This window comes from Luteimicrobium album (assembly GCF_030161555.1).
Lineage (GTDB): Bacteria > Actinomycetota > Actinomycetes > Actinomycetales > Cellulomonadaceae > Luteimicrobium > Luteimicrobium album.
This window is the reverse complement of the sequence record NZ_BSUK01000001.1, coordinates 3,239,548-3,352,166: the sequence shown is the minus strand read 5'-3', so window position 1 is coordinate 3,352,166 and position 112,619 is coordinate 3,239,548. Positions and strand designations below refer to the sequence as shown.

At 72.8% G+C, this 112,619-nt stretch carries 102 protein-coding genes and 23 pseudogenes (2 of these 125 only partly in view); 61 read left to right on the top strand and 64 right to left on the bottom strand.

The features are described 5' to 3' along the window. From pflA to dxs, 5 genes and pseudogenes are all read right to left on the bottom strand, one after another. Positions 1-311, bottom strand: a pseudogene (gene pflA, locus QQK45_RS17105) (pyruvate formate-lyase-activating protein) (it extends 504 nt beyond the left edge of the window). Beyond that, the gene (gene pflB / locus QQK45_RS17100) at positions 311-2,602 is read right to left on the bottom strand and encodes a formate C-acetyltransferase (protein ID WP_284294283.1); all 2,292 of its coding nucleotides are present in this window, start codon (positions 2,600-2,602) and stop codon (positions 311-313) included. The pseudogene pflA and the gene pflB overlap by 1 nt, the downstream one beginning before the upstream one ends. Before the next feature lie 72 nt (positions 2,603-2,674). Beyond that, entirely contained in the window at positions 2,675-3,373 is a 699-nt protein-coding gene (locus tag QQK45_RS17095) for a DUF1697 domain-containing protein (RefSeq protein WP_284294282.1), read from the bottom strand. A gap of 20 nt (positions 3,374-3,393) precedes the next feature. Next, on the bottom strand, positions 3,394-3,987 hold the full coding sequence (locus tag QQK45_RS17090) for an HAD family hydrolase (RefSeq protein WP_284294281.1): 594 nt from the start codon (positions 3,985-3,987) through the stop codon (positions 3,394-3,396). A gap of 120 nt (positions 3,988-4,107) precedes the next feature. Next, positions 4,108-6,003 carry a 1-deoxy-D-xylulose-5-phosphate synthase gene (gene dxs, locus QQK45_RS17085; protein WP_284294280.1) on the bottom strand — a complete coding sequence of 632 codons (1,896 nt, stop codon included), beginning with the start codon at positions 6,001-6,003 and terminating at the stop codon, positions 4,108-4,110. A gap of 194 nt (positions 6,004-6,197) precedes the next feature. On the opposite strand from dxs, the gene QQK45_RS17080 reads away from it, so the two are divergent. Further along, positions 6,198-7,670 carry a GuaB1 family IMP dehydrogenase-related protein gene (locus QQK45_RS17080; RefSeq protein ID WP_284294279.1) on the top strand — a complete coding sequence of 491 codons (1,473 nt, stop codon included), beginning with the start codon at positions 6,198-6,200 and terminating at the stop codon, positions 7,668-7,670. Next, complete coding sequence (locus QQK45_RS17075) at positions 7,667-8,362, top strand: NUDIX hydrolase (protein ID WP_431310295.1); 696 nt, start codon at positions 7,667-7,669, stop codon at positions 8,360-8,362. The genes QQK45_RS17080 and QQK45_RS17075 overlap by 4 nt, the downstream gene beginning before the upstream one ends. Before the next feature lies 1 nt (position 8,363). On the opposite strand, the gene QQK45_RS17070 is transcribed toward QQK45_RS17075, so the two are convergent. After that, the gene (locus tag QQK45_RS17070) at positions 8,364-8,615 is read right to left on the bottom strand and encodes a hypothetical protein (RefSeq protein ID WP_284294278.1); all 252 of its coding nucleotides are present in this window, start codon (positions 8,613-8,615) and stop codon (positions 8,364-8,366) included. Between the two features lie 184 nt (positions 8,616-8,799). On the opposite strand from QQK45_RS17070, the pseudogene QQK45_RS22510 reads away from it, so the two are divergent. Further along, positions 8,800-9,237, top strand: a pseudogene (locus tag QQK45_RS22510) (phosphotransferase); the annotation flags it as partial. Continuing rightward, the gene (locus tag QQK45_RS22505) at positions 9,201-9,590 is read left to right on the top strand and encodes a phosphotransferase (protein WP_348525371.1); all 390 of its coding nucleotides are present in this window, start codon (positions 9,201-9,203) and stop codon (positions 9,588-9,590) included. The pseudogene QQK45_RS22510 and the gene QQK45_RS22505, both read left to right, overlap by 37 nt. Before the next feature lie 159 nt (positions 9,591-9,749). Here the strand turns inward: QQK45_RS22505 and acnA are convergent. The 3 genes and pseudogenes from acnA to QQK45_RS17050 form a co-directional block, all read right to left on the bottom strand. After that, positions 9,750-12,489, bottom strand: a pseudogene (gene acnA / locus QQK45_RS17060) (aconitate hydratase AcnA). A gap of 134 nt (positions 12,490-12,623) precedes the next feature. Next, entirely contained in the window at positions 12,624-13,658 is a 1,035-nt protein-coding gene (locus tag QQK45_RS17055; protein WP_284294277.1) for an HAD-IC family P-type ATPase, read from the bottom strand. Continuing rightward, the gene (locus tag QQK45_RS17050) at positions 13,643-14,746 is read right to left on the bottom strand and encodes an HAD-IC family P-type ATPase (protein WP_284294276.1); all 1,104 of its coding nucleotides are present in this window, start codon (positions 14,744-14,746) and stop codon (positions 13,643-13,645) included. Before QQK45_RS17050 ends, QQK45_RS17055 begins: the two co-directional genes overlap by 16 nt. A 68-nt stretch (positions 14,747-14,814) precedes the next feature. Here QQK45_RS17050 and QQK45_RS17045 point away from each other — a divergent pair, with 68 nt between their 5' ends. The 4 genes and pseudogenes from QQK45_RS17045 to QQK45_RS23390 all read left to right on the top strand — a co-directional run. Then, the gene (locus QQK45_RS17045) at positions 14,815-15,255 is read left to right on the top strand and encodes a hypothetical protein (protein ID WP_284294275.1); all 441 of its coding nucleotides are present in this window, start codon (positions 14,815-14,817) and stop codon (positions 15,253-15,255) included. Next, positions 15,252-15,485, top strand: a complete 234-nt coding sequence (locus QQK45_RS17040; protein ID WP_284294274.1) for a helix-turn-helix domain-containing protein — start codon at positions 15,252-15,254, stop codon at positions 15,483-15,485. The genes QQK45_RS17045 and QQK45_RS17040 overlap by 4 nt, the downstream gene beginning before the upstream one ends. Next, positions 15,482-16,342 (top strand): annotated as a pseudogene (locus tag QQK45_RS23395) (HipA domain-containing protein); the annotation flags it as partial. The gene QQK45_RS17040 and the pseudogene QQK45_RS23395, both read left to right, overlap by 4 nt. A gap of 26 nt (positions 16,343-16,368) precedes the next feature. Further along, positions 16,369-16,782, top strand: a pseudogene (locus tag QQK45_RS23390) (HipA domain-containing protein); the annotation flags it as partial. Here the strand turns inward: QQK45_RS23390 and QQK45_RS23385 are convergent. The 3 genes and pseudogenes from QQK45_RS23385 to QQK45_RS17025 all read right to left on the bottom strand — a co-directional run bounded on the left by QQK45_RS23385 (position 16,766) and on the right by QQK45_RS17025 (position 20,135). Next, complete coding sequence (locus tag QQK45_RS23385; protein WP_431310294.1) at positions 16,766-17,371, bottom strand: class I SAM-dependent RNA methyltransferase; 606 nt, start codon at positions 17,369-17,371, stop codon at positions 16,766-16,768. The pseudogene QQK45_RS23390 and the gene QQK45_RS23385 overlap by 17 nt on opposite strands. Next, positions 17,292-18,122 carry a TRAM domain-containing protein gene (locus tag QQK45_RS23380; protein WP_431310293.1) on the bottom strand — a complete coding sequence of 277 codons (831 nt, stop codon included), beginning with the start codon at positions 18,120-18,122 and terminating at the stop codon, positions 17,292-17,294. The genes QQK45_RS23385 and QQK45_RS23380 overlap by 80 nt, the downstream gene beginning before the upstream one ends. Positions 18,123-18,133: 11 nt before the next feature. Further along, a pseudogene (locus QQK45_RS17025) lies at positions 18,134-20,135 on the bottom strand (APC family permease). Between the two features lie 150 nt (positions 20,136-20,285). Here QQK45_RS17025 and QQK45_RS17020 point away from each other — a divergent pair. Continuing rightward, positions 20,286-20,945: a potassium channel family protein gene (locus QQK45_RS17020; protein WP_284295089.1), complete on the top strand. Its 660-nt coding sequence runs from the start codon at positions 20,286-20,288 to the stop codon at positions 20,943-20,945. Beyond that, entirely contained in the window at positions 20,945-21,694 is a 750-nt protein-coding gene (locus QQK45_RS17015; protein ID WP_284294272.1) for a potassium channel family protein, read from the top strand. Before QQK45_RS17020 ends, QQK45_RS17015 begins: the two co-directional genes overlap by 1 nt. On the opposite strand, the gene QQK45_RS17010 is transcribed toward QQK45_RS17015, so the two are convergent. From QQK45_RS17010 to dut, 4 genes and pseudogenes are all read right to left on the bottom strand, one after another. Then, complete coding sequence (locus QQK45_RS17010) at positions 21,630-22,424, bottom strand: DUF3159 domain-containing protein (protein WP_284294271.1); 795 nt, start codon at positions 22,422-22,424, stop codon at positions 21,630-21,632. The two genes, QQK45_RS17015 and QQK45_RS17010, sit on opposite strands and share 65 nt — an antisense overlap. After that, positions 22,414-22,782 carry an OB-fold nucleic acid binding domain-containing protein gene (locus QQK45_RS17005; protein ID WP_284294270.1) on the bottom strand — a complete coding sequence of 123 codons (369 nt, stop codon included), beginning with the start codon at positions 22,780-22,782 and terminating at the stop codon, positions 22,414-22,416. The genes QQK45_RS17010 and QQK45_RS17005 overlap by 11 nt, the downstream gene beginning before the upstream one ends. Next, entirely contained in the window at positions 22,782-23,543 is a 762-nt protein-coding gene (locus tag QQK45_RS17000; RefSeq protein WP_284294269.1) for a DUF3710 domain-containing protein, read from the bottom strand. Before QQK45_RS17000 ends, QQK45_RS17005 begins: the two co-directional genes overlap by 1 nt. A gap of 92 nt (positions 23,544-23,635) precedes the next feature. Further along, a pseudogene (gene dut / locus QQK45_RS16995) lies at positions 23,636-24,110 on the bottom strand (dUTP diphosphatase). 99 nt (positions 24,111-24,209) lie between these two features. Here dut and QQK45_RS16990 point away from each other — a divergent pair. Beyond that, positions 24,210-24,758 carry a DUF3093 family protein gene (locus tag QQK45_RS16990; RefSeq protein WP_284294268.1) on the top strand — a complete coding sequence of 183 codons (549 nt, stop codon included), beginning with the start codon at positions 24,210-24,212 and terminating at the stop codon, positions 24,756-24,758. A 46-nt stretch (positions 24,759-24,804) separates the two neighbouring features. Here the strand turns inward: QQK45_RS16990 and QQK45_RS16985 are convergent, their stop codons facing one another. Together QQK45_RS16985 and QQK45_RS16980 are read right to left on the bottom strand one after the other, a co-directional pair. Beyond that, positions 24,805-25,107 (bottom strand): DUF4193 domain-containing protein, encoded by a 303-nt coding sequence (locus tag QQK45_RS16985; RefSeq protein WP_284294267.1) that lies wholly within the window; start codon positions 25,105-25,107, stop codon positions 24,805-24,807. A 238-nt stretch (positions 25,108-25,345) separates the two neighbouring features. Continuing rightward, positions 25,346-26,008, bottom strand: coding sequence for a trimeric intracellular cation channel family protein (locus QQK45_RS16980; protein WP_284294266.1), 663 nt, complete (start codon positions 26,006-26,008; stop codon positions 25,346-25,348). Between the two features lie 181 nt (positions 26,009-26,189). On the opposite strand from QQK45_RS16980, the gene sepH reads away from it, so the two are divergent. Both sepH and QQK45_RS16970 read left to right on the top strand, forming a co-directional pair. Next, entirely contained in the window at positions 26,190-27,161 is a 972-nt protein-coding gene (gene sepH, locus QQK45_RS16975; RefSeq protein ID WP_284294265.1) for a septation protein SepH, read from the top strand. Further along, entirely contained in the window at positions 27,158-27,469 is a 312-nt protein-coding gene (locus tag QQK45_RS16970) for a hypothetical protein (RefSeq protein ID WP_284294264.1), read from the top strand. The genes sepH and QQK45_RS16970 overlap by 4 nt, the downstream gene beginning before the upstream one ends. A gap of 33 nt (positions 27,470-27,502) precedes the next feature. On the opposite strand, the gene QQK45_RS16965 is transcribed toward QQK45_RS16970, so the two are convergent. The 9 genes and pseudogenes from QQK45_RS16965 to QQK45_RS16945 form a co-directional block, all read right to left on the bottom strand. Beyond that, positions 27,503-28,147 (bottom strand): thymidine kinase, encoded by a 645-nt coding sequence (locus tag QQK45_RS16965; protein WP_284294263.1) that lies wholly within the window; start codon positions 28,145-28,147, stop codon positions 27,503-27,505. A gap of 14 nt (positions 28,148-28,161) precedes the next feature. Beyond that, positions 28,162-29,289, bottom strand: a complete 1,128-nt coding sequence (locus tag QQK45_RS16960) for an alkaline phosphatase family protein (protein WP_284294262.1) — start codon at positions 29,287-29,289, stop codon at positions 28,162-28,164. Positions 29,290-29,388: 99 nt separating this feature from the next. Continuing rightward, positions 29,389-30,029: pseudogene (locus QQK45_RS16955) on the bottom strand (DUF5998 family protein). Positions 30,030-30,083: 54 nt separating this feature from the next. Next, complete coding sequence (locus tag QQK45_RS22500; RefSeq protein ID WP_348525267.1) at positions 30,084-30,479, bottom strand: acetate--CoA ligase family protein; 396 nt, start codon at positions 30,477-30,479, stop codon at positions 30,084-30,086. A gap of 139 nt (positions 30,480-30,618) precedes the next feature. Further along, positions 30,619-30,753: pseudogene (locus QQK45_RS22495) on the bottom strand (acetate--CoA ligase family protein); the annotation flags it as partial. Beyond that, positions 30,750-31,715, bottom strand: coding sequence for a hypothetical protein (locus QQK45_RS22490; protein WP_431310346.1), 966 nt, complete (start codon positions 31,713-31,715; stop codon positions 30,750-30,752). The pseudogene QQK45_RS22495 and the gene QQK45_RS22490, both read right to left, overlap by 4 nt. 94 nt (positions 31,716-31,809) lie before the next feature. Continuing rightward, complete coding sequence (locus QQK45_RS22485; protein WP_348525389.1) at positions 31,810-32,349, bottom strand: Rossmann-fold NAD(P)-binding domain-containing protein; 540 nt, start codon at positions 32,347-32,349, stop codon at positions 31,810-31,812. 30 nt (positions 32,350-32,379) lie between these two features. Next, positions 32,380-32,832, bottom strand: a pseudogene (locus QQK45_RS22480) (GNAT family N-acetyltransferase); the annotation flags it as partial. Between the two features lie 101 nt (positions 32,833-32,933). After that, positions 32,934-33,212, bottom strand: a complete 279-nt coding sequence (locus tag QQK45_RS16945) for a helix-turn-helix domain-containing protein (protein WP_284294261.1) — start codon at positions 33,210-33,212, stop codon at positions 32,934-32,936. Positions 33,213-33,308: 96 nt separating this feature from the next. Here QQK45_RS16945 and map point away from each other — a divergent pair, with 96 nt between their 5' ends. Then, positions 33,309-34,079, top strand: coding sequence for a type I methionyl aminopeptidase (map, locus tag QQK45_RS16940; protein ID WP_284294260.1), 771 nt, complete (start codon positions 33,309-33,311; stop codon positions 34,077-34,079). Positions 34,080-34,156: 77 nt separating this feature from the next. Next, positions 34,157-36,689: pseudogene (locus QQK45_RS16935) on the top strand (DNA gyrase/topoisomerase IV subunit A). Positions 36,690-36,829: 140 nt separating this feature from the next. Here QQK45_RS16935 and QQK45_RS16930 read toward each other — a convergent pair. The 3 genes and pseudogenes from QQK45_RS16930 to QQK45_RS16920 all read right to left on the bottom strand — a co-directional run bounded on the left by QQK45_RS16930 (position 36,830) and on the right by QQK45_RS16920 (position 38,348). After that, positions 36,830-37,276 (bottom strand): toprim domain-containing protein, encoded by a 447-nt coding sequence (locus QQK45_RS16930; protein WP_284294259.1) that lies wholly within the window; start codon positions 37,274-37,276, stop codon positions 36,830-36,832. Positions 37,277-37,280: 4 nt separating this feature from the next. Continuing rightward, entirely contained in the window at positions 37,281-37,709 is a 429-nt protein-coding gene (locus tag QQK45_RS16925; RefSeq protein ID WP_284294258.1) for a PPOX class F420-dependent oxidoreductase, read from the bottom strand. A 43-nt stretch (positions 37,710-37,752) separates the two neighbouring features. Next, a pseudogene (locus QQK45_RS16920) lies at positions 37,753-38,348 on the bottom strand (lysoplasmalogenase family protein). Between the two features lie 314 nt (positions 38,349-38,662). Between QQK45_RS16920 and QQK45_RS16915 the strand changes: the two are divergent. Beyond that, positions 38,663-39,103: a VOC family protein gene (locus QQK45_RS16915; protein WP_284294257.1), complete on the top strand. Its 441-nt coding sequence runs from the start codon at positions 38,663-38,665 to the stop codon at positions 39,101-39,103. 7 nt (positions 39,104-39,110) lie between these two features. Here the strand turns inward: QQK45_RS16915 and QQK45_RS16910 are convergent, their stop codons facing one another. The 3 genes and pseudogenes from QQK45_RS16910 to QQK45_RS16900 form a co-directional block, all read right to left on the bottom strand. Next, positions 39,111-40,184, bottom strand: a complete 1,074-nt coding sequence (locus QQK45_RS16910) for a GNAT family N-acetyltransferase (RefSeq protein ID WP_284294256.1) — start codon at positions 40,182-40,184, stop codon at positions 39,111-39,113. 67 nt (positions 40,185-40,251) lie between these two features. Further along, on the bottom strand, positions 40,252-41,355 hold the full coding sequence (locus QQK45_RS16905; protein WP_284295088.1) for a sensor histidine kinase: 1,104 nt from the start codon (positions 41,353-41,355) through the stop codon (positions 40,252-40,254). A gap of 25 nt (positions 41,356-41,380) precedes the next feature. Then, positions 41,381-42,055, bottom strand: a pseudogene (locus QQK45_RS16900) (response regulator transcription factor); the annotation flags it as partial. Positions 42,056-42,142: 87 nt separating this feature from the next. Here QQK45_RS16900 and QQK45_RS16895 point away from each other — a divergent pair. From QQK45_RS16895 to QQK45_RS16885, 3 genes are read left to right on the top strand one after another with little or no spacing between them, the layout of a single operon-like run. Next, entirely contained in the window at positions 42,143-42,436 is a 294-nt protein-coding gene (locus tag QQK45_RS16895; protein WP_284294255.1) for a hypothetical protein, read from the top strand. Beyond that, positions 42,433-42,855 (top strand): M15 family metallopeptidase, encoded by a 423-nt coding sequence (locus tag QQK45_RS16890; protein ID WP_284294254.1) that lies wholly within the window; start codon positions 42,433-42,435, stop codon positions 42,853-42,855. The genes QQK45_RS16895 and QQK45_RS16890 overlap by 4 nt, the downstream gene beginning before the upstream one ends. Beyond that, positions 42,852-43,469, top strand: a complete 618-nt coding sequence (locus tag QQK45_RS16885) for a VanZ family protein (protein WP_284294253.1) — start codon at positions 42,852-42,854, stop codon at positions 43,467-43,469. Before QQK45_RS16890 ends, QQK45_RS16885 begins: the two co-directional genes overlap by 4 nt. Before the next feature lie 225 nt (positions 43,470-43,694). On the opposite strand, the gene QQK45_RS16880 is transcribed toward QQK45_RS16885, so the two are convergent. Both QQK45_RS16880 and QQK45_RS16875 read right to left on the bottom strand, forming a co-directional pair. After that, positions 43,695-44,432 (bottom strand): hypothetical protein, encoded by a 738-nt coding sequence (locus QQK45_RS16880; RefSeq protein WP_284294252.1) that lies wholly within the window; start codon positions 44,430-44,432, stop codon positions 43,695-43,697. Positions 44,433-44,599: 167 nt separating this feature from the next. Continuing rightward, positions 44,600-45,283: a DUF6318 family protein gene (locus QQK45_RS16875; RefSeq protein ID WP_284294251.1), complete on the bottom strand. Its 684-nt coding sequence runs from the start codon at positions 45,281-45,283 to the stop codon at positions 44,600-44,602. A 266-nt stretch (positions 45,284-45,549) separates the two neighbouring features. Here QQK45_RS16875 and QQK45_RS16870 point away from each other — a divergent pair, with 266 nt between their 5' ends. From QQK45_RS16870 to QQK45_RS16835, 8 genes and pseudogenes are all read left to right on the top strand, one after another. Beyond that, positions 45,550-47,367 (top strand): polymorphic toxin-type HINT domain-containing protein, encoded by a 1,818-nt coding sequence (locus QQK45_RS16870; RefSeq protein WP_284294250.1) that lies wholly within the window; start codon positions 45,550-45,552, stop codon positions 47,365-47,367. Beyond that, positions 47,354-47,635, top strand: coding sequence for a contact-dependent growth inhibition system immunity protein (locus QQK45_RS16865; RefSeq protein WP_284294249.1), 282 nt, complete (start codon positions 47,354-47,356; stop codon positions 47,633-47,635). Before QQK45_RS16870 ends, QQK45_RS16865 begins: the two co-directional genes overlap by 14 nt. A gap of 84 nt (positions 47,636-47,719) precedes the next feature. Further along, positions 47,720-48,004, top strand: a complete 285-nt coding sequence (locus tag QQK45_RS16860) for a contact-dependent growth inhibition system immunity protein (RefSeq protein ID WP_284294248.1) — start codon at positions 47,720-47,722, stop codon at positions 48,002-48,004. 155 nt (positions 48,005-48,159) lie between these two features. Further along, positions 48,160-51,655 (top strand): annotated as a pseudogene (gene metH, locus QQK45_RS16855) (methionine synthase). A 130-nt stretch (positions 51,656-51,785) separates the two neighbouring features. Beyond that, positions 51,786-52,697 carry an IS5 family transposase gene (locus tag QQK45_RS16850; protein ID WP_284291714.1) on the top strand — a complete coding sequence of 304 codons (912 nt, stop codon included), beginning with the start codon at positions 51,786-51,788 and terminating at the stop codon, positions 52,695-52,697. A 20-nt stretch (positions 52,698-52,717) separates the two neighbouring features. Further along, positions 52,718-53,005 carry a hypothetical protein gene (locus tag QQK45_RS16845; RefSeq protein WP_284291717.1) on the top strand — a complete coding sequence of 96 codons (288 nt, stop codon included), beginning with the start codon at positions 52,718-52,720 and terminating at the stop codon, positions 53,003-53,005. A 463-nt stretch (positions 53,006-53,468) separates the two neighbouring features. Continuing rightward, positions 53,469-54,353 carry an HNH endonuclease gene (locus tag QQK45_RS16840; RefSeq protein WP_284295087.1) on the top strand — a complete coding sequence of 295 codons (885 nt, stop codon included), beginning with the start codon at positions 53,469-53,471 and terminating at the stop codon, positions 54,351-54,353. 115 nt (positions 54,354-54,468) lie between these two features. Beyond that, positions 54,469-55,677, top strand: coding sequence for a Fic family protein (locus QQK45_RS16835; RefSeq protein WP_284294247.1), 1,209 nt, complete (start codon positions 54,469-54,471; stop codon positions 55,675-55,677). Positions 55,678-55,693: 16 nt separating this feature from the next. Here the strand turns inward: QQK45_RS16835 and QQK45_RS16830 are convergent, their stop codons facing one another. Next, positions 55,694-57,985 (bottom strand): DEAD/DEAH box helicase, encoded by a 2,292-nt coding sequence (locus QQK45_RS16830; protein ID WP_284294246.1) that lies wholly within the window; start codon positions 57,983-57,985, stop codon positions 55,694-55,696. A gap of 193 nt (positions 57,986-58,178) precedes the next feature. Continuing rightward, on the bottom strand, positions 58,179-58,352 hold the full coding sequence (locus QQK45_RS16825) for a hypothetical protein (protein ID WP_284294245.1): 174 nt from the start codon (positions 58,350-58,352) through the stop codon (positions 58,179-58,181). A gap of 304 nt (positions 58,353-58,656) precedes the next feature. Between QQK45_RS16825 and QQK45_RS16820 the strand changes: the two genes are divergently transcribed. Further along, positions 58,657-59,136, top strand: a complete 480-nt coding sequence (locus tag QQK45_RS16820; RefSeq protein WP_284294244.1) for a ribosomal L7/L12 family protein — start codon at positions 58,657-58,659, stop codon at positions 59,134-59,136. Positions 59,137-59,157: 21 nt separating this feature from the next. On the opposite strand, the gene QQK45_RS16815 is transcribed toward QQK45_RS16820, so the two are convergent. Further along, complete coding sequence (locus QQK45_RS16815; RefSeq protein ID WP_348525265.1) at positions 59,158-59,862, bottom strand: MmyB family transcriptional regulator; 705 nt, start codon at positions 59,860-59,862, stop codon at positions 59,158-59,160. 167 nt (positions 59,863-60,029) lie between these two features. Here QQK45_RS16815 and QQK45_RS16810 point away from each other — a divergent pair, with 167 nt between their 5' ends. The 3 genes from QQK45_RS16810 to QQK45_RS16800 all read left to right on the top strand — a co-directional run bounded on the left by QQK45_RS16810 (position 60,030) and on the right by QQK45_RS16800 (position 61,566). Further along, the gene (locus tag QQK45_RS16810; RefSeq protein ID WP_284294243.1) at positions 60,030-60,323 is read left to right on the top strand and encodes an SDR family NAD(P)-dependent oxidoreductase; all 294 of its coding nucleotides are present in this window, start codon (positions 60,030-60,032) and stop codon (positions 60,321-60,323) included. A gap of 142 nt (positions 60,324-60,465) precedes the next feature. Next, positions 60,466-60,915, top strand: a complete 450-nt coding sequence (locus tag QQK45_RS16805; RefSeq protein ID WP_284294242.1) for a DUF4854 domain-containing protein — start codon at positions 60,466-60,468, stop codon at positions 60,913-60,915. A 63-nt stretch (positions 60,916-60,978) separates the two neighbouring features. Further along, positions 60,979-61,566 carry a hypothetical protein gene (locus QQK45_RS16800; RefSeq protein WP_284294241.1) on the top strand — a complete coding sequence of 196 codons (588 nt, stop codon included), beginning with the start codon at positions 60,979-60,981 and terminating at the stop codon, positions 61,564-61,566. Here QQK45_RS16800 and QQK45_RS16795 read toward each other — a convergent pair. Beyond that, entirely contained in the window at positions 61,530-61,889 is a 360-nt protein-coding gene (locus QQK45_RS16795) for a hypothetical protein (RefSeq protein WP_284294240.1), read from the bottom strand. The genes QQK45_RS16800 and QQK45_RS16795 overlap by 37 nt on opposite strands. Positions 61,890-62,027: 138 nt before the next feature. On the opposite strand from QQK45_RS16795, the gene QQK45_RS16790 reads away from it, so the two are divergent. Further along, a complete protein-coding gene (locus QQK45_RS16790) occupies positions 62,028-63,050 on the top strand; it encodes an LLM class flavin-dependent oxidoreductase (protein ID WP_284294239.1) in 1,023 nt (340 codons plus the stop codon). A 28-nt stretch (positions 63,051-63,078) separates the two neighbouring features. Here QQK45_RS16790 and QQK45_RS16785 read toward each other — a convergent pair whose 3' ends face one another. Beyond that, positions 63,079-63,741 (bottom strand): class I SAM-dependent methyltransferase, encoded by a 663-nt coding sequence (locus tag QQK45_RS16785; RefSeq protein ID WP_284294238.1) that lies wholly within the window; start codon positions 63,739-63,741, stop codon positions 63,079-63,081. 60 nt (positions 63,742-63,801) lie between these two features. Between QQK45_RS16785 and QQK45_RS16780 the strand changes: the two genes are divergently transcribed. Further along, the gene (locus tag QQK45_RS16780) at positions 63,802-64,578 is read left to right on the top strand and encodes a DUF3626 domain-containing protein (protein WP_284294237.1); all 777 of its coding nucleotides are present in this window, start codon (positions 63,802-63,804) and stop codon (positions 64,576-64,578) included. Between the two features lie 83 nt (positions 64,579-64,661). Here QQK45_RS16780 and QQK45_RS16775 read toward each other — a convergent pair whose 3' ends face one another. Beyond that, on the bottom strand, positions 64,662-65,639 hold the full coding sequence (locus tag QQK45_RS16775) for a helix-turn-helix transcriptional regulator (RefSeq protein ID WP_284294236.1): 978 nt from the start codon (positions 65,637-65,639) through the stop codon (positions 64,662-64,664). A 137-nt stretch (positions 65,640-65,776) separates the two neighbouring features. Here QQK45_RS16775 and QQK45_RS16770 point away from each other — a divergent pair, with 137 nt between their 5' ends. Continuing rightward, the gene (locus QQK45_RS16770) at positions 65,777-66,652 is read left to right on the top strand and encodes an alpha/beta hydrolase (protein WP_284294235.1); all 876 of its coding nucleotides are present in this window, start codon (positions 65,777-65,779) and stop codon (positions 66,650-66,652) included. A 57-nt stretch (positions 66,653-66,709) separates the two neighbouring features. After that, the gene (locus QQK45_RS16765) at positions 66,710-67,531 is read left to right on the top strand and encodes an alpha/beta fold hydrolase (protein WP_284294234.1); all 822 of its coding nucleotides are present in this window, start codon (positions 66,710-66,712) and stop codon (positions 67,529-67,531) included. 31 nt (positions 67,532-67,562) lie between these two features. Here the strand turns inward: QQK45_RS16765 and QQK45_RS16760 are convergent, their stop codons facing one another. After that, positions 67,563-68,465: an NADP-dependent oxidoreductase gene (locus QQK45_RS16760; RefSeq protein WP_284294233.1), complete on the bottom strand. Its 903-nt coding sequence runs from the start codon at positions 68,463-68,465 to the stop codon at positions 67,563-67,565. Positions 68,466-68,740: 275 nt separating this feature from the next. On the opposite strand from QQK45_RS16760, the gene QQK45_RS16755 reads away from it, so the two are divergent. Next, positions 68,741-69,814 (top strand): IS110 family RNA-guided transposase, encoded by a 1,074-nt coding sequence (locus QQK45_RS16755; RefSeq protein WP_284294232.1) that lies wholly within the window; start codon positions 68,741-68,743, stop codon positions 69,812-69,814. Between the two features lie 14 nt (positions 69,815-69,828). Continuing rightward, positions 69,829-70,341: a GNAT family N-acetyltransferase gene (locus QQK45_RS16750; RefSeq protein WP_284294230.1), complete on the top strand. Its 513-nt coding sequence runs from the start codon at positions 69,829-69,831 to the stop codon at positions 70,339-70,341. Positions 70,342-70,484: 143 nt separating this feature from the next. Here the strand turns inward: QQK45_RS16750 and QQK45_RS23375 are convergent. Beyond that, positions 70,485-70,853 (bottom strand): annotated as a pseudogene (locus tag QQK45_RS23375) (MmyB family transcriptional regulator); the annotation flags it as partial. 165 nt (positions 70,854-71,018) lie between these two features. On the opposite strand from QQK45_RS23375, the gene QQK45_RS16740 reads away from it, so the two are divergent. Next, positions 71,019-71,936 (top strand): NADP-dependent oxidoreductase, encoded by a 918-nt coding sequence (locus QQK45_RS16740; protein ID WP_284294228.1) that lies wholly within the window; start codon positions 71,019-71,021, stop codon positions 71,934-71,936. A 3-nt stretch (positions 71,937-71,939) separates the two neighbouring features. On the opposite strand, the gene QQK45_RS16735 is transcribed toward QQK45_RS16740, so the two are convergent. Beyond that, complete coding sequence (locus QQK45_RS16735) at positions 71,940-72,983, bottom strand: YihY/virulence factor BrkB family protein (RefSeq protein WP_284294227.1); 1,044 nt, start codon at positions 72,981-72,983, stop codon at positions 71,940-71,942. Between the two features lie 152 nt (positions 72,984-73,135). Here QQK45_RS16735 and QQK45_RS16730 point away from each other — a divergent pair. Continuing rightward, positions 73,136-73,297, top strand: a pseudogene (locus QQK45_RS16730) (DUF2200 family protein); the annotation flags it as partial. A gap of 54 nt (positions 73,298-73,351) precedes the next feature. Here QQK45_RS16730 and QQK45_RS16725 read toward each other — a convergent pair. The 3 genes from QQK45_RS16725 to QQK45_RS16715 are packed head-to-tail and all read right to left on the bottom strand — an operon-like array spanning position 73,352 to position 75,048. Then, positions 73,352-73,960 carry a hypothetical protein gene (locus tag QQK45_RS16725; RefSeq protein WP_284294226.1) on the bottom strand — a complete coding sequence of 203 codons (609 nt, stop codon included), beginning with the start codon at positions 73,958-73,960 and terminating at the stop codon, positions 73,352-73,354. A gap of 10 nt (positions 73,961-73,970) precedes the next feature. After that, positions 73,971-74,516: a DUF6580 family putative transport protein gene (locus QQK45_RS16720; RefSeq protein WP_284294225.1), complete on the bottom strand. Its 546-nt coding sequence runs from the start codon at positions 74,514-74,516 to the stop codon at positions 73,971-73,973. 46 nt (positions 74,517-74,562) lie between these two features. After that, on the bottom strand, positions 74,563-75,048 hold the full coding sequence (locus tag QQK45_RS16715; RefSeq protein ID WP_284294224.1) for a DUF4430 domain-containing protein: 486 nt from the start codon (positions 75,046-75,048) through the stop codon (positions 74,563-74,565). A gap of 100 nt (positions 75,049-75,148) precedes the next feature. Here QQK45_RS16715 and QQK45_RS16710 point away from each other — a divergent pair, with 100 nt between their 5' ends. Continuing rightward, positions 75,149-75,382: a hypothetical protein gene (locus QQK45_RS16710; protein ID WP_284294223.1), complete on the top strand. Its 234-nt coding sequence runs from the start codon at positions 75,149-75,151 to the stop codon at positions 75,380-75,382. A 34-nt stretch (positions 75,383-75,416) separates the two neighbouring features. Here the strand turns inward: QQK45_RS16710 and QQK45_RS16705 are convergent, their stop codons facing one another. After that, positions 75,417-75,842, bottom strand: coding sequence for a TIGR03667 family PPOX class F420-dependent oxidoreductase (locus tag QQK45_RS16705; RefSeq protein WP_284294222.1), 426 nt, complete (start codon positions 75,840-75,842; stop codon positions 75,417-75,419). Positions 75,843-75,910: 68 nt separating this feature from the next. Next, a pseudogene (locus QQK45_RS16700) lies at positions 75,911-78,039 on the bottom strand (DNA gyrase/topoisomerase IV subunit B). A 170-nt stretch (positions 78,040-78,209) separates the two neighbouring features. On the opposite strand from QQK45_RS16700, the gene QQK45_RS16695 reads away from it, so the two are divergent. The 3 genes from QQK45_RS16695 (at position 78,210) to QQK45_RS22475 (ending at position 79,694) form a co-directional block, all read left to right on the top strand. Then, on the top strand, positions 78,210-78,404 hold the full coding sequence (locus QQK45_RS16695; RefSeq protein ID WP_284295086.1) for a DUF7455 domain-containing protein: 195 nt from the start codon (positions 78,210-78,212) through the stop codon (positions 78,402-78,404). 223 nt (positions 78,405-78,627) lie between these two features. After that, positions 78,628-79,596, top strand: a complete 969-nt coding sequence (locus QQK45_RS16690) for a fatty acid desaturase family protein (protein ID WP_348525264.1) — start codon at positions 78,628-78,630, stop codon at positions 79,594-79,596. Further along, a complete protein-coding gene (locus QQK45_RS22475; protein ID WP_348525263.1) occupies positions 79,509-79,694 on the top strand; it encodes a hypothetical protein in 186 nt (61 codons plus the stop codon). Before QQK45_RS16690 ends, QQK45_RS22475 begins: the two co-directional genes overlap by 88 nt. Positions 79,695-79,792: 98 nt before the next feature. Here QQK45_RS22475 and QQK45_RS16685 read toward each other — a convergent pair whose 3' ends face one another. The 3 genes from QQK45_RS16685 to QQK45_RS16675 form a co-directional block, all read right to left on the bottom strand. After that, positions 79,793-81,397: an RNA polymerase sigma factor gene (locus tag QQK45_RS16685; protein ID WP_284294221.1), complete on the bottom strand. Its 1,605-nt coding sequence runs from the start codon at positions 81,395-81,397 to the stop codon at positions 79,793-79,795. Between the two features lie 229 nt (positions 81,398-81,626). Further along, the gene (locus tag QQK45_RS16680; protein WP_284294220.1) at positions 81,627-81,989 is read right to left on the bottom strand and encodes a universal stress protein; all 363 of its coding nucleotides are present in this window, start codon (positions 81,987-81,989) and stop codon (positions 81,627-81,629) included. A 33-nt stretch (positions 81,990-82,022) separates the two neighbouring features. Beyond that, positions 82,023-83,180, bottom strand: coding sequence for a DUF4192 domain-containing protein (locus QQK45_RS16675; RefSeq protein WP_284294219.1), 1,158 nt, complete (start codon positions 83,178-83,180; stop codon positions 82,023-82,025). A gap of 128 nt (positions 83,181-83,308) precedes the next feature. On the opposite strand from QQK45_RS16675, the gene QQK45_RS16670 reads away from it, so the two are divergent. After that, on the top strand, positions 83,309-83,863 hold the full coding sequence (locus QQK45_RS16670; RefSeq protein WP_284294218.1) for a hypothetical protein: 555 nt from the start codon (positions 83,309-83,311) through the stop codon (positions 83,861-83,863). A 163-nt stretch (positions 83,864-84,026) separates the two neighbouring features. After that, the gene (locus tag QQK45_RS16665; RefSeq protein ID WP_284294217.1) at positions 84,027-85,094 is read left to right on the top strand and encodes a polyprenyl synthetase family protein; all 1,068 of its coding nucleotides are present in this window, start codon (positions 84,027-84,029) and stop codon (positions 85,092-85,094) included. A 15-nt stretch (positions 85,095-85,109) separates the two neighbouring features. Here QQK45_RS16665 and QQK45_RS16660 read toward each other — a convergent pair whose 3' ends face one another. Continuing rightward, positions 85,110-85,505: an Rv2175c family DNA-binding protein gene (locus tag QQK45_RS16660; protein ID WP_284294216.1), complete on the bottom strand. Its 396-nt coding sequence runs from the start codon at positions 85,503-85,505 to the stop codon at positions 85,110-85,112. Between the two features lie 87 nt (positions 85,506-85,592). Here QQK45_RS16660 and QQK45_RS16655 point away from each other — a divergent pair, with 87 nt between their 5' ends. Together QQK45_RS16655 and QQK45_RS16650 are read left to right on the top strand one after the other, a co-directional pair. Continuing rightward, positions 85,593-86,894 carry a protein kinase domain-containing protein gene (locus QQK45_RS16655; RefSeq protein WP_284294215.1) on the top strand — a complete coding sequence of 434 codons (1,302 nt, stop codon included), beginning with the start codon at positions 85,593-85,595 and terminating at the stop codon, positions 86,892-86,894. Continuing rightward, positions 86,831-87,712, top strand: a complete 882-nt coding sequence (locus tag QQK45_RS16650) for a PASTA domain-containing protein (protein WP_284294214.1) — start codon at positions 86,831-86,833, stop codon at positions 87,710-87,712. Before QQK45_RS16655 ends, QQK45_RS16650 begins: the two co-directional genes overlap by 64 nt. 190 nt (positions 87,713-87,902) lie before the next feature. On the opposite strand, the pseudogene QQK45_RS16645 reads toward QQK45_RS16650, so the two are convergent. The 3 genes and pseudogenes from QQK45_RS16645 to QQK45_RS16635 all read right to left on the bottom strand — a co-directional run bounded on the left by QQK45_RS16645 (position 87,903) and on the right by QQK45_RS16635 (position 91,527). Then, positions 87,903-89,254, bottom strand: a pseudogene (locus tag QQK45_RS16645) (class II 3-deoxy-7-phosphoheptulonate synthase). Beyond that, positions 89,251-90,467: pseudogene (locus QQK45_RS16640) on the bottom strand (pyrophosphate--fructose-6-phosphate 1-phosphotransferase). The pseudogenes QQK45_RS16645 and QQK45_RS16640 overlap by 4 nt, the downstream one beginning before the upstream one ends. A 184-nt stretch (positions 90,468-90,651) precedes the next feature. Then, the gene (locus QQK45_RS16635; protein ID WP_284294213.1) at positions 90,652-91,527 is read right to left on the bottom strand and encodes a lysophospholipid acyltransferase family protein; all 876 of its coding nucleotides are present in this window, start codon (positions 91,525-91,527) and stop codon (positions 90,652-90,654) included. 433 nt (positions 91,528-91,960) lie between these two features. Here QQK45_RS16635 and QQK45_RS16630 point away from each other — a divergent pair, with 433 nt between their 5' ends. Next, complete coding sequence (locus QQK45_RS16630) at positions 91,961-92,173, top strand: hypothetical protein (protein ID WP_284294212.1); 213 nt, start codon at positions 91,961-91,963, stop codon at positions 92,171-92,173. Between the two features lie 30 nt (positions 92,174-92,203). Here the strand turns inward: QQK45_RS16630 and QQK45_RS16625 are convergent, their stop codons facing one another. Continuing rightward, positions 92,204-93,151 (bottom strand): ROK family glucokinase, encoded by a 948-nt coding sequence (locus tag QQK45_RS16625; RefSeq protein WP_284294211.1) that lies wholly within the window; start codon positions 93,149-93,151, stop codon positions 92,204-92,206. A 327-nt stretch (positions 93,152-93,478) separates the two neighbouring features. Between QQK45_RS16625 and QQK45_RS16620 the strand changes: the two genes are divergently transcribed. From QQK45_RS16620 to QQK45_RS16610, 3 genes are read left to right on the top strand one after another with little or no spacing between them, the layout of a single operon-like run. Continuing rightward, on the top strand, positions 93,479-95,215 hold the full coding sequence (locus QQK45_RS16620; RefSeq protein ID WP_284294210.1) for an AMP-dependent synthetase/ligase: 1,737 nt from the start codon (positions 93,479-93,481) through the stop codon (positions 95,213-95,215). A gap of 57 nt (positions 95,216-95,272) precedes the next feature. Then, entirely contained in the window at positions 95,273-97,144 is a 1,872-nt protein-coding gene (locus QQK45_RS16615; protein ID WP_284294209.1) for a DEDD exonuclease domain-containing protein, read from the top strand. Further along, positions 97,138-97,419: an Lrp/AsnC family transcriptional regulator gene (locus QQK45_RS16610; protein ID WP_284294208.1), complete on the top strand. Its 282-nt coding sequence runs from the start codon at positions 97,138-97,140 to the stop codon at positions 97,417-97,419. The genes QQK45_RS16615 and QQK45_RS16610 overlap by 7 nt, the downstream gene beginning before the upstream one ends. Positions 97,420-97,423: 4 nt before the next feature. Here the strand turns inward: QQK45_RS16610 and trpD are convergent. After that, a pseudogene (gene trpD / locus QQK45_RS16605) lies at positions 97,424-98,498 on the bottom strand (anthranilate phosphoribosyltransferase). A gap of 316 nt (positions 98,499-98,814) precedes the next feature. Here trpD and ctaE point away from each other — a divergent pair. The 5 genes and pseudogenes from ctaE to QQK45_RS16580 all read left to right on the top strand — a co-directional run bounded on the left by ctaE (position 98,815) and on the right by QQK45_RS16580 (position 103,704). After that, positions 98,815-99,417 carry an aa3-type cytochrome oxidase subunit III gene (ctaE, locus tag QQK45_RS16600; RefSeq protein ID WP_348525262.1) on the top strand — a complete coding sequence of 201 codons (603 nt, stop codon included), beginning with the start codon at positions 98,815-98,817 and terminating at the stop codon, positions 99,415-99,417. A gap of 51 nt (positions 99,418-99,468) precedes the next feature. Beyond that, positions 99,469-100,248 (top strand): cytochrome bc1 complex diheme cytochrome c subunit, encoded by a 780-nt coding sequence (gene qcrC, locus QQK45_RS16595; RefSeq protein WP_284294207.1) that lies wholly within the window; start codon positions 99,469-99,471, stop codon positions 100,246-100,248. Next, positions 100,245-101,273, top strand: coding sequence for a cytochrome bc1 complex Rieske iron-sulfur subunit (gene qcrA, locus QQK45_RS16590; RefSeq protein ID WP_284294206.1), 1,029 nt, complete (start codon positions 100,245-100,247; stop codon positions 101,271-101,273). The genes qcrC and qcrA overlap by 4 nt, the downstream gene beginning before the upstream one ends. Further along, positions 101,270-102,976: a cytochrome bc1 complex cytochrome b subunit gene (qcrB, locus tag QQK45_RS16585; RefSeq protein ID WP_284294205.1), complete on the top strand. Its 1,707-nt coding sequence runs from the start codon at positions 101,270-101,272 to the stop codon at positions 102,974-102,976. The genes qcrA and qcrB overlap by 4 nt, the downstream gene beginning before the upstream one ends. A 102-nt stretch (positions 102,977-103,078) precedes the next feature. Then, positions 103,079-103,704, top strand: a pseudogene (locus QQK45_RS16580) (superoxide dismutase). Positions 103,705-103,820: 116 nt separating this feature from the next. Here the strand turns inward: QQK45_RS16580 and QQK45_RS16575 are convergent. Continuing rightward, positions 103,821-104,180 (bottom strand): ArsR/SmtB family transcription factor, encoded by a 360-nt coding sequence (locus tag QQK45_RS16575; protein ID WP_284294204.1) that lies wholly within the window; start codon positions 104,178-104,180, stop codon positions 103,821-103,823. Positions 104,181-104,189: 9 nt separating this feature from the next. Between QQK45_RS16575 and QQK45_RS16570 the strand changes: the two genes are divergently transcribed. Beyond that, positions 104,190-104,612 (top strand): Gfo/Idh/MocA family protein, encoded by a 423-nt coding sequence (locus QQK45_RS16570; RefSeq protein WP_284295085.1) that lies wholly within the window; start codon positions 104,190-104,192, stop codon positions 104,610-104,612. Between the two features lie 152 nt (positions 104,613-104,764). On the opposite strand, the gene QQK45_RS16565 is transcribed toward QQK45_RS16570, so the two are convergent. From QQK45_RS16565 to ctaC, 4 genes are all read right to left on the bottom strand, one after another. Further along, entirely contained in the window at positions 104,765-105,019 is a 255-nt protein-coding gene (locus tag QQK45_RS16565; RefSeq protein ID WP_284294203.1) for a hypothetical protein, read from the bottom strand. A 349-nt stretch (positions 105,020-105,368) separates the two neighbouring features. Then, positions 105,369-105,767, bottom strand: a complete 399-nt coding sequence (locus QQK45_RS16560; protein ID WP_284294202.1) for a cytochrome c oxidase subunit 4 — start codon at positions 105,765-105,767, stop codon at positions 105,369-105,371. Further along, entirely contained in the window at positions 105,764-107,545 is a 1,782-nt protein-coding gene (gene ctaD, locus QQK45_RS16555; RefSeq protein WP_284295084.1) for an aa3-type cytochrome oxidase subunit I, read from the bottom strand. Before ctaD ends, QQK45_RS16560 begins: the two co-directional genes overlap by 4 nt. Continuing rightward, a complete protein-coding gene (gene ctaC / locus QQK45_RS16550) occupies positions 107,545-108,483 on the bottom strand; it encodes an aa3-type cytochrome oxidase subunit II (RefSeq protein ID WP_284294201.1) in 939 nt (312 codons plus the stop codon). Before ctaC ends, ctaD begins: the two co-directional genes overlap by 1 nt. 312 nt (positions 108,484-108,795) lie before the next feature. Between ctaC and QQK45_RS16545 the strand changes: the two are divergent. Both QQK45_RS16545 and QQK45_RS16540 read left to right on the top strand, forming a co-directional pair. Further along, positions 108,796-109,902 (top strand): annotated as a pseudogene (locus QQK45_RS16545) (cysteine desulfurase family protein); the annotation flags it as partial. Next, positions 109,899-110,111: pseudogene (locus tag QQK45_RS16540) on the top strand (sulfurtransferase TusA family protein); the annotation flags it as partial. The pseudogenes QQK45_RS16545 and QQK45_RS16540, both read left to right, overlap by 4 nt. A 96-nt stretch (positions 110,112-110,207) precedes the next feature. Here the strand turns inward: QQK45_RS16540 and erpA are convergent. Continuing rightward, positions 110,208-110,558 (bottom strand): iron-sulfur cluster insertion protein ErpA, encoded by a 351-nt coding sequence (erpA, locus tag QQK45_RS16535; RefSeq protein WP_036949817.1) that lies wholly within the window; start codon positions 110,556-110,558, stop codon positions 110,208-110,210. A gap of 259 nt (positions 110,559-110,817) precedes the next feature. Here erpA and nadA point away from each other — a divergent pair, with 259 nt between their 5' ends. Next, positions 110,818-112,062, top strand: coding sequence for a quinolinate synthase NadA (gene nadA / locus QQK45_RS16530; protein ID WP_284295083.1), 1,245 nt, complete (start codon positions 110,818-110,820; stop codon positions 112,060-112,062). 49 nt (positions 112,063-112,111) lie between these two features. After that, positions 112,112-112,619 carry the 5' portion of an acyl-CoA thioesterase gene (locus QQK45_RS16525; RefSeq protein ID WP_284294200.1) on the top strand. Its footprint extends 29 nt past the window's final position, so 508 of the gene's 537 nt are visible here — the first part of the coding sequence; the start codon lies at positions 112,112-112,114; its stop codon lies beyond the right edge, outside the window.

Here is a 112,619-nt window from a genome sequence, read left to right as displayed (position 1 = left end):
CACCTCGCCGCCCGACAGGGTCAGCCCTCCCCGGTAGCGCGGAACACCGGCAGGTACCGCGCGACCCGGCCGAGCAGCTCGTCCGCCGTCACCGGACGCCCGTCCTTCATCGCGAGCGTGTCGGGGTTGTGGCAGTACAGGCAGCGCAGCGGGCAACCGCTGAGGAAGACCGTGAGCCGAGTCCCCGGTCCGTCGACGGCCGTGACGAGCTCCCACGAGTGGACCGAGCCGAGCGCGCCCGACCGCATCGCCGCGAGCCGCTCGGAGCGGTCGAGGTCGTCCGCGACCGCGACGCCGGCCAGGGTGCTCATCAGACCGCGCCGTGGAACGTGCGCGACAGGACGTCGAGCTGCTGCTCGCGCGTGAGCCGCACGAAGTTCACCGCGTAGCCCGAGACCCGGATCGTGAGCTGCGGGTAGCTCTCGGGGTGGTCCATCGCGTCGAGCAGCGTCTCGCGGTTCAGCACGTTGATGTTCATGTGATACCCCTCGGACCCGAAGTAGGCGTCGAGAAGACCCGCGAGGTTCGTGACCTGCTCGTCCTTCTCCCGGCCCAGCCCTGCGGGCACCACCGTGTTCGTCAGCGAGATGCCGTCCTGGGCGTCGTCGTACGGGAGCTTCGCGACCGACAGCGCCGACGCGAGCATGCCGTGCGTGTCGCGGCCGTTCATCGGGTTCGCGCCCGGGGCGAACGGCTCGCCGGCCCGGCGCCCGTCGGGCGTGTTGCCCGTCGCCTTGCCGTAGACGACGTTCGACGTGATCGTCAGGACCGACTGCGTGGGCACCGCGTCGCGGTACGTCGGGTGCTGCCGGACCTTCGCCATGAACGTCTCGACCAGCCAGGTGGCGATCGAGTCCGCGCGGTCGTCGTCGTTGCCGTACGTCGGGAAGTCGCCCTCGATCTCGTAGTCGACGACGATGCCGCGCTCGTCCCGCACGGGCGTGACCCGCGCGCACCGGATCGCGGAGAGCGAGTCCGCCGCGACCGACAGACCCGCGATGCCGCACGCCATCGTCCGCAGCACGTCCTTGTCGTGCAGCGCCATCTCGAGCCGCTCGTACGCGTACCGGTCGTGCGACCAGTGGATGCAGTTGAGCGCCTCCACGTACGTCGCGGCAAGCCAGTCGAGCGTGGCGTCGAAGCGGGCCAGGACGTCGTCGTAGTCGAGGACGCCGTCGCCCACCGGCGGGGTCGCGGGCGAGACCTGCTTGCCCGTGACCTCGTCCTTGCCGCCGTTGATCGCGTACAGGAGCGCCTTCGCGACGTTGACGCGGGCGCCGAAGAACTGCATCTGCTTGCCGATCCGCATCGGCGACACGCAGCACGCGATGCCGGCGTCGTCGCCCCAGTGGGCGCGGATCGTGTCGTCCGACTCGTACTGGACTGCCGAGGTGTCGATCGAGACCTGCGCGCAGAAGTCCTTGAAGCCCTGTGGGAGGCTCGGTGTCCAGAACACCGTCATGTTCGGCTCCGGGGCCGGGCCCAGGTTGTAGAGGGTCTGCAGGAACCGGAACGAGCTCCTCGTGACGAGCGGGCGCCCGTCCTCCCCCATGCCGCCGATCGTCTCGGTGACCCAGGTCGGGTCGCCCGAGAAGAGCTCGTCGTACTCGGGGGTGCGCAGGAAGCGCACGATGCGCAGCTTGATGACGAAGTCGTCGACGAGCTCCTGTGCCTGCTCCTCCGTGAGGAGCCCTGCGTCGAGGTCGCGCTGCAGGTAGACGTCGAGGAACGTCGACGTCCGCCCGAGCGACATCGCGGCGCCGTTCTGCTCCTTCACCGCGGCCAAGTACGCGAGGTAGAGCCACTGGACGGCCTCGTGCGCGTTCGCGGCGGGACGGCGCACGTCGCACCCGTACGACGCCGCCATCTCGACGAGCTCGCCGAGTGCCCGGACCTGCTCGGCGTTCTCCTCGCGGTCGCGCAGCACGGCCTCGGTCGCGGGCTGCATGTCCATCGTGACGCGGTCGACCTTCTTCGCGGCGACCAGCGCGTCGACGCCGTACAGCGCGACGCGGCGGTAGTCGCCGATGATGCGCCCGCGGCCGTAGGCGTCGGGCAGGCCGGTGACGATGTGCGACGACCGCGCCGCACGGACCGACGGCGGGTAGACGTCGAACACGCCCTGGTTGTGGGTCTTGCGGTACTCCGTGAAGACCTTCCGCAGCACCGGGTCCACCGGGTAGCCGTACGTCTCGAGCGCACCCTCGACCATGCGCCAGCCGCCGTTCGGCATGATCGCGCGCTTGAGGGGCGCGTCCGTCTGGAGCCCGACGACGAGCTCGTGCTCGCGGTCGATGTAGCCGGGCGCGTGCGCGGTGATGGTCGAGGGCGTCGTCGCGTCGACGTCGTACACGCCCTTCTCCCGCTCCTCGGGGAACATCGCGGTGAGCCTGCCCCAGAGCGCGGTGGTGCGCTCCGTCGGGCCGGAGAGGAACGCGGCGTCGCCCTCGTACGGGGTGTAGTTGCGCTGGATGAAGTCGCGGACGTCCACGCCGTCCCGCCACGGCCCGCCGACGAAGCCCTCCCACGCCGGCTCGTGCGCTATGTCCGCGCTCCCCTGCTGCGACTGGTGCTGAGGGATCGGGCTGGCGTGCAGGGTCATGGTGTCCGTCGATTCCGTAGACCGGAGCGGTACCGGGTCGCCCGCTCGCTGAATCCAGCGTAGGAGCCGGGATCAGGCAAAGCCAAGGTCAAGTCGAGTCTGATCGATCACGCCGTCGGGGCGGGCAATGGTGTGGTGCAGGCCATCGTCCGACCGGTGGTGGGCACTGCTTGGCACACTATTTCTACGAGACGAAGTCAGCGGGGGCGCGTGATGGAGATCCTCAGCCCAGCAGCCGGCTGAGCGTGCGCGCGTTGCGCGTCGTGGTCGTCGCCTTGTACCGGGCCTTCGACGACAGCCTCGAGAACGGGGCGTCCAGGGTGCCACCCTGCGGCACCTGCCAGTAGACGACCCCTCCCCTCCCCCGACCGGGTCGGTCGCCGGGTCGAGCCGCAGCGCGTCGGCGGCGGCCAGCAGCTCATCGAGGGCTTCCGGCTCCGAGACGAAGGTCACGTAGTCGTGCCAGCCCTCGCGGGACGGCCAGGGGAACGCGTCGACGACCGCCGCCAGCTCGGGCTGCGGCACCAGGACGACCCACGCGTCGTAGCCGAACCGCTCCCCCAGCCCGGCCTCGATCCGTCGCTTGGCGTCCGCGACGGCCTCGCCCGTGGCGTCGACGACGACGTTCCCGCTCGCGAGCACCGTCCGGACGCCCGTGAAGCCGAGCCCCTCGACGCAGGCCCGCAGGTCGGCGGACCGGATCGTCACCCCGCCCACGTTGACGCCTCGAAGGAGCACCACCCAGCGGCCGTCGGCCTCGCTCGTCGCCATGTCGGCCATCCTGCCCGACGTCATCGGCCCAGGGCAGCGGCGACCTCGATCGCCTCGCGTGTCGTCGCCGCGACGACGTCCGGGCGGTCCGCGCCCGCCCACGGCCGGCCGTGAGAGACCCACGCGGTCCGGACACCGGCCGCACGCCCGGCCGCGACGTCGGCGTGCGCGGTGTCGCCCACCATCCACACCTGGTCGCGATCGATCCCCGTGGCACCGAGCCGATCGAGAGCGATCTCGAGCAGGCCCGGGTCGGGTTTGGCGACGCCCTCCTCCTCGGAGACGACGACGGCGTCCACGCACGCCTCGAGCCCGCACCGCGCGATCTTGGCGCGCTGCTGCGCGGACGTCCCGTTGGTCACGACGGCCACCCGGTGGCCCGCGTCGCGCAGCTCGTCGAGCAGCCCCGGAACCCCGTCGTAGAGCCGCAGGCCGTCGACGATGCCCGCCCGGAAGCGGGCGATCACCGCGGGCACGTCGTCGTCCCAGCCCAGCCGGTCGACGAGCACGCGTGCCAGCGCCTCCTTGGAGCCGTGCCCGTCCTGGTCGGCCTCGAGGATGTCCGCGAGGGCGTCGGGGAAGCCCCGGCCTCGGCGATCGCGGCGGCGGCCCACGACGCGAACGCGTCGGTGCGGCCCACCAGGGTGTTGTCGAGGTCGAGGAGCCAGATCATGGGCGCAGGCTACCGACCCGCGGCGCCGGGGCGCAGGGGATTCCGTGCCGGTGCGGCCGGCTCAGCTCTCGCTGCCGCGCGTCGCCAGCGCCGCGAGGGCGTCCGCGGCGACGTCGGCGGGGCCGAGCCGGTACGCGGCGACGATCTCCTCGCGGCTCGCGTGGTCGACGAACGTCGTGGGCAGGCCGAGCGTGAGCATGCGCGCCGGGTGACCCTCGGCCGTGAGCCGCTCGCCGAGGAGCGCACCGACGCCGCCCTCCGCGAGCCCGTCCTCGACGGTCACCACGAGGTCCGCCTCGCCCGCGAGCTTCACGAGCGCCGACGGCATCGGGAGGACCCACGTCGGGGCCACGACCGTCGCCCGGACGCCGTGCTCGCCCAGGACGCGCGCGGCCTCGAGGGCCGTTCCGACCATGGCGCCCACGCCGACGAGGAGGACGCGCGGCGCGTCTCCCGTCTCGGGCCCGGTCCGCGCGACGACGTCCACGTCGTCGAGCCGGTCGACCGCCGGCAGGTCGGGGCCGAGGGAGCCCTTGGGGTACCGGACGACCGTGGGTGCGTCGTCGACGTCGACGGCGGTGCGCAGCGCCTCGCGCAGCGTGGCCTCGTCGCGCGGCGCGGCGAGCCGCAGGCCGGGCACGAGCCGCAGCATCGCGAGGTCCCACATGCCGTGGTGGCTGGGGCCGTCGGGACCGGTGATCCCGGCCCGGTCGAGCACGAACGTCACGCCCGCACGGTGCAGCGCGACGTCCATGAGGACCTGGTCGAACGCCCGGTTGAGGAACGTGGCGTACAGCGCGACGACGGGGTGCAGGCCGGCGAAGGCCATGCCGGCCGCGGACGTGACCGCGTGCTGCTCGGCGATGCCCACGTCGATCGTGCGCTCGGGGAACTCGCGCGAGAACGGCAGCAGGCCGACGGGCTCGAGCATCGCGCCCGTGATCGCGACGACGTCGGGGCGGCGCCGGCCGATCTGCACCAGCTCGTCCGCGAAGACCTTGGTCCAGCCGAACCGCGACGGCGCGATGGGCAGACCCGTCTCCGGGTGGATCACGCCGATCGTGTGGAAGCGGTCGGCGACGTCCTGCTCGGCGGGCGTGTACCCGCGGCCCTTCTCGGTGATGACGTGGACGATCACGGGCCCGCCGAACGCCTTCGCCTGGCGCAGCGCCCGCTCGACCGCCTGCTCGTCGTGCCCGTCGACCGGGCCGATGTACTTGAGCCCGAGGTCCTCGAACATGCCCTGCGGCGCGACGACGTCCTTGATGCCCTTCTTCAGGCCGTGCAGCCACTCGTACGCGAAGCGCCCGGGCGGGCCGGACCGGCGCAGCGTCCGCTTGCCCCAGTCGAGGAACTGCTCGTAGCCGTCGGTCGTCCGGAGGGTGTCGAGGTGGTGCGCCATGCCGCCGATGGTCGGCGAGTACGACCGGCCGTTGTCGTTCACGACGACGACGAGGCGCCGGTCCTCGGCCGCCGAGATGTTGTTGATGGCCTCCCACGCCATGCCACCGGTGAGCGCTCCGTCGCCGATCACCGCGACCACGTGGCGATCCTTCAGGCCGCGCACCGCGTTCGCCCGCGCGATGCCGTCGGCCCAGCTCAGCGACGTCGACGCGTGCGAGTTCTCGACGACGTCGTGCTCGGACTCGGCGCGGCTCGGGTACCCGGCGAGGCCGCCCTTCTGCCGCAGCGTCGAGAAGTCCTGGCGCCCGGTCAGGAGCTTGTGCACGTACGACTGGTGGCCCGTGTCGAACACGAAGGTGTCGCGCGGGGACTCGAACACGCGGTGCATCGCGAGGGTCAGCTCGACGACGCCCAGGTTCGGGCCGAGGTGCCCGCCGGTGCGTGAGACCGCCTGGACCAGGAACTCCCGGATCTCGGCGGCGAGCTGCCGCAGCTGCGCGGAGGTCAGCGCATCCAGGTCCCGTGGTCCCGAGATCTGCTCCAGCAGCCCCATCGGCGCTCTTCCTCTCGTCGTGCGGTGCCCCGGGGGCGTCGTGCGGTCGGCGCACCACCGGTGCCCGACCATCGGACGAGTCTACGCGGCGACCTGCGTCGTCCACGTGGCCGGGGTGTGCGCGTCGTGGGTGCGCCCGGTGGACCGTGACGCACGCCACGAGCCGGGCCACCGGGTCGCCCTAGACTCGAACCATGCGCTTCCTGCCCGGGCAGACCCCGACGACCGACCTCACCTACGGCGACGTCTTCCTCGTCCCCTCGCGCTCGGACGTCGCGTCGCGCTTCGACGTCAACCTGTCCAGCAGCGACGGCACGGGCACGACGATCCCGATCGTCGTCGCGAACATGACGGCCGTCGCGGGGCGCCGGATGGCCGAGACCGTGGCCCGGCGCGGCGGGCTCGTCGTGATCCCCCAGGACATCCCGGTCGACGTCGTCGCGGACGTCGTGGCCGACGTGAAGTCGAAGGACCCGGTCGTCGAGTCGGCCGTCGTGGTGGCGCCGGGCGACACCGTCCAGACCGCGCTGTCGCTGCTGGGCAAGCGCAGCCACGGCGCTGCGGTCGTGGTCGACCAGGGTCGGCCGGTCGGCGTGATCGCGACCGCGGACTGCCAGGGCGTCGACCTGTTCACCCAGGTGCACGAGGTCATGACGCCCGACCCCACCACGCTCGACGTGAGCGAGCTCGGCGCGCTCGGTCCGGACGGCCGCGCGGACGCCGGCGCGCTCGAGAAGGCCTTCACGCTCCTGCACGAGCGTCGCCACCACCTGGCACCGGTCGTCCGCGACGGCCGGCTCGTCGGCGTCCTGACCGAGAAGGGCGCGCTCCGCTCGTCCGTCTACGCCCCCGCCGTCGACGCGGCCGGGCGCCTGCGGATCGCGGCCGCCGTCGGGATCAACGGCGACGTCGCCGGGAAGACGCGCGCGCTCCTCGACGCGGGCATCGACACGCTCGTCGTCGACACCGCGCACGGGCACCAGGTCAAGATGCTCCAGGCGCTCGACGCCGTCCGCAGCGTCTCCCCGGACGTGCCCGTGGTCGCGGGGAACGTCGTCACGGCCGACGGCGTGCGCGACCTCGTCGCGGCGGGCGCCGACATCCTCAAGGTGGGCGTCGGCCCGGGCGCGATGTGCACGACGCGCATGATGACCGGCGTCGGGCGCCCCCAGTTCTCGGCGGTCCTCGAGTGCGCCGCGGCCGCGCGCGAGCTCGGCAAGCACGTGTGGGCCGACGGCGGCGTCCGCCACCCGCGCGACGTCGCGCTCGCGCTCGCCGCGGGCGCGTCGCAGGTCATGATCGGCTCCTGGTTCGCGGGCACGCACGAGTCGCCGGGCGACCTGCACGACGACGGCACGGGCCGCCTCTACAAGGACTCGTTCGGCATGGCGTCGGCGCGCGCGGTCGCCGCCCGCACCGTCGGCGGCTCGCCGTTCGACCGGGCCCGCAAGGGCCTCTACGAGGAGGGCATCTCGACGGGCCGCATGTACCTCGAGCCGCGCCGCCCCGGCGTCGAGGACCTCCTCGACTCGATCACGTCGGGCGTGCGGAGCTCGTTCACGTACGCGGGCGCGTCGTCGATCGAGGAGTACTTCGAGCGCGCCGTGGTGGGCGTGCAGTCCGCCGCCGGGTACGCGGAGGGCGCCCCGGTCCCGGAGAGCTGGTGACCGCGCCGGCGACGGCGCGCGACCAGCTCGTCGCCCTCGCGGCCGGCGACCACGCGTGGGCCTCCTCCTGGCGGTACGCCATCGGGACGCTGGACCCCGCGCGGACCCGCGACGCCGCGGTGCTCGTCCTGTTCGGCGTCCTCGACGCGGTGCCGTCCGACCACCGGGCGGCCGCGGTCGCCCGTGACCTCGACGTCCTACTTCTCGCCCGGGCCGCGTCGCTCGGCTCGCACGCCGGTCAGGTCGCGTTCCCGGGAGGGCGCGTCGACCCCGGCGATGGCGGGCCCGTCGACGCGGCGCTCCGTGAGGCCGTCGAGGAGACCGGGCTCGACGCCGCGGGCGTCGAGGTGATCGGCACGTTCCCGCCGCTCCCCCTGCCCGTGAGCCACCACCTGGTCACGCCCGTGCTCGGTTGGTGGGCGAGGCCCACGCCCGTGCACGTGGTCGACGTCGGCGAGTCCGCGCACGTGTTCCGGGTCCCGGTCGCGGACCTCGTCGACCCGGAGAACCGCCGCACCGTCGTCGCGCGCCGGGGCCCCCGCGCCTACCGCAGCCCCGGCTTCGTCGTGACCGCCGACGGGCGCGACCACCTCGTGTGGGGGTTCACCGCGGGCATCCTCGACGCGGTGCTCGACCGGCTCGGCTGGGCCGAGCCCTGGGACCGCGACCGTACGGTCGACGCGCCGCTCTGAGTCACGGCACGGTTCCGCCCGGTGGGCCGGCGCCCGGGCCGGAGAGCCTCCGGCCGAACGTCGGGCCGGCCGTGAGGGTCGCGTACGACCGCCGGACGATCTCGGCGAGCACGTCGAGGTCGACGTCGTCGAGATCCTTGAGGTAGACGCAGCCGGTCCCGAGCCGGTGCGGCCCGCGGAGCGGGGCGACCGTGTCGAGGAACGCCGCGACGACTGCTTCCGTGGGGCGCGTGCTGCTCGGGTCGCCGGCCATCGCCCCAGTGTCGCCCTCGCCGTCGTCCGGCGCGCGCGCCACGCCGTAGGGTCGGGCGGTGGACGCCGACCTCGCCGTGACGACCGACCTCGCCCGCGCGCTCCTGCGCGCCCAGCACCCGGACCTGCTCCCGAGCGCCGACGAGCGCCTCGAGGTCGCCGCGAACGGCTGGGACAACGTCGTGATGCGGCTCGGGGACGATCTCGCGCTCCGGCTCCCCAGCCGCGAGGCGGCGGCCCACCTCGTCGAGCACGAGCAGGCGGTGCTGCCCGTGCTCGCGCCACGGCTGCCCGTCGCCGTCCCCACGCCTTTCCGGGTCGGCCGGCGTGCGCCCGAGCTCGGCTACCCGTACCCCTGGAGCGTCGTGCCGTGGTTCGACGGCGAGACCGCGGACCGGACCCCGGTCGCCCGCCGCGCGGCGTGGGCGGGGGCCCTCGGCCGCACCCTCGCCGCGCTGCACGCGCCGGCGCCGTCGGACGTGCCCGCCAACCCGTTCCGGGGCGTCCAGCTCGCTGACCGCGACGCGGCGTTCGCCGACCGGCTCGCCCGTGCCGGCGCGGGCGTCCGCCCCGTGCTCGAGGCCGCGTGGGCCGCAGGGCTCGCCGCCCCCGTGCACGACGGCGCCCCTGTCTGGCTGCACGGCGACCCGCACCCGGGCAACGTCGTCGTGCGGGTCGGTACCGACGGCCCCCGGACGAGCTGGCCGCGGTCGTCGACTTCGGCGACGTCACGGGCGGCGACCCGGCGTCGGACCTCGCGACGGCCTGGCTGTCCTTCGACGCCGCGGGCCACACCGCGTTCCGGGCTGCGTACGCGCAGACGGGCGGCGCCGACGACGCCACCTGGGTCCGCGCCCGCGCGTGGGCGGCGAGCCTCGCGCTGGCCCTGCTCGCCTATCCCGACGCGCACCCGCTCATGGCCGAGGTCGGCCGGCACGCGGTGGCCCGCCTCTCAGCCGACGACGACCCCACCTGAGGGCGACACTTCGCCGACCAGGGGTGAGCCCCTCGTCAGAGCCCAGAACGGTGCACAACCCCCTGGTCGGCACGACGGCGGGGCGCCGTCGAGAACCCGTAGGACGACGGACGGCCGGGCCGACCCGAAGGTCGACCCGGCCGTCGCGGGGCGTCAGGCTCAGTGCACGAGCGAACGCAGCACGTACTGCAGGATGCCGCCGTTGCGGTAGTAGTCCGCCTCCCCGGGCGTGTCGATGCGCACGACGGCGTCGAACTCGACCGTGGTGCCGTCACCCTTGGTGGCCGTCACGTGGACGGTCCGCGGGGTCGAGCCCTCGTTGAGCGCCGTGATGCCGGCGATGTCGAAGGTCTCGGTGCCGTCGAGGCCGAGCGACCCGGCGTCCTCGCCTTCGGGGAACTGCAGCGGCAGGACGCCCATGCCGATGAGGTTCGAGCGGTGGATGCGCTCGAAGCTCTCGGTGATGACGGCGCGGATGCCCAGCAGCGCGGTGCCCTTGGCGGCCCAGTCACGGCTCGAGCCCGAGCCGTACTCCTTGCCGCCCAGGACGACGAGGGGGTGCCCTGCGCCGCGTAGTCCTGCGCCGCGTCGTAGATGGTGTCCTGGGCGTCCTTCACGAAGTTGTACGTGAAGCCGCCCTCGACGCCGTCGAGGAGCTGGTTCTTGAGGCGGATGTTCGCGAACGTGCCGCGGATCATGACCTCGTGGTTCCCGCGGCGCGAGCCGTAGGAGTTGAAGTCCTTGCGCTCGATGCCGTGCTCCGTGAGGTAGCGGCCCGCCGGGCTGTCCGGCTTGATCGCACCCGCGGGGCTGATGTGGTCGGTCGTGACCGAGTCGCCGAGCTTCGCCAGCACGCGGGCACCCGTGATGTCCGTGACCGGCTCCGGCTCGAGGCCCATGCCCTCGAAGTACGGGGGCTTGCGCACGTAGGTCGAGGCGTCCTCCCACTCGAAGACCGAGCCCTCGGGCGTGGGCAGACCCTGCCAGCGCTCGTCGCCGGCGAACACGTTCGCGTAGTCCTCGGTGAACATGTCGCGGTCGATCGACGAGTCGATCGCGGCCTGGACCTCGTCCGGCGTCGGCCAGATGTCCCGCAGGAAGATCGGCTTGCCGTCGGCGTCGCGGCCCAGCGGGTCGGACTCGAAGTCGAAGTCCATGGTCCCGGCCAGCGCGTACGCGATGACGAGGGGCGGCGACGCGAGGTAGTTCATCTTCACGTCGGGGTTGATGCGGCCCTCGAAGTTGCGGTTGCCCGAGAGCACCGAGACGACGGCGAGGTCGTGCTCGTTGACCGCAGCCGACACGTTCTCGTCGAGAGGGCCGGAGTTTCCGATGCACGTGGTGCAGCCGTAGCCGACCAGGTTGAAGCCCAGCTTGTCGAGGTACGGCCACAGGCCGGCCTTCTCGTAGTAGCCGGTGACGACCTGCGAGCCGGGGGCGGTCGACGTCTTGACCCACGGCTTGGACGTGAGGCCCTTCTCGACGGCGTTCTTGGCGAGCAGGCCGGCGGCCATCATGACCGACGGGTTGGACGTGTTGGTGCACGACGTGATGGACGCGATCGCGACGGCGCCGTGGAACAGCTCGAAGCTGTTGCCGCGCGTGTCGGTCACGGGCACGAGGCGCGTGGCCCTCGACGTGACGGCGGGCGAGTCGGACGCGGGGAACGACTCCTCCTCGGCCTCGTCGACGCCGTTGCCGGTCTCGGACGCGTAGACCGGGAGGTCACGGGCGAACTGCTCCTTGGCACGCGACAGCTCGATACGGTCCTGCGGGCGCTTCGGGCCGGCGATCGACGGGACGACCGTCGCGAGGTCGAGCTCGAGGTACTCCGAGAAGACGGGCTCGCTCGACGGGTCGTGCCACAGCCCCTGCTCCTTGGTGTACGCCTCGACGAGCGCGACCTGCTCGTCGGAGCGGCCCGTGAGGCGCAGGTAGTCGAGCGTGATGTCGTCGATCGGGAAGATCGCCGCGGTCGAGCCGAACTCGGGGCTCATGTTGCCGATCGTGGCGCGGTTCGCGAGCGGGACCTGGGCGACGCCGTCGCCATAGAACTCCACGAACTTGCCGACCACGCCGTGGGCGCGCAGCTGCTGCGTGATGGTAAGCACGACGTCGGTGGCGGTCACGCCCGCGGGGATCGACCCCGTGAGCTTGAAGCCGACGACGCGCGGGATGAGCATCGAGACGGGCTGGCCGAGCATCGCCGCCTCGGCCTCGATACCGCCGACGCCCCAGCCCAGCACGCCGAGGCCGTTGACCATCGTGGTGTGCGAGTCGGTGCCGACGCAGGTGTCGGGGTAGGCGCGCAGGACACCGCCGACCTCGCGCGTCATGACCGTGCGGGCCAGGTACTCGATGTTGACCTGGTGCACGATGCCGGTGCCCGGGGGACGACCTTGAAGTCGTCGAACGCCGTCTGGCCCCAGCGCAGGAACTGGTAGCGCTCGCGGTTGCGGTCGTACTCGATGTCGACGTTGCGCTCGAACGCGCCGGCCGTGCCGAAGACGTCGATCTGGACCGAGTGGTCGATGACGAGCTCGGCCGGGGCGAGCGGGTTGATGCGCTGCGCGTCACCGCCGAGCTCGGCGACGGCCTCGCGCATGGTGGCCAGGTCGACGACGCAGGGCACGCCGGTGAAGTCCTGCATGATCACGCGGGCCGGCGTGAACTGGATCTCCGTGTCGGGCTGCGCGTCCGGGTCCCACCCGGCGAGCGCGCGCACGTGGTCGGCGGTGATGTTCGCACCGTCCTCGGTGCGCAGGAGGTTCTCGGCGAGGACCTTCAGGCTGTACGGCAGGCGCTCGAGACCCTCGACGGCGGAAAGCCGGAAGATCTCGTAGTCCTGGTCACCGACGGTGAGGGTTCCCTTCGACCCGAACGTGTCGACGCTGCTCACGGTGCAACTCCTGTCTGCTGGCGAGGGGTGACGGGGCGTACGCCGGCGTCGGCACGCGGGCCCGTCGGGGCTTTTCAGGGGCTTCTTGGGGGCTTTCGTTCAGCCTACGCCAGCATACCGTAGATATCTTGACGTCAAGATATCGCGGGGTGGCGCGCCCTCGACCCGATCAGGCGGAACGCGATCTCGATGAGCACCCAGCCCACCACGACGACGACCGCGGCGAGCGCGAGCTGGCCGCCGTTCAGGAGCTCGAGCGCGAAGAAGTCCCGCGCGAACGGGATGGCCCACGCTCCCCCGCCGCAGGCCGCCATCGCGATCACGAGCCAGAACCGCCAGCTCCGGCCGTGGTTCCACGGGCGCGCAGCGAGCCCCAGGACCCACAGCGCGAGCGCGAGCAGCACGAGCGTGGCCACCGTCCGCGCCTCGACCGTCGGGTCCCCCTGGCCCCGCGAGACGAGGTAGGCGGTCAGGACGCCGGCACCGATCACGACGCCCGACGGGATGGCGTACGTCAGCACGCGCCGCAGGAAGCCCGGCACGTACCGCGTGTCGTTCGGCGGGAGCGCGAGGAAGAACGCCGGGATCCCGATGGTGAGCGAGCTGACGAGGGTGAGGTGCCGCGGGAGGAACGGGTACGGGACCGCGAGCAGCACGACGGCGACCGCGAGCAGCGCCGCGTACGTCGTCTTGGTGAGGAACAGGCCCGCGACGCGCTCCATGTTCGCCATGACGCGGCGCCCCTGCCCGACGACGCCCGGGAGGGTCGAGAACCGGCCGTCGACCAGGACGAGACGCGCGACGGCCTTGGTGGCCGGCGCCCCGTTGCCCATCGCGATGCCCAGGTCGGCGTCCTTGAGGGCGAGCGCGTCGTTGACGCCGTCGCCGGTCATCCCGACGACGTGGCCCCGCGACTGCAGGGCGTGCACGATCGCGCGCTTCTGCTCGGGCCGCACGCGCCCGTAGACGCCGTGCTCGTCGAGGATCTGCGCGAGGGCCTCCAGGGACTCGGCGTCGGGCTTGCCGTCGATGTCCGCGACCGCGGGGAGCTGCCGCGCGTCGTACCCGACGAGCGGGGAGTCGCCCTGCTCGGGCCCTCCCGAGCGCACGCCGGTCGCGATCGCGCCGACGGTCTCGGGGTCGTCGCCCGAGATCACGATGGTCCGCACCCCTGGGCGTGGAAGTACGCGAGCGTCTGCTCGGCGTCGGGGCGCACGTGCTCGCCGAGCACGCACACGACGGCGGGCACGAGGTCGTGCGGCAGCGGGTGGTCGGGGTCCGGCAGACCGGCCGGCGCCTCGGCGAGCAGCACGACGCGCGACCCCGTGCCCGCCGCCTCGCGCACGAGCGCGAGCGTGTCGCGCGCGGCGTCGTCGCCGCGGCCGGCGAGGAGGATGTCGGGGCCGCCGAGGACGTACGCGTGCTCCGCGGCGGCGACAGCCGACCACTTGCGCGCGGACGAGAAGGGCACGGCGTCCGTCACGGTCGCGGGCGACTCCTCGATGCCCTCCCCCGCGGCGAGGGCCGTCGCGTTCGCGCCCGGGTCGGCGGCGAGGGCCGCGAGGACGCCGAGGGCAGCGGCCGCCCGACCGTCCCGGGCGTCGCCGCCCGGCAGGACCACGTGGCGGTCGCGCAGGCCGATGGTGCCGTCGGTGATGGTGCCCGTCTTGTCGAGGCACAGGACGTCGACGCGCGCGAGCACCTCGACCGCGGGCAGTTCCTGGACGAGGACACCCTGGCGGGCGAGCAGGATGGCGGCGAGGGCGAAGTTGAGGGACGTGAGCAGGACGAGGCCCTCGGGGATCATGCCCACGACGCCCGCGACGGCCGCGACGACGGCGTCGCGCCACGCGCCCGAGCTGATGGACTCGCTGAGCCCGCCCGTGGCACGGAGCTGGGACCAAGCGAGCAGCAGCGCGATGGGGACGATCGCGACCGAGACGACCGCCAGGACCTTGTTGATGCCGTCGCGGAGCTCCGACCGGGCGACCGAGAACCGCCTCGCCTCGGTGGCGATGCGCTGGGCGTAGGAGTCGGCGCCGACCGCGGTGACGTGGACCGTCGCGCTGCCGGCGACGACGACCGACCCGGAGAGCACGTCGTCGCCGGACTGCTTGCGCACCGAGCGGGACTCGCCCGTGAGCATCGACTCGTCGATCTCGAGGCCGGCGACCTCGAGCACCGTCCCGTCGGCGGGGACCTGGTCGCCCGTCGCGAGGAGCAGCACGTCGTCGAGCACGATGTCCGCGAGCGCCACCTCGTCGTCGTGGGTGCCGTCGTCGTGGGTGCGTCGGACGCGGGCGGGTGACTCGGTGAGGAGGAGAGGTGGTCGAGGGTGCGCTTGGCACGGTATTCGGTGGCGATGCCGATGCCGGCGTTGACGACCATGACGAACGCGAAGACGGCGTCGGGCCAGCTGCCGGTGGCCAGGACGAGGACGGCGGCGATCGCGAGGATGAGGTTGAAGAGGGTGAGGACGTTGGCGCGGAGGATGGCGCCGAGGCTGCGGGAGCTGGCTCGTCTGACGTGGTTGACGTGGCCGGCGGCGACGCGTTCGGCGACCTGGGCGTCGGTGAGGGGGTCGGCGGTTGCGTGGGGGTGGTGGTGAAGGTGCCGGCGGGGCCGTCGTCGGCGGGGGCGTCATGGTCCGAGCCTAACGGAGCCGCGCCGATGTTGTGCGGTTATCGTGACATCGTGAGCGTGTGCCGATATCCTCACTTCAGGCCGCTGTCACGATATCCGCACACCCCCGAGGAGTCGTCATGACCGACCGTCCCGCCGAGTGGGCCTACGTCACGCGGCCCGCCGACCTCGGCGACTTCCTGCGCCGCCGGCGCACCCAGCGCGGGCTCACCCAGGCCGAGCTCGCCGGCGATCTCGGCATCACCCGCCGCTACCTCGTGGAGATCGAGCAGGGCAAGCCGAGCCTGTACACCGACCGGCTCTTCGCGCTGCTGCGGGAGCTCGACGTCGTGCTCAAGGTCGAGGCGCCGTGAGCCCCGCCGGCCCCGGCACGGAGCTCGACGTCTGGCTGTACGGCACACGCGCGGCCGCGGTGCGCCCCGCCTCCCGCGGCTCGGGCATCGACGTGACGTGGACCGACGAGGCGCTCGACCGGTGGGGCGTCGGTTCGCGCGTCCTGTCACAGCTCCTTCCTCTCGGCACCCCGGCGGGCTCGCACCCCGCGCGCGTGCGGGTCTGGCTCGAGGGCCTGCTGCCCGAGGGGCGCGCCCGGGACTCCATGGCGCGCGAGCACCGCATCGACCCCGACGACACGCTCGCGTTCCTGTCCGTGTACGGGCGCGACACGGCGGGCGCCGTCGTGCTGGTGCCCGCCGGGGAGCCGGACCCCGCGACGACGGCCCGCACCGAGCCCCTCGACGACGCGGGAATCGCGGCGATGCTGCGCCAGGCCGCGACGCACGGCCGCGCGGGGGACCGCCTCGACTCCCTGACCTCCCTGGCCGGCATGGAGCCGAAGATCGCTCTCGCGCGCGACGGCGAGGGGTGGGTTCGCGTGCGCGACGGCGCGGCGTCCACGCACATCCTCAAGCTCTCGCGCCCGCCCGGGACGGCGCCGTCGGACCTCGTGGACACCGAGGCGGCCGCGCTCGACCTGGCGCGGCGCGTCGGGCTCACGACCGTGGAGGCGCACGTGGCCTCGTTCGAGGACCAGCGCGCGCTCGTCGTCTCGCGGTTCGACCGGGTGCTCCCGCCCGACGGCGGTCGGGCCGCCCCGGTGGGCCGCGTCCACCAGGAGGACCTCGCGCAGGCCCTCGGGATCGCGACGACCGACCCCGAGCGCAAGTTCCAGCACGGCCGCGCCACCCCGTCCTACGCCGACGCCGCGCGCGTCCTGACCGACGGCGGCGCCACCCCGACGCCCTGCTGCGGCTCGTGGCGTTCACGGTCGTCGTCGGGAACACGGACGCGCACGCCAAGAACCACGCGTTCGTGCGCGCGCCCGACGGCGCCCGCGCGATCCTCGCGCCCGCCTACGACGTCTCGATGCACCTGCACTCCCCCGCGTCGTCGGGCCGGCTCGCGCTCGACGTCGACGGGCGCGACGACGTCCGCGCGATCGGTGCGGCGCAGCTCGTGGCCGAGGGCCGGGCCTGGGGCCTCGCTCCGCGACGGGCGACGCGCGTCGTCGCGGACGCGCTCGAGCGGACCGTCGCCGCCCTCGAGGCCGTCGACCGCGCGCGCCACCCCGGGGTGTCGGAGGCGGCGTGGGCGGTCGTGGACGACCGGGCGCGGGCCCTCGCCGCGGAGGCGGTCAGCCTCGCCGGGTGAGGGTCGCGACGGCCTCGAGGTGGTGCGTCATGGGGAACAGGTCGAACGCGCGGAGCGCGGTCAGGTCGTACCCCTGGGCGGCGAAGAGGGCGACGTCACGCGCGAGCGCGGCCGGGTCGCAGGCCACGTAGACCACGGCCTGCGGGGCGAGGTGGGCCACCTGCTCGACGACGACCCGTCCGGCACCCACGCGGGGCGGGTCGAGGACGACGGCGTCCGCGTGGGTGAGGCCGCCGCTGCTGCCGGCCGCGGCACGCAGGGCGGCGAGGACGTGGTCGACGGGACCGGCGTGCAGCTCGACGTGGGGCCGGTCGTGCAGGGAGCGGCGGGCGTCCTTGACGGCACGGGGTGAGCCCTCGACCGAGACGACGCGCCCGGTGGGGCCCGTGGCGTCGGCGAGGGGCAGGGTGAACAGGCCGGCGCCCGCGTAGAGGTCGAGGACGGTCGCCCCGTCGAGGCTCCGGCCCGCGAGCGCGTCGAGGACCGCGCCCACGAGGAGCGCGGGGGCCTCACGGTGCACCTGCCAGAAGCCGTCCGCGGCGACGCGGTGGCTCCACGTGCTGCCGTGGGCGGCGACGGTCTCCGTCACCGTGCGGCGCGCGTTGGGGCGGCGGTCCGCGCGGCCGCCCTGCCAGGTGAGGCCGTCGGCGAGGAGGAGGGGTGCGGCGGGCGCGCCGTCGGGCCCGGCGGGCGCGACGAGCTCGAGCCGGGTGCCGGGCTCCCACCGGCGCGTGAACACGTCCTCCGCGTCCGCGAGCGCCAGGACGTCCTCGGTGGCGAGCGGCATGGGGCCGCCGGGGGCGGCGGGGTCGAGCGCGAGGACGTCGTGGGTGCGGTAGCGGTGCATGCCGGCGCGGCCGTCGGGGTCGGCGACGAGCTCGATGCGGGTGCGCCAGTGCAGGCCGCCGCGGGCGTCGTCGCCGGGGGCGGTCTCGACGCGGACGCCGCCGCCGGGCAGGTCGGCGGGTTCGAGGTGGGCGAGGCGCTGGAGCTGCTCGGCCAGGACGGCGGCCTTCCAGCGGTGCTGCCCGTCGAGCGAGACGTGGGCGAGCTCTCCCCGCCGACTCCCCGGGTCCGGCCGCGGGCCAGGCGTCGGGGACGCGGTCGGGTGAGGGCTCGAGGACTCGGACGGCGTCGGCGCGCCAGAACCGGGCCGTCGCGGGGTCGTCGCCGGTGTCGGTGAGGCGGGCGAGGACCTTCTCGCCGGGCAGGGTGTGGCGGACGAAGACGACGCGGCCGTCGGTGCGGGCCACGCAGTGCCCGCCGTGGGCGACGGGGCCGACGGTGAGCTCGAGGAGCTCGTCGGTCGTCGGCGGGGTGGCGGTGGTCGTGGGGGGCATCGTGGGGCCTCTCACCGGCGGTGGATCCACGCCGGTCCGACGCGGGGGTTCTCGAGGCCGGTCTGGCCTTCGGTGGACTCGAGCTGCCAGGGCACGGACGCGACGACGACGCCGGGCGTGAACAGGAGGCGGCCCTTGAGGCGCAGGGCGGACTGGTTGTGCAGGAGCTGTTCCCACCAGTGCCCGACGACGTACTCGGGGATGTAGACGACGACGAGGTCGCGGGGCGACTCCCGGCGCACGGACCGCACGTATTGGAGCACGGGGCGCGTGATCTCCCGGAACGGGGAGTCGAGGACGCGCAGCGGGAGGGGAGCTCGAGCGCGTCCCACTCGGCGGTGAGGGCGGCGACCTCCTCGGCGTGCACGCCGACGGTCACGGCCTCGAGGACCGAGGGCCGGGACGCGCGGGCGTAGGAGATGGCGCGCATCGCGGGCTTGTGGAGCTTGGAGATCAGGACGATCGCGTGGACGCGGCTGGGCAGGGCGCGGGCGGAGGCGGCGTCGTCCAGCGCGAGCTCGCGGGACACGGACTCGTAGTGGCGCCGGATGCCGCGCATGAGGGCGTACAGGCACGCCATGGCGAGGATCGCGATCCACGCGCCGTGCGTGAACTTCGTGGCGAGGACGATGAGCAGGACGATGCCGGTGAGCCCGAACCCGAAGCCGTTGACCATGCGCGAGCGGATCATGCGCTTGCGGACGACGGGGTCGGTCTGGGTGCGCAGCTCGCGGGTCCAGTGCCGCACCATGCCGAGCTGGGACAGCGTGAAGGACACGAACACGCCGACGATGTAGAGCTGGATGAGCCGGGTCACGGTGGCGTCGAACGCGACGATCAGCGCGATCGCGCCGAGCGCGAGGACGATGATGCCGTTGGAGAACGCGAGCCGGTCGCCGCGCGTGTCCATCTGGCGGGGCAAGTAGCCGTCCTTCGCGAGGATGGACCCCAGCACCGGGAACCCGTTGAACGCGGTGTTCGCGGCGAGGACGAGGATGAGGCCGGTCGCCGCGGACACGACGTAGAACGCGGGCGTGAACCCGGAGAACACCGACTGGGCGAGCTGCCCGATCACGGGGTGCTGCACGTAGTCGGCGGCCACGGCGTGCCCGTGGTCACGGAGCTGGCCCGCGGGGTCCTCGACGTACTTGGCGCCGATGGCCCGGGCGAGCAGGAGGATCGCCATGATCATGACCGCGGAGATCCCGCCCAGCAGGGCCAGGGTCGTGGCGGCGTTCCTCGACTTGGGCTTGCGGAACGCCGGGACCCCGTTGCTGATGGCCTCGACACCGGTCAGCGCGGCACACCCGGACGCGAACGCGCGCGCCACGAGGAACGCCCCGCCCAGTCCCACGAGACCGCTCGACAGGTTGTCGGACGTGACGATGTCGAAGCCCGCGGACTCCGCCGCGGGCAGGCCGGTGGTGACGTAGCGCACGAACCCGACGACGGCCGTGACCCCGATCGCGGCCATGAAGAAGTACACGGGGATCGCGAAGAACCGGCCCGACTCCTTGACGCCGCGCAGGTTCGCCACCGCCAGCAGCACCACGAGCCCGATCGCGAACGGGACCTCGTGCCCGCGCAGGGCCGGGATCGCGGACGCCGCGTACTGGGTGCCCGACGAGATCGACACCGCGACCGTGAGGACGTAGTCGACCATCAGCGCGGACGCCACCGACAGGCCCGCTCCGGGGCCCAGGTTCGTGGTCGCGACCTCGTAGTCGCCTCCCCGGACGGGTAGGCGTGCACGTTCTGGCGGTACGACGCGACGACCGTCACGAGGACCACGACGACCGCGACACCGACCCACGGGGAGATCGTCGTCGCGGTGAACCCCGCGAGCGCCAGGGTCAGGAGGATCTCGTCGGGCGCGTACGCCACGGACGAGAGCGCGTCGGACGCGAAGACGGGCAGCGCGAGGCGCTTGGGCAGGAGCGTGTGGCCCAGGCGGTCGCTGCGGACGGGACGCCCCAGCAGGAGCCGTTTGGCGGCGTCGGCGAGATCGGACACGAGGCACCATGCTACGCGTGCGCGGGGTCACGGGCGGGGTGGCGGGGAAGGGCTCGGGCGGGCGGGGGCCGGGTCGCCGGTGGGGTGGCGGGGCGCGGCGGTGCGGGCGGTCCCGGCGCTGGTAGCGTCGGCGTCGTGCACTTCGTGATCATGGGATGCGGGCGCGTGGGCGCCACGCTCGCCCAGTCGCTCGAGGCGAGCGGCCACTCGGTCGCCGTCGTCGACCAGAACCCCGAGTCGTTCCGCCGCCTCCCCGCCGAGTTCGACGGGAAGAAGGTCACGGGCGTCGGGTTCGACCGCGACACCCTGGTCCAGGCCGGCATCGAGGACGCGTACGGGTTCGCCGCCGTCTCCGACGGCGACAACTCGAACATCCTCGCGGCGCGCGTGGTGCGCGAGACGTACGGCGTGGAGAACGTCGTGGCCCGCATCTACGACCCGCACCGGGCGGAGATCTACCAGCGGCTCGGCATCCCCACGGTCGCGACGGTCCGGTGGACCAGCGACCAGGTGCTGCGCCGCATGCTGCCCCTGGGAGCGACCGACGAGTACCGGGACCCGTCCGGGCAGGTGCGGCTGTGCCAGCTCGACTACCACCCGGGCTGGATCGGCACCACGATGGCGGCGATCCAGCGCGCCACCTCCACGCGGGTCGCGTACCTGTCCCGGTACGGGGACGGGGTGCTGCCCGGCGAGGAGTCGGTGCTGCAGGAGAACGACGTGCTGCATCTGCTGGTGCGCAGCGACGACGTGGACCGGGTCGAGCGCGTGCTCACCCGCGCCCCGAAGACCGAGGAGCGTGAGGGCTGATGCGGGTCGTGATCGCCGGGGCAGGCTCCGTGGGGCGCTCGATCGCCCGCGAGCTGCTGGGCCACGGGCACGAGGTGACGCTCATCGACCGTCAGCCGTCCGCGATGCGGGTGTCCCAGGTCCCCGACGCGGACTGGCTCCTCGCGGACGCGTGCGAGCTGCCCACCCTCACGCAGGCGCGCGTCGACGAGTGCGACGTCATCGTCGCGGCCACGGGCGACGACAAGGCGAACCTCGTCGTGTCCCTGCTCGCGAAGACCGAGTACGGGGTCCCGCGCACCGTGGCGCGCGTCAACAACCCGGCCAACGAGTGGATGTTCGACGAGTCGTGGGGCGTGGACGTCGCCGTGTCGACGCCGCGCATCATGACGGCCATGGTCGAGGAGGCCGTCGCCGTCGGCGACCTCGTGCGGATCTTCACGTTCCACCAGTCCGGTGCGGACATCCTCGAGCTCACCCTCCCCGACGACTCCCCGCTCGCGGGGCGCCGGGTCGGGTCTGTGCCGTGGCCCGACGACGTCGTCCTCGCGGCCGTCGTGCGCGGCCCGCGGCCGCTCGCGCCCAGCCCGGACGACACCCTCGAGGTGGGCGACGAGCTGCTGTTCGTCGCCGGCGCGGAGGTCGACGAGGACGCCCTGCAGCGGCTCCTCGCCCCGGGCGGGGAGCTCGCCGACGGGGGCGAGCTCAGGCCGGTGCGACTGCCTGCCGCGCCCGGTGCGGGATCAGGATCCACGTCACCCACAGCGTGAGGCCCCACAGAGGCAGCCCCATCACGAGGCGGGCCGTGCCCAGCCACCCCACGGAGTGGTCCAGGTACAGGGGGACCTGGACCGCCAGGCGCAGCCCGAACATCGCCACCCACACCCACGTCGCCCACGCGTAGCGCCGCACGAGCTCCCGGTCGGCGCGCCACGCCGTCGGGAACGCGGGACGCAGCGGCTCCTGGGCCTCGCGGGCCGCGTCAGCCTCGGCGGGCGTCGGACGGGCGGGGGCCTTGCCGCCCGCGAGCGTCGCCCCGCCCATGCCGGAGCGCAGCAGCTCCACGACGACGCCCACCGCGGGCCAGCGCACGAGGATCGTGACCAGGCACCCCACGAGGTAGGCGGCGTTCGTCAGCAGCCCCACCGCGTAGTAGTTCTCCGCCTTGTGGGACGTCGCCGCCCACAGGACGCCGATCCCCACCCCGACGAGCCCGCCGAGCGCGTGCACCGGCGGGGTCCGGGCGACCAGCCGCGCCACCACCAGCAGGACCGCGACCGCGACCGACGCCCACAGGGTCGCCGTCAGGTCGCTCGTGAGCACGTACACGACGACGAACACGAGGCCCGGGAGCATCGACTCGACCAGGCCGCGCACGCCGCCCACCGAGTCCAGGACGGAGAAGTCGTCGGACGCGAGCGCGCGCACCCCGCGAGCGTCCGCGCCGTCGCCCGCGGCTTCGACCTCGCCGGCGGCGACGTCGTCCGCCTCACTCACCATGGCGCGCGCGCAGCTCGTAGCGCGGGTTGAACACGGTCGGCCGCCCGCCCGAGGTGCTCACGAGACCCTCGGCCTTGAGCCGTGCCCCCGGCTCGATGCCGGCGATCCGGCGCCGGCCCAGCCAGACGAGGTCGAGCGAGCCCGTGCCGTCGAACAGCTCCGCCGCGAATGCCGGCACGCCCTCGCGGGGACGCAGCGTGACCGACCGGACGACGCCCGACACCTGGACGCGGCGACGGTCCGGCAGCGACCCGATCGCCGAGCAGCCGAACTGGCGGCGCGCCTCGTCGCGCTCCTCGTCCGCCGCGATCTCGTCGCGCGACGCCAGGGCGTCCTTGAGCGCGGTGCGCACGCCCATCAGCGGATCTCCGTGATCTCGGGACCCCGCTCGAGCGGGTTGAAGCCCCCGGCCGGCGGCTGCGCGTGCCCCGCGGCCTGCCCGCCCGCCTCCGCGCCGTCCTCGGACGCGCCGTTCGCGTCCGGCTGGGCGGGCGGGGTCAGCTCGAGGACGTCACGCGGTGGGCGGGCCGCCTCGCCGCGCACCACCACGGTGTTCGCGAACACGAACTCCAGCGTCGTCGCGGCCTCAGGCTCGACGGCGGCACGACCGGTGATCACGCCGCGCAGGAACCATCGCGGCCCGTCGACCCCGAGGAACCGGGCGGGCCGGAAGCCGGTGCGCCCGTCCGCGCCCGCGACGGGGAGGCGGGCGAGCAGCTCGCGCCCGAACGGGCCGGGGACGTCGTCCGCGGCGCCGCCCTGCTGCTGCACCGACGACGCGATCTCCTCGCGGATCTCGTCCCAGATGCCCTGCGTGCGCGGCGCGGCGAAAGCCTGCACCTGCAGCACCGAGCCCTCGACCGTGCACGCCACGCCGGTGAACTTGCCCGTGCGGCGGTCCTGCTCGAGGCGCAACCGCATCCCCGGGACGCCGGGCACCAGGAGGCCGCCCAGGTCGAGGCGGCCCGACGCGTCCTCGATCTCCGCGGCGTCGAACGGGCCGGACGTGCGCGGCTGGTCGCCGTCGCCGTCCTGCGCGAGACCCTCCTCCTCGCGCGCGAGGGCGCTCTCACGGTCCTCCCGGCGCTCGTCGGCCGTGGCCCGTCGGAAAAGCCCCACGTTGATCTCCTCGTCAGTACCGTCGGGCGCGCGCGAGGATCGCCCGCGTCCCGCATTCCACAGTAGCCCCGCCACCTGAGGGCGGCGGACGGTCAGGGGGTCGCTGTTCCCGCGCCGCCGAAGCCGCCCGAGGACCCGAATCCGCCGTCCCCGCGGTGCGACCCGGGCAGGCGCTCGGCCTCGACGAACCGGACCCGCTCGACCTTCTGCACCACGAGCTGGGCGATCCGGTCGCCGCGCCGCAGCGTGATGGGCTCGGAGCGGTCCGTGTTGAGCAGCGTGACCTTGATCTCGCCGCGGTAGCCCGCGTCGACGGTGCCGGGCGCGTTGACGACCGTCAGGCCGTGCCGGGTCGCCAGGCCCGAGCGCGGGTGCACGAACGCCGCGTACCCGTCCGGGAGCGCGATCGCGATGCCGGTGGGCACCAGCGCGCGCTCCCCGGGCCGAGCTCGACGTCCACCGTGGTCACGAGGTCGGCGCCCGCGTCGCCCGGGTGGGCGTAGGACGGCGGGGGACGCCGTCGTCGAGACGCTGCAGCAGGACGTCGGTCACCTCGGAGCTGGACACGAGGCGTGAGCCTAGTTGCTCGCGGGCGGGCCGGTCCACGCGCGCGCCCGGGCGCACCGCCGCGCCGGGACTCCCCGGCTCGGATGGCATCCTGGTGCCATGCCCGAACCCGCACCCCAGGCCACCGTCTCCGCCACGTTCCGCGAGCGGCTCCACCCCGGGCCCGCGTGGGTCGTCGGCGCGGTGTGCGTCGGGTTCGTCCTCGGGATCGTGCTCTGGCTGATCTCGATCGCCGCGTCCCTGATCGTGGGCGCCGTCGCCGCCGTCGTCCTCGCCGTCCTCCTGTGGACGTCCTCGCCCGTGGTCGCCGTCGGGCCCGGCCCGGACGGTGCCCCGTGGCTGTGGGCGGGCCGCGCCCGCATCCCGGTGGCGCTCCTCGCCGACCCCCGCGCCCTCGACGCCGCGGCGCTGCGCGCCGAGCTCGGTCCCGGGTCCGACGCGCGGACCTACGCGTGCCTGCGCCCCTGGCTGCGGTCCGCGGTCGTCGTCCGCGTCGTCGACCCGGACGACCCCACCCCCGGCTGGCTCGTCGGCACCCGCCGACCCGCCGACCTCGAGGCCGCCCTGCGTGCCGCGGGCGCCGCCGTCACCGCGACCCCGGCCGACGAGGCCCGGGAACGAGGAACGGCCGCCACCCCCGAGGGGTGACGGCCGATCGTCGGTCGCTCGCGAGGCCCGAGGGCCCGGCGGGAGGTCAGGCGGCGCACTCCGTGCAGACCGGCTGACCGTCCTTCGTGGTGTACGCGAGCTGGGAACGGTGGTGCACGAGGAAGCAGCGCGAGCAGGTGAACTCGTTCGCCTGCTGGGGCAGGACCCGGACCGACAGCTCCTCGCCCGACAGGTCGGCGCCCGGGAGCTCGAAGCCTTCCGCGGCCTCGGTCTCGTCCTCGTCCACAACCCCCGAGCTCTTGTCGGACCGGCGCGCCTTCAGCTCCTCGAGGGAGTCCTCGGACAGGTCGTCGTCGGTCTTGCGCGGGGCGTCGTAGTCAGTTGCCATCGGTGGGGTCACACTCCGGTCGTTCGTCGGACGTTGCGTGGGCGGCTGGCGGGTCACCGACCAGCCGGGCACTGCGCGTTCAATGCACGCGCGACCGGTTTCATTCCCGGTCGGCGAAGGGTGATTCAACACCATGCGGTCGCGGCTCGCAGCCTGGAACGGGTCGCGGGGCGCCAAGTGTGGCGGACTTCACCCCCTGCACCGTATCGTCGCAGGTCAGAACGTTGCCTGCCGGGTGTCACCGGGGCCGGCGGCCACCGTTCCACGGACCGGGCCACGCGGCCTGCGCAGCGTCGGGCAGCACCCAGCCCCGCCACAGCGACAGCAGCCGGAACGCGATCACGCCGAGCGCGACGAGCGTCGCCGACCACGCCGTGAGCCAGCCCTCGTGCCACAGCAGCACCGTCGCGCCCGCGCCCGCGAGCGCCGGGACGGCGTAGAGCTGGCGGTCCTGCAGGACGAGCGGGACCTCGCCCGTGAGGACGTCGCGCAGCACGCCGCCCCCGATGCCGGTGAGGGTGCCGACGATCACCGACGCGAGCATCCCCGCGTCGTACTGCAGGCCCTTGGTGGTCCCGACGATGACGAACAGCCCGAGCGCGCCGGCGTCGAGCACGACGACGCCGCGGCGCATGCGGGCGATGCCGGGGTGGAAGAACCAGATCGCGACCCCGGACAGGAGCGCGGTGCCGACGAGCACGGGGTCGGTGATCCCGACGGGCGGGGTCGCGCCGATCAGGACGTCGCGGAGCATGCCGCCGCCGAGCCCGGCGGTCCCGGCGAGGACGAGGACGCCGAACACGTCGAGGTGCTTGCGCACGGCGGACAGCCCGCCGGACAGGGCCGCGAAGAAGACGCCGGCGATCTCCAGGGCCGGCTCGGCGTGCAGGACGACGGTCACGTGCCGATCATCCCAGCGCACGGGTCCCCGGGGCGAGCGGGCGGCGCCGCGCGCGAGCTCGCGGACTCGCGGCACACCGGGGCGCCTGCGCCGGGTGCCGGGCCGGAGGTGGCACGCTCGGGGGACGGAAGCCGGGTCTGGGCGCGCGAGCCTAGTACGGTCGTGGCTGACGGGAGGCGTGATGAACGAGCTGAACCTGGTGGGACTGCACGAGGACGGGGAGAGTCTCGTCCTCGCGGGACCCATGGGCGAGCGGTACACCGTGCGCATCGACGACACGCTGCGGGCCGCGGTGCGCCGGGACCGGCCCCAGCTCGAGCAGCTGCGCGCGTCGTCGCCGGGCACCCTGCCGGTGCGGGAGATCCAGGCCCGGATCCGTGCGGGCGCGAGCGCCGAGCAGGTGGCCGCGGAGGCCGGGGTGCCGGTCGAGCACGTGCGCCGGTACGAGGGGCCGGTGCTCGCCGAGCGTGAGCACGTGGTGGACCGGGTGCGCGCGACGCGGCTCGGCGACGCGGACGCCCCGACGCTCGCGGACCTCGTCGCCGACCGGCTCGCGTCGCGGGACGTCGACGCGGAGTCGGTGGCGTGGGACGCGGCACGCGACGCGTCGGGCACGTGGCGGGCGACGGCACGGTTTGCCGCGGGCGGCCGGGACCGGACGGCGACCTGGGCGTACGACGCGTCCTCGCGCGAGGTCCGGGCCCTGGACGACGAGGCCCGGTGGCTGTCGGAGAACGAGGTGGGGGCACCCACGGCGTCGCGGACGACGACGTCCGGTCCGCGGTGCGACCCGTGCTGTCCGCGGTCGACGGGCTGCTGGAGCGTGGGCGGGACCCGCGCCACCCCCGGGACGCCGCGACGACGGACGCGCTCCTGGACGACCTCGGTCGGCGCCGGGGCACGCGCGCCCCCGACGTCGTCGAGGAGGACTTCGAGGGGTTCGGTCCCCTGCGTGACGAGCCGCACCCCGCCGGTTCCCGGGCGGACCGTCCCGGCCGTCCGGGCGAGACGCACGGTGACCCGACCGGCCACGTGGAGCCCCCGGACGACGCCGACCACATCACCGGCGACGACGCGCACGACGACCGCCGCGGCCGGCGCGGGAAGCGCCAGCGGCACGGGCACGACCGCGTGTCCGTCGCCGACCGGATGAGCGTCGCGGACGTCGTCGCGCTCCCGTTCCCGGCCAAAGACGCGCACCTCGACGACGACGTGGACGGGGTCGACCTCGACCCGGCACCCGCCGACGAGCCCGCCGCGGACGACCGCGGTGACCACGCCGCCGACGGCGGGGCTCGGGACACCGGTACCGCGCGCTCCGCTCACGGCTCCGAGGACGACCCCGCCCTCGAGCCCGCGGGTGCGGGCCGCGCCGCCGAGCGCAAGCCGTCGTCGCGCAAGCAGCGCGCCAAGATGCCGTCGTGGGACGAGATCATGTTCGGCTCCCGCACCGACGCCTGACCTTCCCCCATACCTCGCGGTGAAGGGCGCCGCTCAGGCGAGGTCGAGAGTGTCGCCCGGGCCCGAGCGGGCCGACGCCGTCGCGAGCGTCATGCGGCGCGCGTGGTGGCGGCGGCACAGCACCTCGTAGGCGACGGTCCCCGCGGACGCGTCCACGTCGCCGACGACGACCTGCTCGCCCTCCACGACCATCCGCCCGTCGACGGTGCGCGCGTTGTGCGTGGCACGCGCCCCGCACCAGCACAGCGCCGGGACCTGGAGGGTCTCGACGCGGTCGGCGAGCTCGACGAGCCGCGCCGACCCGGGGAACAGCCGGGTGCGGAAGTCCGCGAGGATCCCGAACGCGTACACGTCGATCCCGGCCTCGTCGACGAGCCGGGCGAGCTGCTCGACCTGCTCGGGCGCGTAGAACTGCGCCTCGTCGCACACGAGGTAGTCGACGTGCCCGGTGCGGGACCGCGCGTCGGACACCACGGCCCAGAAGTCGGTGGCGTCGTCGACCTCGTCGGCGTCGACCTCGAGCCCGAGGCGCGACGACAGGCGCGCCTGCCCGGCCCGGTCGTTGCGCGTGAACAGCAGCCCGTGCCGCCCCCGCGAGGAGTGGTTGTGGTGGGTCTGCAGGGCGAGCGTGGACTTGCCGGAGTCCATGGTGCCGCTGAAGAAGACGAGCTCGGCCACGGGTGGTGGTCCTCTCAGGTCAGGTGGACGACGAGCGGGATCCGCATCTCGGCGGGCGTGAGCGACCCGTGCATCCCGACGAGCGTGAGGCTCGCCGGGGTCTGGGTGCGCGAGTCCACGATGCTCGCGCGGCCCGTCGCCGCGACGACGACGTCCCCGATCACGGGCAGGGCGTGCGGCGCCACGTCGCCGAACAGGCCCGCGGCGACGACGTCGTCGCGCACGCCCACGAGCGCGGCGTCGCCCAGGTGGGCAGACCAGCGGGCGGCGACCGCCCGCGCGTCGGCCCCGGGCTCGAGGTAGAGGTGGCTCGCGCGCGGTTCGCCCGCGACGAGCGCGACGTCGGCCCGCAGCACGGGGTCGGTCGCGACGTCCCAGCGGACGGCGGGGTCGACGTCGACCATCCCGTGGTCCGCGGTGACGACCAGCAGGGTCCCGGCGGGCAGCGACCGGGCGAGCAGCGACAGGCCCGCGTCGAGCTCCTCGAGCGCGTGCCCCCACGCGGCCGACCGCCAGCCCTGGTGGTGGCCGACCTTGTCGACCTCGCCCCAGTACAGGTAGACGAGCCCCGGTCCGCGCAGCGCCCGGGATGCCGCGGCGACCCGGTCGGCGAGCGCCTCGGCGGGCAGGTAGGTGCCGCCGCGCAGGGCGGCGACGGTCATCCCGGAGCCGGCGAAGCGTGCGGGGCCGACCGAGGTGACGGGCAGCCCGCCCGTAGCTGCGACCTCGGGGAGGGGTGCCTCGCGCTGCCAGGTGCGGGGGTCGGGCGCCCCCTCCCAGGACACGAGGCCGGCGAGGCCGCCCGTGGCGGGGTTGCGGACGGTGTACCCGAGCATGGCGGTGCGCCCGGGCGGGGCGCCCGTGCCGAACGTGCCGATCGCGGCCGCCGTCGTCGAGGGATAGGTCGTGGTCAAGGGGCGGGCGGCGGCCGGGTCGCTCAGGCGGGGCCGCAGGAAGGAGGCGTGGCCGGCGCGTTCGCGCAGGTTCTCCCAGCCGAGCCCGTCGACGAGGACGACGCACGCGCGGGTCGCCGCAGGCAGGCCGAGCCGGGCGGTCGCGGCCGGGTCGGAGCCCGCGCCGTCGCCCCCACCGCAGCCGGCGAGTGCGCCGAGCACGCCCGGCAGGACGGCGTCGAGGCTCACCCCCGTACGACGGCGCCACGAAGGTGTCCGCGGCGACGTCCCGCGGGACGTCGCCGCGCGCGCCCGCGAGCGCCGCGAGGACGGGGAGAAGGTCGGCCATCAGCGCGCGGTCGCGGCGGACAGGACGCGCGCGAACCGGGCGGCGCGCTGGACGGCCTTGGCGCCGTCGGCCTCGGCGCTGACGCGGACGACGAGGTCGTCGGGCAGGAGCTGGCCGGTGAGGCCGTGGTCGGCCTCGCAGGTCGGGTCGGCGCACTGGGCGGGCTCGAGGTCGACACGCTGGACGCCGCCCCACCCGATGGCGAGGGTGAGCTCGGCGGGCGCCTGGCCGGCGCGGTGGGTGTCGGGGCGGGCGACGACGTGGGTGAGGAGACCGAGCTCACGGCGCGCAGCGGCACGGCGTCGGAGGTCGCGACCGCGCTCGCGGCGGGGTGCTCGGAGTCGGCGGGGTGGTCGTCGACGTGGACGGTGACGAACCGGGTGGGGGTGAGCGCGAGAACCGTGACGTGGCGGCGGATCTCCTCGCCGTCGAACGTGGTCTCGGCGTGCACGAGGTGGGCGACGAGGTCCTCGTCGGCGACGGCGACGTCGACGACGTCGTCCACGAGCTGCGGGTAGTAGCCGGCCCGGACGAGCTGGGCGGTGAGGTCGGCGCGGGGTGAGGTGGCGGGCTGCGGCACCCGGTCATTCTCGCACCGCACGCCCCCGCCCTCACCGAGGTGGGCCCCCGGGAGGCCCATCTCGCGAAGCAGGCCTCCCGGAGAGGTGCTTCGCGAGGGAGTCGGGGCGCAGGGCTACGTCGCGGGGCCGGAGAGCATGGGCAGGGCGCGGCGCAGGGCGTCGACGCGGCGCGGCGGGGCGAGGGTGGCGCGGGCGCCGAGGACGGCGAGGCTGTGGGGGGCGACGACGACGGGGGCGAGCTCGAGGCTCGCGACCTCGGGCAGGTCGTCGGCGAGGACGGACACGCGGCCGACGAGGTCCTCGAGGGCGGCGACGTCGACGCCGGGCGCCCCGCGGTACCCGAACAGGCGGGGCGCGGCCCGGACGCGGCGGATCATGGCGGCGACGTCGACGTCGGTGAGGGGCGGGACGCCGTAGGCGACGTCGCCGAGGAGGTCGACGGCGTCCCCGGACAGCCCGAACGACACGACCGGCCCGTACAGGGGTCCTCGCCGCTGCGCACGACGCACGCGACGCCGGCGTCGGCCATCCGCTGGACCTCGAACGGGGCCGCCCCTCGGCGAACGCGCCGGGCCCGAGGTTGTCGAGGATGGTCGCCCGCAGGGACTCGAGGCCGGCCCGGGCGTCGTCGTCCCCGGTGACGTCGAGCCGCACGCCGCCGAGGTCGGCGCGGTGGCGCAGCGCCTCGCTGGTGGCTTTGAGGGCCACGGGGTAGCCGAGCTCGCGGGCGGCGGCGACGGCCTGGTCGGCGTCCTCGACGGGCGTGGCGGGCCAGACGGTCACGCCGTAGCAGGCGAGCAGACGCGCGAGGTCCGCGGCGGGCAGCGGTCCGGGGGCGGCGGACTCGACGATCTCGCGGGCACCGTCACGGTCGGCGTCGGGGTAGGCGACGTGGGTGCCGTGGTCCTCCGCGCGCCAGCGCGCGTACCGGGCGACGGCCGCGGCCGCCCACACGGCGTCCTCGGGGGTGGAGTAGGCGGGCACGCGGTGCGTGACGCCGTCGGGCGTGGTGTGCGTGAAGGCGTCGGTGAGGCCGTGGAAGCCGACCGCGCTGACGAGCGTGGGCCGGCCCGACGACGCCGCACGGGCCGCGAGCTCCCCGCGAGCCAGGCGAGGTCCACGCGCACGGTGGGGACGTTGACGGCGACGACGACGTCGCACGCGCCGTCCGCGAACACGACGTCGAGCGCGGCGCGGATCCGGTCGGGGCTCGCGTCCTCGCGCTCGACCGACGCCCGGCACGCGACCACGAGGCCCGCGGCCTCGGCGGCGTCCGCGACCGCGGAGACCAGGGACGGCGAGCTCCCGACGATCCCGACGCGGCGCCCGGCGGGCAGAGGCTGGTGCGCGAGGAGCTGGGCGAGGTCGACCATCTGGTGGGTGTTGTCGGCGCGGATCACCCCGGCCTGCCTCATGATCTCCTCGAGCGCCCGGCGCGGGACGTGCCCGCGGCGCACCGCGTGCCCGGGCGGCGCGAAGTGCCCCGACTGCCCTGCCGCGACCACGACCACCGGCTTCGCGGACGCGAGGCGCCGCGCGATCCGCGAGAACTTGCGCGGGTTGCCGATGGACTCGAGCGAGAGGCACGCGACCGCCGTCGACGGGTCCTCGGACCAGAACTGCATCATGTCGTTGCCGGATACGTCCGCGCGGTTGCCCGCCGACAGGAACGTGGCGACCCCGAGCCCGCGCCGGCGCACCGTCGCGAGGAGCGTCACCGCGGTCGGCGCGGACTGGCAGAACAGGCCGACGCTGCCGTCGGGCGGGGGTCCGTCGCGAGGGACACGTCGATCCGGTGCCCGGGTGTGCGGCGCAGCAGCCCGTAGGAGGCGGGGCCGATCACGCGCATCCCGGCGGTGTGCGCGCGGCGCACGAGCTCGAGCTGGCGCGCCAGCCCGTCGGGGCCGAGCTCCGCGAACCCCCGGACAGCACCACGAGCCCCCGCACCCCGCGCCTCGCCAGGGCCGGGACGATCGCGAGCACCTGCTCGGGTGCGAGGGCGAGCACCGCGAGGTCGTACGGGCCGGTCGCCGTCTTGAGGCGGTCGTGGAACGCGACGCCCGGCAGCGCCTCCCCCGGCTCGCGGCCCGTCCCGACGACGTCGAACGTCGCGTCCCCGGGGTCCGCGAGCGCCCCCGCGACCACGGCGTCGGCGAAGCGCCGCTCGACGGCGTCCGCGGGCAGGGCGGGTGACGTCACGACGAGCACGGCGTGCGCGTCGAGGAGGGTCTGCATCGAGCGCGCCTCGGCGCGCCGCTCCCGGTCGGCCATGACCTCCCGGGACCGCTCGGTCGGGTCGAGGTCGACGCTCACGGACACGACGCCGTCGTCGACGCGCTGGGAGACGTCGTACCCGGCCTCGCGGAACACGGCGAGCATGCGCCCGTTCTGCGGCAGGACGTCGGCCGTGAAGCGTTCGACGCCGCGCTCGCGGGCGGCGGCGGCGATGTGCTCGAGGAGGACGGACCCGAGGCCGCGTCCCTGGTGGGCGTCGGCGACGTTGAACGCGACCTCGGCCTCGTGCGGGGCGGTGCGGTCGAAGCGGGCGACGCCGATGATCTCCTCGCCGAGGGGGCGTCGCCGTCGTCGCCGCCGTCCGTCGCGCCGTCGCCAGGTGGCGTCCCGTCGGCCCCGGCGGGCGTGGACGCGACCGCGATGAGGGCGACCCGGTCGTGGTGGTCGACGTGCGTGAACCGGCGCAGGTCCCGGTCGGACAGCCGCTCCATGGCGGCGAAGAACCGGAAGTAGACGGAGCGCTGCGACTGGCCGACGTGGAAGCGCTGGAGGGCGTCGGCGTCGGAGGGCCGGATGGGGCGCACGTGCGCGGTCGTCCCGTCCCGCAGGACGACGTCGGCCTCCCACTCCTCGGGATAGGGCGGGGCGGCGGGCTCGCTCACACCGGCAGCCTAGAACGGGTGGGGCGCGCTCGCCGGGGAGCGACGCCGTGATCTCAGTCCCACCGGCTACGCCGAGGCGCGCGGGCGGGCCTGCTCGGCGTCGGGGGCGCTGACCTCGGCCCACACCGTGTCCAGGGACAGCCCGAGGACGGTGGCGATCGCGGCGACCGTGGAGAACGCGGGGGTGGCGACGCGGCCGGACTCGATCTTGCGCAGGGTCTCCGGTGAGACGCCGGCCGCGAGCGCCGTGTCCAGCATGGGCCGGTCGCCGCGGGCGCTGCGCAGCAGCGTGCCGAGGCGCCGGCCTCGGTCGAGCTCGGCGGGGGTGAGCGGCAGACGGACCATGCCGCCGATTCTAATCCCGGGATGATCATCCCGGGGTAGGCTGGCCGGGATACTTATTGGCACCCGTCCCCGGGTGCCCGACGACGAAGGTGGCCCATGATCGAGATCCTCAGCCCCGTCGAGCTGGAACGCGCCGAGGCGACCGGGGCGCTCGTCGGGCGCATCCTCGCCACGGTGCGCGCCCGGTGCCGGGTCGGCACCAACCTGCTCGAGATCGACCGGTGGACGAAGGAGCTGATCGACGACGCCGGCGCGGTGTCCTGCTACGTCGACTACGCGCCGTCCTTCGGGAGCGGTCCGTTCGGGCACTACATCTGCACCTCCGTCAACGACGCCGTGCTCCACGGGCTCCCCCGCGACTACACCCTTGCCGACGGCGACCTGCTCACCCTCGACCTGGCCGTGTCCCTCCACGGGATCGTCGCCGACTCGGCGGTGAGCTTCGTCGTCGGGCAGGCGGCGCGGCCCGAGGACCTCGCGATGATCGACGCGACCGAGCGGGCGCTCGCTGCGGGCATCGCCGCGGCCCGGCCCGGCGCGAAGGTCGGGGACCTGTCGCACGCCATAGGCGAGGTCCTCACCGACGCCGGGTACACCGTCAACACGCAGTTCGGCGGGCACGGGGTCGGCTCGACCATGCACCAGGACCCGCACATCGCCAACGCCGGGCGTGCCGGGCGCGGGTACACGCTGCGGCCCGGCCTGCTGCTCGCGATCGAGCCGTGGGTCATGGCCGACACCGACGAGCTCGTCACCGACGCCGACGGCTGGACCCTGCGCAGTGCGACCGGGGCCCGGACCGCGCACAGCGAGCACACCGTCGCGATCACCGACGACGGCGCGCGGATCCTCACGCTGCGGCCGTAGGGGCGCGACGTCACGGCGGCGGCCCCGGCCGCGCGCCGTGCACCGTGGCGTGGGCGGCGTGCGGGACAATGGCGCCCATGGCCCGTTCGTCCCGCTCCGGCTCCCGCGCCGCCGCTCCCGACCCCTCCGAGCCGTTCGTCGAGAAGATCGTCGACATCGACGTCTCGGCGGAGATGGAGGGTCCTACCTCGAGTACGCGTACTCGGTCATCTACTCCCGGGCCCTGCCCGACGCGCGCGACGGCCTCAAGCCCGTGCAGCGCCGCATCCTGTTCCAGATGTCGGAGATGGGCCTGCGCCCCGACCGCTCGTACGTGAAGTCGGCGCGCGTCGTCGGCGACGTCATGGGCAAGCTCCACCCGCACGGCGACACGGCGATCTACGACGCGCTGGTCCGCCTCGCGCAGGACTTCGCGCTGCGCCTGCCGCTCGTGGACGGGCACGGGAACTTCGGCTCGCTCGACGACGGCCCCGCCGCCCCCGGTACACCGAGGCACGTATGGCACCGGCCGCGACCGCCCTCACGACGGGCCTGGACGAGGACGAGGTCGACTTCGTCCCGAACTACGACAACAAGCTCATGCAGCCCGAGGTGCTGCCCGCCGCGATCCCGAACCTGCTGGTCAACGGCGCGTCGGGCATCGCGGTCGGGATGGCGACCAACATGGCGCCCCACAACCTCGTCGAGGTCGTGGCCGCCGCGCAGCACCTCGTGGCGCACCCCGACGCCGACCTCGAGGCGCTCATGCGGTTCGTGCCCGGGCCTGACCTGCCGACGGGCGGCAAGATCGTCGGGCTCGAGGGGATCCGCGACGCGTACCGCACGGGGCGCGGGTCGTTCAAGACTCGCGCGACCGCGAAGATCGAGTCCCTCACGCCCCGCAAGCGCGGGATCGTCGTGACCGAGCTCCCGTACATGGTCGGGCCCGAGCGCGTGATCGAGAAGGTCCGCGAGGGCGTGCAGACCAAGAAGCTCCAGGGCATCTCCGCGATCACGGACCTCACGGACCGCGAGCACGGGCTGCGGCTCGTGATCGAGGTCAAGACGGGCTTCAATCCCGACGCCGTCCTCGAGCAGCTCTACCGGCACACGCCGATGGAGGACTCGTTCGGCATCAACAACGTGACCCTCGTCGAGGGCCAGCCCCGCACGCTCGGCCTGCGCGAGCTCCTGACGGTGTGGGTGGGGCACCGCATCGACGTCGTGCGGCGCCGCTCGCGGTTCCGGCTCGGCAAGCGCCGCGACCGTCTGCACCTGGTCGAGGGGCTGCTCCTCGCGATCGTCGACATCGACGAGGTCATCGAGGTCATCCGTTCCTCCGAGGACGCCGGGATCGCGCGGACCCGCCTCATGGAGGTCTTCGACCTGTCCGAGCCCCAGGCCACCTACATCCTCGACCTGCAGCTCCGCCGCCTGACGAAGTTCAGCCGGATCGAGCTCGAGAAGGAGCAGGACGAGCTCAAGCGCGAGATCGACGAGCTCGAGGCGATCCTCGCCGACGAGCAGCGCCTGCGCGGCGTGGTCAGCGACGAGATGGGCGAGGTCGCCCGCCTGTACGGGACGCCGCGGCGCACCATCCTGCTCGACTCCGCCGGGGCGGGCGTCAGCGGGGCCACGGGCGTCGCACCCGCCCTCGGCACTGGTCGCGGCGCCAAGGCGCCCGCGCTGAGCCTCGAGGTCGCGGACACGCCCTGCCACGTCCTGCTCTCGGCCACCGGGTTGCTCGCCCGCACGTCCGACGACGCAGCCCCCTCCCGCGAGGGCGCCCGGCACGCGCACGACGTCATCCGGTCCGTGGTGGGTGCCACCGCGCGCGCCGACGTCGGGGCCGTCACCAACCGGGGCCGCGTGGTCCGCGTGTCCGTGCTCGACCTGCCGGCGCTGCCCCCGACGCAGGGCGCGCCCAGCCTGTCCGGCGGCGTGCCCGTGAGCGAGGTCGCGGCGCTCGAGTCCGGGGAGAAGGTCCTCGCCCTGGTCGCGCTCGCCCCCGACGCGCCGACGCTCGCGCTCGGCACCAAGGCCGGCGTCGTCAAGCGCGTCGCGGCCGGCGACGTGCCGAACAAGGACGTGTTCGACGTGATCGGGCTCAAGGACGGCGACGAGGTCGTCGGCGCGGCGGCCGTCGCGGACGACGACGAGCTCGTATTCGTGTCGTCGGACGCGTCGCTCCTGCACTTCGTCGCCTCGTCGGTGCGGCCCCAGGGCCGGGCGGGCGGCGGCATGGCCGGCATCAAGCTGGCCGCCGGCGCCGAGGTCGTGTTCTTCGGTGCCGTGGCCGCGCACGTGCGCGACGGCGACGGCAGCACCGAGGGGCTCGCGGGCGCCGTCGTCGTGACGGTCGCCGGCTCGTCGGACGCGCTGCCCGGCACGCAGGCCGGCTCCGCGAAGGTCACCCCGTTCGAGCTCTACCCCGGCAAGGGGCGCGCGACCGGCGGCGTCCGGTCGCAGCGGTTCCTGCGCGGCGAGGACGCGCTGATCCTCGCCTGGGTCGGGGCCGCGCCCGCGCGGGCTCTCGGGTCCGGCGGCCAGCCGCTCGACCTGCCCGCGCCCGACGTGCGCCGCGACGGCTCCGGCCAGCCCCTCGCCGCCCCGGTCGCCGCGGTCGGCTGACGGTCTCCCCGCAGACGCGGCTGGCTACCTTCCCGGACGCGACCCCCTCCCGCCGAGCACGGGCTCTCCGCCCGTCCCGCGCAGCGGACGGACGCGGAGCCCGTGCGCGCGGGGCCGGGATCCCGTGCTCGACGACGCGTTCAGAGCCGGTCGAGCAAGCCGGCGAGCGGCACCGGGACGTGGTCGAGGTCGACGGCCTCGGCGAGCAGCCGTCCGTACCGGTGCTTGCGGTGCGCCCCGGCGCCGACGGCGTGCAGCAGCTCGTCCTCGAGGTCCCGTTCGCACACGAAGAACCCCAGGCGCGCGAGCCCGTCCCGGTCGGCCGCCTCGCCGACGCCCGCCTGCGCGAGCCCGCGCCGGCAGACCGCCTCCTCGCCGACGTCGACGAGGCCCAGGAGCCGCAGCCCGTCCCCGAGCGGGCCCAGGCGGCGGGCCGTCCGCGCGAGCGCGTGCGCGCCGCCGATCGGCGCGACGACCGTGCCTTCCGCGGCGAGGTCGTGGCCGAGCCGGGCGGCGAGCGTCTCGACCGCGAGCTGGTCGCTCGCGCCCTTGACCAGCACCGCCGTGACGGTCTCGCGCGCGGGCACGGTCTCAGCTTGCGAGCGTCCCCGACGCCTCGACCGACCCGCCGCCCACGGCCACGAACCGTTCGGGGCGGACCGCGACGACCACCCGCACGTCGGCGTCCGGGATCGGGTAGACGTTCCCGTAGCGCTCCTGGAGCGACCGGTAGAAGGAGGCCTCGGCGTCGTCGGGCGTGATCGAGACCACGGTCCCGCGCAGCTCCAGGTAGCGGTACCCGTCGTCGGGGTCCGCGATCGACAGCGCGACCCGCGGCTCGTGCTCGAGGTTGCGGAACTTCTGCCGGGTCGAGGTGTGCGTGAACCGGACGAGCTCGCCGTCCCAGTCGAACCACATGACGCTCGACTGGGGTGCGCCGTCGGGGCGGATCGTGGCGAGGTGGGCGAACAGGGGACGGTCGAGGAGATCCGCGTGCGACGCGGGCAGCGTGGTCGGCATGGCGCCACGATAGAGGCCTGCCCGCCCGTTCACCCGGCGGGCGTCAGCGCGCGGCGCTGCTCCGCGGCGACCACAGCGGCAGGACGGCGGGCCGCGGGCCGGTGGGGACGTCGTCGGCGGCGGCACGGTGCAGGACCCCGGCCGCGAGCAGCGCCTGCCCGACGCCGTAGGTCGCCATCACGGCGACGCTCCCCGCGGTCCCGGCCGGGTGCCCGGCGAAGTGGCCGAGCGCGATGAGGCCGTCGGACACGAAGAACACCGCCCCGCCGAGCCCGGCGAGCCGTCCGAGCCCCGTCGACAGCACCGCCATGACCGTGAGCATCGCCCCGTACACCAGCACGGGCACGAGCATCGACCCTGCGTGCGGGGCGCAGACCGCCACGAGCACCGCGAGCGCCGCCACGTACCCGGCGACGGTGAGGGGCGGACGCGGCGGCGGTCGGGCCAGAACGCCGTCACGTACGCGGCCTGGGCGAGCAGGAACGGGCCGACCATGAGGAGGAACGCGGTGTCGCCGTCGGCGGCGTTCGGGAGCACGTCGCCGAGCCAGGACAGCGCGAGGGCCGCGAGCGCCCACCGGGTGACGCGGGCGAGGGGCCGGTGCGAAGCACCGAGGACGACGACCGCCAGGAGGGGCATGAGGAGCGCCTGGGTGACGGTCGCGAGGGGTGCGCGTGGACGAGGACGGCGACGAGGTGGGCCGCGAGATCAAGCCCGTAGAGGGTGATGGGGAGGACGACGCGGGCGAAGGCGGCGCCGACGCTCTCACCCGTGGTCGGCTGGTCGGGTCCGGGGGCCGGTCGGTGGTGCTGGCCGGGGGTCATGGTGGGCGTCCTCGTCCGCTCGTCGCTGCGGGCGCGCCGTCGTGCCCGGGGTCGCAGCCTAACCGGGGTCCGAACCCGTGCGCCCGTATTCGGGGGACGGTGCGGCGGGCGGTTGTCTACGGTGGCGGGATGACGACGTCGCAGGTGAGGCAGGTCCAGGTCACGTTCGACTGCGCGGAGCCGGTGCGGGTCGCCCGGTTCTGGTGCGCGGTGCTGGGGTACGTGTGGCCGGCCCCGCCCGACGGCTTCGAGGACTGGGACGCGTACGAGCGCGCGTCGTCGCCGGACGACCCGGGCGTGTGGGCGGCCTGCGTGGACCCGAACGGCGTCGGGCCGCGGCTGTTCTTCCAGCGGGCGCCCGAGGGCAAGGTCGTGAAGAACCGGGTGCACCTGGACGTGCGCGTCGGCACGGGGCTGGTGGGCGAGGAGCGGCTCGCGGTCCTGAACGCCGAGGGCGACCGGCTCGAGGCGCTGGGGGCGTCGCGGTTCCAGCTGCTGCCGGCGAACGAGGAGGACGAGTCGGTCCTCGTCATGCAGGACGTCGAGGGCAACGAGTTCTGCCTGGACTGAGACGGTGTCACAGCTCGATCGCAAGCATCCGTGAGCCGACGGTCTTCTCGTAGCCGAGGCTCGAGTACAGCCCGTAGGCGCCGGTCGGGTTCTCGGTGTCGACGTCGAGCGCCGCGTACTGCATGCCGTCCGCGGCGAACGTGCGCATCGCTGCCGCGAGCAGGGCGGGCGCGAGGTGCCGGCCCCGGTACGCGCGTCGCACCCCGAGCGCGTCCGTGTACCCGGAGGTGTAGCCCTGGACCGCCCAGTCCTGCTCGGCGCGGATCGCGAGCTGGTACCCGGCGACGAGCGTCCCGCCCGCCGCGACGTGCGCGCGCGTCGCGGCGTCGAGCCCGGCCACGAGCGCGGGGTCCGGGGCGGGGTCGACGACGACGGCGCTCCACTGCGGCGCGAACAGCGTCCGGCCGTGGGCCCACACCTCGGGCGACTGCGGCTCGCTCCCCCAGTGGTCGCGGAACGCGTCGTTGTGCGCGAGCCGGACGGCCTCGTCGAGGGCGGGGGCCCAGGGCTCGAGCCGGAGCCCGTCGGGGAGGTCCACGACGGGGATCGGGTCGGCGAGGTCGCGGCGGAGCGTCGCGTAGTAGCGGAGCGTGCCGAACCCGGCCCGCTCGTAGAGCCGGCGCTCGGCCGCGGGACCGCCGTACTCGAGGTAGGTGAGGATGCGGCCGGGCAGGTCGCGGTCGCTCGCGGCGAGGACCTGTCGGGCGCGTCCGGTCATCCACGCGACGGCGGCGCGCCCGAGGCCCTCGCCCCGGCGCTCCGGGAGCACCCCGCCGTGGAGGAACACCCGCACCATGCTCGCGTCGCCGGGGCGGGTGGCGACGCCCCCGTACGCGACGAACCGCCCCTCGCCGTCGACCGCGGCGACGGTGTCCGCTGCGGGGTCGCGGCCGGGATCGTCGAACTCGTCCCCGATCTCGGCGAGGGAGGTCCGGAAGGGCTGGGCGTCGGCGTCCTCGATCGCGGCCACGAGCGCGTGCACGCCGGGGGTGTCGGCGCGCTCCAGGGGGCGCCAGGTGAGGCCGTCGAACGCGGGGAGGTCGAGGCGATCCGGGGCGGCAGCCCGGTCGGCGAGGGTCATGGCTCCCACGCTAGGCGGACCTCACACCCCACGGCACGGCCTTTGTCCACGATGGGCGCGCCCGCGGTCAGGTGCGAGGCCGTACGCCGGGAAGGTGCACGACGACGCGCAGCCCGCCGTCGGGCAGGGGCGCCAGGGCGACGGTCCCGCCGTGCGCGCGGGTGATGCTCGCGACGATCGCGAGCCCGAGGCCCACGCCGGCGTGGTCGGTGCGGGCGCGCTCGCTTCCGCGTTGGAACGGTTCGGTGAGCGTGGGCACGACGCGGGGGTCGAGCGCCTCGCCCGTGTTCTCGACCGTGAGCGTCGCGCCGCCCGGCCCGGAGTCGGTGCGCACCCGCACCCAGCCGCCGTCGGGCAGGTTGTGGACGATCGCGTTGTGCACGAGGTTCGTCGTGAGCTGGAGCAGGAGGGCCGGCGAGCCGAGGGTGGGCGCGGCGCCGCCGGCGGTCGCGAGGGTGACACCGCGGCGCTCGGCGAGAGGGAGCAGGGTCTCGGTGGCGTCCTCGGCGAGCAGCGACAGGTCGACGGTCTCGCGCGCGAACGCGCCCCGGTCGGCGCGGCTGAGCACCAGCAGCGCCTCGGTGAGGTCGATCGCGCGGGTGTTGACGACGCGCAGCCGCTCGAGGAGGGCGTCGGTGTCGCGGTCGGGGTCGGTCTCGGCGACCTCGAGGAGCGTCTGGGTGATCGCGAGCGGGGTGCGCAGCTCGTGCGACGCGTTGGCCGCGAACCGCTGCTGCTCGGCGACGTGCGCCTCGATGCGCGCGAGCATCGCGTCGAAGGCGTCGGCGAGCTCGCGGAACTCGTCCGCGCGGCCCGGGAGCGCGACCCGGTGGAACAGCGACCCGTCGGCCGCGGCACGCGTGGCGTCGGTGATCCGCGCGAGCGGAGCGAGCATGCGGCCCGCGAGGAGCCAGCCGCCGACCAGCCCGAACACGAGGAGGAACGCGAGCATGAGCGCGGCCTTGGGGGCGAACGCGGACCAGAGGTCGGACCGGCCGGGGATGAACAGGTCGGGACGCCCCCGGCCACCCGGTGCGAGTTCCGAGGGGACGACGACCGCCTTGTCGGGCACGTAGCGCAGCAGGAAGACCAGCACGACGGCGATCAGCCCGACCCCCGCGATCATGAGGAACCCCGCGTAGCTCAGGGTGAGCTTGAGCCGGACACTCAGGCCGGGGCGCCGTCGTGCGCTCACGGCGCCTCCCCGCCGGCCCGGCGTCGATCCGGTAGCCGACGCCGGGCACGGTCGCGATGAGCCACGGCTCGCCCAGCCGCTTGCGCAGCGCCGAGACGGTGATCCGGACGGCGTTCGTGAACGGGTCGGCGTTCTCGTCCCACGCCCGCTCGAGCAGCTCCTCCGCGCTCACGACGCCGCCACCGGCGCCCACCAGGACCTCGAGCACCGCGAACTGCTTCCGGGTCAGGGCCACGTACCGGCCGTCCCGGTAGACCTCGCGCCGGAACGGGTCGAGCCGCAGGCCCGCGAGCTCCAGCACAGGCGGGCGGTGGTGCGCCCGACGCCGGTCCAGCGCCCGCAGCCGCAGCACCAGCTCGCGCAGCTCGAACGGCTTGGTCAGGTAGTCGTCGGCGCCGAGCTCGAAGCCCGACTCCTTGTCGTCCAGGCGGTCCGCCGCGGTGAGCATGAGGATCGGCAGCCCGCTCCCCGACGCCACGATGCGCCGCGCGACCTCGTCGCCCGACGGCCCCGGGATGTCGCGGTCGAGGACCGCGATGTCGTACGCGTTCACGGCCAGCAGCTCGAGGGCCGTGTCGCCGTCGCCCGCGATGTCCGCGGCGATCGCCTCCAGCCGCAGCCCGTCGCGGACGGCCTCGGCCAGGTAGGGCTCGTCCTCGACGATCAGCACACGCATGGGCACCATGCTCCCGGCCCGGACCTATCGCGCGCATATCGAAAAGCGCTTACGCCGTCGCAACGTGCGGCTCCGTTGACTGGCGACATGCCTTTCGCCATCACTCCAGCACCCCGACGACGGCGCCGCCTGGCCGTCCTGGCCGTGTGCGCCGTCGGCGGGGCCGCGGTGGGCGGGGTCGCGGCCTCTCACTCGTTCGGCGCGGCCCACGGCCCGTCCTCCGCAACGGCCACGACCGTCGCACACCTCAAGGACGCCGTGTCCTCACCCGCGAAGAAGCCGGCTGCGACGTCGGCTGCGAAGAAGCCGCCGGCGAGCAAGCCGGGCGCCGGGCGCCGCGGCGCTGCCGAGAACGGCGAGGGGGTGGCAGCGGCGTCGTGACGGTGTTCAGTGACGACCCGACCGTCACCCACCTCGACCCCGACCTGCTCGCCGCACTGCGCCGCGCCGCGACCGACGCCGCGGACCAGCGTGGGATCCAGTTCGTCGTCAACAGCGGGTGGCGGTCGGCCGCGGACCAGGCCGAGCTCCTCGACGACGCCATCAAGAAGTACGGGTCGAAGGCCGCGGCCGAGAAGTGGGTCGCGACCCCCGACACGTCCGAGCACGTCAAGGGCGAGGCCGTCGACCTCGGGCCCATGAAGGCCACCGATTGGCTCGCGCAGCACGGTGATGCGTACGGGCTGTGCCAGATCTACGCCAACGAGTCCTGGCACTACGAGCTGCGACCCTCCGCGGTGAAGCATGGCTGCCCCGCCATGTACGCGGACCCGACGCAGGACCCGAGGATCCAGCAGTGACCGCGGTCGCCGTCGCCGGGCCCACCCGCACCCGGGCGCGCTCGTGGCTCGTCGCGCTGTTCGCCGTCTACCTCGCGCTGCTCGTGTGGCTGGTGCTGTGGAAGCTGCACGTGCCGTGGGTCGGGTCGGGGGCGCGGCGGACCGTCAAGCTCGTACCGTTCGTTGCGACGGACGCGAACGGGCCGAGCCAGCCGTCCGAGGTGCTCGGGAACGTGCTCGCGTTCGTGCCGTTCGGCGTATACCTCGGGCTGATCGCGCCGCACTTGCCTTGGTGGCGCAGGTGGGCCTGGGTCGTCGGGGTGGTCGCGCTGACGAGCGCCGGGCTCGAGGCCGCGCAGTACGTGCTGGCGGTCGGGAGCTCGGACGTGTCGGACGTCATCGCGAACACCGCGGGCGGGCTGGTCGGGCTCGTCGTAGCGATGCTGGCGCGTCGCGCGCTCCCCCGTCAGGGCGCGCAGGTGCTCGCCGCGCTGTGCGGCGTCGTGACGGTGCTCGGTCTGCTCGCCGGCGCGGTCGGTGTCGTCGCGCCCTTGCGCTACGGAGGCCCGCCGCCCGACGACGTCCACGTCCAGCTACGGATCGACCGTCAGCCGCGGCTGGACGCCCCGGGCTGAGCTGAGGCGGCCCGGACGTGGCTCGTCTTCCTGGTGCCGAGCAAGCGGGTTCCGCGTCGAGCAAGCGGGTTCCGCGTCGAGCAAGCGGGTTCCGCGTCGAGCAAGCGGGTTCCGCGTCGAGCAAGCGGGTTCCGCGTCGAGCAAGCGGGGACTTGCTGCTTGCTCGCCGCGGAACCCGCTTGCTCGGCGAGGGGCTGGACGGCTTGGGGCCGCTCAGGGACCGTGTCAGCCGAGGGTGTCCTCGACGAGATGGGGGCGCTTCTCGTAGACGTTCAGGTGCACGGTCGGGCTGGTCGTGGTCGCCTGGCCGTCGATCGTCGTCCAGGTGTCCGGGTCGGCCAGGTCCCCGGGGATGCCCTGGATGCGGAACCGGCCCGTCCACGTCGTGGTCAGGTCCAAGGTCGCGGGGCCCTTGTGGGTGTACGTGTGGGTCACGCTCTGGTCCGGGTACGGCTTGCCCGGGTCGGTCGTGGTCAGCGGGAACCCCTCGTCGCCCTCCTCGGACCCGTAGGACCAGGTGAACGTCTTGGGGACCGCCTCGACCTGGACGGGAATCTTCTGATCGCCCTCCCCGAGGCTGATGTCGAACGTCTCGGCGACCGCGTCGGTGTACGTGATCGTGGGCATGTTGATCAGCACCTGCCCACCGGCGGGCTGGACCTTGATCGCGGACGGCTTGACCGTCAGGGACTTGAACGCCGTGGTCGCCTCGGCCTTGAGGTCGGCCGGGTTGAGGCACAAAGCAGCGTTGTCCACCAGCTCCCAGCCCGACCATGCGGTCGGCTCACCGTCGACCACCTCGCGAGACGCGACATACAACGGATCCAAAGGCAGCGACCCCTTCGGGCAGTTCGCGTCAGCGACCTTCTGGATCAGCCACGCGCACCCCTCGACGTCACCGACGTCGCCCTCATGGCAGAGCACGGCGGGCTTGCGCTCGTACCGTTTGGTGGGAAGGCCCACGACGGCGCCGTCGTAAGCAATTGCGCCCCCAAGGTATCGGTTGAAGTCGAACTTGTTGCCGTCTGCCTTGCTTGTGAGGCCGGAACCGTCGAACTCAGAGGCCGTCGCACCGTTCTGAACGAGGACTGTGAGCGCCACTCCTGCCAGGAGCAGCACGATAGCCCGCCTCACTGGCCGTCCTCGGTGCCGATCTCGAGGATCTTCCAGGCCTTCCCAGCGCGCATGACCTCCACGCCTAGTACGACCTCATTCGCGTCGCTGCTCGTGACGTCGTTGCCTGCCCTGTCTCGGATCGCGGAGGCCTTCTCCGAGAAGCGCACATCGAGGCGGTAGGCGTCATAGAGGGTGTCTCGGTCGTAGGTTTGCACAACTTTGGCTTCGAGTGCGCCGCCCACGAACTTGTAGTGCTTCTTCTTGATGCTCAATGCGTCACGACGGGTCTTCGAGCAGAAGTCGCATTTCTTCGCGACAGAGAGCCGATCCCATTCCTTCACGTCCCCGGTCCGCATCACGTACGGATAGAGCTGGATGAAGTAGAGCGCGGTCTTCCGCGCACCCTCGGCGGTGTTCGCGTTCATGCCTGCAGGGCGCTTCGGGGCACCGCTCGTCGCGATTGTCGCGGTGGCCGTCGGGATCGGCGTCGCATGGGGCGTGGCCGCGGGCGTGTTGACGGTCGGTGAAGGCTCGATCGCTGCGGCCGTCGTCGGGCCCGCCTCCCCGGAACCGCTGCAACTGGTCAGGGCGAACGCGGTCACCACGGCGACCACAGCGGCACCGACCGCCCGCCTGCCAAGCAGTCGTGGCGGTCGGCGCCGGACATCGCTGGTGTGCGTCGATTCGTGCGCGTTCACGTAGCCCCCTGGGACGTGCGTCATCGGACGGAACGCGCCGACCCTATCGGGCACGACCAGTCGTGACGCCACCGCGCGTCCACCCTGTGGACAACGTGGCCGAGTCACAGCAACAGCCCCCCCCCCCCCCCCCCCCCCGCGACGAGACCAACTGGCCGGCACTACTCGCCCCTGTGGATAACCTCCAACCCGCACCCGGCTCCCCGATAGGTTCGCCGACGGCGGCGCGAGGGTCGCGTGGTCAGTGGCAACGCGGGGGTGCTGGGGTGGGTCGTCCGGTCGATTGGTCACCGGTCGGATTGGACGTCGACCCGACCCCGGGCGACCCCGTCCTCGTGCTGTCCGGTGGCCGTGAGTACCTCGATGTCGCGGACGCGATCAACGGCGCGGCCGCAGCGATGGCCCGCCTCGACACCGGCGGTGCGATCTCCCAGGCCGTGGACGCGCTGGTGGAGGCGCGGGACGACACGATCGGTCAGATCCGCAAAGCCCACGGCCGGTACGTCGCGGCCGGGGACGCCCTGATCACCTACGCCGGAGTCCTCGAGTCCGTGCAGACCGATACGGCCCGGGCGCTCGAACAAGCAGGGGCCGCGTTCGACGAGCAAGCCGACGCCGCCCGCACCCGCACCTACTACCAGCAACTCGCCGAGGTGGAGACCGACCCCGCCACCAAGAACCTCTACCTGCAGCACGCGGACCTCGCCGGCCAGAACGCCGCAACGTCCCTGCAGGTCGTGGCCCGAGCCACCGGAGACGTCGCTGCCGCGGTCGACGTGCGGGACCGGGCCGCCGAAGACGCCGCAGGTCACATCCACCAGGCCGTCGCCCACGACGGCCTGGACGACTCGTGGTGGGACAACTGGGGTGCCAAGTTCGTCGCCGCGATCGCCGACGTCGCGGACCTGGTCTCCCAGATCACCGGCACCCTCGCGATGGTCGTCGCGTTCATCCCCGGCATCGGGCAAGCCCTCGCCGGAGCACTCCTGGTCATCGCAGCCGTCGCCGCGATCACCAGCGCCCTGGCGAACATCGCCCTCGCCGCCACCGGCAAACGCACCTGGGCCCAAGCCGGGGTCGCCGTCGCCGGCGCAGCCCTGTCCACCCTCGGCCTCAGCACCGCCGCCAGGGCCGCGACCGGGATCTCCAAGACCGCACTCGGTGCCGGTGCACGCCAGGGCGCGACCGGACTCAAGAGCCTCGGTGGTGGAGGCCTCAAGAGCGTGGGCGGGGCCAAAGGGCTGGGGCGCCAGCCGGTCTGCAAGGTCGGGTTCGGAACCTGCTTCACCGCCGGCACCCTCGTGGCGACACCGGATGGGGATCGGGCAATCGAGACCCTGCAGGCCGGGGACACCGTCTACTGCTACGACCAGACCACCGGCACCCAGACCGTCGAGACGATCGAAGAGACCTTCGAACGCACCACCACGACCCTCATCCACCTCACCATCGACGGGCACATGATCACCACCACGCCCGAGCATCCGTTCATGGTCACCGGGCTCGGCTGGATCCAAGCCGCCGACCTCCGCGTCGGCGATCGCCTCATCACCGCCGCTGATCCGGACGTCACCGTCGACACTGTCGGGGCCGAGACAGCGGACGAGTCCGTCGCGGTCTACAACCTTCACGTCCACGCCCACCACACCTACTACATCCTCGCCGGCGAGGCCGCCGTCCTCGTCCACAACATGGCGGCGCACGACCTATCGCTCGCCGAGCATGAAGCTTCTGGGAGTCATGTAATCGCACGACACGTTGGAAAGAGCAGGGCCTATCTCAAGTCACGGAATCTCCCACTGTCGTCGACGTTCGTTGACCTCGAGACGGCGAAGCGAGCGACTTCCGCTAACATTGAGACCCATCGCGACGTGATCAAGGCTTGGCTCGCCGGCAAGAAGCCAAAGCTTCCGTTCAGCGGGCCGTTGAGCAGAGGTGACGGAATCACGTACGTCAGAGAACTCGACAAGTTCGTGCATTCCGACACCGTCGTGACTGTGCTCAAGCGCGACAGCGGAGCACCGGAAGGCTATCGTCTCCTGACGTCATACCCACATTGGCAGGGCAACAATGGATCAGCTTGAGTATCTAGCACGCGCATACTTCCACCCCGATTGGAATGTGGAAGCAAGTACGCCTGCGGGCGCCATGAGGAATTTCGTTCGAGACGAGCCGCCCGAGGACGTCGCCCAACTCGGAGAGGAGCTGGTGTTACTCCTGAGCGCGAACCCCACCGAACAGGAGCTCCACGACGTTTGGCAGCACAAGAGTGGAGCATCGTGGGACCCTGTGATCACAGGCTGGGGCACCTACCGTCAATGGTTCCAGGCGATGCTCGCTGCTGTGAGCTGATCCTCACCAGAGACAGGGGCCCTAGGCGACGCTGAAGGCCTCTTGATGCCTGTAAGCACCGGATAGCCGGACGGGGGATCTGACGTGAGGGACACACTGATCTATCTCGCTGAGACCTATTTCCACCAGGACTGGGACCTCAACGCACCCACGCCGCTCGGCGTCCTCCAGTCGTTCAAGGAGTCCGAGGCCACCGAGACAGTCGGATCGCTCCGTGCCGACGTACAGTCCCTCCTCGCCGGAGATCCGACGGAGGAGCGGCTCCGTGACATCTGGTTCCACCAGGGGCGTGCTGACTGGGACCCGACTCGCCACGGATGGACGACCTTCAGAGAGTGGTTCGAGGCCGTCCTCCGAACCACCTGCTAAGCCCTCACGGGGACCACAAGCACCGGATCTCACGCCGTTCTCCACGGCTAGGCTCTTGGACGGCCCCGCCGAGCCGCCCACGCCCGCTCTACACTCCGAATCATGCTGACCCCCGCTCCGCCCAGCTCGTCGACGCCCTCCGTTCTCGGGTTGTCGTGGCCGACGGCGCGATGGGGACGATGATCCAGGCGCAGGACCCGTCGCTCGCGGACTACCAGAACCTCGAGGGCTGCAACGAGATCCTCAACGTGTCCCGCCCGGACATCATCCGGTCGGTCCACGACGCGTACCTGGCGGTCGGCGTGGACGCGATCGAGACGAACACGTTCGGCGCGAACTGGTCGAACCTTGCGGACTACGGCATCGACGACCGCATCACCGAGCTCGCGGAGGCCGGCGCCCGCCTGGCCCGCGAGGCCGCCGACGCCTACGCCACCCCCGACCGGCCGAGGTTCGTCCTCGGCTCGATGGGCCCGGGCACCAAGCTCCCGAGCCTCGGCCACACCACGTATGCCCACCTCAAGGGCACATTCGCCCAGCAGGCGGTGGGCCTCGTGCGGGGCGGCGCGGACGCCGTCCTGGTCGAGACGAGCCAGGACCTGCTGCAGGCCAAGGCCGCGGTGAACGGCGCGCGCGAGGCCATGCGCGAGACCGGCCTGCACGTGCCGGTGTTCGTGTCGGTGACGGTCGAGACGACGGGCACCATGCTCATGGGCTCCGAGATCGGCGCGGCGCTCACGGCGCTGCAGGCGCTCGGCGTCGACGCGATCGGCCTCAACTGCGCCACCGGCCCCGACCTCATGAGCGAGCACCTGCGCCACCTGTCGCGGCACTCGTCCGCGCCCGTGACGTGCATGCCCAACGCGGGGCTCCCGGTCCTCGGGCCCGACGGCGCCACCTACCCCCTGTCCCCCACCGAGCTCGCCGCCGCGCACACGCAGTTCGCGCGTGAGTTCGGGCTCGGGCTGGTCGGGGGCTGCTGCGGGACGACGCCGGAGCACCTGGGCGCCGTCGTCGACGCGGTGGGCGGGCAGACCATCACCGTGCGCGACCCGAAGCCCGAGAACGGCGTCGCGTCCCTGTACTCGCACGTGGACTTCCACCAGGACGCGTCGTTCCTGGCGATCGGCGAGCGGACCAACGCGAACGGGTCGAAGGCGTTCCGCGAGGCGATGCTCGCCGGGGACTGGGACGAGTGCGTCGCCATCGCCCGCGCGCAGACCCGCGACGGCGCGCACCTGCTCGACGTGTGCGTCGACTACGTGGGGCGCGACGGCGTCGCGGACGCGCGGGAGGTCGTCTCGCGGCTCGCGAGCGCCTCGACGCTCCCGCTCGTCATCGACTCGACCGAGCCGGCCGTCATCCAGGCGGGCCTGGAGCTGTTGGGCGGGCGCGGCGTCGTGAACTCGGTGAACTTCGAGGACGGCGAGGGCGAGGGCTCCCGGTTCGCCCGGGTGATGCCGCTGGTCACCGAGCACGGGGCGGCCGTCGTCGCGCTGACGATCGACGAGGAGGGCCAGGCCCGCACCACGGAGACGAAGCTCGCGATCGCGTCGCGCCTCGTCGACACCCTCACGGGCGAGTGGGGAATGAAGCGCGAGGACATCATCGTCGACTGCCTCACCTTCCCCATCGCGACCGGGCAGGAGGAGACGCGCCGCGACGGCATCGAGACGATCGAGGCGATCCGCGCGCTCGTCGCCAAGTACCCCGGCGTGCACACGACGCTCGGGGTGTCGAACGTGTCGTTCGGGCTCAACCCGGCCGCGCGCACGGTGCTGAACTCGGTGTTCCTGCACGAGTGCGTCCAGGCGGGGCTCGACTCGGCGATCGTGCACGCCGCGAAGATCCTCCCCTCAACCAGATCCCCGACGACCAGCGCCAGGCCGCCTACGACCTGGTCTGGGACAAGCGCGTGTACGACGACGCAGGGAACCTCACGCACGACCCGCTCGCCCACCTTCTGGACCTGTTCTCGGGGGTGGACAGCGCTGCGCTGAGGACGCCCGGGCCGCCGAGCTGGCAGGCCTGCCCGTCGGCGAACGGCTCGAGCGGCGCATCATCGACGGCGAGCTCAAGGGCCTCGAGGCCGACCTCGACGAAGCCCGGCTGGTCGAGGGCATGGCGGCGCTCGACATCGTGAACACACACCTGCTCGAGGGCATGAAGGTCGTGGGCGAGCTGTTCGGCAAGGGCGAGATGCAGCTCCCGTTCGTGCTGCAGTCGGCGGAGGTCATGAAGACGGCGGTCGCGCTGCTCGAGCCGCACATGGAGAAGGTCGAGGGCGCTGACTCGTCAAAGGGGTCGATCGTGCTGGCGACCGTCCGCGGCGACGTGCACGACATCGGCAAGAACCTCGTCGACATCATCCTCACGAACAACGGCTACACGGTGCACAACATCGGCATCAAGCAGCCGATCACCGCGATCATCGAGGCCGCCGAGGAGCACGACGCCGACGTCATCGGCATGTCCGGGCTGCTCGTGAAGTCGACCGTCGTGATGAAGGAGAACCTCGAGGAGCTGACCTCGCGCGGGCTCGCGAAGCGCTGGCCCGTGCTGCTCGGCGGCGCCGCCCTCACCCGCACGTACGTGGAGGACGACCTCGCCGGCCAGTTCGACGGCGTCGTCCGGTACGCGCGCGACGCGTTCGAGGGGCTGCGGCTCATGGAGCCGCTGGTGCGCGTGGCGCGGGGCGAGTCGTCCGACGACGTCGGGCTGCCGGCGCTGAAGAAGCGGCGGCACTCCGTGGTGACGGTGACGCAGACGCCCGAGGACGAGCTGCCCGCCCGGTCCGACGTCGCCGCGGACAACCCCGTGCCCGAGCCGCCGTTCTGGGGGACGCGCATCGTCAAGGGTCTGCAGCTCGCAGACTACGCGGCGTTCCTCGACGAGCGGGCGACGTTCCTCGGGCAGTGGGGGCTCAAGCCGGGGCGCGGCGAGGACGGCGCCTCCTACGAGGAGCTGCGGGACACCGAGGGGCGGCCGCGGCTGCGCGCGTGGCTCGACGCGATCCGCGCCGAGGGCATGGTCGACCCGTCCGTGATCTACGGGTACTTCCCCGTGTGGTCGGAGGGCGACGAGGTGGTCGTCGCGCACCACACCGGGCCCGACGGCGGCTCCGGCGGCCAGGTGGGGACCGAGCGGTTGCGCTTCCGGTTCCCCCGGCAGCGGCGCGACCGGCACCTGTGCCTGGCCGACTTCATCAAGCCGAAGGAGTGGGTCGAGGAGACCGGCCGGTACGACGTGCTGCCTGTCCAGCTCGTCACCATCGGCGACACCGTCACGCCGCACACCGCCCGCCTTTTCGCGGAGAACAAGTACCGCGAGTACATGGAGCTCCACGGGCTGTCCGTGCAGCTCACCGAAGCGCTCGCCGAGTTCTGGCACTCACGCGTGCGCGCGGAGCTCGGGTTCGCGGACGAGGAGCCCGACGACGTGGACGGACTGTTCAAGCTCGATTACCGCGGGGCGCGGTTCTCACTCGGGTACCCCGCGTGCCCCGACATGGAAGACAGGCACAAGGTCGTCGAGCTCCTGAGGCCCGGGCGGGTGGGGGTCACGCTGTCCGAGGAGCTGCAGCTGCACCCGGAGCAGTCGACGGACTGCTTCGTGTTCCACCACCCTGAGGCCAAGTACTTCAGTGTCTAGACGCCCATCAGAGCCGACCGCCACGCTCGTCAGCGTTTTCCCCAAGCGAATCAAGTTGGCGGACAACACTCGGCCCGATCTACTCGACTAGGGCCTGTTTCGGAATTGTGATGTGACCTGCGGTTTCGTCATGATTGAGGTCGTGGGCGATGGGCCGGGGCGGCATGATCTGAGCGATGAGGCGTGGGCGGTGCTGGCGCCGTTGCTGCCGGTCAGGGCGCGTGGACGCAAGGCGCGGTTCTTGCGTCGGCAGATCGACGGGATCCGGTTCCGGGTCCGCACGGGGTGCCCGTGGCGGGACGTTCCTGGCGACCGGTACGGGCCGTGGGGTAGCTGCTATCGCCGGTTCCGGGACTGGCAGCGCGACGGGACCTGGGGGCAGGTGATCGACCGGTTGCGCACGATCAGCGACGGGGCCGGGCTGATCGGGTGGGACCTGAACATCGACTCCACGATCGCTCGCGCTCACCAGCACGCCGCCGGTGCTCGCCGTGACCCGCAGGCGCAGACCGAGCCGCCGGGCGCCGAGCCGGTCGACCACGGGCTGGGGCGTTCCCGGGGCGGGTGGACCACGAAGGTGCACGCGGCCGCCGAGCAGGGGCAGAAGCTGATGGGCATGGTCGTCACGGCCGGGCACCGCGGCGACAGCCCGCAGTTCGCGCCCGTGCTCGCCACCGTCAAGGTGGCCCGTCCCGGTGGGGTCGGTCGCCCGCGCACCCGCCCGGACCGAGTCCGCGCCGACCGGGCGTACACCTCGGCCACCAACCGGGCCCTGCTGCGTGCCCGTGGGATCGCCGCGACGATCCCGGAGAAGGTCGATCAGCAGGCCAACCGCAAGAAGAAGGGCTCGGCCGGTGGGCGACCGCCGAAGGTCGACTTCACCGACTACAAGCTGCGGTCCGCGGTCGAGTGCATGTTCAACCGCCTCAAGCGGTGGCGGGCGGTGGCCACCCGGTTCGACAAGCTCCAGGTCCGCTACGAGACCACCGTGACCGTTGCCGCGATCGACGACTGGGTGGCCGCGATCGTCCGGGCCGCCTGAGCGCTGGCATCCTTGCGGGCGTGGAGTACTACGCCGCCCCCGAAGGACGCGACGACGTTGATCAGCCCGACCGGGGCGACCTGATCGACCTCGTCAACGAGCTCGACACCGACACCAACACGTTCTTCATCGTCTTCCCACGTGACGACGACCTCGAGTGGTCCTACGCCGTCTCCAAGAAGATCAGCGCATTCGGCGGCTTCGAGCTCGACCGCTTCGATCCCGCCGCCGGCGCCCACGACATCACCACCGCCGCCGACCCCCACACCATCGCCGAAGACATCCTCACCTGGATCCGCCGGCGCTAACCCATTCCGAAACAGGCCCTAGGTCGATCCCGAACCACTCGAACCAAGAACAACTGAAGGCTCCGGGCTCACCGTGGCCTGTCTCGGGCCTGCACGCGACCAGAGTGCCGTCCGGTACTTCGCGCACGAGGGATCGTCCCGCCGAATGCGCTCTTCACCATCTGCCCGCGAGAACGCCGGCTGTGCGTCGTTCCCCTTCTTGGCTCAGCGGGAACGGGTTCCTCGATCTGCAATAGGTGTGGCAACTTCGAAGGGCCGCAGCAGCGAGATCCTTGGAGCCGCGGTGGATGACCGAATCGCATACCCCGGGCGGGGGCAGTACGCGATCAGCAGCTGTCCGGCTTGCTGACGATCTGAGGGGGCCCGGGCGGCTTCCTTGCGTTCTTGCGGATGAATGTCGACGGGCCAGGGCACGGGGTTGCGCGCGGCGGGCCCGCCCTGGTGAGCTACACCCGTGGACTCCATGCTCGAAGCCGCGCTGCGCCGTCGAATCATCGACTGGGTCGTCGAGCGTTCCGAGGCGAACGGCGGCTTCCTGCACCGCGACGAGTTGCTGGACTTCCATCTCGACGGGGCAAAGCTCCCGATCGTCGACTACTCGCGCGGCATCCGGAACCCCGCCGCGTTCGAGTCCACCCTGTCGATCATCTCGACACCGCACGGACCCTACGACGACGCAGAGTCCGACGACGGCCTCCTCCACTACGCCTACCGCGACGGCGACTCGTGGTCGGGCGATAACCGCAAGCTCCGCAACGCGCTGTCGACAGGGATGCCGTTGATCCTCTTCCGCAAGGAAATCCCGAACATCTACACCCCCGTCGCACCCGTGTACGTCGTCGACGACTACCCGGAGGACAGGCAGTTCCTCATCGCGCTCGACGAGTCGTTCACGTTCGTCCCCGACCCCGGCCACCTGAGCGTCCCGCAGAAGGAGTATGCCCTCCGCCTGGCGAAGCAGCGGCTGCATCAGCCGGTCTTCCGCACCCGTGTCCTGTTGGCCTACGACACGCAGTGCGCGGTGTGCCAGCTCAAGCACGGTTCACTTCTCGATGCTGCGCACATCGTCGCTGACTCCGACGAACGCGGCATCCCGGCGGTCACCAACGGGCTCGCGCTGTGCAAGATCCACCACGCCACCTACGACCAGAACATGATGGGCATCGACGCGGACTATCACGTCGTGATCGCGCTCGACCTGCTCGAAGAGATCGACGGACCGATGTTGAAGCACGGCCTCCAGGAGATGCACGGTCAGACGATCAACGTGCCGCGTCGGCGCGTCGACAGACCGGACCCCGAACGACTTGCTGAACGTTTCGCGACGTTCACCGCCCTCCGCGGCTGAGCCACCGCGCCGAACCCGATGCCGCGACAACGCGACGAACGACAGCCTTCAGCACCTCATCGCCATGTTGAAGCTTATAGGTATAGCCTTCAATATGAAGGAGAGGTGATGAAGAATGGCTCTCGTCGAACGGAGCTCGTGGCCGCCACTCAGCTACGAGGAGCTGGAGTGGACGGTCAGCGACGATATCCGGGCGCAAGTCGACGTGTTCCAGGCCCGCCGGATGCAGCAGCCGTACCGCGCGGCGATCACACCGTCGATCGCCGACACGGACCCCGTCTCCGCGCTCAGCCGCGAGACCATGGCACTGGTCCGATTCACGTCCGCGTCGCTGACACGCTTCGACCAGGACATGGCGAACGTTCCCGTCGCGATGCCGGCGATCCTGCTGCGCTCCGAGTCAGCCTCCAGCTCGCAGATCGAGAAGCTGTCCTCGAGCGCCCGCAGCATCGCAGCCGCGCAGCTCGGCCTGTCGGACGAGCGGAACGCCATGGAGATCGCTGCCAACACGGACGCCATGTGGCAGGCGGTCGCGATCGAGGAGAGCCTCGACGTCGCCACGATCTGCTCGATCCACCACACCCTGATGGCCCGCACCGAGCCCGACATCGCGGGCCGGCTCCGACAGCAGCAGGTCTGGGTCGGAGGCGGTGCCAGCCTGAGCCCGCACGGCGCCGACTACGTCGCACCGGCATGGGAGAAGGTCCGCGGTGCGCTCGAGGACATGGCAGCGTTCGCCGCACGTGCGGACGTCCCGGGGATCGTCCTGGCGTCCGTCGTCCACGCCCAGTTCGAGTCCATCCACCCCTTCGAGGACGGCAACGGGCGCACGGGACGCGCGATCATCCACCCGCTGCTGCGCGCGTCGGGCCTCGCGACGCACACGATCGTGCCGGTCTCGGCCGGTCTGCTCGGCGACGTGCCCTGTTACTTCGCCGCGCTCGACTCCTACCGCAGCGGTGACCTGAACCCGATCGTCGCCCGGGTATGTGCCGGAGCCCAGAGCGCGATCGTGGGTGGCCGTGCACTGGCCGCCGAGATCCAGGAGGTCCGCGAGTCCTGGACCACTTCGATCCACGCACGCTCAGACTCCAGCGCCTGGCGCCTCGCCGACGAGCTCTTTCGCCAGCCCGTCGTCAACGCCGCCTATGCCGCATCCCGTCTGGACGTGTCCGATCGAGCGGCGCGCAACGCCATCGAGACCCTTGTCACGGCGGATGCCCTCACCCCGGTCACGCTCGCACGTCGCAACCAGGCGTGGCAGGCTCCGAAGATCCTCGCCGCGATGGACCACTTCGCCGAGACGTCGACACGCAGGCGCTGACCGGCCGGACACCAGCTCATCGTGAGCGGGTGCAGTCACGCGGTGGCCGTCCGGCCTCCTCATCGCCAAGCCCGTCCCACACCGGCCCATACCCGAGCCGCGCCTGCTCCCACGCGACGACGTCGCGCGCAAGTCCGGCCTCGGTGACGTCCACTGCGCTCACGGCTGCGGCAGCCACGCTCGACCGACGCACGTAGTCGTCAAACACCTCCTGCTTCCCGGCCAGCAGTTCGACGATCCGTTCGTCGACCCCGTCCTCGGCGAGCAGCCGGTGCGCCCGCACGGTCCGCACCTGCCCCATCCGGTGCAACCGCGCCACGGCCTGCGCCTCCGCAGCGGGGGTGAGCTGCGGCTCGCACAGCACGACGACGCTGGCCGCTTGCAGGTTGAGCCCCGTCCCGCCCACGGCGACCTGCGCCACGAGGACCGCACCCGCGTCGTCGGCAGTGAACGCGTCCACCAGCGCCATCCGGTCCGCGACCGGCACGTCCCCCGTGAGCGGCCCGTGCACGCTCACCCCCGGCGCCGCGAGCGCCGCCATCACCGTGTCCAACACGTCCCGGAAGTACGAGAACACGACCGTGCTCCGCCCCTCCTCGCGCGCTTCGGTGACGATCGCGACCAGCCGGTCGAGCTTCGCGCACGCGCTCGCGCCACCCGAGCCCGCGACCCACGCCGCCTGCCGCATCGCCATGAGGTTCCCGGACGCCACGGCCTCCCGGTAGGCACGCTCGTCGGCCTCGGTGAGGTCGACCCAGTCATCAGTCGCGATGACGTCCGGCAGCTCGACGAGCACGTCGACCTGGTTGCGCCGCAGGTACACGGGCGCGACGACCTGCCGGAACGCGTCGGGCCCGAGCAGCCCGAGGTGCCGCGGGAGCTGCGCGCCCAGGTCGGGCTGGAGCACCTTCACGAGCGCGAGGAAGTCCTCGAGCCGGTTGTCCATGGGCGTCCCGGTGAGGAACAGGACTCGCCACACGAGCCCCGCCCACGTCGCGACGGCCTTGGCGCGTCGGGTGCGCGGGTTCTTGACGTAGTGCGCCTCGTCGACGACGACGAGCCCCACCTCCCCCACCGACCCGTCGGTCGGCACGTGCGTGAGGGTCTCGAACGTCGTCAGCCCGACGCCGCCACCCGCCGCCCACGCCTTGATCGCCTCGTCGCGCCCGTCCCCGTGCAGTCGGTGGGCGGTCAGCGTGGTGCGGGCCTCGACCTCGCGCGCCCAGTTCGCGAGCAGGCTCGCCGGGCACACCACGAGGAACCGCGTCTGGCCCGCCGCCACGAGGTCGGACATGACCGCGAGCGCCTGGATGGTCTTGCCGAGGCCCATCTCGTCGCCGATGAGGCAGCGTCCCTGGTTGAGGGCGAACCGGGCGCCGAACTCCTGGTAGCCGCGCAGCGCGACGCGCATGGCGCCGAGGTCGAGGGGCCGGTCGTTGACGCGGTCAACGAGGTCCTGCGGCAGAAGGCCACGGGCCGCGAGCGCCGTCTGCGCCTGGGGCACGATCCCGACGAGCGTCGTGTAGTACTCGGCGGACCGCTGCTCGTAGTCGGCGGCGAGCTCGAAGACGTCGGGATCCGGCTGGGCGATGGCGCCGGTGAGGTCGTCGAGGGTCTGCGGCAGCCGGCCGGCCACCCCGGACGCGTCCCACTGCTGCAGGGAGGCAAGGGCACCCGCGGTGGCCTTGCGCGTCGTCGGGCGGGCGAACCAGAGCCGGGCGGCGTGCCGTGCCCGACGCGCGGCGGGCAGCGCCGCGGTTACGGTCGACGCGTAGTCGGCAAGAAGGGTCCGGTGGGGCTCGACGAGGGGTCGCAGCCGCATGATGCGGTGCAGGAGGGCGAGGAGGCGGTCGGCGCCATCGGGGGTGGGCAGGCCGGCGCGGTCGAGGCCGATGCGCAGCGGGTGCAGCGCGAGGGCGGCGTCGCTGAGCTGCCCGACGGCGGCCACCACGCCACGCGCGGTCGTCTCTCCCACGCCCGGGAACGCGGCGAGGGTGGCGGGCTGGACGTCGATGAGGTCGGCGGCGGTGAGGTAGCCGGCGGCCTGGACGGCGGCGAGACGCAGGTTGCGGTCGGTCATCTCGCCGAGGCGGTCGGTGTCGACGTGGGCGAGCTCCTCGCGGGCGCGGCGGCGTTCGTCGTCGTGCACCCAGGCGGCGACCGCGACGACCGCGCCGTCGAGGTGGTCGAGGATCCCCTGCGCTGTGGCGGCGAGGCGGGCGTGCCGGTCGATGAGGTCGCGCGCCTCGCGGCCGGGCTCGACGGGCACGCCGGGGCCGATCACGGAGGCGTCGGAAGCACTCGGCACGAAGCCAGGCTAACGATTCGGTAGCTCGGTCGAGAGTGTCGACCCGGCTGCGTCGCGATCGTGCTGGTCGCGCTTCGCCGGAGTCGCTGTCCCGGACCCGGGCCGATGGCGGCGGTCGCTCCGCCGAACCCTGGGACCGGCGAAGCTCCCGCTCGTCACCGACCGACCCGATCGACGGCACCAGAGGGCACGGTCACCACAGGTCGGAGAAGCACTCGTCCACGGAGATGTGCAAGGACCACGGGCCGCACAACCCGTAGCAGGAGCCTGACGTGCAGGCGAAGGCCTCGGTGGTGGTTCCCGACGACGCGTGGCCGACGGTGGCGATCCCGAACGCGCCGGCAAGAGCAAGGGCACCACCGGCCATGACTGCGAGCGTGCGGCGACGCGGGGTCCGAGCGATACGAGTCTGCATTGCTTCGTCCTTTCCTCAAGGTCTTCTCTGACCAGCCTGTGCCGTGATCCTATGCGGCCGCTCGACCGGCCCGCCCCTCCGGCCGACGTCGCGGAGGCACGTCGTCACGCCGGCCGGCTCATTTCACCCGACTGGCCGCGGGCCGACGACGGATCGGACGCCAGCGCCGGAACCGTCCGCGCCGGCCCCGCGACCGCCCTCTCCGCGGCGGCGCCCGCGTGCACGCAGACGGCTCCCCGACCCTATGCTGGCGGGCGTGACGCATCGTTGGGTTGTCCTCGTCTGTGTCGTCGTCGTGCTGGTCGCGGTGGTCGTGGCTCTCCGCCGCCCCCGCTATCCGGCGTCAGGACCGGGAGCGCCGACCTCGTCGCAGCCACCGGCCGGGCCGGTGACCCTCCCGGACGATGTGCGCGCCGAGATCGACCGGCTCATCGCGTCGGACCGGAGAATCGAGGCCATCAAGGAGCTCCGCGCCGCTGTCCCGGGGATGAAGCTCAAGGACGCCAAGGAGCAGGTCGACGCCTGCGCGACGAGCGGCAACGCGGTGTCCCCAGGCCACGTGTCCGTCCCCACGGGCGCCGCACCGGCCGGGTTCCCGCCCGAGGCGCTCGCCCAGGTCGACGGCTACCTCGCGGACGGCAAGGTCATCCAGGCGATCAAGGTCGCGCGCGAGCACACGAACTGGGGCTTGCGTGAGGCGAAGGAGTGGGTGGAGGCCCGCGCCACCGGCCGCTGAAGCCGCGCCCGACCCTCGGGCTCAGTGCGTGAGCGCCTGGGTCCCGCTCACCCGGAGCAGCTCGAGCCGCGACGCATCCGGCGACCCCGGCGCCGCCGTGTACATGACGATCCGCAGGTCCGTGTCGGGGACGGTGAGGACGTCGCAGTCGACCTCGATCGGGCCCACGGGCGTCGACGTCGCGGTCTTGGTGCTCGACCGGTGCCGCGCGACGTGCGCCTGCCCCCACAGCCGTGCGAAGTCCGGCGACTCCGCGCGCAGCCGGGCGACGAGGTGCGCCAGGTGGGCGTCGTCGGGGTAGCGCCCGACGGCGTCGCGGAGGCCTGCGGCCAGGTCGGCGGAGAACTCGGCGGCGTGCTCGTCGTCGAAGTCGACGACCCCGGGCGCGTGGGTGAAGTGACGCCACGCGATGTTGCGGTCCAGGCCGCTCGTGGTGGAGGGGTCGCCCGTGAGCGCGGCCCACAGGTCGTTCCACCACACCAGGTCCCAGGCCGCTGAGAAGACAGCCAGCGGGACGTCGCCGAGCCGATCGAGCATGCGCTGGACGCCCCGCCCGACGTGCTGGGGCACCAGCCCGCCCGACGGCGGCGCGAGCCCGGCCACGAGGTAGAGGTGGTCGCGCTCGCCGTCGGTCAGGCGCAGCGCCCGGGCCAGCGCCGCGAGGAGCTGCGGCGACGGGTTGCGCGCACGGCCCTGCTCGAGCCGGACCAGGTACTCGACGCTCACGCCGGCACGGCCCGCGAGCTCCTCGCGACGCAGCCCGGGCGCGCGCCTCCCCTGCCGGGCGGCAGCCCGACCTGCTCGGGCGTGACCCGGTCGCGCCACGCACGCAGCACCTCGGCGAACTCCTGCGCCGCTCCGCCAACCCCGTCGTCGTCAACGTGGCGTCGGGGGTGGGCTGGCCGCGCTTCCTCACCACGGAGGGTCGCGACGAGTTCCCGATCCTGGGCATCCCCTACGCGGCGTCCAAAGCTGCCGTCGTCGCCCTGACCGTCCAGTACGCGAAAAACCTGCCGACGATGCGGGTCAACGCGTCCGACCCCGGTTACACCGCCACCGGCTTCAACCGCCACAGCGGGCACCAGACCGTCACCGAGGGCACCGACGCGACCGTCGCCCTGGCGACCCTCGGCCCGGACGGCCCGACGGGCGAGTTCCACGACCGGACCGGACGCATCGCGTTGTGACGGACGGCACCCCGTGAGAGTCGGCATGTGGCCGCGGTCGATCGCACAGCCCGACCACCGTTAGTCTCCTGGCATCGGTCAGTGCGGTCTTCGTCTGGCCCCGGCTACCGCGCCGCCGTCCGGGGGCGCAGGAGAGGAACACGTGCTCACCACCATCGTCAAGGCCGGCGCCTCCGTGCTCACTGCCGCGTGTCTCGTCGTCGGGCTCGGAGCCTGCTCGTCCGACGGCGACACCGGTTCCGGCGCCTCCCACTCGGCCTCGGTGGACGCCCAGCACGAGGCGCTCGAGGCGTACGCCGCCAAGGAGCGCGCGGCGCTCGCGTCGCACGACGAGTTCAAGGACACGTACTCCTCCATCAAGGTCGCGGTGACCGACCCCGGGACCATCACGTTCACCTACGCCTACGCCGACCAGCTGGACGCGGCGAAGGTGGCGGCCTTCCTGGACGGCAAGGTCGCGACCTTCCAGTCCACCTTCGACGACCAGGTCTCCCCCGCCATGAAGGCGACCGGGGTGGCCTCGGATCGCAAGATGGTCTACACCTACCTGAACGCGGACGGCAGCCAGCTCTGGACGCACACGTTCGAGTAGGGCCGGGGCGCCGTGGACCGGCGCCGCTGGGATGATCGAACCGTCACGAGGAGGGCGGTTGCCGTGCGCGATGTCGAAGCCATCGAGCAGGTCGTGGTCAAGGAGCGTCAGTACCGGGTGCGACACGCCGACCGGGAGCTGGCCGGCTGCTACTGGGAGGACGCCACCGTCACGACGAGCTGGCAGACCGGTCCGGTCAGCACGTTCGTCGGCCGACAACCGGCCGAGATGGGCGACGGCCTGCCCATCGTCGGGCGTTCCAGCACGCCGCTCGTCCACCTCCGCACCGCGACCCGCGCCTACGTCGAGCTGCCGACGATCTGCGACTACTGGGAGATCGTCAACGGCACCGAGGCGGTCCTCGAGTCGTTCATGCGCCTGATCTACCGGGTGGAGAGGCGGGGCGGCGTCTGGACGATCGCGAACATGCTCTCGATGTACGAGAGCGACAAGCTCGCGCCCGCCGTCCCCGGCACCGACCTGCGGATCGACCCCGCCGACCTCGAGGGTCTGCGCCACCCGTACCGCTTCCTCGCCTACACGCGCCTCGCCGCGGGCGGGCAGATCGGCCAGGACCTGCTGGGGATCGACCGGCCCGACGATATCGCGCGCGTCTACGCCGACGCGGAAGCCTGGTGCGCCGACTCCTGACGTCCCGCGCCGGATCCCTCGTCGGCCGCGTCGAGCTCCCGGCGGAAGCGCTGCGCGTGCTCCTCGAACGCGGACACGAACTCGTCGAGCGTCTTCCGGAGCAACCGTGCCTTGTGCAGCGCGTTCTCGAGGCTGTCGGCGTCGTAGCAGTCGAAGTCGAGCGTGACGACGCGCCCGCAGTCGGCGACGGTCAGGCTCGCGTCGAGGTGCGGGCCGCTCCGGAACGCCAGGTCGTCGTCGACGCCGACGGACGCGAGGACGTACGCCCCCGCGTGGTGCCCGGGGGCGTTCAGGAAGTCGCGGAAGTAGTACGGCTCCGGCATGGGTGTCTCCTCGGTGCTCGTGCCCGCCCGAGTGGGCGGGCTGGGAGCCCGCCGGGGAGGTACGGCCAGGAGGAGCGCATGGGCCGACGCTAACGCACGCGCGGAATACCCGCGAAGCACAAATCCGTTCCGACGAGCGTGACCAAGAAGATCGGCTTCCTCTCGTTCGGCCACTGGACCCCGCACCCCACGTCGGCGACGCAGACGGCCTCGGACGCGCTGCTGCAGAGCATCGACCTCGCGGTAGCGGCGGAGGAGCTCGGCGCCGACGGCGCGTACTTCCGCGTGCACCACTTCGCGCGCCAGCTCGGCTCGCCGTTCCCGCTGCTCGCGGCCGTGGGCGCGCGGACGAGCCGGATCGAGATCGGCACGGGCGTCATCGACATGCGGTACGCGAACCCGCTGGCCTTCGCCGAGGACGCGGGCGCCGCGGACCTCATCGCGGGCGGCCGCCTCCAGCTCGGCATCTCGCGCGGATCACCCGAGCAGGTCGTCGACGGGTGGCGGTACTTCGGCTTCGAGCCCGACGACGGCGAGAACCAGGCCGACATGGCGCGTCGCCACACGCTCGTCGCGCTCGAGGCGCTGTCCGGCAAGCAGTTCGCGCAGCCGAACCCGCGACCGATGTTCCCCAACCCGCCGGGTCTCCTGCGGGTCGAGCCGTACTCCGAAGGCCTGCACGAACGCATCTGGTGGGGTGCGGGCTCCGACGCGACCGCGCGCTGGGCGGCCCACGAGGGCATGAACCTCATGTCGTCGACGCTCAAGGACGACGAGTCCGGCGAGCCGTTCCACGTGCAGCAGCGCAAGCAGATCGAGGCGTTCCGCGACGAGTGGGCGAAGCACGACCACGGCTTCGAGCCCCGCGTCTCGGTGTCCCGGTCGATCTTCGCGATCACGAACGACCTGGACCGCCGCTACTTCCTCGGCAGTCGCGACGCCGAGGACCAGTTCGGGTTCATCGACAGCACCCGGTCGGTGTTCGCCCGTTCGTACGCGGACGAGCCCGAGCCGCTGATCGAGGACCTGCGCCGCGACGAGGCGATCGCCGCCGCCGACACCCTCCTGCTCACGGTCCCCAACCAGCTCGGGGTCGAGTACAACGCGCACGTCATCGAGTCGATCCTGACGCACGTCGCCCCGGCGCTCGGCTGGCGCTGACCCGCCCCCGAGCCGCTCGACCCAGCGTTCAGCCCCGCCGGAACTCCGCCCGCGACATCCCGGCCCCGCCGCCACCGAAGCCCGGCAGCTCCTCGACCCGCACCGCCGACAGCCCACGCCTGCCGAACGCGTCGATCTCCTCGCGCGTGAGCGGCCAGGGCGGGCCGTCGTCGGCGGCGACGTCGGTGCGCGCCTGGATCGCGAGCAACGTCCCGCCGGGCGCCACGAGCGCCCGCACGCCCGCGGTGAGCTGGTCCCGGACGCTGCGGTTCACGGCCTGGACGGTGTGGATCTCCACGACCAGGTCGAACGCGGCGACCCAGTCGGTCGGGAGGTCGAGCAGGTCGCCGACGGCGTAGGTCACCCGCGAACCCGGATGCCGCTCGCGCGCGGCGGCGACCGCGGCCGGCGAGACGTCGAAGGCCGTCGTCTCGTAGCCGAGCCGCGCGAGGAGCTCGGCGTCCGCGCCGAGCCCGCACCCGACGACGACGGCGCGCCCGTCTCCGGAGCCGGGTTCCGGCAACCCGGGCCAGGAGGCGAGCACCGGGTGCGGGTCGTCGCGGTCCCACGGGGTCGTGACGTCGCCGGCGGCGGCCGACGCCCAGAGCCGCTCGAACCAGGCGGTCGGGTCGGAGGGGTCGGCGTGGGCCAGACGGTCGGCCTCGGACTGCCAGCGGCGGGGCTCGGTCATAGGCCCGACACTAGGCGATGCGCCCTCGCCCGACCTCGCGTCCCGTGGCACGCTGACGCGGTGCGCACCCCGGACCTCCCCGACGCGGCCGCCCGCGCGCTCGCGAGCGTGGCCGGGCGCGCCGAGCCGGGCCCCACCCTCCGCGGGACGGCACGCGTCGTCCTGCACTTCCACCCCGACGCCGACGTGCTCGGCCGCCCTGTGCTCCGGGAGATCCTCAGCAACGGCCGGTACGTCTCGCAGTTCGTGACCCGCACCGGCAACGGGGGCCTCACCGCCTTCCCCGGCGGCGACCGCTGGGCCTGGGAGCACCGGACGTTCTCAGGCGCGTACGACGACGTCCCGCCCGACGTCCGGCCCGTCTACGGGGCGCTCGACCCCGACGGCGACCCGTACGGCGCGGCCCCGCGGTTCGGGTCCGCCTCCCTGCGGCTGCGACCGGGGGTGGTCGCGCGTTCGACCTTCGTCTTCCCGGACAGCGTCCACGAGCCGACGTCGTTCGGGGTCGCCGACCGGATGGGCGTGCTGCGCGACCTCGAACGCGCGGAGGTCCTCGACCCGCTCGACCACGACGTCGAGGCCCACGCGCACGGCGGTATCCGCGTCCCGGAGGACGTCGAGGCGGTCGTCGTCGACCCCTCGTTCGACGACGAGGCCGCGCTGGCGCTCGCCGGCGGCGCCGGCCTCCCGGTCGCGACGCACCCCGGCTACGCCGCGACCGCCGACGAGATCGGGGCGCACCCCGACTACCGCGGGCCGCAGGTCGCCGCGCTCGCGCGGCGCCTCGTCGGACCGGGACCCCCTGACACCCGCCGTCCTGGGCGCGGCCCGGGCTGAGGGCCGGTTCGACCAGCAGGAGCTCAAGCGGCTCTGGCACTGCCTCGCGCGCTACGGCAGGCCCTGGCCCTCGGACCCCGGCATCACGACGGCGGAGCCACCGTGAGCCGGGCCACCGCCCCCGCGCGCCATTCGCTGGGCGTGACCCCGAACCGGGCGCGGAACGTCCGCGAGAAGTGGGCGTGGTCGGAAAAACCGCATCGACGCGCGATCGCGGCGATCGTCAGATCGGCGTGACGAGGGTCTTCGAGCAGGCGCACCGCCTGCTCGAGCCTGTGCTCCCGGACGGCATCACCCAGCTCGATCCCCCGCCGCGCGAGGATCGTGTACACGTAGCGCTCCGAGATCGAGAACGCTGACGCGATCGTCCGCGCCGACAGCTCAGGGTCGTCGAGGTGGCCGAGCACATGCTCTTGGACTCTGGTCGCGAGCGAGACGGCCGCGCTCCGACGCCCCAGGAGCTCGTCCGCGACGGGGCGCGTGAGAAGCAGCCGGACGAGCTCCAGCACCGGTTGTTCGAGCCGTTCCTGCTCGGCTTGCGGCGCCGCCGGGGCGCTCCGGGCGGTAGCCCGCAGGAACGCCGCGACACCCATCGCGGTGGCGCTGTCCGAGGGGATCGGGCGGCGCAGCTGCCCGCCGACCAGACCGGGCGGCAGGCCCAGCCGGTCCAACGGAAGCTGAAACGTGTACCGGACCGCGCCGTCCGTGAACCGGAGGCGGTACTGCTCCGTCGTCAGATACAGCCCGAGCTCGCCGGCCCTCAGAACTGTCTCGCCGTCCGGCCGCACCACGATCGCTGTCCCGGAGTCGACGAGGCTCAGCATCAGGCTCGGCCGGGAGTCGTCCCGGGCGAGACGCGAGGTGCGCAGGACGTCGGCACCGCCGGCGCGCGTCGACAGCAGGTGGACGCACCCCAGGTCCGCCACTCGCGAGCGCACATTGATGTCGGCGCCAGGTTGGGGCTCGAGGACCAGCGGAACAGGAGACGTGAGCATGTGGTCGCGCAGGAAGTCCAGCCGGTCGGAGACCGGAAGCTCCTCGATGTCGAGCACCACGGGCATGGGCGCGTCCTCACGGCACTGCCCGCACCGGCCCGATGTGCACGCGATGCACAACGGAGTGCGGGGGATACAAGACTCCCGTGCCCCATTCTGCCCACGATGGGTTCACGCCGCACCTACGAGCCTCAGGAGTCCCGATGACCTCGCCCGCACCATCCTCGTCTCTCACGGCTACCGAACGAGCCGACATCGAACGCGCGAACGCCTCGGGTCTGCGACCGGTGGTGTTCGTCCACGGCCTCTGGCTGCTGTCGAGCAGCTGGGACCGCTGGCGGGCGGTGTTCGAGGAGGCGGGATACACGACGGTCGCCCCGGCGTGGCCCGACGATCCGGAATCCATCGAGGACGCACGCGCCAACCCCGATGCGTTCGCGTCGAAGATGGTCCAGGAGGTCACGGACCACTACCTCGAGGCGATCGGGGAGCTGAGCGTGAAGCCTGCAGTCGTGGGGCACTCGTTCGGCGGCCTCATCGCACAGAAGATCGCAGGCGAGGGCGCCTCCGTCTCGACCGTCGCGATCGACCCGGCGCCGTTCAAGGGCGTGCTGTCGGTTCCGTTCTCGTCGCTCAAGTCGTCGGCGCCCGTCGTCTCGCACCTGAGCAGCCTCAAGCACGGCGTCACGTTGTCGTACGACGACTTCAAGTACGGCTGGGCCAACGCGCTCGACGACGACGAGGCGCACGCCCTCTACGACGAGTTCCACGTGGCGGCCGCGGGCAACCCGATCTTCCAGGTCGTGAGCGCGAACCTCAACCCGTTCTCCGAGACCAAGGTCGACACCAAGAACCCCGACCGGGGCCCGCTGCTGCTGATCGGCGGCGAGGTCGACCACACGGTCCCCGTGAAGCCAACCGAGCAGTCGTACAAGATCCAGGCAAAGAACCCGGGCGTGACCGAGATCGCGATCCTGCCCGACCGCGGCCACTCGCTGACCATCGACCACGGCTGGCCCGAGGTCGCTCGGACCGCGCTCGACTTCATCACGCGCACGACGGCGGACGCCTCCGCCTGACGCACCTCACCCCCGAGCCGGTCCCCTGAACCGACCCACTACGACAGGAGCGCAGCCATGCCCTACGTCACGACGTCCGACGGGACCGAGATCTACTACACCGACAACGGCACCGGGCGGCCGATCGTCCTCAGCCACGGCTGGCCGCTCAGCTCCGACGCGTGGCAGGTCGAGCTCAAGCGGTTCGCCGACGCCGGCTATCGCGTCGTCGCGCACGACCGCCGCGGCCACGGCCTCTCCTCCAAGTCGTCCTCCGGCAACGACATGACGACCTACGCGCAGGACCTGGCCGCCGTCGTCGAGCACCTCGACCTGCAGGACGTCGTCGCGGTCGGGCACTCGACCGGCGGCGGGGAGGTCGTCCGGTACGCGGCGCAGCTCGCGGACGGGCGCGTCTCCAAGGTCGTCACTGCCGGGGCCGTGCCGCCGATCATGGTCAAGTCGGAGTCCAACCCCGAGGGGACGCCGATCGATGCGTTCGACGAGATCCGTGCGAACGTGCTCAAGGACCGCTCGCAGTTCTGGAAGGACCTGGCGATCCCGTTCTACGGTTTCAACCGCGACGGAGCCGCGGTGTCGCAGGGCGCGATCGACGACTTCTGGCGTCAGGGCATGCTCGTGAACCTCGTCGCCGCCTACGACTGCGTCGCCGCGTTCAGCGAGACCGACCAGAACGCCGACCTGGCCGCGCTCGACGTGCCGATCCTCATCGCCCAGGGGGACGACGACCAGATCGTGCCGATCGCCGACGCCGCGCTGAAGTCCATCGAGATCGTCGAGCACGGGACGCTCAAGGTCTACCCAGGAGCGCCGCACGGGATCTTCGGCGCCTACCAGGACCAGCTCGACGCCGACATCCTCGCTTTCATCGCGGAGTAGCGCCCGCCCGACGGCGCAGCGGCGGGCCGGGTCAGGCGACCGTGAGGACGATCTTCCCGTGGGCCTCGCCGCTCTCGCCGGCCCGGTGGGCGTCCGCGACGTCGTCGAGCGGGAAGGTCCGGACCTCGGGGAGCCGGAGCTGCCCCGACTCGACGAGCGCGCCGATCTGCCCCAGCACGTCCAGGGCGCGGCCCGCGTCGCCCCGCGAGAACCGGACGCCGTGCTCGCGAGCGCCGAGGAAGTCGGCGATGGTCACGACGTTCTCCGCGCCGCCCGCGAGGCCGATCAGCTCGGGCAGCACGCCGCTGCCGGCGACGTCGAGGGCGCGGTCGACGCCCTCCGGTGCGAGCGCACGCACCCGTTCGACCATGCCCTCCCCGTAGGCGACGGGATCGGCGCCGAACGAGCGCAGCAGGTCGTGGTTGCGGGGGCTGGCCGTCCCGATCACCCGGGCGCCGCGCGCGACGGCGAGCTGGACGGCGGCGCTCCCCACGTTCCCCGACGCCCCGTTGACGAGCATCGTCGTGCCCCCTCCGACCCCGAGCTGATCGAGCGCGCGGGCCGCCGTCTCGACCGCCGCCGGAAGCGCTGCGACGTCGGCGAAGTCCAGCGAGGCCGGAATCGGCGCGTAGTGCGACAGGACCGCGAGCTCGGCCTGCGCCGCGCCGTCGGTGCAGAACCCGAAGACCCGATCCCCGACGCGCACGTCCGTGACGCCGTCGCCCAGCTCGTCCACGACGCCCGCCGCCTCGTACCCGAGGGTCTGCGGCAGGTCGGGGTCCATGAGGCCCTGGCGCTTCTTCCAGTCGCTCGCGTTGACACCGGCCGCGCGCACCACGATCCGGACCTCGCCGGGCCCCGGGTGCGGGTCGGGCAGCTCGACGAGCTCCAGGACCTCCGGACCGCCGAACCGGTCGAAACGCACAGCCTTCATCGCTCGCTCCCTCTCCACGACTCCTGACAGTCTCGCCCGCGCCCGCCCGCCTAGGCTCGTCGTCAGTGTCAGGGTGAGGGCGCCGCGTTGCGGTGGTTGGATCCCTTGTCATCCGGTGACTGGCTCATAGGCTCGCTGCCGCCGGCGGGTTGGCCAGCATGCGTTTTGCCGTCACCGGGTGGGAAGGGACCGGCCGGCGTGACTTGATAGGAGCGTGGCATCACCCCCACTGAGGTGTGTCCGCCGACCGGTCCAACCGTCCAGTCACTGATCAGGTGAAGGAGGCAACCCCCATGGTTGTCGTGGTTGGCACTGATGTCCACAAGAGGTCCCACACGTTCGTCGCGGTCGACGAGGCCGGTAAGAAGCTCGGCGAGCTCACGGTCAAGGCCGTGCCCCGAGGCCATGACAAGGCCCTGCGGTGGGCCCAAGCCCGGTTCGGGACCGAGGTGGTGTGGGGGATCGAGGACTGCCGGCATCTGTCGGCGCGGCTGGAGCTGGACCTGCTGGCCGCGGGTGCGCGGGTGGTGCGGGTCGCACCGAAGATGATGGCCGTCCAGCGTCGGGTGGCGCGCACGCGGGGCAAGTCCGACCCGATCGACGCATTGGCGGTCGCGCACGCGGTGCTGCGCACCCCGGACCTGCCGGTCGCGTCCCATGACGAGGCGTCTAGGGAGGTCAAGCTGCTGGTGGACCACCGTGAGTCGTTGGTGCGTCAGCGCACCGCGATCGTGAACCGGTTGCGGTGGCATCTGCACCGGGTCGATCCCGAGATCGATCCGGCACCCAAGTCGTTGAACCTCAAGGGCACCCGCGCCCGCCTGCTCGCCCGGCTCTCGGACGTGGGCGGGATCGACGCACGGTTGGCCCGTGAGCTGCTCGAGGACGTCGCCTCTCTGACCGGGCGCGCGAACGAGCTGGAGCGGGAGATCGGCGCGCTGGTCCGTGCCCAGGCTCCCGCACTGCTCGAGGTTGCGGGGTGCGGGGAGCTGACCGCGGCCAAGCTCTACGGCGAGACCGCCGGGGTGGCGCGGTTCGCCGACGAGGCGAAGTTCGCGATGCACGCCGGGGTCGCACCGATCCCGGTCTGGTCTGGTTCCACTCGGGGCAGGGTGCGGCTGAACAAGGCAGGCAACCGGCAGCTGAACACCGCGCTGCACCGGATCGCGGTCACCCAGCTGCAGCGACCCGGGCTGGGCAGGGCCTACTACGACAAGCGCCTGGCCGCCGGCGACTCCAGGACAGAGGCCCTGCGCTGCCTCAAACGACGCCTCGCCCGCATCGTGTTCAACACCCTCAAGAACAACCCGTCAACCGCGACCGCGACTTGCCACGCGACCGCGGCTTGACATAGGAGAAACACATGACGACCGACGTCGAGATCCGCGAGGCGACGCGCGACGACTGGCCGGGCATCTGGCGCGCGCTGGAACCCGCGTTCCGCGCCGGCGAGACGTACACCTACCCGCGCGACATCACCGAGGACGACGCCCATCGCGCCTGGCTGGAGGCACCTGGGGCGCGCGTCCTGGTCGCCGTGAGCACCACGCCCGACGACCGCGCGACCGTCCTGGGCACCGCCAAGTACCTGCCCAACCAGCCGGGTGCGGGATCGCACGTCGCGAACGCGAGCTTCGTCGTCGGGCCCGACGGCGCGGGGCGAGGCCTCGGGCGAGCGCTGGGCGAGGCGGTGCTCGACGCCGCGCGCGCCGACGGCTACCGGGCGATGCAGTTCAACGCCGTCGTCGAGACGAACGAGCGGGCGGTGCGGCTGTGGCTGTCCCTCGGTTTCGAGGTCCTCGCGACGGTGCCGGAGGCCTTCGCGCACCCGACGCGCGGGCTCGTCGGACTGCACGTCATGTACCGGAGGCTGTGAGGCAGGTCAGCTCGCGGCCGGTGCCAGGTCGTGCCGGTGCTGGGGCCCGAGCACGCGCAGCGCATCGAGGGCCTCCGTCTCCCCGTCGGCGGCGTGAAGACCAGCAGCCGCTGGTCCGACGCGGGCGTCGCGAGCACCTCGCAGTCGAGCTCGATCCGCCCGAGGTCGGGGTGCAGGAACCGGTACGGCTCCGACCGCCGCACGGCCACCTCGTGCCTCTCCCACAGCGCGGCGAACTCGGCGCTGCCCGCCTGCAGCCGCCCGACGAGCGCCCGCGCGGCCGCGTCGTCACCGCGCCGCGCGACGGCGGCCCGCAGGTCCGCGACGAGCTGCCTGGATCGCGCGTCGTGGTCCTCGGGCACGAAGCGGTCGCGCACGCCCGGATCGGTGAACCATCGCAGCACGACGTTGCGGTCCTGGGGCGCCACGGTGCACACGCACCCGAACAGCCCCTGCGCGAGGTCGTTCTGCGCGAGAAGGTCGCCGAGGTCGCTGAGGACCTGGACGGGCACGCCGTCGACCCGGTCGAGCAGGAACTGCAGGCTCGGCCGCAGGTGCTCACCGGCACGCGCCGCCTCGGGCGGGCGGTGCTCGGCCAGGAGGTAGAGGTGGTCGCGCTCGTCGTCGTCGAGCCGGAGCGCGCCCGCGAGCGCCCCGACCGAAAGGCGTGAGGTGTCATGAAGGCGGTCAGGCTCCACCAGTACGGCGGCATCGACGTGCTGCGCGTCGAGGAGGTCGAGCGTCCGGTCCCGGGGCCGGGGCAGGTGCTCGTCGAGGTGCGAGCGGCGGGGATCCAGCCGGGCGAGGCGATGATCCGGCAGGGGCTGCGGCACGAGCGATGGCCCGCGACGTTCCCGTCGGGTCAGGGCAGCGACCTGGCAGGAGTGGACGTCGCGCTGGGCTCGCAGGCGCGCGGCTGGGCGGTCGGGGACGAGGTGCTCGGGTTCACGCATGCCCGCGCGAGCCACGCGGAGTACGTGGCGGTCGACGACGTGAACCTGGTGCCGCTCCCGCGCGGCCTGTCGTGGGACGTGGCCGGGTCGCTGTACGTGGCGGGCACGACGGCGTACGCGACCGTGTTCGCCGTCGACGCCGGGCCGGGCGACACGGTCGTCGTGGCGGGAGCGGCGGGCGGTGTGGGGTCGATCGCCGTGCAGCTCGCGAGACTGCGCGGCGCGAGCGTCGTCGGGCTGGCGAGCGAGCGGAACCACGCGTGGCTGGAGTCCCACGGCATCGTCCCGGTCGCGTACGGGGACGGCGTCGCGGACCGGGTCCGGGCGGCGACCGGCGGGCGGGTCGACGCGTTCGTCGACACGGTCGGTACCGGGTACGTGGACCTCGCGGTCGAGCTCGCCGTGGCACCGGAGCGGGTCGACACCATCCGCGACTGGCCCGCGGCCGCCCGGGTGGGCGCGCGGACGCTCGGCGAGGGGTCGGCCGCGTGCGCCGTCGTCGTCGGGGAGCTGGCGCGGCTCGCCGCGCGCGGACAGCTCGACGTCCCGATCGCCCGTACCTACCCGCTGGCCGACGTGCAGGACGCGTTCCGCGACCTCGAGCGCGGGCACACGCACGGGAAGATCGTGCTCCGCCCGTAGGTCTCAGCTCTCGCGACGGGCCTCGCCCGGGTCGGCGGTCTCGCCGTTCGTGGCACGTAGCGCCCGCGCCTGCTCGACGTCCTTCGCGTACTTGACGGCCTGCTTGTCGCTCGCCGTGGAGTCACGGAGCGGGAGCCGGATCTGCTCCTCCGCGGCGACGCCCGCCTGCAGCTCGCGCCCCCGCTCGAGCTCGGCGTCGAGCTCCGCCCCGAGGATCAGGACCATGCTGAGGAGGTAGATCCACAGCAGCAGGATGAAGAGCCCGGCCAGCGTCCCGTACGTGGCGTTGTAGCTGCCCGCGTGCCCGACGTAGAAGCCGAACGCGACCGTCGCGATCGCTGCGACGACGAGCGCGACGAGGGCGCCCGGGCTGATCCAGCGGAACTTGGTCTGCTTGACGTTGGGCGTCGCCCAGTACAGGAGCGCGACGAGGATCACGGCCAGCACCACGATCACCGGCCACTTGACGATGTTCCACACCGTCACGGCGGTGCTCGACAGCCCGACGAGGTCCCCGACCTGGTGCGCGATCGATCCCGACAGCACCATCGCCGCGATGATCGCCACGACGATCACGAACACGACGGCCGTCACGAGCAGGAGCCACGGCCGCAGCTTCCACACGGGCCGCCCCTCCGGCACCCCGTAGACGCGGTTCATCGCCCGGCCGAACGCTCCGACGAACCCCGACGCCGACCACAGCGCCAGCACGAGACCGATGACGAACGCCCACCCCGACCCGGTGCTGCCCGCGATCGGGCGGATGAACGACTCGACCTGGTCGAGCGTCTGCGGCGGCGCGAAGTCCTTGATCGTGTCGAGGGTGTCGTCGATGGCCTTCTGCGGGTCGCCGACGAACCCGAGCAGCGACACGAGCGCGACCGTCGCGGGCGCCGCGGCGAGGAGTGCGTAGAACGTCAGGGCGGCGGCAAGGTCCTGCCCGCCGTCGGCCTGGAACTCCCGGAACGTGCGCTTCGCGACGTACCCCCACGACGGCTTCGTCAGCTCCGTGGGCGACGACGGCTCCTCCACCTGGTCCTCAGCCATGCTCCAGTCTGTGCACGGGGTGCGAGCGCACGCCCGTCGGGGGGCCGCCGTCGGCCCGACGACGGACGCGCGGGCGGCGAGACCGGGGGCAACCCCACCGCGAGGCAAGCCATGAAGATCTTCACGACGAGCGTCGGCGACGTCTACCCGAAGCGGCGCACCTCAACCCGGACGCGAGGCTCATCACCTGTGTGGTGTGCGGGGTGCGGGTCGAGGACGTCGAGGACCCGCTCATGCAGAAGATCCGGTACCTCGACAAGCTCGTCGACGAGCTCGCGCGCGGCAAGGCGATGGACACGGTCCTGCGGGGCTGACGAGCACACTAACCCTCAGGCTCCACCTCAGGGTTTGACTCGAAGGTCTCGATCTCAGGCTCGCCCTGAGGGTCCGCGAAACGGCATCCGGAGCCGCGCGAGCCACCTCTGCCGACGACGGCGCCGCTCCGCCGTCCGCGGGTGCACCCACCCGACGGACAGCTCGCGGAACCGTACGAGTTCGCCCCGCAGGACCTCCTCGTACCGCGCACGACCGAACTCGAAGGAGAGGGCTGCCCCGTCGTCGTCGACCAGGTCGACGTCGGGGAAGTTCTCGTTCTGGAACCCAAGGTCAGACCACTCGACCGTGTTGTCGGTGAACCGGACCAGCGCGGTGACCGCACGGCAGCCGAGGTCCTGGCACTCCGGGCAGACGTAGATCGACGCCCGACCGTCCGGCAGGTCGGGATCGGCGAGACCGAGCAGCCGCTCGATCGCCTCCACCGCCCCAATCGGCCAGGCGTCCTGGAGCGCCGACACGTCGTCGGGCTCGTGCCCGACGCAACGCGTGACGACGTCGTGGACCCGTTCCCCGTCGAGCGTGAAGTCCAGATAGGCCACCGGTGACTGGCTCAACCCGTCCGCCCGCAGCGCCGTCCCCGCGCCGTCGAGCAGGCCGAGCGTCCGCGTCGCGGGTGTGAGCCCGAACCGACCGGCCCTCACCGCGGCACGCTCAGTGCGCGGCGACGGCGCGGCGCTGGGCTGCGCGCTCCAGCCGCTCGACGAGCGTCACCAGGCCCGCCGCGAGGGGCACGAGCACGAGGTTGCCGACGAGCATGGGCCGCGCGAACGGCAGGCCCGCGACGTAGCAGTCGACGAGCCCGCCGACCGTCCGCGGGTACCAGGAACCGTCGCTCACGACCCACACGCCGAAGTTCGTCCAGAGGAAGAACCACACGGAGGCCCCGACGCCGAAGCCGAGCGCCGCGGCGTACCGCTTCCAGCCGCTGTGGCGTCCGCCGCGGAGCCGTGGCAGCAGCACCGAGGCGACGCCGATCACCGCCCACGCGGACCACGTGAACACGAGGATCGACGTGTTGCCGAGCACGAGGTCGCTCACGATCGCCACGACGAGCGGTGCCACGGCGGCGGTCCGGTTACGCAGGAGCGGGGCGCCCGCGAACGTCGCGGCCGTCGCCAGCTCGAGGTTCGGAGGCGCGCCCAGGTCGTTCTTGACGAGCCGCCACACGACGGCGACGACGAGCAGCGCGACGACCACCGCGACCCGCCACCACCGGTGGGCCAGGTCACGCCAGGACAGGGGCTCAGTACGTCGCGAGCGTCCACGTGATGGTCTCCCCGTCCTTCGTCTTCAGCGAGCCCGCGCCCACCTGTGCCTGCGTGCCGTCGACCTCGAGCGACCAGAACTCGTGCTTCGCGTCGTCGGCGGTGCGGCCGCCGATCCCGACGACGAACGCGTTCTTGCCCTCCCCCTGCACCTTGGCGCTCGGGTCGACGCCGAGCAACAGGTCGAGCGCCGTCTCGCCGTCCTCGCCCGGGTACGTGATGCCGGTGACGTTGCCGTCCGCGTCGCGCGTGAACTGGTCGGTCGGGGTCGCGCTGGGCGTGACCCCCGACGGCCAGGGCGCCGCCGTCTGCGTCCCGGTCGCGGGCCCGTCCGACGGCGACGACGCGCACCCCGCGAGCAGCCCGGCCACCAGGGCGGCGGGCACGGCGACGGCCAGGAGGGCTCGTCGTCGGGCGGGGGTCGTCCGGGCGCGCCTCGTGGGGCCGACGTGCGGGGTGGTCATGGGCTCATCCTAGGGAGTCCGCCGCCCGAAACGGCGGGCGTCCGCGCACCGGACGCGCCCAGCGGGCGCACGCCGGCTTCCCGCGGCGCACACTCGTGAGATGGAGCTGTCACCGTTCGGGGTCCGTGCGAGCGCCGGGACGCTGCGTTCGGGGGTCGTCGGGGCCGACGGCGGCTTCGACGACGACTGGCGTTCCACGGGCGTCACGTACGAGGTCGCAGTCGACTCCCCCGCCTCCGCCGCTGACGTCGCCCGGATGAGCGCCGCCGTCGACGACGTGGCCGAGATCCCGCGTGCTCTGCGGGCCGGGGCGCCCGTCGCGCGGCGCAGCTGACGCACCGGAGCGGTGGCCGCGCGTCGGGCCGGCCTCAGAAGCCCCGCAGGCCGGTGAGCGTCACGCGCACGGTCTCGGAGTAGCCGCGGATGAAGCCCTCGCCGTCGGTCCCGAGTCCGCGGATCGCCTCCGCGTACTTGCCGAGGATCGCGGCCTTCTCGTCGTCGGTGATGCCGTCCGGGTCGACGCGTGCCTCCCCGGCGAGCACGACGACGCGTCCGCCGTCCGCGGTGCTGTTGAGGTGGAGCGCGACGTGCGGGTTCGCGGCGACGTTGCGGAGCTTCTTGGTGCCCGGCTGGGTGCGGATGACGACCTCGTCCGCTCCGTCCCACCAGAACCACACGGGTGTGGGAGCCGGCCGGCCGGTCGGCGAGACGGACACGAACCAGATCACCACCTCGGTCGGCAGGCGCTCAGCGGCCTGCGCTCCCGGCGGGGTGGAAGGGTCGACGACGCTCACGGGCTCTCCTCGGGTCGGTCCGGTCCTCCCACGCTACGACGACCGGGCCGCCGCGTCGCGACACCGGGTCAGGCGTCGATGCGGTCCCGGTCGAGGTTCGCGGCGCCCGCGACGATGAAGTCCTTGCGGGGCGCGACGTCGGAGCCCATGAGCAGCTCGAACACGCGCTCCGCGGCCTCCGCGTCCGCGGCGGTGACGCGACGCAGGGTGCGGTGACGCGGGTCCATCGTGGTCTCCGCGAGCTGGTCGGCATCCATCTCGCCGAGGCCCTTGTACCGCTGGATGTCGTCCTTGTACCGGCGGCCCGCCTTGTCGAGCTTCTTCAGGGTCGCCTGGAGCTCGGCCTCCGAGTACGTGTAGACGTACTCGTTCTTGCGCGAGCCGGCGCCGATCACCTCGACGCGGTGCAGCGGCGGGACGGCCGCGTAGACGCGCCCGGCATCGAGCAGCGGGCGCATGTACCGGAAGAACAGGGTGAGCAGCAGGGTGCGGATGTGGGCGCCGTCGACGTCGGCGTCCGTCATCATGACGATCTTCCCGTAGCGCGCGGCCTCGAGGTCGAACGAGCGCCCCGAGCCCGCGCCGAGCACCTGGATGATCGCCGCGCACTCGGCGTTGCGGAGCATGTCGGAGATCGACGCCTTCTGGACGTTGAGGATCTTGCCCCGGATCGGCAGCAGCGCCTGGAACTCCGAGCTGCGCGCGAGCCGGGCGGTGCCGAGCGCGCTGTCGCCCTCGACGATGAACAGCTCCGACCGCTCGACGTCGTCGGTGCGGCAGTCCGCGAGCTTCGACGGCAGGGACGACGTCTCGAGCGCGTTCTTGCGGCGCGAGATCTCCTTCTGCTTGCGCGCGCTCACGCGTGCCCGCATCTCGGAGACCACCTTGTCGAGCAGCAACGAGGTCTGCGCCTTGTCGTCGCGCTTGGTCGACCCGAACAGCGCCGTGAGCTGCTTCTCGACGACGCGCGACACGATCGCCCGCACCGGCCCCGTGCCGAGGACCTCCTTGGTCTGGCCCTCGAACTGCGGCTCCGCGAGCCGGACGGTGACGACGGCGGTCATGCCCGCGAGGACGTCATCCTTCTCGATCTTCTCGCTCGCGTCGCGCGTGCTGACCTTGAGCCGACGCGCGTTCGTCTCCACGGCCTTGCGCACGACCTTGAGCAGGCCCTGCTCGAAGCCGGCCTGGTGGGTGCCGCCCTTGGGCGTCGAGATGATGTTGACGAAGGTGCGCAGCTCGGTCTCGTAGCCGGTGCCCCAGCGCAGCGCGACGTCGACCTCGCACTCGCGCTCGACCGCCTTGGGCGTCATGTGGCCCCGCTCGTCGAGCACCGGGACCGTCTCGGTGAACGTGCCCGAGCCCTCGAGGCGCCACGTCGCGGTGACAGGGGTGTCCGGCGCGAGGTAGTCGACGAAGTCCACCGAGCCGCCCGTGTGGACGAACGTCTCCTCGTGCGGGCCGGACTCCCCGGCGTGCCCGCGAGGCCGCGCTCGTCGCGGACCGTGATCTCCAGGCCCGGGACGAGGAACGTCGTCTGACGCACGCGCGTCACGAGCTCGTCGTAGGAGAAGACCGCGGACTTCGGGAAGATCTGCCGGTCGGCCCAGTAGCGCACGCGCGTGCCCGTGCGTCCGCGGGCAACCTTGCCGACGACGGCCAGCTCCGACCGCGACACGAACGGCGCGAACGGGCTCTCGGGCGACGGGCCGGTCGCGGGGTCCGTGAACGTGCCCGGTTCGCCTCGGTGGAACGTCATGCGGTGCGTCTTGCCGCCGCGGTCGACGTCGACGTCGAGCCGCGAGGACAGCGCGTTGACGACCGACGCGCCGACGCCGTGCAGGCCGCCCGACGCCGTGTACGAGCCGCCGCCGAACTTCCCGCCCGCGTGCAGCTTGGTGTAGACGACCTCGACGCCGGTCAGGCCGGTCTTCGGCTCGATGTCCACGGGGATGCCGCGGCCGTCGTCCTCGACCGTGACCGACGCGTCCGCGTGCAGCACGACCCGGATGTGAGTGCAGAACCCACCCAGGGCCTCGTCGACCGAGTTGTCGATGATCTCCCACAGGCAGTGCATGAGACCGCGCGAGTCCGTGGTCCCGATGTACATGCCGGGTCGCTTGCGGACGGCCTCGAGCCCCTCGAGGACGGACAGGTGCCGTGCGGTGTAGCTGGACTCGGCGGAGGTGGTCGTCACGGGGACCAGGGTAGGCGCTCCCGCAGACAGACCGTCGCAGGCGTGCCGTGGGTCACACGGACCGCCGCCCGGACGGCCGCGGGCTACGCGCGGAGCGAACGAGGGGGCTCCCGAGGCCGTTCGAGGGCATGCCGGAGCGCGTGCGATGGTTACATGTTCTCGTGAGCACGATGACCGAGACCCTGACCGCTGCCGACCGCTGCGACCGCTGCGGCGCCCAGGCGTACGTCCGCGTGGTCCTCGCCAGCGGCGAGCTGCTGTTCTGTGCGCACCACGCACGGGAGCACGCCGCCGCCTACGCGGACGTCGCGACGTCCGTCCAGGACGAGACCGACCGGCTCCTGGCCGACCACGGAGCACGCTGAGCGCTTCCCGACCTCGACCGCGACGTGGTGTGCGTCGCGCCCCCTGAACCAGGCGTTGGCCCCCACCCGGGACGGGTGGGGGCCTTCGTGCTCCCCGCCCGACGGCGCAGCGCGGGCAAGGCCCGGACGGCGGGCCTCCCCCGCCGGACCACGGGGGACAGCCCCACCCGGGTCGAGGGAGGGCACCACAGACGGCGCGCGGCACGGTTCCTAGCGTCGAGGTGTGACGACCACCGCTGCAGCCCCTGACCGCCCCAACCGCGTGACCAGCTCGTTCACCGAGCTCTCGCGCACCGTCCGTGAGAGCGGGCTCCTCGCCCGCACGACCGGCTTCTACCCGACGCTGCTCGCCGTGCTCGGGGTCGCGCTCGCCGCGATCGTCGTCGGCGTCGTCGCGCTCGGCCCGTCGTGGTGGCAGCTCGCCCTCGCGGCCGCGCTCGGCGTCGTCATGACGCAGCTCGCGTTCGTCGCCCACGAGGCGGCCCACCGCCAGGTCTTCGCCTCGGGCCGCGCGAACGACCGCCTCGGACGCGTCCTCGCGAACGCCGTCGTCGGGATCAGCTACTCCTGGTGGACCGTCAAGCACTCGCGGCACCACGCCAACCCCAACAAGGCGGGCGCCGACCCGGACATCGCCGAGGGCGTCGTGTCGTTCCTCCCCGAGCACGCCGCGCGCGCCCGCGGGCTCAAGGCCCTCGTGAACCGCTACCAGGGCTGGCTGTTCTTCCCGCTGCTCACGCTCGAGGGCCTCAACCTGCACGTGACGTCGCTCCGGTCGAGCGTCGACCGCGTGCGCGAGGGTGCCGGCCGCGGCGAGCTCACGACCATCGCCGTGCGGCTCGTGCTCGGCGTCGCCTTCGTCCTCTGGGCGATGCCGCTCGGGATCGCGCTCGTGTTCCTCGGCGTGTGGGGTGCCGTCCTCGGCGTCTACATGGGCGCGTCGTTCGCCCCGAACCACAAGGGCATGGCCATCCTGCCGCCGACGTCGCGCGTCGACTTCCTGTCCAAGCAGGTGCTGACGTCCCGGAACATCCGCGGCGGCTGGGGGTCAACCTCCTCCTGGGCGGCCTCGGGTCGCAGATCGAGCACCACCTGTTCCCCAGCATGCCGCGGCCGCACCTCATCGCCGCCCGGCGGCTCGTCCGCGAGCACTGCGCCGAGGTCGGCGTCCCGTACACCGAGACGAGCCTGATCGCGTCGTACGGGATCGTCGTGCGCTACCTGAACCAGGTGGGGCTCAGCGCGCGCGACCCGTTCGACTGCCCCACCTTCCACCGCCTGCGCCGCTGAGCGCGGCGTCGGCGCGGCTCCCGGCCGCGCGTCGTCGGGCGCAGACGACGAACGGCCCGGACGCCAGAGCGTCCGGGCCGTTCGTGGAGCGTGGTGGCTCAGTCCAGGTAGTCGCGCAGGACCTGCGAGCGCGACGGGTGCCGCAGCTTCGACATCGTCTTGGACTCGATCTGACGGATCCGCTCGCGCGTGACGCCGTAGACCTTGCCGATCTCGTCGAGCGTCTTCGGCTGCCCGTCCTGCAGGCCGAAGCGCATCGAGACGACGCCCGCCTCGCGCTCCGAGAGCGTGTCGAGCACGCCGTGGAGCTGCTCCTGCAGGAGCGTGAAGCTCACCGCGTCCGCCGGGACGACGGCCTCGGAGTCCTCGATGAGGTCACCGAACTCACTGTCGCCGTCCTCGCCGAGCGGGGTGTGCAGCGAGATGGGCTCACGGCCGTACTTCTGGACCTCGACGACCTTCTCGGGGGTCATGTCGAGCTCCTTGGCCAGCTCCTCCGGCGTGGGCTCGCGGCCCAGGTCCTGGAGCATCTGGCGCTGCACGCGGGCGAGCTTGTTGATGACCTCGACCATGTGCACCGGGATGCGGATGGTGCGGGCCTGGTCGGCCATCGCGCGGGTGATCGCCTGACGGATCCACCAGGTGGCGTACGTCGAGAACTTGTAGCCCTTGGTGTAGTCGAACTTCTCGACCGCGCGGATCAGACCGAGGTTGCCCTCCTGGATCAGGTCCAGGAAGAGCATGCCGCGGCCCGTGTACCGCTTGGCGAGCGAGACCACGAGGCGCAGGTTGGCCTCGAGCAGGTGGTTCTTGGCGCGCTTGCCGTCCTGCGCGATCCACTGCAGCTCGCGCACGAGCTTGCGGGTGTCCGCGTCGGCCTTGGTGCGGTCGAAGTCCGGGTACTCCTTGGCGAGCTTCTCCTCGGCGAACAGGCCGGCCTCGATGCGCTTCGCGAGCTCGACCTCCTGCTCCGCGTTGAGGAGCGCGACCTTGCCGATCTGCTTGAGGTAGTCCTTGACCGGGTCGGCGGTGGCGCCGGCGGTCACGACCTGCTGGGCCGGGGCGTCGTCGTCGTCCGCGTCGGAGTAGACGAAGCCGGAGTCCTCGTCGCCGGACGACTCGCCCGTCTTCGCCCCGTCGGCGGGGGTCTCCTCGGCCGCGTCCGCCTCGATCTCGTCGGCGTCGGTGGCCTCGTCGTCGTTCTCGTCGGAGTCCTTCGCGGCGGCGCGGGCCTTCGCGGTGGTCCGCTTCGCGGCCGTGGCGGTGCCCGCCTTGGACGCGGTGCGCGACTTCGACGCCGCGGTGGCCCGGGTCGACCTCGCGGCGGGCTTGGCCGCGGCCTCCTCCGGGGCGTCGGCCTCGTCGGCCGCGTCAGCGGTGCGCGTCGTGGTGGTGGTGCGCGGCTTCGTCGCGGTCGCGGCGGCGGTCTTGGTGCGCGAGGTGGCACGGGCCGTCGTCGCGGACGACGAGCTCGACGCGGCCGCGACCTTGACCGAGCCCAGCTCGACCTGGACGCCGGCGCCCGCCAGGGCGCGCATCACGGCCTTGAGCCGCTTCGCGTCCTGCACGCCCGCCTCGTCGCAGGCGACACGGACGCTCTGGGCGTCGACCTTGCCCGAGGACACCCCACGACGGAGGAGATCCTGCAGGGCGGAGTGCTCGAACTCGCGCGGGAGGGTGTTGTCAGAGGTGAGGGGCGCCACGAACGACCTTTCGGCTGGCGGGGGGCAGACGGCGAGTCACCGGTCGGACGTGCCGGCGTGGTTACCATTGTACCGGCCGGTCACGTCCCCGGGGCTCGACAGACGGCCTCGGGCGGGTGGGATTCTGGGGTGATCTGAGGGCGACAACGCCCCGACGAGCCCAGGTATTCCGCGGGACCGACCCGCCTGCGACGACTCGACGACCCAGCGAGGGGCGCGTCTTCGCAGGTCAGGACTCGGGCTTGACCGCGAGCACCGGGCACGGCGCGTCGAGCAGGATCCGCTGCGCGCCCGCCCCGAGGATCAGCTTGCCGACGGGGCTGCGCCGGCGCAGACCGATCACCACCACCTCGGCAGCCGTCCGCTCCGCTGCCTCGACGAGCCTCGCCGCGAACTCGCTCTCCTCGCTCGGCGGGGCCAGCCGGGCGTCGACGCCCGCCTCCCGCGCCGCCTCGAGCGCCGGCTGCACGCCGTCGTCGGAACGCCCCGGCACGAGGACGAGGGCCGTCGCGCGACGGGCCGCCTCGGTGACGGCGGCGTCGAGCGCGCGCGTCCCTTCCGGCGTGGAGAGCACCCCGACGACCACTGGCATCCGTTCCTCCTCCGCGGTTCCAACGGGTAGACGCTACCGGAACGCCAGATGGCCTGCCCGGGCCCACCCCGGACCGAGACCGCGGTCGAGCGCATCGGCGACGAGCCGCGCGAGCCCGTGATCGGGTCCGACCTCGAGCGCACGCTCGGCGCGCGCGCCCGCGAGCCCGCCGTCCCCCACCCACCACGCCAGGGCCGCGGCGAGACCGAGCGCGTAGGCGTGGCCGTCGCCGCGCGCGTGGCTCGCGACGAGCTCGGCAGCGACCCGCGCCACCCTGGCCTCGTCGACGTCCGGGGCGACGCCGCGGTCGGGGTCGACGAGCAGGGTCACGGCCGAGGCGGCCTCCTCGAGCGCCTCGATCCCGACGCCCGTCGACGCGGCGTCGATCATCCGGTCGGGCAGGGCCGGGTCGCCCGTGGGGAGCAGGGTCAGGAGGACCGCGTCGCGCACGATCGGGTCGGTGAGCGCCCCGGCCACCCGGCCCACGTGCGCCGCGGCGACCTGGGCGGGGCCGCGGCGGGTGCCGTCGGCCCGGGCGAGCGGGTCGGCCGCTGCGACGGCCGCGTGGACGTCGCGCCACGCGCGCAGCGAGGCGCGGCGCCAGGCGCGGACGCCGAGCTCCTCGCGCCGGCGTGCCCAGCGCCGCGCGGCCCGCAGCGCCGAGGCCCGGCGGGCGGGATCCACCGGCGCGAGCGCGTACGCCTCCTCGCGCGACGCCGCCACGGAGACCCCCGCGTACACGAGGTCGGCCGCGACGGGGCTCGCGTCGAGGTCGGTCAGCGGGTGCCCGGCGACCGGGCAGCACTCCGGGTCGGCGCACCCGAGGCCCCGGTACCCGGTCGACGTCACGTGCCACCGCGCGGCCACGGGGACGCCCGGTCCCGTCACGGCGAGAGCATCGGCCAGGACCGCGGCCGCGTCCAGGGACGCCGTCTCGTCGTCGCCGTACGCGACGAGGACCACCTCGCGCGGCCCGTCGCGCAGGACGTGCGTGGCGACCGCCCGGGCGAGGGCGGCGCCTCCCCGCTCGGAGAGCAGGTCGCCGACGTCGGAACGCGCGACGAGGCCCACGGCCCCGCGGGGCGGCCGCAGGCTCAGGACCACCACGCTGTCGCGGGGGCGGTAGCCCAACCGGTAGGGGACGTAGGCGAGGAGGTCGGCGGGGCGGGTGGCCAGCAGCGGTGTGTCCATGTGCCCATCCCAGGGCCGCTGACGCCCCGCCGGCCGATCACGTTTTCCCTGTGGGAACGGCCGTGGCCTGTGGTCGGTCCTCGTCCGGTGTGCCCGGGCCGCTCCGTGGGCTCGGTACGGTGGGGCGCGTGAACGACTCCTCCGTCCCCTCCCGCAGCGCCCGACGCCGCACGACCTCCCCGCACCGCGCGGCCCGGGTCCTGTTCGCCGTCGTCCTCGCCGCCGTCGTGGTGGGCGTCGTCTGGAAGGTCGGCTCGCTGCGGGACGACCCGGCGGTCGCGAGCACCGCCGCGCCGTCGACCGCGGCCACCACGCTCCCCACGTTCGCCGCCGGGTCCACGGCCGGCGCGCTCGCGCCGGACCTGCCGGCGAGCCTCGCCCCCGTGCCCGACGGCGCGACGGTCCTGTCGAGCTCGGCCGAGCGCAGCACCGACGGCGCCCACGTGCAGTTCTCGCTGAGCCTGAGCACCACGGCCAAGCCCGCCACCATCGTCACGACCTACACCAAGGCCTGGAAGAAGGCCGGCTTCACGCGTGCCTCCGGCAAGCCGAAGGGGCCGACGACGGCGCCACCTACCGCCGCACGTCCGCGACCGCGAGCGCCGGCACGAAGGTCGGGTCGACGGAGCTCGCCGACTTCGTGCAGGTCGCGGTGGTGTCCGAGCACGGCACGTCCCTCGTGACGGTCTCGGGGCAGGTGCCCGCGCCGAAGCCGAAGTCGAAGAAGCCGGGGTCGACGGCGTCCACGGCCCCCAGCGGGACGGGCACGACCACGAAGGGTGCGACCAGCACCGGCCGATAGGATCGCGCCATGCCCCCTCCGCCGTCCTCGTCGACCAGGAGGACGTGCGCCGCGGCGTCGACGGCGTCCTGCGCGCCACCCTCGACGCCGAGCGGGAGCGGCTCCGCGCCGTGAGCCCGGACGCGGAGACCCTCGCGGACTCGCTCGACGCGATGCTGTCGGGCGGCAAGCGGCTCCGCGCGGCCTTGTGCTACTGGTCGTGGCGCGCGCACGGCGGCGACGGGGAGCCGGGGCGCGAGGCGGCGCTGACCGTCGGCGCGGCGCTCGAGCTCTTCCAGGCCGCCGCCCTGTTCCACGACGACGTCATGGACGCCTCGGCGACGCGGCGCGGGCTGCCCGCCGCGCACGTCGTGCACACGGCCCGGCACCGGGAGCACGGCTGGTCGGGCGACGCCGCCCGCTACGGGGAGTCCGTCGCGATCCTGCTCGGCGACCTGGCGCTCGTCCTCGCCGGGCGCGTGCTGGGCCGTGCGACCGCCCCGCTCGACCGCGCGACGGCGGACCTCGTGCGCGACCTGTTCGACGACATGGAGCTGGCCGTCACGACCGGCCAGTTCCTCGACGTGCACGCCCAGGCGGTCGCGTGGGGTGCCGACCCGGCCGCGGACGAGGAGCGCGCCCGCACCGTGATCCGCGCGAAGACGGCGCGCTACTCGGTCGAGCACCCCCTGCTGCTGGGCGCGGCGCTCGCGGGCGCCGGTGCGGACGCGCTCACGGCGGCGTCGTCGTACGGGCTTCCGCTCGGCGAGGCGTTCCAGCTCCGCGACGACCTGCTGGGCGTGTTCGGGGACCCGGAGCGCACGGGCAAGCCCGCGGGCGACGACCTGCGGGAGGGCAAGCGCACGGTCCTCGTCGCGCGAGCCCTGGCCACGGCCGCCGACGACGACCGCGAGCTCGTGCAGTCCGCGCTGGGACGGGCCGACCTCACCGCAGGCGAGGTGGATGGCGTCCGCGAGGCGCTCGTCCGGTCCGGGGCGGTCGCGGCGATCGAGGCGCTCATCGACGAGCTCGCGGACGGGGCGCTCGCCTCGCTCGAGTCGGACGCCCTCGTCGAGCCGGGGCGGTCGATGCTCCTCGCGCTCGCGCGCGGCCTCGTCGAGCGCGACGCCTGACGGCGCCGCCCGGGCTCAGCCCAGGCCCTGCGCGACGCGCCGCACCGCGGCCCGCTGGCCCGCGCGCAGCGCCTCGACGGGGGCGAGCCCGTTCAGCGTCTCCTCGGGCGCGAACAGCCACTCGACGATCTCGTCGTCAGTGAACCGGGCGTCGTCGAGCAGGACGATCGTGCCGTGCAGGGCCGGGATGGGCTGCAGTCGGCCCTCGAGCTCCACGAGGAGCGCCGCGGGGACGTGGAGGACGCTGCGTTCGCCACGGCGCACCGCCACGAGCTTGCGCTCGCGCAGGAGCTGGCGGACCCGGACGACGTCGAGGTCGAGGCGCTCGGCGACGTCGGGGATCGTGAGCCACTCGGTGTCGTCGGGCGTGCGGACGTCGGTCTGTGCCTGGTCTGGCTGCTGCTCGGTCACGGAGGAAGCGTAACGACCGGGTGAGACTCGCCGCCCGGTGCAGCGAGGATGCGACACAGCAGCCCTACGGGTCCGTAGACTTCCACCGTGGCAACCACGACCTCCGACCCGTTCGTCGGCACCCTCGTCGACGGGCGCTACGAGGTCGTGTCCCGGATCGCCCGCGGCGGCATGGCGACCGTGTACCTCGCGGTCGACCGGCGCCTCGACCGGAACGTCGCGCTCAAGATCATGCACGCGCACCTCGTCGACGGCGTCGAGGGGGCCGAGTTCGTCTCGCGGTTCCGGCGCGAGGCCCGCGCGGCTGCCCGGCTGACCCACCCCGGCCTCGTCGGCGTGTACGACCAGGGCTTCGACGGCGAGACCAGCTACCTCACGATGGAGTACGTCCCGGGCACCAACCTGCGGGCGCGCCTGCGCGACGAGCGGACGCTCAGCCTCGGCGAGACCCTCCGGCTCCTCGAGGAGATCCTCGACTCGCTCGCCGCGGCGCACCGCGCGGGCCTGGTCCACCGTGACATCAAGCCCGAGAACGTGCTGCTCACCGAGGACGAGCACGTCAAGCTCGCCGACTTCGGCCTCGCGCGCGCCGTGACCGAGGTCGCCGCCACCGCGACCGGCACCGTCCTCGGCACGGTCGCCTACCTCAGCCCCGAGGTCATCACGACGGGCCGCTGCGACGCCCGCACCGACGTCTACTCGGTCGGCGTGCTCGCCTACGAGATGCTGCTCGGCAAGCACCCGCACACGGGGTCCACCCCGATCCAGGTCGCGTTCGAGCATGTCAACTCCGACATCCCCGCCCCGTCGCGAAGCGCGTGGTGGATGCCGATCGAGGTCGACGAGCTGGTCTGCTCGCTCGCAGCCCGCGACCCCGACGACCGCCCCCGCGACGCTGCCGCCGCGCTCGCGCTCGTCCGGCAGACGCGGCGGATGCTGTCCGACGCCGACCTCGAGCGCCGGGCCGACCCGCCCGCGGCGGCCGCGGACGAGGGGCCGTCCGGTCCCGTCGGCGCCGCACCGTCGGGCAGGGCACCCGCCGACGCCGGAACGACCACCGGTCCGGACGTCGACTCCGCCGACGAGCCCGGGGAAGCCACGTCGAAGGAGGACGCAGGCGACGCGCCCGATGGCGACGACGTCGACGAAGGATCCTCGACGCCATCCCCACCGCGGTGTTCGGCAACCTCGGCACCGGCACCCGCGTCCTCACCCGCGACAAGCTGGGCGCCGGCACGACGCGCGGCGAGCTTCCCGTCCTCACCGATCCCGTCGTCCCCGCGCACGACGTCGCCCGCAGGCGCAAGAGGCGGCGGCGCCGCTGGGTGTGGGCCGTCGTCCTCGTGCTCGCCGTCGTCGGGGTGTTCGGGTTCTGGACCTGGTGGATGAGCTCCGGCCCCGGTGCGTTCGCCGTCGTCCCCACCGGCATCGTCGGGACGAGCGCCAAGGACGCCGACACCGCCCTCGCGTCCGTCGGCCTGCGCGCCCACCAGACCGAGGCGTTCGACGACGTCGTGCCCGACGGCGACGTCGTGAGCGTCGACCCCAGCGAAGGCGACAAGATCCGCAAGGACGGGACCGTCGAGGTCACCGTCTCCAAGGGCGTGGAGAACCACACCGTGCCGGCGGGCCTCGTCGGCGAGACGAAGGACGCCGCGCTCGCGAGCCTCAAGAAGAACGGGTTCGACGCGGTCCCCACTCCCACCCAGGACTACTCCGACAAGGTCCCGGCCGGACACGTCATCTCCGTGTCCGTCGACCCCGGCACCTCCGTGCCCCACAACAGCCCCATCACGGTCGTCGTCTCCGACGGGCCCGCGCCCGTCACCGTGCCCCAGGTCAAGGGCAGCGACCAGGACGACGCCGTCGACACCCTGAAGAGCTCCGGGCTGGTCCCCCAGGTGACGAAGCAGTACTCGGACGAGGTCCCCGAAGGTACCGTCATCAGCCAGGACCCGCAGCAGTCCACGACCCTGCACCGTGGCGACACCGTCCAGCTCACCGTCTCCCGGGGTCCCGAGATGGTGGTCGTGCCGTCCGTGACCGGCAAGCACACGGCCGAGGCGAAGAAGCTGCTCGAGGCCAAGGGCTTCAAGGTCAAGGTCAACAAGTTCCTCGGCGGCGTCCTCGACACCGTGCGGTTCCAGGACCCCGACGGCAAGAAGAAGGCCCCGAAGGGCTCGACGGTCTCGTTGACCGTCTTCTGAGACGGTCGTCGCCAGGCGCCCGGCCCGTCGTCGGGCGCCGTGGCCGGGTTCCAGGGGCCGCCCGGTCCGTCGTCGTCCCTTCTTCATCGCGAGCCAGCGCGTTTCGTCCGAGTCAGCGGGTAGTTCACGCTGACTCGAGCGATTCGCACCGACTCGGCGGCGTCTGGGGTACGACCGAGCCACACAAGGCTCAGCGGCGCAGCATCTCCACGACCCGGAACGCCAGCTCCAACGACTGCTGGTGGTTGAGCCGCGGGTCGACGAGCGTCTCGTACCGGCGCGCGAGCCCGGCGTCGTCGATCTCCTCGCTCCCGCCCAGCACCTCGGTGACGTCGTCACCGGTGAGCTCGACGTGCAGGCCGCCGGGGACGGTGCCGAGCGAGCGGTGCACCTCGAAGAACCCGGAGACCTCGTCGAGGACGTCGGCGAACCGCCGGGTCTTGTACCCGGACTCGCTGGTGATCGTGTTGCCGTGCATGGGGTCGGTGACCCACACGACCGGCCGCCCGTCGGCGCGCACTGCGTCGACGAGGGGCGGGAGGGCGTCGCGGACCTTCCCGGCGCCCATGCGCGCGACGAACGTGAGCCGTCCGGGCACGCCGGCCGGGTTGAGCCGGTCGATGAGGGCGATGGCGTCCTCGGGCTGCGTCGTCGGGCCGAGCTTGACCCCGACGGGGTTGGCGACGCGGGACAGGAAGTCGACATGGGCGCCGTCGAGCTGGCGGGTGCGCTCCCCGATCCACAAGAAGTGGGCGGACGTGTCGTACGCGGCGCCGGTGCGCGGGTCGAGCCGGGACAGGGCGCGCTCGTAGTCGAGGAGCAGGGCCTCGTGGGCGACGAAGAACTCGACGGTCCGCAGCGCCTCGAAGTCGGCGCCGCACGCGGCCATGAACCGGATCGCCCGGTCGATCTCGGCGGCCGTCGACTCGTAGCGCGCGTACGCGGGGTTGCGCATGAACCCCTGGTTCCACTCGTGCACGCGCCGCAGGTCGGCGAACCCGCCCTCGGCGAGGGCCTGCACGACGTTGACGGTCGCACCGGAGATCCGGTACGCCTGCACGAGCCGCGCCGGGTCGGGGATGCGCGACTCGGGCGTGAACGCGTGGGCGTTGACCATGTCACCGCGGTACGCGGGCAGGGTCACGCCGTCGCGCGTCTCGCTGTCGGAGCTGCGCGGCTTGGCGTACTGGCCGGCCATGCGCCCCATCTTCACGACGGGCATCGATGCGCCGTACGTCAGCACGACCGCCATCTGGAGGATCGTGCGGACCTTGTTGCGGATGCGCAGGGCACCCGCCTCGGCGAACGACTCGGCGCAGTCGCCACCCTGGAGCAGGAACGCCTCGCCGCGCGCCGCGGCCGCGAGACGCTCGCGCGCCCGGTCGGCGGCGGCGGGCACCACGAGGGTGCCGCGGCGGCGAGCTCGTCGGTGGCTGCGGCGAGCGCCCCGGCGTCGGGCCACGTCGGCTGCTGGAGCGCGACCTTGGCGCGGTACGCGTCGAGCGACTCGAGCCCGACGCCGGGGAGCACGCCGACGCTCATGCCTGCGCCGTGACCAGGGGCTGGCCGATGCCGGCGAGGAGGTCGCCGAACCAGCGCTGCGACACGTCGAACGGCTTGCCGCCGGCGATGCGCGGGAACGCGATGGCCTTGAGGCGGTCGCCGTCCTCCTCGTCGTGCCCGATGACGCCCGAGTCGCCGCGCAGGGCGCACTCGACGGCGAGGTCGGTCATGGACTTGATCAGGCGCAGGTCCTCGGCGTTCGCGGCCGCGGCGCGCGAGTAGTAGCCGGACTTCTGGACCATGACCTTCTCGGCGCCGAGCTTCTCGGCGAACTGCTTGGCGAACCACTGGCCGGGGTTGATGGTGTCGAGCTTGACGTGCCCGAACGGGTCACGCTCGACGGTCTCCCCGCAGCCTCGAGCTGCGCGACGATCTCGTGCATGCCGGCGCCCTCGGACAGGAAGATGTTGACGTTCCCCTGCTCGTCCATGATCGCCTTGAGGCGCTCGGCCTCCCCGTCGATGTCGAGGGCCAGCTCGGGCAGGAACACGGCGTGGACGTCCCAGCGCTCCTTGCTGAGGCCGATCGAGGGGACCCACTCCTGCAGGTCGAGCCACTCGCGGTACTTGCGCGCCGCCGCGGCCGTGAGCCAGCCGCAGTGCCGGCCCATGACCTCGTGGACGATGAGCATGCGGGGCCCGCTGCGGTGCTCGCCGATGATGTTCGCGGCGAAGCCAGCGGCCTCCTCGGCCGCGGTCCACGCACCGAGGGACTGCTTGATCGGGACGACGTCGTTGTCGATCGTCTTGGGGAGCCCGACGACGGTCAGGTGGTAGCCGTTCTCCTCGAGGTAGGCCGCGAGGTCGGCTGCGGTCGTGTTGGTGTCGTCGCCGCCGATCGTGTGCAGGACGTCGACGCCGTCGGCCTTGAGCTGCTCGGCCGCGACCTTGAGCGGGTCCTGACCCTCCTGGACGAGGCCGCGCTTGACGCAGTCGGCGGCGTTCGTGAGCTTGACGCGCGAGTTGCCGATCGGCGACCCGCCGAAGCGGTGCAGGATCCCGGCCTTGGCGCGCGTCTCCGCGTCGACGACGACCTTCGTGCCGGTCAGCAGGCCGTGGTAGCCGTACTGGTAGGCGATGATCTCGATCTCGGGGTCGAGCTCGGTGTAACGCTCGATGAGGCCACCGACGGCCGAGGAAAGGCACGGGGCGAAGCCACCCGCGGTGAGCAGGGCGACGCGACGGACCGACATGCGATCAACCTCTCGTTGGGGCGCGAGGGTGGTCGCCCTCGCACCGGTGGTACTGGGGCCGGTGCTGCTCGCGTGCGGTGCGCGGACGATGCGCAGCCCTCACGCGGACGCCGGACGCTCCCGGTCGCGGCGAACCCGCGGCCGACGAGGTCCGGGACGGCCGCCGGCCCGGGTCGCGGTCAGTCTACTGACGACGACGGGGGTGCGGCCCGTCGTCCGCGGGCCGGTCGTCCTCGGTGGGCGTGGCGGCGGTCTCGGCGTCCGCCTCGGGGGCCTCCTCCCCTTCCCCGTCATCGGCGGGCGGGGTGGGCAGGACGACGTCCGGGATGGGGCGTCCGCCCGGCGCGCCGACGGCGGTCGCGCCGTCCGCGTCGATCGGTACCCCCTGCGCGAGACGCGCCTTCGCGGTCGCAGCGTAGATGTCGACGTACTCCTGCCCGGACAGCGACATGATCGCGTAGGTGATCTCGTCGGTCACGGACCGCAGGATGAAGCGGTCCTCCTCCATGCCCTTGTAGCGGCTGAAGTCGAGCGGCTCGCCGTACACGACGCCGATCCGCTTGGGTCGCGGGATGGTCTTGCCGAGCGGCTGCGCGACGTCGGACCCGATCATGGCGACCGGGATCACGGGCGCGCCCGACTCGAGCGCGAGGCGCGCGACGCCCGTCTTGCCGCGGTAGAGGCGGCCGTCGGGGCTGCGGGTGCCCTCGGGGTAGATGCCGAGGAGCTCGTCCTCCCCGAGGAGGCGCAGGCCGGTGCGCAGGGCGGCCTCGGAGGCCCGGCCGCCGCTGCGGTCGACGGGCACGGTCCCGACGCCCTTCATGAAGCCCGCGGTCAGGCGGCCCTTGAGGCCGGAGCCGGTGAAGTAGTCGGACTTGCCGAGGAACTGCACCTTGCGGGGCACGGTGAGCGGCAGGACGAACGAGTCGATCACGGCGAGGTGGTTGCTGGCGAGGATCGCCGGCCCCTGCTGGGGCACGTGGTGCGCGCCGCGCGACCAGGGCCGGAACGCGAGTCGCAGCACCGGCCCGACGATCATCTTCATCAGCCAGTAGAACACCGTCTCTCCTCCCCGGGAGCCGCGGTACTCCCCCGGCGTGCTCCTGACAATAGAGTGGTTCCATGGTCGATCCCAACGCGGGGCCCGTGCCCGACGACGGCGCACGCGACCCGGGCGTGCCCGGAGGTCCCGGGGAGCACGGGGGCAAGGGCAGCCCGCGCCCCGACGAGTCGGGCTGGACGGACGCCTGGGCCGAGGAGCAGTGGAAGTCGCTCGTCGCGGACCTCGAGACGCCGTCCGCGGGCACGGCCCCCGACGATCCCGCAGACCCGGCCTCGACCGCGGCCCCCGAGGCAGGCACCGACGCACCGGCGCGCGCGATCGAGGTCGCGCCCTGGGTGCAGCCGGCCCGCCCGCGCGACTGGCCCGTGAGCCCGGACGTCGAGGACCTCGAGGAGCAGGAGTCGCACTTCGTCCCCCGGAGCCGCCGCCGGTGCTGGGCCACGACCCGCTCCTCAACCTCGCGTGGGGGCTGGTCGGCGTCGCGCCGCTTCTCGTGCTCGTGCTGCTCGTGCTGGTGCGGCCGTTCCCGGCGCTCGTCGGGCAGGTCGCCGGGGCGGCGTTCCTGGCCGGTCTCGGCATCCTGGTCTGGCGGATGCCGCACCACCGCGACGAGGACGACGACGACCCGGGTGCCGTCGTCTGACGCCACCCGGGCCTTCGTGGGCCGGGAGGCTCACTCCACGCGCGCGAGGTCCGCGGCGCCCACCATGCCCGCGTCGTTGCCCAGCGCGGCCGCGACGATCCGGGCCTCGGGCCGGTGGCCGCGCGCCGACAGCTCGCGCTCGAAGCCCGCGCGCACGGACGGGAACAGCAGCTCGCCCGCGTCCGCCACGCCGCCCCCGAGGACGATGAGCTCCGGGTCGAGCAGCGCCGCGACCGAGGCCGAGCCCTCGCCGACCCAGCGGCCGAGCTCGGCGAACAGCTCGCGGGCCAGCGCGTCGCCCGCCTGCGCTGCGCTCGTGACGTGCGGCCCGGTGATCTTCTCGGGGTCGCCGCCCGCGAGCGCGAGCAGCGTGGCGGCGCGGTCCGGCATCGCGACGGCCGCGGCCCGCGCGTCGCGCACGAGGGCCGAGCCCGAGGCGTACTGCTCCCAGCAGCCCTGGTGGCCGCAGCCGCAGTAGTGACCGCCGGGCACGACGCGCATGTGGCCGACCTCGGTGGCCACGCCCCAGCGGCCGCGCACGAGGCGCCCGTCGACGACGACCGCGCCGCCCAGCCCGGTGCCGAGCGTGAGCATGAGCATGTCGGTCGCGTCCTTCGCGGACCCGAACCGGAACTCGCCCCAGCCTGCGGCGTTGGCGTCGTTCTCGACGACGACGCGGACGTCGTCCCCGATGAGCGCGCGGACCTTGTCGCCCACGGGGTAGTCGCGCCAGGCGATGTTCGGGGCGAAGAGGACGGTGGTGCGGTCGTTGCTCACGAAGCCGGCGGCCGCGACCCCGATGGCACCGATCTCGTAGTCCCCGCGGAACTCCTCGTACACCTCCGCGATCGCGCGGTCGATGCTCGCGACGTCGTCGGGCGAGGTGCTGCGGCGCGTCTTGGCGACGATCGCACCGTCCTCGTCCACGACGCCCGCGGCGATCTTGGTGCCTCCGATGTCGACCCCGACTGCGTACATGGTGTCCTCAGGTGTCCTCACGGTGCGGGCCGGGCCTGCTGGTCCGGTGGTGAACGGGTGGGGCGGCGTCGTGGGTCCGGACGGGGCCGGCGAGAGCCGGCCCGGGACGACGCCGCGAGCAGGCTATCCCCCGGCGGGGCCCGGGGACGAGCCCGTCCGCCGTCCGGGAGCGGCGGGCCGCCGGCCAGTAGACTTCCCGACGTCTCGTGACCGCGAGCAGGCGCCGACGCAGGCGTCCGGCGATGGGAGCCCGATGCCCGAGTCCAGCACCCCCGTCTGGTCGAGGTCGACCCGACGTCCAACCTCAATGCGTTCCTGGCGCAGCGTGTGGCGCAGCGGCCCGACGGCGCGCTGTTCGAGGAGCGCGACGGCGCGGGCGGCTGGCGCCCCGTGACCGCGCGCGACTTCGACGCCCGGGTGGTGCGGGTCGCGAAGGGCCTCGTCGCGCGGGGGCTCGCGCCGGGCGACCACGTGGGGATCATGGCGCACACGAGCCTCGAGTGGTCCGTCCTGGACTGGGCCTGCTGGGCCGCGGGGCTGGTGCCCGTCCCGCTGTACGAGACGTCGAGCGCGGAGCAGGTGCGCTGGTCGTGCGAGGACGCGCACGTCCGGCTGCTCGTGGTCGAGGACGACGCGATGGCGGCCGCGGTCGCGGCGTTCCGGTCCGAGGTGCCCACGCTCGACGACGTCCTGGCGCTCTCGCAGGACGCGCTCGGCTCCCTGGAGGCGCAGGGTGCCACGGTGGCCGACGCGGAGATCGCGCGCCGCCGGTCTCTCGCGACGCTCGCCGACGTGGCGACCGTCATCTACACGTCCGGCACCACGGGGAACCCGAAGGGCGTCGAGCTCACGCACGGCAACTTCGTCGACCTGTGCGCCAACGCGATCGCGAAGATGCACGAGGTGCTCGCGGGCAGCTCGCGGACGCTGCTGTTCATGCCGATGGCGCACGTGTTCGCGCGGTTCATCTCGGTCGTGGTCGTGCCCGCCGGCTCGGTGCTCGCGCACGCGTCGAGCACCGCGACCCTGCTCGACGACCTCGCCTCGTTCCGCCCGACGTTCCTGCTCGCGGTCCCGCGCGTGTTCGAGAAGGTCTACAACTCGAGCGAGCAGCGCGCCGCCGAGCAGGGCCGCGTGAAGATCTTCCACTGGGCGGTCGCGTCCGGGATCCGCTGGTCGCGCGCCCTGGACTCGCGGCGTGGCCCCGGCCCGGTGCTGCGTGCCCGGCACCGGCTCGCCGACGCGCTCGTGCTGCGCCGGCTGCGCACGGCGCTCGGCGGCGACACCCAGTGGGCGATCTCGGGCGGCGCGCCGCTCGGCGAGCGCCTGGGCCACTTCTTCCGGTCGGTCGGGGTGACCGTCCTCGAGGGCTACGGCCTGACCGAGACCACCGCGCCCGTCACCGTGAACGTGCCCGGCCACGTCGTGATCGGGACCGTCGGCCCGCCGCTGCCCGGCTCGGCGGTCCGCATCGCCGACGACGGCGAGGTGCTGGTCCGCGGTCCGGGCGTCTTCCGCGGCTACCACGGCAACGACCAGGCGACCCGCGAGGCCTTCGACGACGGCTGGTTCCGCACGGGCGACCTCGGCGCGCTCGACGGCGACGGCATGCTCACGATCACCGGCCGCAAGAAGGAGATCATCGTCACCGCGGGCGGCAAGAACGTCGCCCCGGCCGTGCTCGAGGACCGGGTGCGGGCGCACGCCCTGGTGTCCCAGTGCGTCGTCGTCGGCGACGCCCGCCCGTTCGTGGGCGCCCTGATCACGCTCGACGCCGAGGCGCTGCCCGGCTGGCTCGCTGTGCACGGCAAGCCCGAGCTGACGGTCGAGCAGGCGGCCACGGACCCCGACGTGCTGGCCGCCCTGCAGCAGGCCGTCGACCGCGCCAACCAGGCCGTGTCACGGGCCGAGTCGATCCGCAAGTTCCGGATCCTCGACACCGACTTCACGGTGGAGAACGCCTACCTGTCGAACAAGCTCGGGGTCAAGCGGTTCCTGGTCCTGAAGGACTTCGCGGGCGAGATCGACGCGCTGTACGCGGACTCCGGCAAGCACGGGTTCTGAGCGGGCCGCCGTCGGGCAGGCTGCCGGGTGTCGGTGGCCGCGCCTAGCGTCGCGGCCATGAGCACGACGGGCACCACGGCCGGCACCGCACGCACCCCCACGCCGACCGCACCCCGCACGACTCCCCAGCCGCCCGTCGCCTACCAGCCCACGCTCGACGAGCTCGGCACCCCGCTGCAGGACGTGACGTTCGTGGTCGTCGACCTCGAGACGACGGGCGCCTCCGCCCGCGAGGGCGGCATCACGGAGATCGGGGCCGTCAAGGTCCGCGGCGGGGAGGTGCTCGGGGAGTTCCAGTCGCTCGTCGACCCCGGGCGCCCGATCCCCGCGTTCATCGCGCGCCTGACGGGGATCACGAGCGCGATGGTCGCGACCGCCCCGACGATCGACCTCGTGCTCCCGAGCTTCCTGGAGTTCGCGCACGGCTCGGTGCTCGTCGCGCACAACGCGCCGTTCGACGTCGGGTTCCTGCGCGCCGCCGCGCGGGCGTGCGCGTACGAGTGGCCGGGCTACCCCGTGGTCGACACCGTCGCGCTCGCGCGCCGCGTCGTCACCCGGGACGAGGCCCCCAACCACAAGCTCTCGACCCTCGCGCACCTGTTCCACGCACGCGTCACGCCCGAGCACCGGGCGCTGGCCGACGCGCGCGCGACCGTCGACGTGCTGCACGCCCTGCTCGAGCGGCACGCGGCGTTCGGCGTCACCCACCTCGAGGACCTCGAGAACGCGACCGACCCCGTGCCGCCGGAGGTGCGGCGCAAGCGCCACCTGGCCGACGGCCTGCCGCAGGCTCCCGGCGTCTACCTCTTCCACGCGCCCGACGGCGAGGTGCTGTACGTGGGGACGTCGAGCAACCTGCGCTCGCGCGTCCGCCAGTACTTCACGGCCGGGGAGAAGCGGCGCCGGATGACCGAGATGGTCCGGCTCGCGGCGAACGTGTCGGTCGTGGTCTGCGGGACGGCGTTCGAGGCGTCCGTGCGCGAGCTGCGCCTCATCGCCGAGCACGAGCCCCGCTACAACCGGCGGTCGAAGCACCCCGAACGCATGCCGTGGCTGCGGCTGACCGCCGAGCCGCACCCCCGCCTCTCGGTCGTCCGCGACGTGCGGGCCGAGGCCGACGGGACCGTGGCGGCGCACGTCGGGCCGTTCGCGTCGCAGAGCCAGGCGCAGGCCGCCGCCGAGGCGGTGACCGACACGTTCGCGCTGCGCACCTGCACGCGCCGGCTCCCGCTCGTGCCCGCCGCGGGCGCGGCGTCGTGCGTGCTCGCGGACCTCGGGCGCTGCGCCGCGCCGTGCACCCGCCCGGAGGCGGCCGCGCCGTACGCCCGGACCGTCGACGACGTCCGGCGCGCGCTGCTCGAGGACCCCTCGCCCGTCGTCGAGGCGCTGGCCCGGCGGATGGCCTCGCTGTCGGCGCAGCAGCGCTACGAGCAGGCGCAGCACGTCGCCGAGCGGCTCGAGGCGTTCTGCACGGGCGTCGAGCGGGGCGCCCGCCTGCGGGCCCTCGCCGCCTGCCGCCAGCTCGTCGCCGCCCGGCCCGCGGACGGCGGGTGGGAGCTCGCCGTCGTCCGGCACGCCCGGCTGGCCGCGACCGCCCGGACCGCGCCCGCCGACGACGCCGTCGCCGCCGTCCGCGCGCTCGTCGCCACCGCGGAGCACGTGGATCCACCGGTGCCGCCCGCACCCGCGGCACACCCCCACGAGGCCGAGCTCCTGCTCGGGTGGCTCGACCAGCCGGGCGTGCGGGTCGTCGAGGTCACCGACCCGCTGAGCATGCCGGTGCGCCTCGGCAGCAGGGCGCACCACCTGGCTCGGGCGTCGCAGGTCGTGTCGGCCTACGATCTGGGCGACGGGGTCCATCCGTCCCCGCCACCCGAGACACCGGCACCGCCGGTGCCCGCCCAGCCCGAGGAGCCTGCCCCATGCTGACCGCGATCGTCCTCATCGACACCGCACCCGACGTCATCCCCGAGGTCGCCGAGGCGGTCGCGGGCCTCGCCGGCGTCAGCGAGGTGTACTCGGTGACCGGACGCGCGGACCTGGTCGCGATCGTGCGCGTGCGCGACCACGACAAGCTCGCCGACGTCATCGCCGACGGCATCAGCAAGGTCCCCGGGGTCGTCCGAACCGAGACGCTGCTCGCGTTCCGCGCGTACTCCCAGGTCGACCTCGAGCAGGCGTTCGAGATCGGGCTCGAGGACTGATCCGCTAGCGGCGCGAGGCCGCGACCCAGCGCTCCAGGAGCTGTGCGGCCGCGCCCGAGTCGACGCTCCGCGCGGCGACGTCCATGCCCGCGCGCAGGCGCTCGACGAGCGTCCCCTCGCCCGTGCCGGGCTGGGACCCGTCCGCGACGAGCGCGGCGGCCGCGTTGAGCAGCACGGTCTCGCGCACGGGGCCGGTCTCTCCCCAGCACGCGCCGGGCCACGCCCGCGTTGTGCTCGGCGCTCGCGCCGCGCAGGTCCGCGACGGTGATGCGGGTCAGCCCCAGCTCGTCGGCCGCGTCGAGCACCTGCTCGGTGACCTGGCCCCCGTCGACCAGCCACACGCGCGACGGCGCGGTGGCCGCGAGCTCGTCGAGGCCGTCCTCGCCGCGGAACACGAGCGCGGAGGTCCCGCGCGACGCGAGCACGCCCGCGACGAGGGGCGCCATCCGCGCGTCGGCCACGCCGATCGCGGTGGCACGCGGCTGCGCGGGGTTGGTCAGCGGGCCGAGGAAGTTGAACGCCGTCGGGATCGGCAGCTCGCCGCGCGCCGCGGCCGCGTGCCGGAACGACGGGTGGAACGCCTGCGCGAAGCAGAACGTGATGCCGACCTCGGTCGCGAGCTCGGCCACGCGCGGCACGTCGAGGTCGAGCCGGACGCCCAGCGCCTCGAGCACGTCCGCGGAGCCCGACGACGACGTCGCGGCCCGGTTGCCGTGCTTCACGACGCGGACTCCCGCCCCGGCGACCACGATCGCCGCCATGGTGGAGACGTTCACGGTGTGGGCGCGGTCACCGCCGGTGCCGACGATGTCCACCGACGGCGCGGGCGCCTCGAACCGGCGTGCGTGCGCGAGCATCGCGTCCGCGAGGCCGGCGAGCTCGTCGACGGTCTCGCCCTTGACCCGCAGACCCACGAGGAAGCTCGCGAGCCGCGCCGCCGACACCTCGCCCGACATCACCTGGTCCATGACCCACGCGGTCTCGTGGGCGGCGAGGTCGCGGCGGTCGACGAGCGCCTGGAGCAGGGCGGGCCAGGTCGGCGCGCCCGCGGCCGCGGGCACCGTGGGTGGGGTCGTCACGCAGGTCTCCTCGCAGGGGTCGGCGCAGGGCGTCGACGGGCCGGCACGCGGGCGGCTCGCCCGCGTGCCCCCATGATGCCAGCGACGGCGCACGCCGACCCCGGTGTCCCGCGATCCGGTCGTGCCCTCGGGAGACCCGCTGCCGCCCGTTTGGTGACACCTTCGCGACTTCCGTCATGAGGTGCGGGTACGAAGCGCAGAATGTCAAGGAAGTGTGAGATTCGACCACGCCCGCGCGGCCGCTTCGTGAACCAAACCACGCCCTCGTCGGCCATAATGAAGCCGTGTCGACCGCAACGGCTACCCCCACACCCACGTGACCGTCAACCGGCCCAACCCGGTTCAGGTCGGGACCATCGTCTGGCTCTCGAGCGAGCTGATGTTCTTCGCGGGACTCTTCGCGATGTACTTCACCGCCCGCTCGGTCATGCCGGCCAGCGAGTGGTCGGCCCAGGCCGACAAGCTCAACGTCTGGTTCTCCGCCGGCAACACGACGATCCTCGTGCTCTCGTCGATCACCTGCCAGCTCGGCACCTACGCCGCCGAGCGGTTCCGGCCGCGGCGTACGGGCAAGCTCTGGCAGGTCGGCCAGTGGGGCATGGTCGAGTGGATCGCCGTCACCTACGTGATGGGCGCGATCTTCATCGCCGGTCAGGTCACCGAGTACTCCGACCTCGTCGAGCAGGGCCTGTCGATCCACTCCAACGCGTACGGCTCGGTGTTCTACCTCGCCACCGGCTTCCACGGCCTCCACGTGCTCGGCGGTCTCATCGCGTTCCTGTTCCTGCTCGGCCGGACCTTCTCCGCGAAGCGGTTCGGACACCACGAAGCGACCTCCGCGATCGTCACGTCTTACTACTGGCACTTCGTCGACGTGGTGTGGGTGGCGCTCTTCAGCGTCATCTACCTCCTGCGCTGACGCACCCCACCCCTGAACCCCACACCCCCCACCGCGAGACGAGGATCACCCGTGAAGGCACTCGCCGCCCGCAGGCACCACCGGTTCGCGCCGGTCGTGCTGCTGCTGCTGGCGCTGCTGGTCACTGGCGGCGTCTACGCCGTCCTCGCGCCTGGACAGGCGCGGGCGGACTCCGCCAGCACGCAGGACATCGAGACCGGTAAGAAGCTGTTCCAGGCCAACTGCGCCACGTGCCACGGGCTCGACGCCCAGGGCACGGACAACGCCCCGTCGCTCATCGGCGTCGGCGCGGCCGCCGTCGACTTCCAGGTCTCGACGGGCCGCATGCCGATGGCCATGGACGGGCCGCAGGCGCAGACCAAGCCGCGGCAGATGACCGAGGAGCAGACGTCGCAGCTCGCCGCGTACATCGCGTCGCTCGGCGCCGGCCCTGCCATCCCGACCGACGAGCAGGTCGACGGCTCGAAGGGCAACCCGGCGAACGGCGCGGAGATCTTCCGCACCAACTGCGCCATGTGCCACAACGCCACCGGCCAGGGCGGCGCGCTCTCCGAGGGCAAGTACGCCCCGTCGCTCGAGCGCACGTCGGCCCGGAACATCTACCAGGCGATGCTCACCGGCCCGCAGTCGATGCCGGTGTTCAACGACGCCAACATCACCCCCGACGAGAAGCGCGACGTGATCGCGTACCTCGAGGCCCAGCGTGAGGGCAGCGCCGGCGGCGCGACCCTCGGCTCGCTCGGCCCCGTCTCCGAGGGCGTGTGGGCGTGGGTCGTCGGCCTCGGTCTGCTGATCGGCGCCGCTGTCTGGATCGGAGCGAAGTCCTCGTGAGCAAGACGACCGACGTGACGGTCCCCCACCCGGAAGGCGACCTCGAGCACTTCCAGGACCCGGGGATCCCCGAGCACCGCCACCGCATGGCGGACACGGACCCCAAGGCCGACAAGCGCGCCGAGCGCCAGGTCGTGGTCCTCTTCACGATCTCCGTCATCGGCACGATCGTCGCGCTGTGGGCCTACTTCGCCATCCGGCCCGACGGCACGACCGCCGGGGTCCGTACCTCGACCATGGTCCTGGGCCTCGCGATCTTCTTCGCGCTCGCCGGCATCGGCGTCGGCGCGATCCACTGGGCCAAGACGCTCATGTCCGACCACGAGGTCGTCGAAGACCGTCACGCCACGCGCAGCCCCGACGACGTCCGCGAAATCGCCGTCCAGAAGCTGGCCGACGGCATCAAGGACTCGGGCATCGGCCGCCGCGGCGTCCTCAAGGGCGTCGTGGTCTCGGCCCTCGCGCTCTTCCCGCTAACCATCGCCGTCCCGCTGATCAGCTCGGTCGGCGGCGACTGGAACGTCGGCACCTTCCGCACGACCCTGTGGAAGAAGGGCACGCGCCTCACGTACGACCCCACGGGCCGTCCCATCAAGGCGTCCGACGTGACGATCGGCTCCGCCGTCCACGTCATCCCCGAGGTCACCGACGAGTACCGCCAGAGCGGCGAGTGGATCAGCGAGAAGGCCAAGGCCCTCGTCCTGATGGTCCGGCTCGACCCGCGCGACTTCAAGCCCTTCGCCAAGGGCAAGGAGAACTGGACGTACGACGGCATCATCGCGTTCTCCAAGATCTGCACCCACGTGGGCTGCCCCGTCGCGCTGTACGAGCAGCAGACCCACCACCTCCTGTGCCCGTGCCACCAGTCGACGTTCGACGTCGCCGACGGCGCGAAGGTCGTGTTCGGCCCCGCCAAGCGGCCCCTGCCGCAGCTGCCGATCACCGTCGACTCCGAGGGCTACCTCGTGGCGCAGGACGGATTCGACGAGCCCATCGGCCCGAGCTACTGGGAGCGACTGCGGTGACGACGACAACCACCCGGCCCTCGGCCACAGAACCGACCACCCCGATCGGGCGCTCGTCGGACTACCTGGACAACCGCACCGGCATCGGTCACGCGGTCAAGGAGTTCGCGCGCAAGGTCTTCCCGGACCACTGGTCCTTCCTCCTCGGCGAGATCGCGCTCTACTCGTTCGTGGTCCTGCTCATCACGGGCACGTTCCTCACGATGTTCTTCGTGCCGAGCATGAGCCTGAGCACCTACCACGGCGCACCGAAGACCATGGACGGCCTGCTCATGTCCGACGCGTTCGCGTCGACGCTGCGCATGTCGTTCGAGGTGCGCGGCGGTCTGCTGATGCGCCAGATCCACCACTGGGCCGCGCTCGTGTTCATGGCGTCGATCGTGACGCACATGATGCGCGTGTTCTTCACCGGCGCGTTCCGCCGCCCGCGTGAGTTCAACTGGCTCATCGGCTTCACGCTGCTGCTCACGGGCCTGCTCGCCGGCTTCACCGGCTACTCGCTGCCCGACGACGTCCTGTCGGGCAACGGCCTCGCGATCGCCAACGGCGTGGTCAAGTCGATCCCCGTGATCGGCTCGTACATGTCGTACTTCATCTTCGGCGGGGACTTCCCGGGCGAGCAGATCATCCCGAGACTGTTCACGCTCCACATCCTGCTGATCCCCGCGATCATCCTGGCGCTCGTCGCGCTGCACCTGATGTTCGTCGTCGTGCACAAGCACACCCAGTACCCGGGTGGCGGCCGCAAGGACGGCAACGTCGTGGGCTTCCCGCTCTTCCCCGTGTACACGGCGAAGGCCGGCGGCTTCTTCTTCGTGGTGTTCGCGGTCCTGTCCCTCATGGGCGCGACCATGGCGATCAACACGGTGTGGAACTACGGGCCGTACGACCCGTCCCCGATCTCCGCGGGTGCCCAACCCGACTGGTACATGCTGTTCCTCGAGGGCTCGCTCCGACTCATGCCCGGGCAGGCCGAGTTCGTGTCGTGGGGCGACTTCACCTGGTCGCTCAACGTCCTCGTGCCCGCCGTGCTGCCGGTGCTCCTCCTGATCGGTTTCGCGCTGTACCCGTTCATCGAGGCCAAGGTCACGCACGACGACCGCGAGCACCACGTGCTCGACCGTCCGCGCAACCGTCCGACCCGCACCGGCATCGGCATGGCGTTCCTCGCGTTCTTCGTGATCCTCGCGTTCGCCGGCTCGAACGACCTCATCGCGATCCACTTCCACCTGTCGATCAACGAGATCACCTGGTTCTTCCGGGTGTTCGTCTTCGTCGGCCCGTGGTTCGCGTTCTGGATCACGAAGCGCATCTGCCTCGGCCTCCAGCGCAAGGACCGCGAGCTGGTCCTGCACGGGCACGAGACCGGCCGCATCGTCCGGTTCGCGTCCGGCGAGTACATCGAGGTGCACCGTCCCCTGGACGAGCAGGAGCGCTGGGTGCGCGTGAACTACACCGCACACCAGCCGCTCGAGCTCCCCGCCCCGAATGGACCGAAGGGCACCAAGGACAAGGCCTACAAGTCGGCGAAGCGCTGGGCGAAGCTGTCCCGGTTCTTCTACGAGGACCGCATCGAGCCGGTGACCCCCGCGGAGCTCGCGGCGTCGCACTCGCACGGCGAGCACGACGCCCTGCCGGGAGGCGAGGACCACGCCCTCGTTGCACCGGACCACTCCGTGGACGCCACCGAGCAGTCGCACTGAGTTCGTCGCAGAGTAGGTACATGGCCCGTTCGCACGCATCCCCGGCATGACGCCGGGGGCGCGTGCGGGCGGGCCTCACCACATCCAGGAAGGTAGTGACGCATGGCTGTCTACACGCTCCCCGAGCTCCCCTACGACTACGCGGCGCTCGAGCCGCACATCTCCGGGCGCATCATGGAGCTCCACCACGACAAGCACCACGCCGCTTACGTGACGGGCGCCAACACGGCGCTCGACAAGCTGGCCGAGGCTCGCGAGTCCGGTGACCTCGCCGCCGTCAACCTGCACGAGAAGAACCTCGCGTTCAACCTCGGCGGTCACGTCAACCACTCTGTGTTCTGGCAGAACCTCTCCCCGACGGCGGCGGCGAGCCGACCGGCGAGATCGCTGCTGCGATCGACCAGGACTTCGGGTCGTTCGAGGCCTTCAAGAAGCACTTCGCCGCGACCGCGGCCGGCGTGCAGGGCTCCGGCTGGGCGATCCTCGCCTGGGACTCGATCGGCCAGAAGCTCATCATCGTCCAGCTCTACGACCAGCAGGGCAACATCGCCCTCGGCCTCGTCCCGCTCGTCGTCCTGGACGTCTGGGAGCACGCCTACTACCTGGACTACCAGAACGTGCGCGCCGACTACGTGACGGCCTGGTGGAACATCGTGAACTGGGCGGACGCCGACGCGCGCCTCGCACGGGCACGCACCCAGACCGCGGGGCTCATCGTCCCCGCCTGAGACCGCTGGGGCGCGCCTCGCGGCACCCATGCAGTGCCCGAAGGGCCGCATCCCTCGTTGAGGGATGCGGCCCTTCGCCGTACCGGCGTCAGAGGCGGTCGGTGTCGCCCCCGGGCTCAGGGCCGGTCGTCGGCACCGCGCTCGCGCTGCGACGGCGCCGCGAAGACGGCGTCCAGCAGCCCTGGCGCCAGCTCCTGCACGTGCTGCTCACGCAACCTGTTGAGACGTCGCCCGCTGCGGTCGTACTGCTCGATCACGCCGCTCTCCCGAAGGACGCGGAAGTGGTACGACGCCGTCGACCTGGGCAGGTCGTCATGCAGCACGCCGCAGCTCTGGGACTCACCGGCGGAACGGAGCCGGCGGACCATCTCGACCCGCACCGGGTCGGCCAGCGCCTGGAGGACCGCGAGGATCTCTCGAGACACCCGACCCGACGGTTCCATATTTTTCGAACCGCCCGGTAGTGTGCCCATCATGCTTCCAGAATATTCGAACGAGACGGCGGAGCCCCTTCGGAGCTCCGGGTCGGAGTCATCGGCGCGACCGGCTGGGCCGAGGTGTCGCACCTCCCGGCACTGGTCGCGACACCCGGTCTGCGGTTGACTGCTGTCTCGACCACCCGCGAGGAGTCGGCCCGACGAGCAGCGGAGCGGTGGGCCGCCCCGCACCACTTCACCACGGCGGCCGACCTGGCCCACTGCCCCGACGTCGACCTGATCACCGTCTCGGTCAAGGCGCCGCTGCACCGGAGCCTCATCGAGGAGGTCCTCGATGCCGGCAAGCCCATCCTCTACGAATGGCCGCTCGGAACGTCGGCGGCCGAGTCCGCGCATCTGGCGGAGACGCTCGAGGCCCGGGGAATCCGTGCGTTCGTGGCCCTTCAGGCCACGGCTCACCCGGTGCTGTAACAGCTCGGGACGTCCGTTCGCGACGGCCGGCTCGGGACGGTGCTCGCTGCCTCCGTCACGGGCACACGAGCGAGCAAGGATCCGTTGCCGACCCGCAGCGCCTACACGCTCCAGTCCGAGAACGGCGCCGGGATGATGTAGATCCTCGGTGGTCACAGCATCGCTGCCCTCGCGACGGCGGTCGGCATCCCGTTGGACGTGCTCACCCCGGGCGCGGGGACCGCGCGCCTGATCAACCCGCTGCGCACCACGGACGACTGCGGCCGCGTGACCGTGACCAGCCCGGACAGCGTCGCCGCGACCATCCCCATCGGCCCGATCGAGGGCAGGCTCGCTCTCGCCGACGGGGATGTCGGCCCCCGCACCACGATCAGCATCATCGGCTCCGAGGCTCGCGTCGACGCCACGACCACATCCGTCGAGGAGGTACGCCTGCGCCAGCCGCAGATGGCCGACTGGACAGCCAGACTCACACACGGCAAGACGTCCACGACATCGGCGCCGAACCGGACGACCTCCCGCTCGCCGCCCGTAACCCGGCGCGGCTCTACCGGACGATCCTCGACGACCTCCGTCACGGCACCACGGCGGCTCCGACCGCGTTCGACGCCGTGGCCGTGCATCGCGTCATCGAGAGCTGGCAACGACCAGCCGGCGCGTGACCGGGTCGCCGGACAGGTCAGTCCCCTCGACGACGAACGGCCGGGTCCGGTCCCTCAGGACAGACCCGGCCGCTGCCGGTGCGAGCTCGCCGCGTCAGTGCGCGTGCTGCCCGCGGGAGTACTCGAAGACCCAGCCGATGAGACCGACCACGCCGAGCGTGACGCCGATCCCGACGAGCCACCACCCGACCGCGAGGCCGAGGAAAGTCAGCGCGGCGGGGAAGGCGATGGCGAGCGGCCACCAGCTCCACGGCGCGTACACGCCCTGGTCGCCGGCGCCCTCGTCGATCTCGCCGTAGGGGTTGTCCTCGGGGCGCGGGTCGATCCGGCGCGCGGTCAGAGCGAGGAACACACCGATCATCGCTGACAGCGCCGCGACGAGGAAGATCCCGACCGTGCCGACAGGCTCCGCGTGGCTCCACAGGGTGTAGATCACGCCCATCAGCGCGAAGAACGGCGTCAGCAGGAGGAAGAGCTTGGACTCGAGCTTCACTTGGTTTCCTCCGTCCGGCCGCTACCGTGCTCCGGTCGGCCTTCGAGCCGCTCTATGGTCGCCTGGGTCTGACCGCGACGGTCTGCCTCGCCGAAGACCTGGGCGGCCGGCGATGGATGCACGTCAGGATGGTCCATCGCCGCGACCTCCGGGTGATGCAGGTCGAAGGCGGGCCGCTCGGAGCGGATGCGCGGCAGCGACGTGAAGTTGTGCCGTGGCGGTGGGCAGGAGGTCGCCCACTCGAGCGACATCCCGTATCCCCAGGGGTCGTCCACAGTGACCCTCGGCGCGTTGCGCCAGGTCGAGTAGACGTTCCACACGAACGGGATCATGGAGGCCGCAAGGATGAAGGAGCCGATGGTCGAAACCTGGTTCATCCACGTGAATCCGTCCTCGGGCGAGTAGTCCGCATACCGACGAGGCATGCCGTCGACGCCGAGCCAGTGCTGGACGAGGAACGTCGCGTGGAAGCCGACGAACAGCAGCCAGAAGTGGATCTTGCCGAGCCGCTCGTCGAGCATCCGGCCCGTCATCTTGGGCCACCAGAAGTAGAAGCCCGCGAACATCGCGAAAACGACGGTCCCGAAGACCACGTAGTGGAAGTGCGCGACCACGAAGTACGAGTCGGAGAGCTGGAAGTCCAGCGCCGGGCTCGCGAGGATGACGCCGGTCAGGCCACCGAAGAGGAAGGTGATCAAGAAACCGATCGACCAGAGCATCGGCGTATCGAACGTGAGCTTGCCGCGCCACATCGTGCCGATCCAGTTGAAGAACTTCACGCCGGTCGGGACCGCGATGAACATCGTCATGATGGAGAAGAACGGCAGGAGCACCGCGCCGGTCACGTACATGTGGTGCGCCCACACGGTGACCGACAGTGCCGCGATCGAGATCGTCGCGTAGACAAGACCCTTGTAGCCGAAGATCGGCTTGCGGCTGAAGACCGGCAGGATCTCCGAGATGATGCCGAAGAACGGCAGCGCGATGATGTAGACTTCGGGGTGCCCGAAGAACCAGAACAGGTGCTGCCAGAGCACCGCTCCGCCGTTATCGGGGTTGAACACCTGAGCGCCGAGCCTGCGGTCGGCACCGAGGCCGAGCAGCGCCGCCGCCAGGGGCGGGAACGCCATGAGCACGAGGATGCTCGTGATGAGCGCGTTCCACGTGAAGATCGGCATCCGGAACATGGTCATGCCCGGGGCGCGCATCGTCATGATCGTGGTGATGAAGTTGACCGCACCGAGGATGGTTCCGAAGCCGCTGAGCGCGAGCCCGAAGACCCACATGTCGCCACCGACACCTGGTGAGAACGTCGTGTCCGACAGCGGCGCGTACGCCGTCCAACCGAACGACGCCGCACCCTGCGGGGTGACGAAGCCGGCCACGGCGATGATCGAGCCGAACAGGTAGAACCAGTACGCGACCATGTTCAGGCGCGGGAACGCGACGTCGGGGGCGCCGATCTGCAGCGGCATGATGACGTTCGTGAAGCCCGCGAAGAGCGGCGTCGCGAACATCAGCAGCATGATCGTGCCGTGCATCGTGAAGAGCTGGTTGTACTGCTCACGGCTCTGCACGACCTGCAGGCCGGGCTCGAAGAGCTCCGCGCGGATCAGCAGCGCCATGACGCCACCGATGAGGAAGAACACGAACGAGCTGATGAGGTAGAGGTACCCGATCGTCTTGTGATCGGTGGAGGTGATCCACTTGATCACGGTCCGCCCGAGCGTCTGACGTCCGGTCCGCAGACCCGGGATCGTCTCGGCCTGCGCCGCCATCACTGACCCTCACCTTCCGTGGGCACGTTACCTGCCGTCTCGCCGTCGTTCTGCGAGCGGTCGTAGGCGTCCGACAGCAGCCCGGTCTGACCCGCGGCCCGCAGGGCCTCGATGTGCTGCTGATACTCCTGGTCCGAGACCACCTTGACGTTGAAGAGCATGCTCGAGTGCCACTCACCGCACAGCTCGGCGCACTTGCCGGCGTAGGTCCCCTCACGGAGCGGAGTGAGCTCGAACGAGTTCGGGTGGCCGGGGATGAGGTCCTCCTTGTAGAGGAACGCCGGGACCCAGAAGGAGTGGGCGACGTCGCGCGTCGTCAGGTTGAAGAGGACCTTCTTGCCGACGGGCAGGTAGAGCGTCGGCATGGCCTTGTCGGTGCCACGGGCGCCGTCGACCAGGTCGTCCTTGGTCAGTGAGCCCACATCCTGAGCCATGACACCGACCTCGTGGACGTCCTCGTTCACGTAGTTGAAGTCCCAGCTCCACTGCTTGCCGACGACGCCGATGGTGACGTCGGGCGTACCGCTGACCTTCTTGATCTCCGTGACGTCGCGGTTCGTGTAGAAGAACAGGACGAGGATCGCGACGATCGGGACGACCGTGTACATGATCTCGAGGGGCATGTGGTACCGCGTCTGGATGGGCAGGGCGTCGTCGCCCTTGCGCTTCCGGTACGCGGCGATGCACCAGATCATCAGGCCCCACGTGATCACGCCGACGACCAGCAGCGCGATCCAGGAACCGTTCCACAGGTGGGTGATCCGGGCGGTCTGGTCGGTGACCTGCTTGCCGTCGTCGTAGCCGGGCAGGAAGCCACGCTTCACTTTGTCGCTCGAGCAGCCGGACGCGAGCAGCGCGACCGAGCCGGCGAGAGCCGCTCCGGTGACGAGCTGCCACCTGCGGCGGCGGGGGTGTGCGGGTGCAAGGGGGCCTTTCACGTCACGTCAGGGTGGACCCGTGGCTCCACGAGTCCTCCGCAAGACCTTCGTTCTCGACACACGAAGCCTAGCGCGCGTTCCCGCGGGTCCGCGCCCGCGGCGCCCGGGACGATCCGCGCAGATCGGGCCGGCGCGAGAACGGGCCTTCCGGGTCCGGCCGGATTCCGCGGAACGACCCGTCCTTGCTGGCGGACCCCACCGATCTGTCAGATCGTTCGCCGCGTCTAGGGTGGTCGTTGTGACCGATCCCACCCCGTCCTCCGCTCCCCCGACGACGGCGGACGCGCCCCCGCGCGCGCGTGGCTCGACGCCTCGGGTGCGGCACGCGTCCACCCGGTCGCGCGACGGGCGTTCGAGCAGGCGCTCGACGACGGCTGGGCCGACCCGCGCCGGCTCAGCACCGAAGGTCGCCGGGCGCGGGCCCTCCTCGACGGGGCGCGGGAGTCGATCGCCGCGGCCGTGGGCGCGCGCACCGAGGAGGTCCACGTCGCGCCGTCGCACACGGCCGCGCTCCACGCGGCCGTCCTGGGGGCCGCAGCCGGGCGACGTCGCGCCGGCACCCGCGCCGTGGTGAGCGCCGTCGAGCGGGCCGCGGTGCTGCACGCCGGCGAGCACGCCGGGCTCGACGTCGTGCGCGTGCCCGTCGCGCGCACGGGGGCGGTCGACGAGGAGGCCTTCGCCGCCGCCCTGGACGACGAGCCCACCGCGTTCGCCGCCCTGCAGCACGCGAACGGCGAGGTCGGCACGCTCCAGCCGACGGGCGCCGTGCACGCCGCCACGAGCGCGCGCGGGGTGCCGTTGCTCGTCGACGGCGGCGCGAGCGCCGGGCACGTGGAGCTGGGGGCGGCGTGGGACCTCCTCGCCCTCGACCCGCGCGACTGGGGGTCGATCCCCGGCACGGGCGTGCTCGTGGTCCGGCGCGGGGTGCGGTGGCGTCCCGTCGTGCCCGAGGACGACGACCGCTTCTTCCCCGGCGGGCCGTCGGTGCCTGCGGCGTTCGCGGCCGCGGCGTCGCTCGAGGCCGTGCTCGCCGCCCGCGCCGAGGAGGATCACCGGCGGCGCGCTCTCGTCGACCTGGTCCGGAGGCGCGTCGCGGCCGAGGTGCCCGACGTCGAGGTGGTCGGCGACCCGGACGACCGGCTGCCGCACGTCGTGACGTTCTCGTGCCTCTACGTCGACGGCGAGGCGCTCGTCACGGAGTTCGACCGGGCCGGCTTCGCGGTCGGGTCGGGCTCGGCCTGCACGTCGAGCTCGCTCGAGCCGTCCCACGTGCTCGCGGCGATGGGTGTCCTCACGCACGGCAACGTGCGGATCGGGCTCGACCGGGAGGCGACCCGGGACGACGTCGAGCGGTTCCTCGCCGTGCTGCCCGGCGCCGTCGCGCGGGTGCGCGCCCTCCTGGGGGCGCAGGCCCTGTGAGCTCCGCCGTCGTCGTCGACGCACGCGGTCTGCGCTGCCCGCTGCCGGTCATCCGGCTCGCCGCGGTGGCCCGCGACGCCGCCCCGGGTGCCCTCCTGACCGTCCTCGCCACCGACCCCGCCGCCGAGCACGACGTGCCGGCGTGGGCACGGATGCGCGGCCACGCCGTCGTCGGCTCCGAGCACGACGAAGCCGCGGGCACCTGGTCGCTCACCGTGGAGGTGAGGGCCAGGCCCCCGCGGCCTGAGCGGCTCGCGGCGAAACCGCGGCCTGAGTCGCTGCCCGGTCCGGGTCCGGGCGACCCGTCAGCTGAAGGAGCCGCCGCAGGCGCAGGAGCTGCCGGCGTTCGGGTTGTCGATCGTGAAGCCCTGCTTCTCGATGGTGTCCGCGAAGTCGATCGTCGCGCCCTCGAGGTAGGGGACGCTCATGCGGTCCACGACGACCTCGACGCCGTCGTAGTCGCGCAGCGCGTCACCGTCGAGCACGCGCTCGTCGAAGTAGAGCTGGTAGATCAGGCCGGAACAGCCGCCGGGCTGGACGGCGACCCGCAGGCGGAGGTCGTCGCGTCCCTCCTGCTCGAGGAGGCTGCGGACCTTGTCCGCGGCGACGTCGGTGAGGTTCACGCCGTGGGTGGCGATCTCGGTCGTCTCGCTCATGTTCGTTCTCCGCTGGTCGCAGGGGCCGGGCCCCGGGTCTTGGCGCCGGGTGGCATGCCCGGACGTCTGCAGCAGCGTCAACCGCGCGTCGCGCGATCCTGTTCCCGAGTCCCGGGAACCTCTGCCGGACACCCGGACCGGTCGTCCGGCCCGACGACGCCGCGGTGGCGCCGCTCACCCAGCGTACGCCCGGCGAGTGGTGCGGCACGGTGAGGGCCGCGGGCCGGATACACCTCCGACACCGCGGCCCGTGCGTGCGATGATCGGATGCGTGACCACGTTGCTCGAGACGTCCAGCGGAGCCCGCTTCGCGGAGCCGGCCCCCTCTCCCCTCCTCCTGCTCGGGCAGGGGCGCGACCTCGCGTCCGAGCGGGGCGTCGAGTGCGCCGGGGCGCTGCCCGCGGCCTCCGACCCCGACCTCGTCGAACGTGCGGTCGCCGCGCGCGCCGCGCTGGGCGACCGGGCGTTCGTGCTGGGCCACCACTACCAGCGCGACGAGGTGATCCGGTTCGCCGACGTCACGGGCGACTCCTTCAAGCTCGCGCGCGAGGCCGCGGCACGGCCCGAGGCAGAGTTCGTGCTGTTCTGCGGCGTCCACTTCATGGCCGAGTCCGCGGACATCCTGACCTCGGACGCTCAGCAGGTCGTGCTGCCCGACCTCGCGGCGGGCTGCTCCATGGCCGACATGGCCGCGATCGACCAGGTCGACGAGGCGTGGGACGTGCTCGACGACCTCGGGCTCGCCGGGCGCACGGTCCCGGTCACGTACATGAACTCGTCCGCGGCGATCAAGGCGTTCACGGGGCGCCACGGCGGCACGGTGTGCACGTCGTCGAACGCGGAGGTGGCGCTGCGCTGGGCGTTCGAGCGTGCGGACGCCGCCGGGGCGGCCGAGGGCGCGGGTGGCGGCGCGGGCAAGATCCTGTTCCTCCCCGACCAGCACCTGGGCCGCAACACGGCCGTGCTCCAGCTGGGCATCCCGCTCGAGGCGTGCGTCGTCTACGACCCGCGCAAGCCCGACGGCGGCCTGACGGAGGCCGAGCTCGCGGCGGCGCGCGTCATCCTGTGGCGCGGCCACTGCTCGGTGCACGGCCGGTTCTCTGCCGGGAACGTCGAGGCGATCCGCGCCGCGGTGCCCGACGTGACCGTCATGGTGCACCCCGAATGCAAGCACGAGGTCGTCACCGCGGCGGACCAGGTGGGCTCGACCGAGTTCATCATCAGGGCGCTCGACGCCGCGGAGCCGGGCTCGAGCTGGGCGATCGGCACGGAGCTCAACCTGGTGCGTCGCCTCGCGGCCCAGCACCCGGAGCTCCGGGTCCACTACCTCGACTCGACGGTCTGCTTCTGCTCGACGATGAACCGGATCGACCTGCCGCACCTCGTCTGGGCGATGGAGCGGCTCGTCGAGGGCCGCACGGTGAACCGGATCGTCGTCGACCCCGACGACGCCCACTGGGCGCGCGTGGCGCTCGACCAGATGCTCGCGCTGCCCGGCATCTGAGCCGGCCCGGTTACCCGAGACCCCGAGTCCCGGGTAGTAGCCTGCTCGGGTGACCCGTCAGATCCAGCTCGCGCTCGCTGCCGTGCGCCCGCGCAAGGCCGACCCGTCCGTCCCCGTCCTGGGGCCCTCGATCACGCGCATGCGCGTGCACCCGGGCGACCTCGACTACTACTGGCACGTCAACAACGGCACGTACCTGCAGATGATGGACGTCGCGCGCACCCACTACATGGCGGACATCGACGCGCTCGGCGCGCTCAAGGAGCGCGGCTGGTACGCCGTCGTCGCGGCGTCGACGATGAAGTACCGGCGTTCGCTCAAGCTCGGCGAGCGGTTCGAGATCCGCACCCGGGTGCTCGGCTGGGACGAGCGGGTCGTCTACATGGAGCAGTCGTTCTGGCGTGGCGAGGTGCTCAGCGCGCGCGGGCTCGTCGCAGGCCGGTTCCTGCACCGTGACGGCTCGCGGGTGCCCGCACCCGAGGTGATCGCGTTCCTCGCGAGCCTCCACGGCCGTGAGGTCGAGGAGCCCGAGCTGCCCGACGACGTCGCCGCCTGGG

Coding starts and splice junctions, on each gene's coding strand:
- pflB (WP_284294283.1), bottom strand. CDS start 2,602: ATGACCCTGCACGCCAGCCCGATCCCTCAGCACCAGTCGCAGCAGGGG.
- QQK45_RS17095 (WP_284294282.1), bottom strand. CDS start 3,373: ATGGCGACGAGCGAGGCCGACGGCCGCTGGGTGGTGCTCCTTCGAGGC.
- dxs (WP_284294280.1), bottom strand. CDS start 6,003: ATGGGGCTGCTGGAGCAGATCTCGGGACCACGGGACCTGGATGCGCTG.
- QQK45_RS17080 (WP_284294279.1), top strand. CDS start 6,198: ATGCGCTTCCTGCCCGGGCAGACCCCGACGACCGACCTCACCTACGGC.
- QQK45_RS17070 (WP_284294278.1), bottom strand. CDS start 8,615: ATGGCCGGCGACCCGAGCAGCACGCGCCCCACGGAAGCAGTCGTCGCG.
- QQK45_RS17040 (WP_284294274.1), top strand. CDS start 15,252: ATGACCGACCGTCCCGCCGAGTGGGCCTACGTCACGCGGCCCGCCGAC.
- QQK45_RS23380 (WP_431310293.1), bottom strand. CDS start 18,122: ATGCCCCCCACGACCACCGCCACCCCGCCGACGACCGACGAGCTCCTC.
- QQK45_RS17020 (WP_284295089.1), top strand. CDS start 20,286: ATGGGATGCGGGCGCGTGGGCGCCACGCTCGCCCAGTCGCTCGAGGCG.
- QQK45_RS17015 (WP_284294272.1), top strand. CDS start 20,945: ATGCGGGTCGTGATCGCCGGGGCAGGCTCCGTGGGGCGCTCGATCGCC.
- QQK45_RS17010 (WP_284294271.1), bottom strand. CDS start 22,424: ATGGTGAGTGAGGCGGACGACGTCGCCGCCGGCGAGGTCGAAGCCGCG.
- QQK45_RS17005 (WP_284294270.1), bottom strand. CDS start 22,782: ATGGGCGTGCGCACCGCGCTCAAGGACGCCCTGGCGTCGCGCGACGAG.
- QQK45_RS16990 (WP_284294268.1), top strand. CDS start 24,210: ATGCCCGAACCCGCACCCCAGGCCACCGTCTCCGCCACGTTCCGCGAG.
- QQK45_RS16985 (WP_284294267.1), bottom strand. CDS start 25,107: ATGGCAACTGACTACGACGCCCCGCGCAAGACCGACGACGACCTGTCC.
- sepH (WP_284294265.1), top strand. CDS start 26,190: ATGAACGAGCTGAACCTGGTGGGACTGCACGAGGACGGGGAGAGTCTC.
- QQK45_RS16970 (WP_284294264.1), top strand. CDS start 27,158: ATGAGCGTCGCGGACGTCGTCGCGCTCCCGTTCCCGGCCAAAGACGCG.
- QQK45_RS22485 (WP_348525389.1), bottom strand. CDS start 32,349: ATGCTCGCCGTGTTCCGCGAGGCCGGGTACGACGTCTCCCAGCGCGTC.
- QQK45_RS16945 (WP_284294261.1), bottom strand. CDS start 33,212: ATGGTCCGTCTGCCGCTCACCCCCGCCGAGCTCGACCGAGGCCGGCGC.
- map (WP_284294260.1), top strand. CDS start 33,309: ATGATCGAGATCCTCAGCCCCGTCGAGCTGGAACGCGCCGAGGCGACC.
- QQK45_RS16925 (WP_284294258.1), bottom strand. CDS start 37,709: ATGCCGACCACGCTGCCCGCGTCGCACGCGGATCTCCTCGACCGTCCC.
- QQK45_RS16915 (WP_284294257.1), top strand. CDS start 38,663: ATGACGACGTCGCAGGTGAGGCAGGTCCAGGTCACGTTCGACTGCGCG.
- QQK45_RS16910 (WP_284294256.1), bottom strand. CDS start 40,184: ATGACCCTCGCCGACCGGGCTGCCGCCCCGGATCGCCTCGACCTCCCC.
- QQK45_RS16895 (WP_284294255.1), top strand. CDS start 42,143: ATGCCTTTCGCCATCACTCCAGCACCCCGACGACGGCGCCGCCTGGCC.
- QQK45_RS16865 (WP_284294249.1), top strand. CDS start 47,354: ATGGATCAGCTTGAGTATCTAGCACGCGCATACTTCCACCCCGATTGG.
- QQK45_RS16850 (WP_284291714.1), top strand. CDS start 51,786: ATGATTGAGGTCGTGGGCGATGGGCCGGGGCGGCATGATCTGAGCGAT.
- QQK45_RS16840 (WP_284295087.1), top strand. CDS start 53,469: ATGCTCGAAGCCGCGCTGCGCCGTCGAATCATCGACTGGGTCGTCGAG.
- QQK45_RS16835 (WP_284294247.1), top strand. CDS start 54,469: ATGGCTCTCGTCGAACGGAGCTCGTGGCCGCCACTCAGCTACGAGGAG.
- QQK45_RS16825 (WP_284294245.1), bottom strand. CDS start 58,352: ATGGCCGGTGGTGCCCTTGCTCTTGCCGGCGCGTTCGGGATCGCCACC.
- QQK45_RS16795 (WP_284294240.1), bottom strand. CDS start 61,889: ATGCCGGAGCCGTACTACTTCCGCGACTTCCTGAACGCCCCCGGGCAC.
- QQK45_RS16785 (WP_284294238.1), bottom strand. CDS start 63,741: ATGACCGAGCCCCGCCGCTGGCAGTCCGAGGCCGACCGTCTGGCCCAC.
- QQK45_RS16775 (WP_284294236.1), bottom strand. CDS start 65,639: ATGCCCGTGGTGCTCGACATCGAGGAGCTTCCGGTCTCCGACCGGCTG.
- QQK45_RS16770 (WP_284294235.1), top strand. CDS start 65,777: ATGACCTCGCCCGCACCATCCTCGTCTCTCACGGCTACCGAACGAGCC.
- QQK45_RS16765 (WP_284294234.1), top strand. CDS start 66,710: ATGCCCTACGTCACGACGTCCGACGGGACCGAGATCTACTACACCGAC.
- QQK45_RS16760 (WP_284294233.1), bottom strand. CDS start 68,465: ATGAAGGCTGTGCGTTTCGACCGGTTCGGCGGTCCGGAGGTCCTGGAG.
- QQK45_RS16750 (WP_284294230.1), top strand. CDS start 69,829: ATGACGACCGACGTCGAGATCCGCGAGGCGACGCGCGACGACTGGCCG.
- QQK45_RS16740 (WP_284294228.1), top strand. CDS start 71,019: ATGAAGGCGGTCAGGCTCCACCAGTACGGCGGCATCGACGTGCTGCGC.
- QQK45_RS16735 (WP_284294227.1), bottom strand. CDS start 72,983: ATGGCTGAGGACCAGGTGGAGGAGCCGTCGTCGCCCACGGAGCTGACG.
- QQK45_RS16715 (WP_284294224.1), bottom strand. CDS start 75,048: ATGACCACCCCGCACGTCGGCCCCACGAGGCGCGCCCGGACGACCCCC.
- QQK45_RS16710 (WP_284294223.1), top strand. CDS start 75,149: ATGGAGCTGTCACCGTTCGGGGTCCGTGCGAGCGCCGGGACGCTGCGT.
- QQK45_RS16695 (WP_284295086.1), top strand. CDS start 78,210: ATGACCGAGACCCTGACCGCTGCCGACCGCTGCGACCGCTGCGGCGCC.
- QQK45_RS22475 (WP_348525263.1), top strand. CDS start 79,509: ATGCCGCGGCCGCACCTCATCGCCGCCCGGCGGCTCGTCCGCGAGCAC.
- QQK45_RS16680 (WP_284294220.1), bottom strand. CDS start 81,989: ATGCCAGTGGTCGTCGGGGTGCTCTCCACGCCGGAAGGGACGCGCGCG.
- QQK45_RS16675 (WP_284294219.1), bottom strand. CDS start 83,180: ATGGACACACCGCTGCTGGCCACCCGCCCCGCCGACCTCCTCGCCTAC.
- QQK45_RS16625 (WP_284294211.1), bottom strand. CDS start 93,151: ATGTACGCAGTCGGGGTCGACATCGGAGGCACCAAGATCGCCGCGGGC.
- QQK45_RS16615 (WP_284294209.1), top strand. CDS start 95,273: ATGAGCACGACGGGCACCACGGCCGGCACCGCACGCACCCCCACGCCG.
- QQK45_RS16610 (WP_284294208.1), top strand. CDS start 97,138: ATGCTGACCGCGATCGTCCTCATCGACACCGCACCCGACGTCATCCCC.
- QQK45_RS16575 (WP_284294204.1), bottom strand. CDS start 104,180: ATGATGGGCACACTACCGGGCGGTTCGAAAAATATGGAACCGTCGGGT.
- ctaD (WP_284295084.1), bottom strand. CDS start 107,545: ATGGCGGCGCAGGCCGAGACGATCCCGGGTCTGCGGACCGGACGTCAG.
- erpA (WP_036949817.1), bottom strand. CDS start 110,558: ATGAGCGAGACGACCGAGATCGCCACCCACGGCGTGAACCTCACCGAC.
- nadA (WP_284295083.1), top strand. CDS start 110,818: ATGATCGGATGCGTGACCACGTTGCTCGAGACGTCCAGCGGAGCCCGC.